The following is a 113,472-nucleotide window of genomic DNA, read 5'->3' on the forward strand; positions in this document are numbered from 1 at the left end:
CTGGCGTTGACTTTTGGCACGCTGTTGAGTTCTCAAGGAACGGTCGCTTCCTTTGTACTCACCCTCTCGGGCTTTCCTCCGGGCTTCCCTTCGATCTTGCGTTTCCGACTCTATCAGATCATTTTCCGATCCGATTTCCTCGGCGCTTTCCAGGTTCCCGCTCTCGCGTTTCCCTTTCCGGCGATTCCGACTCTATCAGATCCTTTCGGCGTCTGATTCCCAGTCAGCGGGGGTTGTCTTCCCGGCTGTTGGGCCGTTCCGACGTCTCAAACCTTAGCGGATTCGATCCGCGATGCCCAATCGGGCCTTGCGACTCGACCGGACAGCACGGAGGCCCGAAATCGAATTGAATTCGGGCACGCCGAAATCAACCCGGTCGGGAGATCGTACTGATGGTTTGAGTGCCGCTCTTGCGGCGGAGGTGCTGTCGCAGAACCGTTACGGCCCCGCGGCAACCCGAAGAACTCTACGGATCGGGCAGGGGGGTGTCAAGTGCCCCCTGTCAAGATTTTTTCCCGGCCCCGGTGTCCTGCGTCAGTCCAGGTCGGTGAGGCGACCGCCGGCGTCGGGCTGGGCGTGCTCAACGCGACGCAGCAGCCTGGTGAGGACCTCGCCGAGAACACCTCGCTCCGCCGGAGAGAGGTCCTGGAGCAGCTCCTCCTCGAACACAGAGGCGAGGCGCATGGCCTCGAGCCACTTCTCGCGGCCCTCGGGGGTCAGCTCGACGATCACCCGGACGCGGTTGGACTCGTCCCGCTCCCGGGTGACCAGACCCTCGGCGACCATCCGGTCGATGCGGTGGGTCATCGCGGCCGGGGTGAGACCGAGCCGCTTGGCCAGCTCGCTGGGGCCCATGCGGTAGGGGGCGCCGGAGAGGACGAGGGCTTTGAGGACCTCCCACTCGGCGTTGCTGATGCCGAGGGCCGAGGTCTGGCGGCCGTAGGCCACGTGCATCCGGCGGTTGAGCCGGGACAGCGCCGAGACGACCTTCTCGACCTGGGGGTCGAGGTCCTGGAACTCGCGCTGGTAGGCGGCGATCTGTTCGTCGAGTGTCGGCTCGCCGGCGCCGGTGGTCTCGGCCATGCCCGAAGTATGGCACGAGCCTGCTTGGCGTTGAAGTCCTTCGCCATGTAGTCTTTAGCTTCGAACTTTAGCTTCAAAGTCTTCAGACTTCAGCAGTCTCTGACTTGACGACCTGAGAGAGGTGAACGTGACCAGGGCGATGGGCGCAGCGATGCGCCGGATCCACGTGGGCAACGCATTCAGCGCGTTCGGGCTCGGCTTCACCGTCCCCTACCTGTACGTCTATGTGGCGCAGGTGCGGGGGCTTGGTGCCATGACGGCGGGGCTCGTGCTCGCCGTTTTCGCCGTGGCCGCGCTGATCGTGCTGCCGTTCGCCGGCCGGGCGATCGTGCGGCGCGGTCCACTGCCGGTCCTTCTCACCGCCTTGGTCATGGCCGCGATAGGTGCGCTGAGCCTGGGCCTGGCGGGAGATGCGGCGACCGTGCTGGCCGCGGCCGCGCTGCTCGGGGCCGGGCAGGCCGTGATGCAGCCGGCGCTGGCGACGATGATCGTGGACTCCTCGACGGCGGAGACCCGGTCCCGGGCGTTCGCGACGCAGTTCTTCCTGCAGAACCTGGGGCTGGGTGTCGGCGGCCTGATCGGCGGCCACCTGGTCGACACGACCAGGGTCTCCTCCTTCACCCTGCTGTTCGCGATCGAGGCGGCGATGTTCCTGCTGCTGGTCGTGGTGATGTCGACGGTACGGATACCGCACGCACCGCGGATCGCGGGCGCTCCGGCCTCGCGCGCCAGAGGCGGCTGGCAGCAGCTGTTCGGGAACCGGGCGATGGTGCAGCTGTGCGTGCTGGGCTTTGTGCTGTTCTTCGCGTGCTACGGACAGTTCGAGTCCGGGCTGAGCGCGTACGGCGTCGAGGCGGCGGGGATATCGACGTCCGCGCTGGGCACCGCACTGGCCGCGAACACCCTGATGATCGTCGTCGCTCAGTTCGCCGTGCTCAAGTTCGTGGAGCGCCGTCGGCGGTCCCGGGTGATCGCGGGGGTCGGGCTGATCTGGGCCGTGGCGTGGCTCGCGGCAGGGTACGCGGGGCTGGGGCACGGCAGTCAGGAGATGGCGACGGCCGCGTTCGTGTCGACGTACGCGCTGTTCGGGCTGGGTGAGGCGATGCTGTCGCCGACGGTCGCTCCGCTGGTCGCCGACCTTGCGCCGACGGGGCTGGCCGGGCAGTACAACTCGGCGTTCGCGCTGGTCAAGCAGCTGGCGCTGGCCGTGGGGCCGGCGGTGGGCGGGCCGATGGGGGCGTCGCTGCATGCGCCGTACGTCGTGACGTTCCTGCTGTTCTCGCTGGGGATCAGTGTGCTGGCGGTGCGGCTGGGGAAGCGGCTGACCCTGGCCCAGGACCAGCCGTGGCTCGCTTCGAAGAGCGTGGTCGTGGCACGGGGCGGGGCTGCAGCGGAGTCCGTTTCCGCGTAGGCGGGCTCGGGCCGGGGGGATCGCTTGCCGGCGCTTACCGGCGCTTGCCGGCGCTTACCGGGTGCCGCCGCGGCCACCCGTGCCGCCCGCGCCCACCCGTGCCGCCCTGGGGGCGCCTCCCAGGCCCTTAAGGCACTGGGGGAGGCACGAGTGCCCGCAGCTGAGGAGGACGCAGTTGGGCAGCCCCATCAGGGGCGCGGGGCTGTATTCGATGTGCGGCTGCCGCCGTGTGGGCGCGACCAGCCCCCACCCACCCGCAGCCAAGGCTCGGCCCTCCTCTACCCCTTCGGCAGTACGAACTCGCACCACACCGCCTTCCCACCCCCCGGTGTCCTTCTCGACCCCCACCCCGAGGCGATCGTCGCCACGATCGCGATGCCCCGGCCCGACTCGTCGCCCGGTTCCGCGCGGCGGCGGCGCGGCAGGTGGTCGTCGCCGTCTGTCACCTCGATGATCAGGCGGCGGTCGGTGCGGCGCAGCCGCAGCCGCATGGGTGGGGTGCCGTGCTGGAGGGAGTTGGCGACCAGCTCGCTCGTGGCGAGGACGCCCAGGTCGTGGAGTTCGACCGGGAAGCGCCAGCTGGTCAGCACGCCGGAGGCGAAGGCACGCGCGCGTGGTGCCGCTTCGACGCCGCCGAGGAGTTCCAGCGCCGCGTTGCGGAACAGCTCGCCGTCGGGACCCGTACGGGCCGGGTGCTGGAGGACCAGGACGGCGACATCGTCGTCGTGGTCGGCCGTGACGCCGGCCGAGCGGACCAGGCGGTCGCAGATGACCTGCGGGCTGCCGGTGGCTCCCGCCAGCGCGCGTTCGAGCGCGGCGATGCCCTCGTCCAGGTCCTCGTTGCGGCGTTCCACCAGGCCGTCCGTGTAGAGGACGGCCGTGGAGCCGGGGCCCAGCGGTACCGAGCCCGACGTGTGGATCCAGCCGCCCGTGCCGAGCGGTGGGCCGGTCGGCTCGTCGGTGCGGAGCACACTGCCGTTCTCGTCGCGGACCAGGATCGGCAGGTGGCCGGCGGAGGCGTACACCAGCCGGCCCTCGTTCGGGTCGTGGACGGCGTAGGCGCAGGTGGCGATCTGGTTGGCGTCGATCTCGGTGGCGAGGCCGTCGAGGAGCTGGAGGACCTCGTGCGGGGGGAGGTCCAGGCGGGCGTAGGCGCGGACCGCCGTACGGAGCTGGCCCATGACGGCCGCCGCGCGGACGCCCCGGCCCATCACGTCGCCGATGACGAGTGCGGTGCGGCCGCCGCCGAGGGTGATGACGTCGTACCAGTCGCCGCCGACCGCGGCCTCGGTGCCGCCGGGCTGGTAGGTCGCGGCGATGCGCAGGTCGTCCGGTTCTTCGAGTTCCTGCGGGAGGAGGCTGCGCTGGAGGGTCACGGCCGTCTCGCGCTGGCGGCGCTCGCTGGCGCGCAGCCGCTCGGCCGCCTCCGCGTGGTCGGTGACGTCGGTGGCGAAGAGCAGGACGCCGCCGTCGTGGTCGTCGTTCTCGGCGACGGGCGTGCAGGTGAACGTGTAGGTACGGCCGTCGAGCGCTTTGCGTGACTTCAGGGTGCGGGGCTTGCCGCTGCGCAGGACCTGGTCGAGGAGGGGGAGGAGACCGAGTTCGACGAGTTCGGGCAGGGCCTCCCGGGCGGGGGCGCCCGGGGGCCGTACGCCGAAGGCCGTCGTGTAGGCGTCGTTGACGTACGCGATGTGGTGGTCCGGGCCGTGGACGAGGGCGACCAGGGCCGGGACGCGGTCCAGCACGTCGCGGGCGGGCAGTTCGTCGACGGCGGGCACACAGCGCGGGTCGTCGGCCAGTTGTTCGACGCGGGCAGCGGGCACGGAGCCTTCCCCCCGTCGGTCCGGGGAGACCGCGTGCTCGCTCCGCGCTGCGGCGCGGCGCTGCGTTCCGGGGAGCCGGGCGCTCCAGCGCGTGAAGTTCACGAATCCTTGCCTCGTGTCGTCGTCTCCGGCCGGCTACGGGAGCGGCCGGGGGCCGGGGGAAGTCCCCCGGTGCAGTTCTGGGGAGAAGCCTTGTGCTCGGTCGGGGGGCAGTCTGGCAGGGTGGCCGTCGGCGGCGACATCCGTCAGACGCCGGGGCGGGCCGTGGAGTTCCTGAGTTCCGTCAGGACGACCCGTTCGGGTCGTCGGAGGGACCGTGAGGAGGCTTTCCACCGGCCGCGAGTTCGAACTCCGCTCGGGGATGTTCGAGTGATCCGAGCGAGACGATCTCCCGTTTGAAGAGTCCGGAGAGGATCCATTCGGCGAGCACACGGGCCTTGCGGTTGAAGGTGGGCACCCTGCTCAGGTGGTAGACGCGGTGCATGAACCAGGCAGGGTAGCCCTTCAGCTTGCGCCCGTAGACCTGGGCGACGCCTTTGTGCAGTCCCAGGGAGGCGACCGAGCCGACGTAGGCGTGGGCGTAGGTGTCGAGGGGTTCGCCGCGCAGGGCGTGGACGATGTTGTCGCCGAGGACCCTGGCCTGGCGGACCGCGTGCTGTGCGTTGGGGGCGGTCTCGGTGCCGGGTTCGGCAGCGGTGACGTCGGGAACGGCGGCGGCGTCGCCCGCGGCCCACGCGTGGTCGACGCCGTCGATCGTCAGCTCGGCGGTGCATTTCAGCCGCCCGCGCGGGGTGAGCGGAAGATCGGTGGCCGCGAGCATGGGGTGCGGTTTGACGCCGGCCGTCCACACGAGCGTGCGGGCGGGGAAACGCTGGCCGTCGCTGAGGACGGCGATGCGGTCGGCGCAGGATTCCAGGCGGGTGTTCAGCAGCACCTGGATGTTGCGGCGGCGCAGCTCGGTGACGGTGTAGCGGCCCATCTCGGGGCCGACCTCGGGGAGGATCCGGTCGGTGGCCTCGACGAGGATCCACTTCATGTCCTCGGGCTGCACGTTGTGGTAGTACCGCGCGGCGTAGCGGGCCATGTCCTCCAGTTCGCCGAGCGCCTCCACGCCCGCGTAGCCGCCGCCGACGAAGACGAAGGTGAGGGCCGCGTCGCGGATCGCCGGGTCGCGGGTGGAGGAGGCGATGTCCATCTGCTCGATGACGTGGTTGCGCAGGCCGATGGCCTCCTCGACGGTCTTGAAGCCGATGCCGTGCTCGGCGAGACCGGGGATGGGCAGCGTGCGCGCGATCGAGCCGGGCGCGAGGACCAGTTCGTCGTATTCGAGGAAAGTGGCGCCTTTTCGCTCCTCGGCGGTGGCGAGGGTGGTGACTTCGGCGGTGCGCTTGGCGTGCTCGATGGACGTCACCTCGCCGATGACGACATGGCACCGGTCCAGAACGCGCCGCAGGGGTACGACGACATGACGAGGGGAAATCGAACCCGCGGCCGCTTCGGGAAGGAACGGCTGGTACGTCATGTAGGGATCGGGGGTGACGACAGTGATGTCGACCTCGTCCCGCCTGAGCTCCGCCTTCAGCTTCCGCTGGAGCCGCAGGGCCGTGTACATCCCGACGTAGCCGCCGCCGACAACGAGAATGCGCGCACGTTCCTTCACCATCCCATGACGCACCCGTGACTGTTGTTTGTCCACAGCCCCGGCAATTTGTGTGACCGGCGCGCCGCTGTGCCGGGTGCCGGACGCATGGCCGGGACCGGACGAAAGGGGCCAGGTCAGCGGGGGCGGACGAGGGGCCGTGAAGGCAACGAATCGGGATGTAAGCGACCCGTACTCCGATCGGGGGGCGCTCCGTGCGGAACGCCCCCCTTCTGAATTGACAGCCTCTCAACTATGTTCGTGTGTCGACGGGGTGTAAGGGATGTGGCCGTACGGTCCACGACGGGCGGGTCCGCCCGGTCGCCGGTCCATGGCTCGGCGACAGTTCCACTCGCTCCGGCCTTCACAGTGCGGGGAGAGTCTCCGGGGGGAGACGTCATTAACCGGGGGAACACAGATGCATATTCAGGACACGCATTGGTCATCGGCTTCCGTCCTCGCGACGGGCGGCGCAACGGTGAGCGCGGCGACGGGCAACGGGCGCGGTGACGGGCCGCGTACGACGCCGCTGCGGGTGGACGCACAGCGCAATCTGGAGCACGTGCTGCGTGCGGCACGCGAGGTCTTCGGCGAGCTGGGTTACGGCGCTCCGATGGAGGACGTGGCGCGGCGGGCGCGGGTCGGGGTCGGCACGGTGTACCGGCGCTTCCCCAGCAAGGACGTGCTGGTCCGGCGGATAGCCGAGGAGGAGACCTCCCGGCTGACCGACCAGGCGCGGACCGCACTCGGGCAGGAGGACGAGCCGTGGTCGGCGCTGTCGCGCTTCCTGCGGACGTCGGTGGCGTCGGGGGCGGGGCGGTTGCTGCCGCCGCAGGTGCTGCGCGTCGGGGTGCCGGAGGAGGTCGGCGGTTCCGGAGCCGGGGCCGAGGAGGCCCGGGTGCCGCAGCAGCGGACGCAGTCGGGCGCCGGTGAGTTGCGGCTGGTGCCGGAGGAGCGGGAGCCGGTGGCCGGCGCCGACGACGACTCGGGAGCGGCCGCGCTGCTCGACGTTGTCGGGCGGCTGGTGGAACGGGCTCGCGCGGCGGGTGAGTTGCGGGCGGATGTCTCGGTGTCCGACGTGCTCCTGGTGATCGCCACGGCGGCACCCTCGCTGCCGGATCCGGCACAGCAGGCGGCGGCTTCGTCGCGGCTGCTGGACATCCTGCTGGAAGGGCTGCGGTCCCGGCCCTGACAGTGTCGTGGGGTGGCCGAGCAGGTGGCTTTCGTGCGGGCGACGGCGCGTGCCGCGCCATGACCGCCGGCAGGTGCGGGTGGGCGGTGGCTGGTCGCGCCCACGCGGCGGAGCCGCACAGTGGCAGGGGGTCGCGCCCCTTGCAGGGGCGCGACTGCCGTCTGTTGATGCTTCCCCTTGAGGGTGATCGTCAGTGCACCGTGTTGACAAGTGCGCTCGGACGAGTGGTAGGCCCGTCACCCAGGGGCTGAACAAAAGCCAATGTGGCAGTCTGACCCGGTGATTCGGTCGGGTTGGGCAGGCATCGGGGGCGTTCCGCGATGAGCGTTGACGGGTGGGACGAGTCCGCCGGTGAGGAACTGACCTCGCCGCAGGTGCCCGGTCAGGGCGGGCGGGCCGGTGTTCCGCCCGTCGGCGAACCGCCGGAAGGGAACGTTCCGGCACAGCGCAGCGGGAGTCTGCTGCCGCCCCGGGAGCTGCCGCCCGCCGACAGCCAGTTGATCGAGCGGATGCGGGGTGGCGACGACTCGGCGTACGAGGAGCTGTACCGGCGGCACGCGGACGCGGTACGGCGGTACGCGCGGACCTGCTGCCGGGACGGGCACACCGCGGACGACCTGACCGCCGAGGTGTTCGCCCGGATGCTGCAGGCGGTGCGCGGCGGGGCCGGGCCCGAGTACGCCGTGCGCGCCTATCTGCTCACCTCCGTACGGCGGGTCGCCGCGCAGTGGCTCAAGTCGGCCCGGCGTGAGCAACTCGTCGACGACTTCGCGCTGTTCGCGGCGCAGTCCTCACGCGGCTCGGAAGTCTCCACCGCCACTGCGTCCGTGGGCTCCCTCGGAGCTGGGCTGGACCTGGGCGCCGATGTGCGGGCGATGCACGAGGCCGAGCAGTCGATGGCGATGCAGGCCTTCCGTTCGCTGCCCGAGCGCTGGCAGGCGGTGCTGTGGCACACCGAGGTCGAGGACGAGTCGCCGAGCGAGGTGGCCACCCTGTTCGGGCTGGACGCCAACGGCACGCGCGTCCTCGCCAGCCGGGCCCGTGAGGGGCTGAAGCAGGCCTACCTCCAGGCCCATGTGAGCGCCTCTCTCATCGACGACGAGGAGTGTGCCCGCTACGCCGACCAGCTCGGCGGCTACGCCCGCCGCAAGCTGCGCATCCGCGCCGAGCGGGGGCTGCGCAAGCATCTGGAGGAGTGCGCCAGGTGCCGGCTGGCCGCGGCCCAGATCGAGGAGGTCGCCGCCGGTATCCCGGCCGTCGTACCGGTCGCGGTCCTCGGCTGGTTCGGGGCCGCCGGGTACGCCAAGGCGCTCGGGATCGTCGCCGGTGGGGCCGGAGTGGGCGCGGGAGCGGCCGCCGCGGCGGGCGGCTCGTCCGGCGGGGCGGGCGGCGGTGCCGGCGGTGCCGCGGCCTCGGAGGGGCTGGGGGCGCCGGTGAAGGCCGGTATCGCGGCCGGGGTGGTCGCGGTGGCGGGCGCCGCGCTGGCCCTCGCCCTGGTGAACGACAGCCACCCGACCAGGGAGGTGGCCCGCCCCACCCCCTCCGCGCCGGTCGTCGAGCCCGGGACACCGACCCCGAGCCCCGCCCCGCCGAAGCGGGCGCCGCGCCCCGAGCCGGTCGTCCTCGCCCCGCAGCCGACCCCGACGCCCACCCCGAGCCCGACCCCGGCTCCGAAGCCCACTCCGAGCCCCAGGCCGACCCCCACCCCCACGCCGCCGCCCAGCCCGATCCCGAAGCCGACCCCCACTCCCACCCCGGCGCCCACGCCGCCGCCCGACCCGGTCGTCTACCAGTGGAGCGAGCTGCGCTTCGACGTCACCGGCGACGGCACCCAGCCCGAGATGCGGCTCGGCGAGAGCACCTGGGTGTGGCAGCGGCACGGGGTGACCGTCGCCGGCGAGCGGTATGCGAACGGCGTCACCGTGCACGGCCGGTCCTCCGTCACCATCGACCTCAACCGCGAGTGCACCGCCTACGACGCGATGGCCGGCGTCGACGACATGACGCTCGGCCTCGGCAAGGTCGCCTTCGCCGTCTACGCGGACGGGGAGCGGCTGTGGCGGTCCGGGACGGTCGAGGGCGGCCAGGCCGCCGTGCCCGTCCATGTGAACCTCGCCGGGCACCGGACCGTGCGTCTGGTGGTCGAACCGGGGACCGGCCTCGACTCGGTAGCGCTCGCCGACTGGGCCGAGTCGACGTTCACCTGCCGGTAGCGGTGCCCATGGGCGTCCTGCTCAGTTCGCGCAGGACGTCCTCCTCGGTGAGGGACGCACCGCGCGAGCGCTCGGCCGCGTAGCGCTGCGGGGTCAGCGCCGCGCGGGCGGCCGCGTCGATCTCCACGGCACGGGTGGCCTCCGGCTCCGGTCGCAGGCCACCGGCCCGCCAGTGGTCGGCGGCGGCGAACAGCCGTACCGCGCCCGCCAGATCGCCGAGCCGGGCCAGCAGGTCGGCGCCGACGTCCACCAGCGCCGACGTGATCGCCTCGGCGCACCGGGCCTCCATCGCCTCGCGCAGTCCCCCGGCCAGGATCGGCAGCCCCTGTCGTGGGCCGTGCTCCATCGCCGTGATCAGGGCATCGACCGCATGGAACCCCGCCATGAACTGCGGTGGCGGGGTGCCGCCCAGCGTCGCCGCGCGGGCGGTCTCGCAGAACACGCGCGCCTGGGCCAGGTCGCCCTCGTGCTGGGCCATGTGCGCCCGCAGCAGCGCCACGAACGCCTGCGACTCCGCCACCCCGTACCGGTCGGAGGCCTCGCTCGCCCGGTCCAGGGTGGCCCGAGCGTTCGCCCGGTCGCCGGAGCGGTAGGCGATCTCCGCGAGCCGCGCGATCAGGAACGGCGTCTCGGCGTACGCGCCGACCTCATGGGCCAGTCGCAGCGCCTCCTCGTACTCGGTCTCGGCCTCCGTGAACAGGCCGCGCGCCATGGCCGCCTCACCGGCCGCGCTGCACACCTGTGCCCGCATCCAGCGGTCCCCGACCCGCCGGCTGAGGATCCGCAGCTCCGCCAGGTCCTCGTCGACGCCCCGCAGGTTGCCGGGCGAGTCGACCATGACGTGGGTGCGGTACATCAGGGTGACGCCGATCTCCCAGTCGCCGCCATACACACGGCAGTTGGCGACCACGGCGTCCATGTCGGGGCCGACGTCCGCCGAATTGCCCAGGAACCAGGCGGTCAGCGGCCAGATGAGGCCCGGCAGCCGGGCGGCCCGGGGACCACCCGCCTCGAAGGCGGCCCGGACCAGCGCGATGTACTTCGGCGACCGCTCGTCCGTCACCAGGCCGCCGGCCGACGGGGACTCGGAGGCCAGGAGCAGGTCGAACAGCCGCAGGTCCATGCGCAGTTCGTACAGCGGGTGTCCGGTGTCGGCGTCCGGAGCGGCCAGCAGCGCGCCCACCGGGTCCGCCGCGTCGGCCAACGCGCGCAGTTCCTCCGGGCCGGCGCCGTCCGGCAGGGCGTCCCGGGCGACGCCCAGGCGCAGTACCGCGCCCATCCAGGTCACGGCCTCCAGGCGGTAGTTCCGCAGCCACCAGAACCAGCTGACGGCGAGGACGATCCGGCCGGCCAGCGCCTCGTCGCCCGCGCACACCGCGCGGTCGAGGGCGGCGCGGATGTTGTCGAGGTCGGTCTCCAGGCGGCGGATCCACGGAAGCTGCTCCCCGGACCGCAGCTTCGGCGCCGCCTCCTCCACCAGCGCCCGCACCCAGGCGCCGTGCCGGCGCTCGGCCGCCGCGCGCAGCCCCGGGACCTCGGCGGCCCGCTCGACGGCGTACTCGTGGATGGTCTCCAGCATGCGGTAGCGCATATCGCCGGTGCCGTCCGGGCCGTCCGGGGTGGCGACGACCAGGGACTTGTCGACGAGCGCGCCGACGAGGTCGGCGACGGGGCCGGTGCACACGGCCTCGGCCGCCGTGAGGTCCCAGCCGCCGGCGAAGACGGACACCTCGCGCAGGACGGTGCGCTCCCCCTCGTCGAGCAGGTCCCAGGACCAGTCGACGACCGCGCGCAGGGTCTGCTGGCGGGGCAGGAGGGTGCGGCTGCCGGAGGTGAGCAGACGGAAGCGGTCGTCGAGCCGGTCGGCGATCTGCCGGGGCGTCAGCAGCCGCAGCCGGGCCGCCGCGAGCTCGATGGCGAGCGGCAGTCCGTCCAGGCGGCGGCAGATCTCGTCGACGGCCGTCCGGTCGCCCGGCGCACCACGGGCGTCGGGCCGGACGGTGGCGGCGCGCTCCTCGAAGAGCCGGTGCGCCTGCTCGAGGGCGAGGGGCTCGACCGGGCGCACCGACTCACCGGGGACGCCGAGGGGTTCACGGCTGGTGGCGAGGATCGTGAGCCCCGGGCAGCGGGTGAGCAGGGTTTCCGCGAGGGCGGCCGCCGCTTCGATGACATGTTCGCAGTTGTCAAGGATCAGGAGTTGGCTGCGCCGCGCGCAGTACTCGACGAGCAGGGCCGTGGGGTCGGCCTGCGGGGTAGCCAGCTCGTTGGTCATGAGCACGGTCTCGCGCAGACCGAGCGCGCTGACCACCGCGCCTGGTACCGCCTCCGGCCGGTCGAGCGGGGCGAGCTCGACGAGCCATGCCTGCGGGAGCCCGGCGGCGGCCTCCTCGGCGAGACGGGTCTTTCCGGAGCCGCCTGGTCCGGTGAGGGTGACGAGGCGGGCCTTGTGCAATTCGGAACGAACCGCGTCGAGTTCGGGTTCCCGGCCCACGAAAGAGGTAAGCCGTGGACGCAGGTTGCCGGTGCGGGGCGGGGGTGCGCCCGGCGGGGTCGGTTCCTGTCTCAGCAACGACGCGTGCAGGGCCTGGAGTTCCGGCCCGGGGTCGGTGCCGAGGCCGTCGGCGAGGGTGCGGCGGGCGGTCTCGTACGCGGCGAGGGCGTCCGCCGGGCGGCCGGTGTCACGCAGGGCGCGGATGAGGAGGGCGTGCAGCGGTTCGTCGTACGGGTGCGCCGTGGTCAGCGCGGTCAGCTCCGGTACGGCGTCGCAGGCGCGGCCGAGGCGGAGGGCGGCGTCGGCGCGGGCGCGGGTGGCCTCCAGCCGGAGCGCCTCGGGGCGGGCGGCGGCCGCCGCCCGGTCGGGGAGGTCGGCGAGGGCGGGGCCACGCCACAGGGCGAGGGCCTCGGTGAGGACGCGGTGCGCGGTCGCCGGGTCGGCGGCGGCGAGGGCGGCCGTGCCTTCGCGTACCTGACGTTCGAAGACGTGCAGGTCGATGTCGTCCTCGGCGGCGGTCAGGCGGTAGCCGCCGGGGGTGGAGGCGACGGTGTCCTTGCCGAGGGCACGGCGGAGCCGGCCGACGAGGGCCTGGAGGGCGGCCGGGGCGTCCTGCGGCGGGTCGTCGTCCGCCGCCCAGACCTCCTGGATGAGGGTTTCGGGGGTGAGGGTGCGGTGGGGGTGGAGGGCGAGGACGGTGAGCAGCGCGCGGAGGCGGGGGCCGCCGATGGGTAGGGGGGTGCCCTGGTCGTCAGTCGCCTGGGTCACACCCAGAATCCGGTACCGCACCGGGTCATTGTCGCCGGGTCGGGGGGATGGGGCACGGGGGTTTCGGAGGCCGAACGCCGGACCGTTGGCCGGCCGGCCTGGGGTGGGGCTGGAGCCGTTGGCTGGGGGGGGTGCCCGGGGTGGGGGCTGTGGGCGGCAGCCCCCGACAGCAGCAGGCCGCCCCGACGTGTCACGCCCCTGACGCCAACGCCCCCCGCATCGGCCGGATCCCCGCAGGGACCGCACGGGCGCGTGCCGGTGTCCCCGTCCAGCACGTGCCCCGGCGGGACAGCAGGCGGCGGAGCCACAGTTCCAGGGAGACCAGGTCGGCCAGACCGTCCAGCGGCAACGGCTCGCCCGAGGCCGCCGCGCGGAGCGCCTTGCGGACCACCCTCGCCTCCACCAGGCCCGCCTGCGCCAGCAACGGCGTCGAGAAGAGGGCGATCAGGTCGTCGGCCGCCACGCGCAGGCCCGTGCGGGTGGCGGCAGCGGAGGAGGCGTGGGAGGGGGCGCCCCAGCCCGGCGGGAGGTCGGCGACGCCGGCGCCCTCCAGGACCGTGCGGAGGATGGCGGCGCGGGCCCCCGGCCGCACCCGCAGCGCCTCGGGGAGATCGCGGCAGGCGCGGACCACCTGGTTGTCGAGGAAGGGGGCGTGCAGGCGCTGGGAGCGGATCTCGGCGGCCTGCTCCAGGATGCGGATGTCGGCCGCGTGGCGGGCGAGGACGGCACGCGCGCGGTAGTCGCCGGGACGCTGCCCGGGGCCGACGCCGGAGCGGTTCGCCGCCCCCTGGAGCAGAACCGATACTTCAGCCAGCGCCTCCCCCGTCAGCCAGCGCGCCGCCGGGCCGGGTCTCGCCCAGGTGAGTGCCGCGAGGGACGCGCCCACCGCGCCTCCCGGGTCGTCGAAGCGGCGCCGCAGCAGGCGCTCGGCGAGGGACTCGACGCCCGCGCGGTACGGCGTACGTGCCAGTCGGCGCGCCGCGCTGTACACGCGCGCGGACACCATCACCGAGCCGTCGGCCTTGGCGAGCGCGGCGACCGGGCGGACCAGGTGCCGGCGCTTGCGGTCCATCAGCAGGTCGGCGAGGCGCGCGGGGTGCGCGTCCAGGACCTGGCGGGCGCCGTAGCCGGTGAAGTGGTCGGCGCTGCCGGCGGCGAGGCGGGCGCGGTGTCTGGCGGCGTACACGAGGGACGGCGCCGGTTCGTCGGTCAGAGGGCCCTCCAGGTCGGCGTACGGGAGCATGTCCTCGCCGCCGGTCACCACCACGTGGTGCAGCCGTGGGTTGGCCGCCAGGTTTCCCGCGCGTTCGAGTTCCGCCTCGCGGCCGCCGACGGCGAGGTCGTTGAAGGTGACCGCGAGGAGGCGCTCGCCGGCACCCGTGCCGTGGCCCAGGACCGTGCCGGGCATGCCGGGCAGACCGGCGGCCAGCAGGGCGAGGGTGCCGGAGGCCGGGCCGCCGGACAGGTCGGCGCCGATGCCCGGCACCGGCATCCCGCGCGCCGCGCGCCGCTCGGCGGGGCCCATACCGGGTACCGGGCCGGGGTCGATGTCCGGGACGTGCCGGGGCGCCGACAGCCGCGCGCGTACGGCTTCTACGAGCGCGTCCCGTACGGCGTCCACCGCACGCTCGGGGTCGGCGGAGGGGGCCGCGACCGCGAGCGAGGCGACCTGCTCGTACCCGGCGACCTCGCGCGCCCCGGTGCGCAGGATCAGCGCATGCCCCGGCGGAATGCGCCGTACGCCCTCGTACGGGGTCGAGTCGTGCACCGCGGCCGGTACGTCGGGGGCGGCCAGAAGCGCGGCGAGGTGGCCGTAGTCGAGGTTGGCCTCGATCAGGTCGGCGAGCGGCAGCGCGGCCGTGGCGTAGGCCGTACCGCCTGACCAAGGCGTGTGGAAGACCGGGCGGGCGCCCGCGAGGTCGCCGCAGACGGTGATCCGGCGGCCGACCTGGACGACGGCGGTGTAGCTGCCCGGCCAGGCGGTCAGATGCCGGAGTGCGCCCCCGCGCGCCGTGAAGAGGCCCAGGCGCAGCTCCTCGTCGGTGGCGCCGCAGGTGCCGAGGACGGCGATGCGGTTCTGGGCGTCCGCCTTGATGACGCGCACCTCGTCTGGGCGCCAGTCGCCGACCGCCCAGAGCGGGTCCGGGTCGCCCCACAGCAGCTGGGAACCGACGGGGTGGACGGTCTCGCCGTCGTATCCCAGGGCGCCGGCGGAGCCGAGCGTGGCGGCACCGGAGGCGGTGCTGCTCCATCCCACCAACCACCGCATCGACGCCTCCACAGGCTGTGGACAACCATGCACGGTACGAACTGGAACCCCATGCTGCCATGAAGGACGCGCTCCGGAGGGGCGGTGGGGCCGCCTTTGATCCTCGGAAGATTTCCCGGAGTTGCCGCAGGACCGGCCACGCGCGCGTGCCAGGCAAGTGCCACGGACGAGACGCGGAAGAAGCGAACCGCCGTACGGCACAAGGCGACTGCGACGCGAATGCGCCCCCTGTACGCTCCCCCAGAACGCCCTTCGCGCCCTCAATTCCCGTGGTAGGAGCGTTGATCGCCCACAGAAGGAGGGGTCGATTTTCGGCCAATTCGGCGAGGTCGGCGCGGCGGTGCGCACGCTCCGTACATGCTTTGCGCACCGCACGCGCGCGTACTCGAACGCGCACAGTCCGGGAGGCGGGCATCGCCTCCCGGACCGGTCCGCCACCCGCGGGGATTGAGGTGGCGGTGCCCCCCAGCCCACTGGATCCAGTACAGCGGGCCGACCCACGCAGGGACCATGGAACCGCTCCCCCGATGGCCGGAGAAGAGCGCACGGACAGGCGCACGGCCACACGGCGGGGGCACGACGCGACAGGCCGTGCACGGTGCGTATATGGGCCGCACTCGCGTACGGACCACAATCCCGCCAACCGGAACAATGCCCCTTAACGCTTGGGATGCGGCGAACTACGCTGGGTTTACGAATGCCGCGTGGTTATGCCAGCGCGGCAGCCGTCTGTGTCGAGGGGTGGCGCATGTCCAGGGAGCAACGCGGGCCGAACGAAAAACTCGGCACCGTTCTCGCCCTCGCGGGAATCAGCAACGCAGGACTCGCGCGTCGCGTCAACGATCTTGGCGCTCAACGCGGGTTGACTCTTCGCTACGACAAGACGTCGGTGGCGCGCTGGGTGTCGAAGGGCATGGTGCCGCAGGGCGCCGCGCCGCATCTCATCGCGGCCGCGATCGGCCAGAAGCTCGGCCGCCCGGTGCCGCTCCACGAGATCGGCCTGGCGGACGCGGATCCCGCGCCCGAAGTGGGCCTCGCCTTTCCCAGGGACGTAGGACAGGCGGTGCGCTCGGCCACCGAGCTGTACCGGCTCGACCTCGCCGGCCGCCGGGCCGGCTCCGGCGGCATCTGGCAGTCGCTGGCCGGATCGTTCGCAGTGAGCGCGTACGCAACGCCCGCCTCGCGATGGCTGATAACCCCCGCCGACAGTTCGGTCGCGCGCGAGTCGAACACCGCCGAGGCCTCCGGCGCACCGCTCAAAGTCGGCCACAGCGATGTGCAGAAGCTGCGGGAGGCCGCCGAGGACGCCCGGCGCTGGGACTCCAAGTACGGGGGCGGCGACTGGCGTTCGTCGATGGTGCCGGAGTGTTTACGGGTGGAGGCGGCACCGCTGCTGCTCGGCGCGTACTCCGACGAGGTCGGGCGGGCGCTGTTCGGGGCGAGCGCCGAACTGACCCGGCTCGCCGGGTGGATGGCCTTCGACACCGGCCAGCAGGAGGCCGCGCAGCGGTACTACATCCAGGCGCTGCGGCTCGCCCGCGCGGCCGCCGACGTGCCGCTCGGCGGATATGTCCTCGCATCGATGTCGTTGCAGGCGACGTACCGCGGGTTCGGCGACGAGGGCGTCGACCTCGCGCAGGCGGCCGTCGAGCGCAACCGGGGGCTGGCCACCGCGCGGACCATGAGCTTCTTCCGGCTGGTCGAGGCACGGGCACACGCGCGTGCGGGTGACGCGCAGGCGGCGGGGGCCGCGCTGAAGGCCGCGGAGGGGTGGCTGGAGCGGGCGCGGGAGGGGGACAACGATCCCTCCTGGCTCGGTTTCTACGGATACGAACGGTTCGCCGCCGATGCCGCCGAGTGCTACCGGGACCTGAAAGCGCCGCGCCAGGTGCGGCGGTTCACGGAGCAGGCGCTGTCGAAGCCGACGGAGGAGTTCGTGCGGTCGCACGGGCTGCGGCTGGTCGTCTCCGCTGTCGCCGAACTGGAGTCCGGAAACCTCGACGCGGCGTGCGAGCAGGGGGTGCGGGCCGTGGAGGTCGCCGGGCGGATCTCGTCGGCGCGGACGACCGAGTACGTGAAGGACCTGCTGCACCGGCTGGAGCCGTACGGGGACGAGCCGAGGGTGGTGGAGCTGCGGGAGCGGGCGCGTCCGCTGCTGATGGCGCCGGCGTGAGAGGCGCTGAGCGTCCGCCGAGGTCATGTCGTAGGGCGTGAGCGGGTGCGTGGGGGCTGGTCGCGCGGTTCCTCCCGCAGGCTTCGGCCGGGGGTACCCCCAGCACCCCTTTGGGGCGCGCTGCACGCACCCGCGTTTGAAGTGGCTGTCAGTGGCGCAGTGCACTATCGAGCGTGGGAGGTGGTGCAGGTGTCTGCCGGGGTTGCTCATGACTGTGATGTGCTCGTCGTCGGCGGGGGGATCGTCGGGCTGTCCACGGCGTATGCGATCAGCCGGGCCGCGCCCGGTACCCGGGTCACCGTGCTGGAGAAGGAAGCCGGGGCCGCACGGCATCAGACCGGGCGGAACAGCGGGGTCATCCACAGCGGGATCTACTACCGGCCCGGGTCGCTGAAGGCGCGGTACGCCGTCAAGGGTGCCGCCGAGATGGTCAAGTTCTGTGCGGAGTACGGCGTCGCGCACGCCGTCACCGGGAAGCTGATCGTCGCCACCGAGCGGGCCGAGCTGCCCCGGCTGCACGCGCTCGTGCAGCGCGGCCGGGAGAACGGGATACCCGTGCGGGAGCTGGGGGCCGCCCAGATCGCGGAGTACGAGCCCGAGGTGCGGGGGCTCGCCGCCATACACGTCGGGACGACCGGGGTGTGCGACTTCGTGGGAGTCGCCCGGCAGCTCGGAGAGGCCTCGGGGGCGGAGATCCGCTACGGGGCCAGGGTCGAGCGCATCGACCGGCGACCGGAGCGGGGCGTGGCCGTACTCACCGCGCGCGGAGACGTCGTACGCGGGCGGGTGCTGGTGAACTGCGCCGGGCTGTACTGCGACGAGATCGCCCGGCTGGCCGGGGACGAGCCGGGGATGCGGATCGTGCCGTTCCGCGGGGAGTACTACGAGCTGGCGCGGCGGGAGCTGGTGCGGGGGCTGGTGTACCCGGTGCCGGATCCGGCGTTCCCGTTCCTCGGGGTGCATCTCACCCGCGGTATCGACGGAGGCGTGCACATCGGGCCCAACGCGGTGCCGGCGCTGGCCCGGGAGGGGTACGGGTGGGGAGTCGTACGGCCCCGGGAGGTCGCGGGGACGCTGGCCTGGCCGGGGGCGTGGGCGCTGGCACGGCGGCACTGGCGGTACGGGGGCGGGGAGCTGCGGCGGTCGGTGTCGAAGCGGGCGTTCACGGCGGCCGTACGACGGCTGCTGCCGGCCGTGACGGAAGCGGACCTGGTGCCGGCGGCGGCCGGGGTGCGGGCGCAGGCCGTGCTGCGGGACGGCTCGCTGGTCGACGACTTCCTGATCAAGGAGGGCGCACGGACCGTGCATGTGCTGAACGCGCCCTCGCCGGCGGCGACGGCCTCGCTGCCGATCGGGCGGGAGGTGGCACGCCGGGCACTGGAGATGCTGGGCTCGGTGTGACCCGGGCTCGACCTCGCCGCCCCGTCCCGCGCGGGCCGTAAAATCGACTCCACTGTGTCTGACTCGCTCAATGCCCCAGAGACCCCCAGGCCCGCCGAGACCGTCCCCGGCATGGGCTCCCCGCATGCTCCCGGTGTGTCCGTCCGGCACAGCCGGGCCAAGGGAGAGCCGCGGTTCCCGGACGGGCCCAGCGCCGATCCGGCCGGATCGCACTTCGAGCGGCGGATCCGCAGCTTCCAGCCACGGCGGAGCCGGGTCACCGCCGGGCAGGCGGACGCCTTGCAGCGGCTGTGGCCCAAGTGGGGGCTGGACATCGACGGGCAGCACGTCATCGATCTCGGTGAGCTGTTCGGCAACGGCAACCCCGTCGTCCTGGAGATCGGGTTCGGGATGGGTGAGGCGACCGCGCAGATGGCCGCCGAAGACCCGGACACCAACATCCTCGCCGTCGACGTGCACACGCCGGGGCAGGGGAACCTGCTCAACCTCGCCGAGCAGAACGGGCTGTCCCACATCCGCGTCGGCAACGGGGACGCGATCATCCTGCTCCGGGAGATGCTCACGCCCGACTCGCTCGACGGGCTACGGGTGTACTTCCCGGACCCCTGGCCCAAGAAGCGGCACCACAAGCGGCGGCTGATCCAGCCCGAGTTCCTCGACCTCGCCGCGACCCGGCTCAAACCGGGGGCGATCGTGCACTGTGCGACGGACTGGGAGCCGTACGCCGAGCAGATGCTCGAAGTGCTCGACGCGCACCCGGCGTTCGAGAACACCCAGGCCGAAGGCGGTTTCGCGGCACGTCCCGGATACCGGCCGCTGACCCGTTTCGAGGGGCAGGGGCTGGACAAGGGACATGTGGTGAACGATCTGCTCTTCCGTCGCGTACAGCATCCGGTGCAGCAGGGCGATCAGCACCGACTGGAGTCACCTCGTTAGGGTCGATGCCGTGGCCACCTTCCCGCCGCCGTATCCGTCGTATCCCCCGGACCCCACCGGTGCCGGGCTGCGGCATCCCCGCTGGTGGCAGCGGCGCTGGGTGCGGTACGGGGCGCTGAGCACGCTGCTCGCCCTCTCCGGCCTGGTCATCCTCGCGCTGGTGCGGGAGCAGACGGGCACGGAGGGATTTCTCGTCGGGCTCGGGCTCGCGGTGCTTCCCGTGCCCCTGCTCATAGCCGCGTTCCGCTGGCTCGACCGGGTCCAGCCCGGGCCCTGGCGGAACCTGCTGTTCGCGTTCGCGTGGGGGGCGTGTGCGGCCGCGCTGATAGCGATCGTCGCCAACAGCTTCGCGACGCGGTGGATAGCGACGGCGACGGCGGATCCGAGCAGCGCGGACACGCTCGGGGCGACCGTGATAGCGCCGGTCGTCGAGGAGTCCGCCAAGGCCGCGGCCGTGCTCCTGGTCTTCCTGTTCCGCAGGCGGGACTTCACCGGGATCGTCGACGGGATGGTGATAGCCGGGGTCACCGCCACCGGGTTCGCGTTCACCGAGAACATCCTCTACCTGGGTACGGCCTTCGGGACCGACCAGCTGAGCGGCGACACCGGCATCGCCTCCGTCACCGCCGCCACGTTCTTCGTGCGCATCGTCATGTCCCCCTTCGCGCACCCCCTGTTCACCGTCCTCACCGGCATCGGGTTCGGTATCGCCGCGTTCTCCGGGGAACGGCAGCGGGTGCGGCGCGTGCTCGTACCGCTCGCCGGACTGCTGCTCGCGATGAGCATGCACGCGTTCTGGAACGGGTCGTCGACCTTCGGGCAGTACGGGTTCTTCGCCGTGTACGGCACGTTCATGGTGCCGGTGTTCGGGCTGCTGACCTGGCTGGCGATCTGGACGCGGCAGCGGGAGCTGCGGACCGTGCGGGAGGAGTTGCCGGCGTATGTGTACGCCGGGTGGCTGGGGGCGGCCGAGCCGTTCGTCCTGGGATCGATGCGGGCGCGGCAGATGGCCCGGGAGTACGCCGCGTACCACTTCGGCAAGCCGGCCGGGCGGGCGGTCGCCGAGTACGAGGCGTACGCGACGACGCTCGCCCTGCTGCGGAGCCGGGGGCAGCGGGGGCGGGCGGGCGCGGACTTCGTGGTGCGGGAACGGCACCTGCTGACGGAGCTGCGGAGCCGACGTGAGCTGGTCCGCCCCGCCCTCGACTACGCGGCCCGCACCGCCGCCCCGACCGGCTGGCCGGGCTACCCGCCACCGGCCTACGGGCCACCCGGGTGGTACGGGGCGGCGGTGCCGTATCCGTCCTACAACCCGTACAAGGGCTAGGGGGACGGTGAGCGTCAGGCGGAAGCCGCCGTGAGCCGTGTCAGTTCCTGCTCCGTCAGCTCCAGGTCCGCCACCCCCAGCAGGGCGGGGAGCTGGTCCAGGGCGCGGGCCGAGGCGATGGGGGCCGTGACGGTGGGCTGGGCTGCCAGCCAGGCCAGGGCGACCGTGGGGATCGGGGCGGAGTGGGCCTCGGCGATCTCGTCCAGGGCGGTCAGGACCTGCCGGCCCCGCTCGGTCTCCAGGTACTGGGCCGCGCGGCCCGCGCGGGGGCTGTCGACCGTCGTACCGGGGCGGTACTTGCCGGTGAGGAAGCCGGCGGCCAGGGCGAAGTACGGGACCGCCGCGAGGCCGGCGCGGGAGGCCAGGTCCTGGAGGGGACCCTCGTAGGTGTCGCGGGAGACCAGGTTGTAGTGGGGCTGGAGGGCGACGTACCGGGCGAGGCCCTCGCGGTCGGAGAAGTCCAGGGACTCCTGGAGCCGCTCGGCGGTGATGTTGGACGCGGCGATGTGCCGGACCTTGCCCGCCCGCACCAGTTCGTCCAGGGCGCCGATGATCTCCTCGACCAGGATCTCGGGCTGGTCGAAGTGGGTGTAGTACAAGTCGATGTAGTCGGTGTCCAGGCGGCGCAGGGACGCGTCGGCGGCGGCCTTGATGTTGGCGCCCGACAGCCCCGGGTACTCGGGGTGCTGGCTCACCTTCGTCGCGATCACGATGTCCTCGCGATTGCCGCGTGCCTTGACCCACTTGCCGATGACGGTCTCGGACTCGCCGCCCTTGTGGCCCTCGATCCAGGCTGTGTACGCGTCGGCGGTGTCCACGAAGTTGCCGCCCGCGGCCGTGTACGCGTCGAGGACGGCGAAGGAGGCGGCCTCGTCGGCGGTCCAGCCGAAGACGTTGCCGCCCAGGCAGAGCGGAAAGACCTCCAGGTCGGAGGCGCCGAGCTTACGGAGCGAGCGGGAAGCGGAAGAAGCAGTCATGCCTCAGTCCAACACCGGATGCCGGTGTGCCCATCCCGACGCGATGCGAAGTTCTCGTAAAAGCGGAATGCACCGGGGTGGAGCGGGTACACCGAACCGGCAGCCCTGACGTCGGGGGGTTGTCGTCAGGGCCGCCGGGGATCAGTGGGGTCCGTCAGGGGTTGAGGCCCTTGCCGCGCAGCCAGGTCATCGGGTCGATGCCGGTGGCCTGACCGCCGGGGTGGACCTCCAGGTGGAGGTGCGGGCCGGTGACGTTGCCGGTGGCGCCGACGCGGCCGATGACGTCACCGGTGGCGACCTTCTGGCCGACCTTGACGCCGATGGAGGACTGGTGGCAGAACCACAGCTCGGTGCCGTCGTCGAGGGTGAGGATGGTGCGGTAGCCGTACGAGCCGGCCCAGCCGGCCTCCGTGACGGTGCCGCTGTGGACGGCCTTGATCAGCGTGCCGGTGGGGGCGGCGAAGTCGAGGCCGGTGTGGTAGCCGGAGGCCCACATGGAGCCGGCCTGCCCGAAGGTGCCGGTGATCGTGTAGGAGACGACCGGCAGCGTGTACTGCTTGGCCAGCGCGGCGAGCCGCTTCTGTTCGGCCTGCGCCTTCTCGGCGGCCTGCGCCTGCTCCTTGGCGTCGGCGGCCTTTGCGGCCGCCGCCTGCTCCGCCTTGGCCTCCGCGTCGGAGACCGCCTTGTCGGCGGCGGCCACGGCCTTGGCGGTGGCCTTGACGTCGAGCTGGGTCTGCTGCTGCTCGGCCTGGGCGATGATCCGGCTGCGCAGCGCCTCACCGGCGTCGGCCGAGGAGGCGGAGGAGTCCGCGTCGGTGGCGGTCGTCGTCGTGGTGACGCTGCTGAGCGCGGTCTGGGTGGCGTGGTGGCCACCGCCCTCGCCGAGCAGGGAGTCGACGGAGGACGGCAGGTCGGGCAGCGAGATGGAGACCGGCGGCTTGCCCGTGTGGGCGCTGGCCATGCCGCCCGCGCCGACGGCGGCGATGACGCCGACGCCGAGGACCGTGGAGCTGCGGGCGAGCCCGCCACCGCGCTGCTTGGCGACCCGGTGCCGGCCGCGTACCGGGGCGAGGGACTCCTCGGTGGGGTTCCACTCCTCCCAGGGGCCCTCGTCGGTGCGGTAACCGCCGTAGCCGAAGGTCTCGGGTTGAGGCTGGCTGGGCACGAACGGGGCTGTCGGAGCAGGCCGGTTGGACGCCACGCGGGCGCACTCCTTTCCTTCCGCTGCCTACCGGGTTAGCTGACGGGTTCGGAGCGGGAAGGTCTCCTACGCGCGTATACCGACCGTTTCGTACCCGGCGGTAGCCTTGCGATTCACCCCAAGGTGGTGGTTCCCCGGTTCCCTTGCGGGATTCGGCGCGTGCGCACGGAGCCGTCGCGGGTGACGGCTGGGACGACCGCGCTGCGTTATCGAACGTTAATAGACCCGGTAGTCAGATTCCAAGCTGTTCGCCTTGATCATTAAGCTTTCAAAGCATGGACTTACCTGCCAGGAACGGTCAAAAGCGGTCGACTTGCCCCTGGGCCCTGTTCGGCTCAGGAGTCACACGCGTTTTGATGGTGACTCAGCTGTCATGCGGAGGGCGGTCGTCCGCGCACCGAGGGTGACCATCCGCGGAGCGGCCGCGTGATCGCGCTCAGGGCCGTCGAACGGCGAGCAGCGCCATGTCGTCCGTCATGCCGCCGCCGGTGTGCCGGCGCACCTCGGCCGCGAGCCGGGCCAGCAGCGCGCCGGGGGCGGTGACGACACGGCCGGCCAGCCGCCGCTCGGGGTCGTAGAACCGGCCGTGCGCGTCCCGCGCCTCGGAGAGGCCGTCGGTGTGCAGCAGCAGCGTGGCCCCGCTCGGGAACACGTGCTCGGCGGCCCGGTCCGGCCAGGCCCCCAACTCGCCCATCCCGAGCGGCAGCGCGGCCTCGGGCACCCGTACCGCATACACCTTGCCGTCGCCGTGCAGCAGCAGAGGCGGCGGATGGCCGCGGTTGACGACCCGGACCGTGCCGTCACCGTGCGGGAGTTCGGCGAGTACGGCGGTGGTGAACCCCTCGAACGCGTCGAGGCCGCCGCGCCGGACGCCCTCGCGGGCCAGCGCCCGCTCCAGCCGCCCCGCCACCGCCTCCAGGGTGGCCTCCTGCTCGGCGGCCTCCCGGAACGCGCCGATGACCACGGCGACGGCGGCGACCGCGCCCATGCCCTTGCCGCGGACGTCGCCGACGACCAGCCGGACGCCGTACGGGGTGTCCTGGACGGCGTACAGGTCGCCGCCGATGAAGGTGCCCTCCTGGGCCGCCTCGTAGCGGGCCGCGATCTCGAAGCCGCCGATCCGCTCGGCGGGCTCGGGCAGGACCGCCCGCTGAGCTGCCTCGGCGATCTCGCGGGCGGAGGCCAGGCGCTGGTCACCGAGGCGCACGACCCGGTTGATGCCGGCGGCCAGGGCGGCGACGGTGACCACGGTGAGGACCTCGGTGACCGTGTCGATGTCCGGACCGAAGCCGAAGCGGACGTGCACGGCGTAGGCGGCGAGGAAGGACGCGAGGCCGGTCAGGACGGTGGTGCGCAGCGAGGAGAGGGGCGCGGCGATCAGCGGGGCGACCGTGAAGAACGGGACGGCCGTGAAGGCCTGCGGAGTGAGGACGTCGTAGCAGACGCCGGCGACGATCAGCAGGGCGGGCAGGAAGCGGGCCAGGGTGCGGACGGCTGCGGACCCGTCCTCCTGCGCCTCTCCAGGGCCCACGGTACGGCTCCCCATATGTCCCAGGTGTCCAATGCGTGTCCGTCCAGGTTTGCGGTTGCGAGCGACCGGCGGCGAGTGGTGTGGGCCGGGTGGATGAGCGCGGACGGATGTGATCAGGGACACGTGCCGGTACAGGACCCGGTATACGACTCAGGGCCGGAATCCGCGTTCTTGGATTCCGGCCCTGAGTCTTCAGTAGCGGGGACAGGATTTGAACCTGCGACCTCTGGGTTATGAGCCCAGCGAGCTACCGAGCTGCTCCACCCCGCGTCGTTGACACCAGCATACGCCATCCGAAGAGTGCGAGTCACACGGGTAAGAGAGGCCTGTAGGTTCCGGGTCCGCGTTAGCAGTGTCGGTCGATCTCCAGCAGTCGGCTGGCAATCTTCCGGGTCGCGTTAGGCGGCGCCCGTGGTCGGTGGTGGTCAGTCCCAGAAACTCCTCGGTCATCCGGCCTCTCGGTCCTGGGCGGTTTCCTACGGTCAGGGTGAGCCGTTCACGGTGTCCGAGGTGCGAGGCCGTGACCAACTTCGACCCTGACAACCTGATCGGTGAGGAAGACCGCTTCGCCGACTGGAGTCACACCATCGGGCGCGCCATCTTCCCCCTCGGTGAACTCGATGAGGGCAGATTTTTCCTCGGCATCGACGAGAACAGCGAGATCTACCTGGTCGAGACCTGGCTGGCTACGTTCGGCGATGCCCAGGACGCGCTGGAGAAGCTCATCCTGGGCATCGCCCCGGAGCGGATCGAGACTGCCGACTGAACAGCCCCAGCCGGACCGGGCTCCACTCCGACGATGCTTCCCGGCGGGCCACGCGATTGCTAAGGATCAGCCGATCGACACACTGCTAACGCGACGCGGAATCCGCAGTCTCAGCAGGACCTCCTGCCAACGAAGCGGCCGACCTACAAGGTCAGCCCAGCAGGTGCGCGTTGGGGGTCTTCGCCAGGTCCTCGTAGGCGCCCAGCACCAGCACCGCCACCCCCGCCTCCCGCAGCATCCCCGTCCCGTCGGCCGCCTCGACGAAGGTGTCCGGCTCGCGCCACGCCGTCACCACCCGCCGCACCCCGGCCCGGAGGATCAGCTCGGCGCAGGGGTGCGGCCGGGAGGCGCGGTGGGTGCAGGGTTCGAGGCTGGTGTAGACGGTGGCCGTGGCCAGCCGGGGGTCGGCCGGAGGGATCTTGGCCAGGGCCGCCTCCTCCGCGTGCACGACGGGGTCGCCGGCCTCCCGGGAGTGGCCGCGGGCCAGTTCCGTGCCGTCGGCCGCGACCACGACCGCGCCGACGCTGAACGCGGTCCGGGAGGGCGGGCAGTCCGCCGCCAACTCGCAGGCGAGCCGCAGCCAGTGCCGGTCCGCGGCGGACGCCACCGCACCCGCGCCGGGCGCGGTGGGCTCGTACCGCATCAGGACGACGTCCTCGATACGGCGGCTCTCCAGGAGCCGCAGCCGTCCGGCCTGGTACCCGCCCGGCCCGAACAGGCGCGGTGCCTTCGGGTCGCCGACGAAGAGCGGGGCCAGGACCAGCTGGAGTTCGTCGGCCAGGCCCTGCTGGAGGAGCTGGGTGTGGACGGTGCCGCCGCCCTCGACCATCAGCCGGCCTACCGCCCGCGCCCCGTGCAGGTCCGTCAGCAGCGCGGGCCAGTCGAGGTCGGCGCCCAGGGAGACGACGTCCGCGGCGATACCGAGGCCGCGGATCCGCGCCGCGCCCGCCTCCGTCGTGTACACGACCTTCTCGCCGCCGGTGTGCCAGAACTTCGCGTCCGGGTCGAGGTCACCGGTCGCGGTGACCGTGACCTTGAGCGGGTACTCGGGCCTGCCCGCGGCGACCCGGGCCGCGCGCCGCCCGGGGTCGTTGACCAGGAGCCGCGGGTTGTCCGCGCGGATGGTGCCGGCGCCGATCAGGATCGCGTCGACGGAGGCCCGTACCTCGTCGACGCGGTCGAAGTCGGCCGGGGACGAGAGCAGCAGCCGTTCCGGGCCGGTGTCGTCGAGGTAGCCGTCGAGGGAGACGGCGGCGGACAGCAGGACGTAGGGGTACGGCATCGGACGTGCTCACTCCCGAGGGCGACGGGCAGGCTTGGTTAAACTTTGAAACAAACCTACACTGGTTGCATGACGACTCGCTGGCTGACGCCGAAGGAGCAGAGCGCCTGGCGCGCCTACGTCTCGGCGACGCACCTCCTGGACGACGCGATGGACCGGCAGCTCCAGCAGGACGCCGGCATGCCGCATCTGTACTACGGCATCCTCGTGAGTCTCTCCGAGGCACCGGAGCACAAGCTGCGCATGACCGACCTCGCCGAGAAGTCGAAGATCACCCGGAGCCGGCTGACGTACGCGGTGACCCGGCTGGAGAAGGACGGGCTGATCCGGCGCGAGGACTGCCAGTGGGACAGGCGCAGCAGTTTCGCGCTGCTGACCGACGAGGGCCTCGCCGTGCTGGAGCGCGCCGCGCCGGGACATGTGGAGACGGTACGGGCGGCGGTGTTCGACCATCTCTCCGCCGAGCAGGTGACCCAGCTGGAGGAGATCAGCTCGGTGATCGCGCGGGCGCTGGAGGGTGACGCGACGACCCCGCGGCCGACCTCCGACGAGGTTCCCTGGCGGCGCCGGTCGTCGCCCTGTTCCGGTCCCTCGTAGGACCTCGGCCCGCCACGAGACCTCGTGGATATTCCCGCACAATCCTGTTGCTTCAAATTTAAAACATGGATAGGGTTCCAGCCGTGGATCTGCTTCAAATCTGAAGCAGAGGCCGCTGCCGTCCTCCACCCGGACACAGGAGAACCCGATGCCAGACTTCCCCGCCGCCACTCAGCGCGCCCGCGTCCGGGTTCCGCTGCGCTTCACCGACGGCTACAGCGTCAACGCCGAACTCGTCACCTTCCATGGCCTCACCGACGGCCAGGAACATGTGGCCGTCGTCCTCGGGGACCCCACCCCCGGCACGCTCCCGCTGGTCCGGCTGCACTCCGAGTGCCTGACCGGCGACGTCTTCGGCTCGGCCCGCTGCGACTGCGGACCCCAGCTGCGCGAGGCCGTCGAGCGCATCGCGGAACGCGGTGGCATCCTGCTCTACCTGCGCCAGGAGGGACGCGGCATCGGCCTCTACAACAAGCTCGACGCCTACGCTCTCCAGGACCAGGGCCTCGACACCTACGAGGCGAACGCCGCCCTCGGCCTCCCCGAGGACGGCCGCGACTACACCGCCGCCGCCCAGATGCTGACCGCTCTCGGCATCACCGAGCTGGACCTGCTCTCCAACAACCCCGACAAGGCCGAGCAGTTGCGCGGCCTCGGCGTCACCGTCCGCGACCGCGTCCCGACCGGTGTCTTCCGCACCGCGCACAACGTCCGCTACCTGCGCGCGAAGGTCCTGCACACCCAGCACACGCTCCCGCTTGGCGAGCTGACGGAACTCAACGCGGGCTGAGAAACCGGACCTCGTCCGGTCCCCGGCCGCCGATGACGTCGACGCGGTGGACTTCGAGTGCGGCACGGCCTCGTGCCCGGCGGCGGTCAGGTTCTTGACGACCTGTGATCCGATCAGCCCGGTACCGCCGATGACCGCGATCTTCATGGCATGCCTGTCGCAGGGGTTGTCCATCGAAATACGGCATCTGAAGGGATACGGGGGCGGGGCAGGAAACGGTCCCCCGCGTCGGCCGCGGAGAGGCGGTGCCGGAGGCAGACGAAGGGGGGCGTCCTCACGAGGATGCCCCCTTGGTGTCAGCACCCTTTACGGGATTTCCGGGAGCCAAGTCCAGTCGCCAGGGACCGTGCTCAGGGCAACCAGAAAAACGCGATCGTCCAGGGCAACCAGAGAAAACTGTGCAGACAACTGCGGCCACCACCCTGGCGTCAGACCCCGCCAAGCAGTTGATGCATAAATAGCTGAAGGCCAAATGACTCTGCATTTGCGCACCTTCAGGGGCCTATTAGAATGGGCCATATGAGTGAGACAGCCACGAAATACTACACGGTCAAGAAGGGCGACAACCTGAACAAGATTGCCGCCATGTACGGTCTGACGCTGAACCAAATCCTGGCGTGGAATCCGGAGATCACCAATCCGAACGTGATTCAGATTGGGCAGCGGGTCCGCGTCTCCGCACCGGAGACGTCCGGCGAGTACCAGCCGTTCCCGGGTGCAGACTTCTTCGCGCCGGACACGGCCAGCCCGATCATCGAGGCCATGGGCCAACGCCTCATCGAGGAGAACTGCTCGGCCTACCCAGGCGGCCCCGACTATCAGTGGAGCGACGCCGACCGGGCCTCCTACGTCAAGTGGCAGCACAAGCTGGGATTCTCGGGCAAGGACGCGGACGGCATTCCGGGCAGGAATTCCTGGGACAGGCTCCACGTACCCGCCGTTTGGACCGACTGATCACCCTTCGGCCTCCTCGTCGGCTGAGCGGGACCTTGCCGATCCGGCACGGGGCGCAGGCCCTGCTGCGGGGATGACGGTTGTGCGGCCGGCGGCGGCCGGAGGATCCAGGGGACCACGGACCGACTCCAGGACCTTTTGGCCCTGCCGGTCGACCCATTTGGTGAAGAGTTCCTGGGAGTATCCGAAGATAACGGCCCAGGCAATGATCTGGGCCGAGGAATCCAGCGCGGTGAGCCCGGGCACGAAGCCGCCGCGCATGAGGAGAAGACCGAGCACGGCGGTGAGGGCACCCGCGGGGATCTTCAAGGCCGCGAGGGCGACCGGCACCGGATAGCTGGTCGACGTACCCCTGATCTTCCGCAGCGCTGACGCCGCCGCGACTCCGGCGGCGACCAGACCGACGATCTCCACCACGAGGTAGTCGCCCCATGACGTGACGGCGGCGAAGTTCTGGTCGAGTTCGGTGGAGTCGAGAGAGCCCTGACTGCCCGTGGGACAGACGATCACATAAGGAACCTTCGAATCCGTGGCGGGCTCAGCACTCTGCCGTGAGGGGTTGAAGCACAACGGAACGGAGTCCGGGAAGAAAGCGGTCAGCACTGCCACCGCCGCCGCCAGGACGAACAGAAAGGCGGCCACCCCACAGACGATGCGCACGAAACTGCCCGCACGGAGCTTCTCACGCAAGGTCAGGCTGTACGCGACGTCCACGGCTTCCAGGACGACGACCAGATCCGTCTCGTCGACGGTTCGCCGGCGGCCGTACTTCTCCATCACGACTTCCGTGGCGACCCTGCGTGGGTCGTCGCGGGCCAGGTGCTCTCTGACCACGGCGAGGAGTCCCGGAAGATAGGGAGCCACCTCGTCGGGGGACGAGAGGAACGACTTCAACCAGAGCAGGCGTGCGGTGTTCAAGTGAACCTGTGCCGTGGTGACATGAGACCCGAACGGCGCCCGGCGGTGCTCGTCGAAGGTCAGGGTCTTCTCCGCGCAGTCGATCTCCTCGTCGGCCGCACCCAGCATCGCCTGGCCGTCCGGCCTGCCGGAAGCCTGCACCGCGCGCCGACGCTCGCTGACCAAGGCCCGGAGTTTGCAGACCGTGGCACGGGCGTCCTCACCGAGTTCCCAGGAGCGCCGCTCGCGGTACCACTCCGGATATCGCCCCGGCACCCTTCCGCGAATCCACCGACCAAGACCCATGGGCCCATGGTCCGCATCCAGCCACCTGCCGACGGCGATTGCCCCGAACGGTGGTGCGTCGCCCTGGTTACCGGAGGGCAGAACTGATGCGTGCTCAGCCCGGCAGCCCAACCTGCTCTTCCCCCACGCTGTGCAGGCCATGTGGATCAAGCACTGCCACACCCACCGCCATCCGCCCCTGCTCGACGAGCTGCGCCGGGCTGTGCTCCTCGCAGGAGAGGAATATCCGAAGCCCGCCATCGTGCCTCCTGAACCGCGTCCGTCTGGGGGAGTTGCCGAGTAACCGGCGGCTGCCGAGTTGTGCGTGGTGTCGCCGCCAGGAGGATGGGTACCGAGGACGAGGGCCTTCGCGGGCACGAAGGTCCAGGCCACAGCGAAGTCACGGAGGTGTCCATGGCGCTGCGCGCACTGCCCCGGAAGACCCTGCAAAACGTGCGGACCTGGCGGGACTGGCGCCGCGGCGAGGATCTGCGGATCCCGGCCGACTCGACTGCGGTCGAGGACGCGAGCCGCCGCTTCCTGCTCTTCGGCGCCCTCCCGCTGTGGGTGGTGCCGGGCCTCGCCGACTGGTGGATGCACCGGCGGACCCGGATCGAGCACACCAGCGGAACGAAGGAGTCCGCGGTCCATGCCCTGATGATGACCGAGGCCGGAATCCCCGTCCTCGTGGGCCTGCTGGCCCGGGTCAACCCGCTGGTGCTCAGCGTGATGGGCGGCGCCGCGCTCGCCCACGGCGCGACGGCCTTGTACGACGTGTCGCTGGCCGTCAAGGAGCGGGAGGTCCGCCCGATCGAGCAGCACATCCACAGCTTCCTGGAGGTGCTGCCGCTCACCGCGCTGGCCTTCACCGCCTGTCTGCACGCCGACCAGGTCCGCAAGACCCTGCGGGGCGGCCCGGACCCGCAGGACTGGCGGCTGCTGCCCAAGGAGCACCCGCTGCCCGCCGCGTACCTCGCGGGGCTCGCCGCGATCATCGCGGGCGGTGTCGCCCTGCCGTACGCCGAGGAACTGCGGCGCTGCCTGCGGACCGCGTCCGCCTCGCGCGAAGTCCCGGCCCTCGGCTGATCGAGCGCCGCGGCCTGCCCGCACGGGCAGTCAGGACACGATCCGGGTGGTCGCACAGGAGTGACCTCCGGGATGGTCGGCGTCCCAGAGGTCGCCGCAGGGCTGCGCGATCCGCTCCACCTCGGGCCGCACCCGCCTCACCCCCTCAACGGCCGAGAGCGTTCTGCAACTGCTGCTTGGTCATCGAGGAACGGCCGTCGATGTTGCGCTTCCTGGCCTCCTCGTACAGCTGGTCCTTGGTCGGTCCCTGCGCACCGCTGTGCGAGCGCTGCCCGCCGCGCTGGGACGCGGACTTGCGGTCACCGGTCGAGGACTTGCTCGCGCTCTTCGACTCGCCCGACCTCGCCCGTTCCTTGTTGACCGTCCGCGAGGCGATCTCCTTGGCCCGCCCGGCGGACTCGCCCCGGTCCTGGGCGCTCTTCTTGATGTGCTCGTACTGTCGTTCCCGCTTGGAACTCGATCCGGCAGGCATCTCGTTTCCTCCTCGTTCGTCTCTCGGATGGTCACGATGGTCACGCGGTCCCGGCGGCTCAGGAGTGATCGGGCTGCTGGTGCGGCGGCACTCCGCCGCCCTCTCCGCCGCCCTTGTTCCCCTTGTCCGTGCCAGGGCGTGAGCCCTCGCCCGTCTCCCCGATCTGGCGGGCCTTGAGCTCGCCGCTGTCCTGCGGTGTCACGCCACCCCCCTTACGGCTGCGCCGCTGCTGGGGCCGCTGAGGGTTGCAATGCTTGATCCTTTCCCTCTTCTCTTGGGATGAGGTCGACATTTCGAGTTCCCTGAAGATGTCGTCCAACCCGTCGGCTTCCCGCTCGGCGTCAACCGGTGAGCAGGACATCCCGGACCGCCCTGACGCGCAGCTCCTCCAGCGTGCCCATCTGGCGCTCGGCCCGTTCGATCAGTACGTCGAGTTCCCGCTCGTCGATGCGGCCGTCCGCCTCGGCCAGGGCGCGCAGCGTGCGCCAGCCGAGTTCCTTGCCCTTCACCCCCAGCCGGAGGAACTCCAGCTCGATCACCAGGGTGAGCGGTGAACGCCTGTAGAGGCGCCCGTTGCTCTTGAGTCGCCCCAGCCGCTCGGCCACGCCGGACGCCGCGACCTTGTAACGGCGCTTGGGCACGCCCAGGCTCCCCATGATGCGCAGCAGGCTCGCACGGTCCTCGGCGATCTCGCCCGCGATGCGCCGCAACGGTTCCGCGAACGGCGGGTCGCGATGCGACCGGGCCGCGAACCCGGAGCGAGCGGCTCCGACCGTGGCACCTGCCAGATGGTCGTTGAGGTAGATCCCGAGCAGGTTCGTACGGACCCCACGGTTCTGGGTCCCCGGGCGGGTGCCCGGCATCGGCTTCGTCATGGCTCGTGCCCTCGCTTTCTCCGCCGCGTGGGGCGGCGTTGCACGAGTACCCGGACCGGGCGTGCCTGCTCCCGCCATGCTGGGCATCCTCGCCGGGTGTCTGCCCCGTATCGGTCTTCGGTCAGCTGCCGGGTACCGCGACGCAACCGCGCAACCGGCTCACCAGGCCCGGGGCCAGGCGCCCATTCGGACACCTGCGCGTGTCACTTCGGCGGAGAGGGAACTCGGCGGCAATGAACGCCCATGAAGGACTCCGGGGGTCGTACTGGATCGAGACCGCGCCGGGTGGTGAGCCCGCTCCTCCGCCGGCCGGGGACATCTCCGTCGATGTCGCGGTGGTCGGCGGCGGCATGGCGGGGCTCAGCACCGCCTGGGAGCTGTCCCGGCGCGGGCGGAAGGTGGCCGTGCTGGAGGCGGGCCGGATCGCCGGCGGGGTCACCGGGCACACGACGGCGAAGCTGACCGCGCTCCACACCCTGGTCTACGACCATCTGCGCCGCACCCGCGGCCGTGAGGGCGCGCGGCTGTACGCCGAGTCGCAGTCGGCGGCGATCCGCCGGGCCGCCGAGACCGTCGCCGACCTCGGCATCGACTGCGACTGGGAGGAAGCGGCGGCCTGCACCTACGCTGAGGACGCGGAGCATGTCGCGCAGCTCCGGGCGGAAGCCGAGGCGGCGCGCGAAGCGGGCCTGCCGGCCGAGTTCGTCACCGACACCGAGCTGCCCTTCCCGGTGGCCGGAGCGGTCCGGGTGACCGGGCAGGCCCAGTTCCATCCCGTGAAGTACCTGCACGCCCTGGCCGCAGATCTCCGCGACCGCGGCGGCACCGTCCACGAAGGGACCCGTGTCACCGGCCTCACCGAGGGCGAACCCTGCGTCCTGTCCACCGACCTCGGCATCAAGATACGGGCGCGCGAGGTCGTCGTCGCCACGCACTACCCCGTCTTCGACCGTGCGCTGCTCTTCACCCGACTCTCCCCACGCCGCGAACTGGTCGTCGCGGGGACCATGGACGCGAACGCGGCACCGCGCGACATGTACATCACCCCCGAGCAGAACACCCGGTCCGTGCGCAGCGCCCCCCACACCGACGGGCAGCGTCTGCTCGTCGTCACCGGCGAGCACTTCACCCCCGGCGCCGCCGACGTCGAGGAACGCCTCGCCCGGCTGGCCGCCTGGGCCGCCGACCACTTCCCGGGCCTGACGCTCACCCACCGCTGGGCCACCCAGGACAACGACTCCACCGACTCCGTGCCCCTCGTCGGCCCCCTCCACCCCGGCAGCCGCCACACCTACGTGGCCACCGGCTTCGGCGGGTGGGGCCTGAGCGGCGGCATCATGGCCGGCCGGCTGATCAGCGACCTCATCGAGGGCCGGAAAGTCGCGTGGGCGGGCTTGTACGATCCCCGCCGACTGGGCTCCGTGGTCCGCGAGGGCGGCTCGTTCCTCAAGCACCAGGCGCACGTGGCCAGGCACTTCGTCGGCGACCGGCTCCCACCCGTGACAGCCCCCGCACCCGAGGACCTCACCCCCGGAGACGGAGCCGTCATCCGGGTCGGTGGGCACCAGTGCGCCGTCCACCGGGACGACAGCGGCCAGCTGCACGCCGTCTCGGCCCGCTGCACCCACCTCGGCTGCCTCGTCGCCTTCAACCGTGCGGAACAGGCATGGGAATGCCCCTGCCACGGCTCCCGCTTCGCCCCGGACGGCAGCATCCTCCAGGGCCCGGCCGTGCGGCCGCTGGAGAAGCGCGAGGTCCAGTCGCCCTGAACGGGGGGGCTCCCTCGTTACGGCAGCTGTCCAGGGGTACCCGTGGGACATCACCGGCCCCGTCCGGCACTCCCGCATCCCCCCACCCCTGTGGAGCAGACCCCGTGAAAGCCCTCGTCATCAACTGCACGCTCAAAAAATCCCCCGAGCCCTCCAACACAGAAGAACTGGCCTCACAGGTCGCCGCCCGCCTGTCCAAACTCGGCGTGCGGACGGAGTTCGTGCGCGCCGTGGATCTGGCCATCGCGCCCGGGGTGGTCACGGACGCCGGCGACGGTGACCAGTGGCCGGGCGTGCACGAACGGCTCCTTGAATCGGAGATCCTGGTCGTCGCCTCGCCGACCTGGCTCGGCCGACCGTCCTCGGTGGCACAGCGCGTCCTGGAGCGCATGGACGCGATGATGTCCGAGACCGACGACGAGGGCCGGCCCGTCGCCTACAACCGGGTCGCGGGGGTGGTCGTCACCGGGAACGAGGACGGCGCCCACCACGTCATCAGCGAGATCTCCGGGGCACTCGCGGACATCGGCTACACGATCCCCGGCCAGGCGTGGACGTACTGGCACCTCGGCCCTGGCCCGGGCCCGGACTACCTGGACGACGAACGCGGCCGCGACTGGGCGCACAGCACCGGCCGTACGATGGCCGACAACCTCTGCGGAGTCGCCCAGGCGCTCGCCGAACGGCCGCTGAAGCCGTCCGGCTGACAGGGGGGAGTTCCACGATGACAGTCGAATCCCTCACCTCCGCTGCCCGGTTCCGCTGCTGGGCCCCGCCGGGGGTCTACCGTCCGCAGATCGACACCGGGCTGCTCGGCCGGGCGCTGCGCCGGTAGCGGATCACCAGCCGCACCGAGATCCTGGACCTCGACACCGGAAGCGGTGCACTCGCCGTGGAGGCCGCCCGGCTCGGTGCTCAGGTCACCGCGGTCATCTCCTGGCGGGCGCTCACGGCCACTTGGTGCAACGCCTTCCTGAACGGGCAGACGGTGCGCGTCCGCCACGGCGACCTCGCCTCCGCCGTCCCAGGCAGTCGCTTCGACCTCATGGTCACCAACCCGCCGTACGTGCCCGCCCCGCCCGGCGACGGTCCTGGGAGGGCGGGGCCGCTTTCGTGCGTCCGGGGGGGGCAGCCCAGGACGTCGATGGCCTTGAGGATCAGGGCGCGCGTGGACGCCCCGAAGGCCGGGCACATCGGCACACTCATCGTCCGAGCCCGCGCCTGACGGTCGCGTCACAGCCCCGGCCGAGCATGTCCGGCCGGGGCCTCTCTGTGTCCTGGCTGCCTGCACTTCGGTTGGGCTTCGGCTGAGCTAACGATCTTCAGGCCCTGGAAAACGGCTGAGGCCCCAGCCCGAAATCCCTCCGAGCTGGGGCCTCTTGCGTAGGCCGTGTGGGACTCGAACCCACAACCAATGGATTAAAAGTCCACTGCTCTGCCAATTGAGCTAACGGCCCAGGCGATGTTGCCTCCCCGAGCATAGCCGGACGCAGCCGTGTCGCCGATCGGGTATCGGGGTCGCGGCCGCGTCATGAGGCAGAAGTGGCCCGGAGCGTCAGAGATCGACCAGTTTGGCGGTGTCCTCGTGGCGTGCTCTGTCCGGGTGGAGGAACCAGTGCCGGGCCGAGACCTGCCACCAGATCGCGGCGAAGCCGAGGACCGCGAGAACGGCCACCGGGGCGTAGTTGAAGGACTTCCAGGTGACCGGGGAGACCTGCGGGAGCATGAAGAGGACGGTGATGACACCGACCCAGGCCACCGAGATCACGCCGATCACCCCCGACCAGCGGCCCAGATGCCACGGCCCGCGTTCGAACGCGGCGCCCTTCCTGACCCGCAGCAGGGTCGGGATCACGTACGCCACGTACAGCCCGATCACCGCGATCGACGTCACGGCGGCGTAGGCCGTGTAGTTGATCAGGTACGGGAGGCCCAGGGCGAGCGCGGAGAGGGCCGCGAGCCAGACCGCCGCAACGGGGGTGCGGGTGCGCGGGCTGACCGTGTGCCAGACCCGGGAGAAGGGAAGCGCGCCGTCGCGGGAGAACGCGTAGATCATGCGGCTGTTGGCCGTGACCGACGCCATTCCGCAGAAGAGCTGGGCGCCGATCACGACCAGGAGCAGCAGCTTGCCCGTGGTCGCGCCGAGCGCGTCCAGCAGGATCTGCGCCGGGGGCGCGCCCGTCGGGGAGCTCAGTTCCTTGTCGTACGACTGGATGGCGAAGGTGAAGCCGAGGAGCAGGACGAAGCCGGCTATCCAGGAGGTCCAGATCGAGCGGACGATGCCCTTCGGGCCCGCCGTCGACGCGTCGTGCGTCTCCTCCGTCATGTGCGCCGAGGCGTCGTAACCGGTGAAGGTGTACTGGGCCATCAGAAGGCCGAGCAGGACCACGTACGGGCCGCTGCTCCAGCCCGTCTCGTTGACGAACTTCGTGAAGACGAAGGACGCCGACTGGTGGTGGTCGGGCACGAAGGTCAGGGCGCCGACGATGACCGCGACACCGACGACGTGCCACCACACGCTCACGCTGTTGAGCAGCGCGACGATGCGGACGCCGAAGGTGTTCAGCAGGCCGTGCAGGAGCAGGATCACGGCGAAGAGCAGGATCGTGCGCCCCGGGGTCACCTTGAAGTCGAACTGCAGGTTCAGGTAGGCGCCCAGGAAGGACGCGGCGCCGAAGTCGATGCCCGCCGTCACCGCCACCTGGCCGAGCACGTTGAACCAGCCCGTGAACCACGCCCAGGCGGCCGCGCTGCGGGGCGGGGCCAGGCGGTGGGCCCAGAAGTAGAGGCCCGCCGAGGTGGGATAGGCGGAGCAGATCTCGGCCATGGAGAGGCCTACGAAGAGGGTCATCAGGCCCACGGCCACCCAGCCCCAGGTGATCACCGCGGGACCGCCGGTGATCATGCCGAAGAGGTAGAGGGTGAGGCAGCCGGAGAGGACCGAGATGATCGTGAAGGAGACCGCGTAGTTCGAGAAGGCCGACATACGGCGGGCCAGGACCTGGGTGTAGCCGAGCTGGGCCAGCCGCTCCTCGTCGGAGGTCGCTTTGCCTATGGCGTCATCTGTCATGCCCCCAGCGATTCCCCCGCCGGGGGCGTGACATGCGTCACAGCGTGGCTGAAAACACTCTGGAACCCACCGGAAACAGGCCTAGAAGAGGCCCTTGTATCCCTGCCAGCCCGTCCCGATCTTCACCCGGGCGGCGAACGACCCCTTGCCGGTACCGGTCTGCCGGTACAGATTGCCCGCGGTGTCCCGCATGACCAGGTCGTTCCTGCCGTCCCCGGTGATGTCCCCGGTTCCCACGACCGCGTTGTACGAGGCGTTCCAGTGTGCGGCGACCTTCACCCGCTCCTTCACCTGGCCCGCCCCGGTGCCGTCGTAGCGCCAGAGCGTCCCCGCCTTGTCGAGCGCCAGCACGTCCCCGAGGCCGTCGCCGTTCAGATCACCGGCGCCGACGATCTTCGTGTACGCCGACCAGGTACGGATCTTGACCCCGGCCTTCAGCTTGCCGGCGCCGTCGTTCGCGAACAGGTAGACGTCCCCGGTGGCGGCCTTCCGGGCCAGCAGGTCGGTACGGCCGTCGCCGGTGAGGTCACCGGCAGCGGTGAGGACGTTGTAGGCGTTCCAGCCGGTGCCGAGGGAGGTGTGCTTGTCGGACGGCTGGTACGAGCCGCCGCACTTGCCGGTGTACCGGCGCAGCTCCCCGTTCGGCATCCGTGTCAGCATCTCCGCGCACCGGTCGCCGTTCATGTCACCGAAGGGCACGGCGACCGTGCCGGCCGGCCAGCCGAAGGCCGCCCACTTTCCGCTGAACTTGCCGTTGCCCGTGGTGGAGTGCAGCGTGAGACCGCCGGAGGAGCTGAGGGTGGCCAGGTCGCCGTAGCTGTACCCGCTCTGGTCGTGGAAGCCCTGCGTGCCGCCGGTGTAGCCGAACTTCCCGCTCGTCGTGTAGGTCCCCGAGCCCTCGACGGCGGTGGCGGTCAGCGTCCAGGTCTTCGGACCGTTGAGCGGGTAGCCGCCCGTGTCGTTCGTGCCGTCCCAGTCGAGGTCGATCGACGTACCGCTGCCCTTGATGGTGCGGTCGGCGTGCCCGTGGCTGTCCTTCACGGTGAAGGTCCAGTTCGCGGGCTTGCTGAGCTGCCAGAGGCTGTCCCAGGTGGTGCTGCCCGAGACGCCTTCCCGGGCGTCCTCGTCCGAGTCGTCCACATCCGACTCGATCCCCGTCAGGGACTGCGTCGGCACACCGCTCGGCACGATCCGGATCACGTCGTCCGGGCCCACGTACGCGATGTCGCCGCCGAACTTGTCCACGGACCAGGTCAGCCGTCGCTGGTCGGCGGTGTTCCCGGCGGGCAGGTCCGCGATCGCGCGCGCCGCGGCCGCGGTCCCGGTGTGGAAGTCAGTCAGCATGAGCTTGCCGGCGGCCCGGTCGTGCCGGACGAGGTAGCCGTCGCCGACGAGCGCCGGGCCGGAGGGCACCTTGATGTTCTTCTTCGCCGTACGGTCGTACACGCCCGCGGCGCCCGTCGGACCGCAGTTCCAGTAGATCCAGCGGCCGACGACCTGGAGCTCCTTGACCGTGCACGGAGCGCCGGTGGAGACCGTCGCGACCGTCTTCTTCGCCTCCAGGCCGTATCCGGTGACGACGCCGTTGCCGGTGCCCGGTGTCCACAGCGTCGAACCCCACACGGAGGCGGCGGTGACGGACCGGGTGAGCCGGACGTCCTCGTAGCGGTACGGGTTCACCGCGTCGACGTACTGCTTGCCGGTGGAGGATGCCTGGTAGACGTAGTAGCGGCCGGTGGCGTCGACGAAACGGCCGCCGGTGACGGCCGGCTCGGGGCCGCCGTCCATCGTGTCGTCGGTCAGGTAGATCTGGGCCGTCTGCTTGCCGGTGCCGTCGTCCATGAAGTCGCCGACGTAGGTGTTGCCGAAGGTGCGCATCGGCACACAGCCCTGCGGGCCCGCGTCGCACGGCACCCGCTGGACATGGCTGCCGCCCGCGAGCGTGCCGGCGAATCCCCGGTCCGTCTTCTCCAGCACCGTGGAACCGTCGGCCGAGATCTTCCGGCCGATCACCCACTGGTAGCCGCTCGGCGTGTTCTCCACGGTGGTCAGGAAGCCACCCGCGTAGTCGATGCCCCAGACGCCGTCCGTCGTGATCGGCGTCGGGGTGGTGTCCGCGGCGGCGGTGCCCGCGGTGGTCAGCGAACCGGCGCCGAGGGCGGCCAGGCTGACAAGAGTGAGTGCGATCCGGGCATGCCGGCTCAAGGAACCCCCCAGGAAGTCAAAAAAGTCAAAGGATGTTAACAACCGGCACACAGATATCAATAGTGAATTGCCCGTGAACAGAAGGCGGTTGGCGGTGTCCGGTCCGTCCGGGAAGGGGAACGCGGAAGGGCCCGTACGACAGGTCGTCGTACGGGCCCTTCCTCAGGTCACTCGGTGTCAGCCGTTGCGCTTCCAGCGCGGCTTGTCGTCACGGCGGCCCAAGGAGCCGGTGCCGCGGTGGTCGTCACGGCGGCCGTAGGGGCGGTCATGGCCGCCGCTGCGGAAGCCCGGACGGTCGTCGCGGTGGTCGCGGTTGAAGGGACGGTCGCTGCCCCGGTGGCCGGACGGACGGTCGTCGCGGCGGAAGCCGCCACGGTCACCGCCGTCACGACGGTCGTCCCGGCGGAAACCACCCGACGGACGGTCATCGCGACGCTCGAAGGAACGGCCACCACGGTCACCGTCACGACGGTCGTCACGGCGGTCGTCGCGGCGGAAGCCACCGGACGGACGCTCGTCACGACGGTCGAAGGAACGGGCACCGCGGTCGTCGCGGCGGTCGTCGCGGCGGAAGCCGCCCGACGGACGGTCGTCGCGGCGGAAGCCGCCACGGTCCCCGCCGTCACGACGGTCGTCCCGGCGGAAACCACCCGACGGACGGTCATCGCGACGCTCGAACGAACGGCCACCACGGTCACCATCACGACGGTCGTCACGGCGGTCGTCGCGGCGGAAGCCACCGGACGGACGCTCGTCACGACGGTCACGGCGCTCGTAGTTGCCCCGCTCGTCGCGCTGCTGGCGCGGACGCTCGTACGAGGAGGACTCCTGACGGGCCGGCGCTTCGACGGCCGGCTGCTCCGCCACCTCGGCAGCGGCCTCGGCCACGGCAGCGGCCTCGGCCACCGCCGTCTCCGGGTCCTCGCCGCGCTCGCGGGCGGCACGGGCGACCAGACGGTCGGCCTCCTCGCGCAGCTCGGCCGCGCGGCGGGTGGCCCGCTCCAGTTCCTTGGTGAGCTGGGTGACCTCACGCTCGGCCTGCTGCGCCGCGTTGCCCGCGGACTCGGCCTGGACCTCGGTCATCGAACGGGCGCCGGTGATCTCGGCGACCTCGGGCTCGAAGGCCGTACCGGAGTTGATGATGTGACGGCCGGCGTCGACGCCCGCGTCCTCCATCAGCCGGAAGATCTGCCGGCGCTGGTGCGGCAGGGAGAGGGAGACGACGGTTCCGGTGCGGCCGGCGCGAGCGGTGCGGCCCGCGCGGTGCAGGTAGTCCTTGTGGTCGCCGGCCGGGTCCACGTTCAGGACCAGGTCGATGCCGTCGACATGGATGCCGCGGGCGGCGACGTCGGTGGCGACGAGCGCGTTGACGTACCCGTCCTTGAAGTCGGCCAGCGTCCGGGTGCGGGCGCCCTGGGTCATGCCGCCGTGCAGCGCGTCGGCCTTCACACCGGCGTCACGCAGCTGCTCGGCGATGCGGTCGGCGCCCAGCTGGGTGCGGACGAAGATGATCGTGCGGCCCTTGCGGGAGGCGATCGCGGCGGTGACCGGCGCCTTGTCCTTGGGCTTCACGATGAGGATGTGGTGGGACATCGTCGTGACGTTGCCCTGGGCGCTGTCGACCTCGTGGGTGACCGGGTCGGTCAGGTAGCGCTTGACCAGCGTGGAGATCTCGTTCTCCATCGTGGCCGAGAACAGCATGCGCTGGCCGCCGGCCGGGATCTGGTCGAGCAGCTCCGTGACCTCGGGCAGGAAGCCCAGGTCGGACATCTGGTCGGCCTCGTCGAGGACGGCGATCTGCACGTCTTCGAGGGAGCAGGCGCCGCGGTTGATGATGTCGCGGAGACGGCCCGGGGTGGCGACGAGGATGTCGACGCCGCGCTCCAGAGCGTAGATCTGGTTGCCCATGGACGTACCGCCGCAGACGACCTTCATCTTCAGGCCGAGGACGTCGCCGTACGGCTGGAGGGCGTCCGCGACCTGCATGGCCAGCTCACGGGTCGGGGTGAGGATGACGGCGCGGGGCCGCTTCTTCTCGGTACGTCCGCCGGCCAGCGTGGCCAGGGTGGGCAGACCGAAGGAGAGGGTCTTGCCGGAGCCGGTGCGGCCACGGCCGAGGATGTCCTTGCCGAGCAGGGCGTCCGGGATGGTCGCGGCCTGGATCGGGAAGGGGGAGGTCACACCGTTCTGCGCGAGCTTGCGCACGACGCCCTCGGGGAGACCGAGGTCGGCGAAGGTGACCTGAGGGGTGTCGATGGTGTCAGTGGTGTCGGTGGTGTCAGCGGTCTCCTCGGAGACCTGGGTCACCAGCTCGTTGTCCTCGTTGTTCTCGGACACGACGAACTGATCAGTACTGGACACGGACATGCGAATGCGAAACCTTCCGGAGTCTCTTCGGCACGCGCCCGTCAACTCCGTGATTCGCTCACGACCGCCTCAATGCGGTCCGCCACGGCAAGGGAGAGTACGCGCCACACGGCGCGCTCTGCGGTGGCGCCGGGCAAATGGGATCAAACGATCTACCACCATACGCACCCAACACCCCTCAAGGCAAACCACCCCCTAAAACCGCAGCTCACACCCCCCAACCCCCCCGACCACTCCCCCCGCCCACTCCCCCTGCTCCCTTCCTCCGGTCCCTTCCTCCGGTCCCTTCCTCCGGAACCGTCCTCCGGTCCCTCCCCCGGCCGCCCCCCCCTGTCTCTCCCTCCGGCCCCTTCCTCCGGTCACTCCCCCGGCCGCTCCCCTGTCTCTCCCTCCGGCCCCTTCCTCCGGTCACTCCCCCCAGCCGCTCCCCCCAGCCGCTTCTCCCCCAGCTCTCTCTCCGCCGCTCGATTCTTTGCCCGCCGCGACGGCGCTCGGCCCCCACGGCGCCATCCGGCGGTGCCGAGCCCACCGGCGCCACCCGGCGGTGCCGAGCCCACCGGCGCTCCCCGGCCGTGCCCAGCCCACCGGCACTCTCCGGCCGTGCCGACCCCACCGGCGCCCCTCGTGGCGAAGGTCAAGCCGTCGCCCGTCAGGGCGTACCCGCCGTTGCGCTGAAGGCCGACGGCGACCTACGCCGGCGTCCCCGCCTCCGGCGCCGGTTCCCGTTGCACCAGCTGCGGCCCCGTGTCCTCGTGCGCCGAGGAGGACGGCTCGGCGGACGGCGGGTCCGTGACCGGCGGTGGTGGTGTCGGCGAATCCGGCGGTGGCGTGGGGGAGGCCGCCGGCGGCGTGGGCGACGCCGGCGCCCCCGTCGGCCCGGCCGGCACCCCCGGCGCCACACTCTTCCCCGGCTTCACCGGCACCGTCGGCCCCGCACTCGCGCCCTTCGTCGGCTTGGCGGACGCCGACCCGGACTCCCCCGGCTTCGGCTTCCCCCCATGCCCCCGCTTCCCGTCGCCCACCGCACCGCCGTACCCCGCGCCGCCCTCACCGGACGCACCGGCCCCTCCGTCGGCCTCGTCACCGTCCCGGTGCCCGGCGGAGTGCGACGGCTTGGCCTTCCCCGCGTCGTCCCCGACGTTCACACAGCCGGCGGCGGCCGCGACGGCCATCACGGTGACGGCCAGACGGACGGGTACGTACAAGGGGCGCACGGCGGCCACCTCCGGGGCGAAGAAAGGAGTCAACCTCCCCAACTCCCGCCGCCCACAAGAGGACACGCAACCGAGGCGTCACCCGCACCGGGGGGCATCACCCGCGCCCGAGGGCGCACACGCCGGACCCGCCGCCCCGTCACCCGTACCCCAGCGCATGCAGCCGCGCGTCGTCGATGCCGAAGTGATGGGCGATCTCGTGCACGACGGTCACCTCGGTCTCCGCGACGACCTCCTCGCGCGACGTGCACATCCGCAGCGTCGGCCCGCGGTAGACGGTGATCCGGTCCGGCAGCACGCCCGCGTACCACTCCCCGCGATCGGTCAGCGGAGTCCCCTCGTACAGCCCGAGCAGCTCAGTGTCGGACGGGTCGTCGGGCTCGTCCTCGACGAACACCGCCACGTTGTCCATCAGCCGGGTCAGCTCCGGCGGTATCCGGTCGAGCGCCTCGGCGACCAGTTCCTCGAACTCCTCGCGCGTCATCTCCAGCACAGCCCCATTGTCCGGTACGGAACGCCCGTGCGAGAGTCGCGAGTCCCCGACAGACGGGCGGCCCACCGTCGCATACGCGCCCGCAATCCTGGGCATACGGCACCAATGGCCCGAGCCCCTGCCCGCCTGCCCGACCTGGAACTCGCCCCCGATGCACACGCCCCGCCCGTCTGGATCCGCGTCCTCGGCCTGATGACCGTCGTGTTCGTCGGTGCCTGGCTCGGCCTGCTGGTCGTCGGGAACGTCCGGGCCCAGGTCGGCCCGATGGACACGACGATGACCCTGCGCCCGTCCCTCCACGGCGGCACGAAGATCAACGTCTCCCCGCTGGGCGCCCTGTACCTGGACACCCACACCGCACCCGTCCGCCTGGACGTCAACGTCGACCAGCTCGACCCGGTCCGCTCCCAGTCGCTGGTCGACCACCCCGAGCGCCTCTCCGGCCTCCAGGACGAGGTCGCCCAGGACGTCGCGCACGGCACTCTCGACCTGGCCGTACGCTCCTGCGCGGCCGTCGTCTGCGGCGCCACCGCCCTCGGCCTGGCCGTCTACCGCCGCCCGCGCCGCGCCCTGACCGCCGGCGGCCTCGCCCTCGCCCTGCTGGCCGGCTCCGGCGTGACCGCGTACGCCACCTGGAACCCCGAGTCGGTCCTGGAACCGAGGTTCTCCGGCCTGCTCTCCTCCGCCCCCGCCCTGGTCGGCAACGCCCGCAGCATCGTCACCGAATTCGACGTCTACCAGAAGGAGTTGGCGCGACTGGTGACCAATGTGACGAAGCTGTACGACGCCACCTCCACGCTCCCCGCCTACACACCGGACCCGACCACCCTGCGTGTCCTGCACGTCTCCGACATCCATCTCAACCCGGCGAGCTGGAAGATCATCGCCTCGCTGGTGGAGCAGTACAAGGTGAACGTGATCGTCGACTCCGGCGACACCATGGACCACGGCACAGCGGCCGAGAACGGCTTCCTGGACCCGATCGCCGATCTGGGCGTGCCGTACGTCTGGGTCCGGGGCAACCACGACTCGGGCATCACCCAGCGCTACCTGTCCCGGATGAAGAACGTGCACGTCCTGGACGACGGCCACGCCGAGACGATCGCCGGGCTGCGCTTCGCCGGGATCGGCGATCCCCAGTTCACGCCCGACCGCTCGGCCGTGCCGGGCGGGGACACGGCAGAGGAACAGGCCGGGGATCGCCTGGCCACGGCCCTGCGGGAGCAGCGGGCGGCCGACACCCCGGCGGATGTGGCCATCGTCCATGAACCGACGGCCGCGCGGATGACGGACGGCGAGGTGCCCCTGGTCCTGGCGGGCCACCTCCATCACGAACAGACCGAGATCCTGCCGCACGGCACCCGCCTTCGGGTGGAGGGCTCCACGGGCGGCAGCGGCCTGCGCGCGGTCGAGGGCAAGTACCCGGACCCCATCGAGGCCTCGGTCCTCTACTTCGACCGCGACACCCGCCGACTCCAGGCCTGGGACGAGATCAGACTGGGCGGTCTGGGCGAGACGACGGCCGAGGTCAGCCGCCACCTCCCGAAAGACAACCAGCCGGGAGTCAGCCCCTCCCCCTCGGAGAGCCCGTCACCCCCAGGAGGCACACCGGGAACACCGTCGCCCTCGGGGTCGTAAACCGTTTTGGCGATACTCCCCGCCATCCCATATGCTTCTCACGTCCCCGACGCGCTGAGAAGCGCCCAGGCGGGCCGATAGCCCTCATCGTCTAGCGGCCTAGGACGCCGCCCTTTCAAGGCGGTAGCACGGGTTCGAATCCCGTTGGGGGCACGCAAGATCGTGTGCGACACTGTTGCACGCAAAGCTTGGTCCTGTGGAGCAGTTTGGAGTGCTCGCCACCCTGTCAAGGTGGAGGCCGCGGGTTCAAATCCCGTCAGGACCGCTGAGGTTTCACGTGAAACCTCGTGGCTGGGTAGCTCAGTTGGTACGAGCGATCGCCTGAAAAGCGATAGGTCGCCGGTTCGACCCCGGCCCCAGCCACAACAGACAGCCCCTCCGGAATCCCGGAGGGGCTGTTTTCATGCCCCGCGGCCTCACCGATCCGGTGCTCCGCCGACCGGCTCCGGCTTGATCAAGACCAGGGTGGAACATGGCGTTCCTTTGGGATCGGGCTGAGATCATGACGGCTGCATGCCAACGCTGAGCTGAACCACCCCGGGCCCCCGACCGGTCGTATCCCCCGGACTGTTCACCCCCCTCCTCCGGCGTTCTGGCGACCGCACCCGCCAACGCTCCGTGGAGACCTCATGCACAGACCCCGCCCCGCCGTCGGGCTGTCCCTCGCCGTGATCGCCGTGGCGGGGGTGATGAGCGGCTGGGGGACCGGGACCGCGATGGCGGACCCGGTGTCCGGCGGGACGCTGTACGTGAACCACAACAGCCAGGCATGCAGCGACAGCGGTGCGGGGACGGAGAGCCGGCCCTTCTGTACGGTGCAGGCCGCGGCCGATCTGGTCACGCCGGGTGACACGGTCCGGATCCTGGGATTCGACAACGACCCGTACCTGGCGGTGACCCTCACCCGGTCGGGGACCAGGGACGCGCCGATCACGTTCACAGGGGAACCTCTCCTCCCGAACGGTCCGCAAGCGTCGCTCACCGGGTCCGCCTCCGCACCTGCGTTGACGGTGCGGGGCGTACACGACGTACGCGTCGAATCGCTGCCCCTCAGCGACGAAGGCGGAGACGGAGTGGCGGTGACCGGGTCCGACCACGTGACCCTCGACCGGCTGGTGATCAACCGCCCCGCGCCGTCGGGCCCCGCCACGGGGAGCGCGGTCGAGGTGGACGGCACGTCCTCGAGCGTGACCGTGTCACGGAACTGGATCGGCCCCGGCAGCGCGTACGGCGTGCGCGTGCGCTCCGGAGCGAGCCAGGTCACCGTGACCACCGACGTGATCACCACCATGCGGCAGGGCGGGATCGCGGTGACGGGCGCGACCGGCGCGGACGTGACGAGCAACACGGTATGGGCGCCGTGCTCCACCGGAATCTCGATGGACGGCGGAAGCTCCGGGGTGGTCGAGAACAACGTGGCCATCTCCACGGGGTCGAGGCAGAGCAGCACCTGCCCGACGCCGACGGCTCCGCTCTACACCGTGTCACCCGACTCCACCGGCCAGGTCACCGGCGACTACAACGTGGCGGCGAACGACGCGGCTCCTTCCGCCCCCGCACGCCCCGAGTACTCCTGGGCCGGCACCTCCTACGCCACCAGCGCGGCGTTCCGGGACGCCACCGGGCAGGGCGCCCACGACATCGACGGGGTCATGGAATACCTCGGGATGCCCGTGGAGCACTCCCCCCTCATCGACTCGGCCGACGCCACCGCGCCCGGTGAACTCACCACCGACTACGTGGGCCGCCCACGTGTAGACGACCGGCTGGTCACCGACACCGGCACCGGCACCACGACCCACCCGGACCGGGGCGCCATCGAGCGGCAGGACACCATCGACATCCCGTCCGACGACGCCCCCTCGCCCACGCAGGGGATCGCTCCGTTCGACACCTCGATCAAGACCGACGCCACCACTTCCTGGGGCGAGGCGCTCACCTACTCGATCGACTTCGGGGACGGCAGCGCCCCGGCCCACGGCCCCGCGGGCACCCCGATCACCCACACCTACACCACCCCGGGTCTGCGCACCCCGCTCATCACGGTCACCGACACCGACGGAAACAGCCGGACCACGTCGTACGGCGGGGTGGTGGCGGGTACCACCACCCCGCCGGCCGCCGCCCTGTCCATGGCCCCCGACACCGCGAACGGGTCGGTCAACGCGGGATCCGCGCAGTTCACCGCCCCAGAACCGGCGGACTCGTGGGAGGTCGCCTCGCGCACCCTGAGTTTCGGCGACGGCACTCAGCAGAACCTGGCCATCGGCACCGAGCAGCCGCTCCACCAGTACCCGGCCCCCGGCACCTACACCGCCACCCTGACCCAAACCGACCGGTTCGGCCGCACCACCACCGCCAGGACGACCTTCCACGCCGCGGACACCTTCGTGGCGACGGACCCGGCGTACGACACCGAGAAGACGATCGCCGCCCACGGGGTCCTGAAGCTGTCCGCGGCCACTTTGCGCGCCGACTCCAACGGTGTCGACGCCGCCCAGCTCCAGATCGTCACCTCCGGCGCCAAGGCGAACGGCTCGCTCACCCTCTACACCGCCGGCACCGCCCGCCCCGGCACCTCCAGCATCACCTTCGAGAAGGGCAGGACGGCCCTCAACGAGGCGACCGTGAAGGTCACCCCCACCGGTGCGGTCGACCTCTACAACAGCGGTTCCGGCGCGGTGACGGTCAACGTCGCCACGGTCGGCCTCCAGTCGCACGCCCAGTACGCCGACACCTACCACCCGGCCACACCCGTCCGGCTGCTCGACACCCGCAACCACACCGGCGGCGTCACCGGCCCGGTGGCCGGCAACCACTCGGTCACGCTCACGGTCGCCGGCGCCCACGGCGTCCCGGCGGGAGCGGCGGCCGTGGTCCTCGACGTCACCGCGACCACCACCAAGTCGTCCGGCAGCCTCGTCCTCTCCACACACGGCACCCCCGGCTCCAGCCTGACCGGCCCGTACTGGACCACCGGACAGACCGCCTCCGCCCAGATCGTGCTCCCCCTGAAGGACGGCAAGGTCGTACTGCGCAACGCCGGCAAGGGATCGGCGAACCTGGTCGCGGACCTCGTCGGCTGGTACGGCACCACCGCGGGCGGTTCGGAGTTCCTGCCCACCGCGCCCGCCCGCATCCTCAACACCCGTACCGGCACCGGAACCGGCAAGGTCGCCAGGCTCGCCGCCCACGCCACCCTCAAGCTCAAGGTCACCGGTGCCCACGGCGTCCCGGCGACCGGAGTGACCGCCGTCGACCTGAACCTCACGGTGCCCTCCCCGTCCGGCAGCGGCTACCTCGTCGCCTACGCCGACGGCACCCCGCGCCCCGGCGTGTACTCCCTGAACTTCACCAAGGGACACACCGCGGCCAACCGCGCGCTGGTCAAGGTCGGCACCGACGGCGAGATCGACCTCTACAACGCGGGCACCGGCCCGGTGGACGTCTATGCCGACCTCCTGGGCGATTACGACGTCTTCCCGACGGGCTGACCTGATCTCCTTGGCGGCGGAACCGCTCGGCGCTAGGTTCTGGCGGGTCGACACGTCATCAGGGTGGGGAAGATGAGCCGGGACCAGGACATCCAGCTGGAGAAGGACCGCGCGAGATACGGCCTGCTCGCCGTCGTCATCAGCAACCTCGCGATCGCCCTGGTCGCGGTCTTCGGCGTCTGGCGGCTGAGCGGCGACACCTCGGTGATCATCGGCGTGCTCTCCGCCGCCTTCACCGCCGTGAGCAGCATGACCACGGCCTACCTGGGGATCAAGGCGGTCTCCAACACGGCAAGGTCAATGGCCGCCGCCGCCTCGGCCGCCGCCCCACCGACCCCGGCCGCCCCCACCACCACGCCGCCGACCCCGGCCGCGCCCGCCGCCGCTGCCCCCACCACGCCCACGCAACGCGCCCAGTAGCCGACCGCAGACACCCCGAACCACCGCGCCCCCACACCGGCCCCACCGGCCCCACCGACCCCGACCGCCCCGCCACGGTTGCCCCCCCCCGGCGCACCCAGCAGCCAGCGCCACGAGCAGCCCGAACCACCCCCCTCCAGCCCGGCCGCGGCCCCGGCGCCGGCCTCGCTCGGGCCCCCTCCACCGCCGCCCCGCCCGCCCGGCGGGCCCGGTGGAGGCAGTCGCCCCATCCCTGCCGAACCGCCGGAGGCAAAAGCGTTCGCCACGAATTTCCCCGAGGTGAGATCCTGGACCGCGTATGTCTACGCATCCCGCCCCCGCCCTCGGCGCTCTCGCCCCCCGCCTGACCGAGCTTTCGCTGCGCGACGCGCACCGGCTCGGGCGCAGGCTGGAAGGCGCACGCAAGATCCGTAAACCGGAGGCCCGGGCCGCCGTCCTCGCGGAGATCGAGGCCGAGGTGGCCAGGGCCGAGGAACGGATGGCCGGCCGACGCGCCGTCGTGCCCGCCGTCTCGTACCCCGAGCAGCTGCCCGTCAGTCAGAAGAAGGACGAGATCGCGGAGGCGATACGCGATCACCAGGTCGTGATCGTGGCCGGTGAGACCGGGTCCGGGAAGACCACGCAGATCCCGAAGATCTGTCTGGAGCTCGGGCGCGGTGTCCGAGGAATGATCGGGCACACCCAGCCCCGCCGGATCGCCGCCCGCACCGTCGCCGAGCGGGTCGCCGAGGAGCTGCGCACGCCCCTCGGGGAAGCCGTCGGCTGGAAGGTCCGCTTCACCGACCAGGTGAACCCGGACGCCACCTTCGTCAAGCTGATGACGGACGGCATCCTGCTCGCCGAGATCCAGACCGACCGCGAGCTGCGCGCCTACGACACGATCATCATCGACGAGGCCCACGAGCGGTCCCTCAACATCGACTTCCTGCTCGGCTACCTGGCGCAGCTGCTGCCCAAGCGGCCGGACCTGAAGGTGGTCATCACCTCCGCGACCATCGACCCCGAGCGGTTCTCCCGGCACTTCGGAGACGCCCCGATCGTCGAGGTCAGCGGCCGGACGTACCCCGTGGAGGTGCGTTACCGGCCGCTCCTCGAAGAGGATGCCGAGGACGCCGACCGCGACCAGATCACCGCCATCTGCGACGCGGTCGAGGAGCTCCAGGCCGAGGGCAAGGGCGACATCCTCGTCTTCCTCTCGGGAGAGCGCGAGATCCGGGACACCGCGGACGCGCTCGAGAAGAAGAACTACCGGTTCACGGAAGTACTGCCGCTCTACGCCCGGCTCTCGCACGCCGAGCAGCACCGCGTCTTCCAGCCACACACCGGTCGCAGGATCGTTCTGGCGACCAACGTCGCCGAGACCTCGCTGACCGTCCCGGGCATCAAGTACGTCATCGACCCCGGCTTCGCCCGGATCAGCCGCTACAGCCACCGCACCAAGGTGCAGCGCCTGCCCATCGAACCGATCAGCCAGGCCAGCGCCAACCAGCGCAAGGGCCGCTGCGGCCGTACCAGCGACGGCGTCTGCATCCGGCTGTACGACGAGGACGACTTCCTCGCCCGCCCGGAGTTCACCGACGCCGAGATCCTCCGCACCAACCTCGCCTCCGTCATCCTGCAGATGACCGCCGCCGGCCTCGGCGACATCGAGAAGTTCCCCTTCATCGACCCGCCGGACCACCGCAACATCCGCGACGGCGTGCAGCTGCTCCAGGAACTGGGCGCGATCGACCCGGCCGAGAAGGACGCCCGCAAGCGGCTCACCGACACCGGCCGCAAGCTCGCCCAGCTGCCCGTCGACCCGCGCCTCGCACGCATGGTCCTGGAGGCCGACAAGAACGGCTGTGTCCGCGAGGTCATGGTCATCGCCGCCGCGCTCTCCATCCAGGACCCGCGCGAACGCCCCGCCGACAAGCAGACCCAGGCCGACCAGCAGCACGCCCGCTTCCGCGACGAGACCAGCGACTTCCTCGCCTTCCTCAACCTGTGGAAGTACATCCGCGAACAGCAGCGCGAACGCGGGTCGTCCTCCTTCCGGCGCATGTGCAAGCAGGAGTTCCTGAACTTCCTGCGCATCCGGGAGTGGCAGGACATCTACACCCAGCTGCGCACGGTCGCCAAGCAGATGGGCATCCACCTCAACGAGGAGGACGCCCCCGGCGACCGCGTGCACGTCTCCCTGCTCGCCGGCCTGCTGTCGCACATCGGCATGAAGGACGTGAAGGACGGCGCGAAGAACGAGTATCTCGGCGCCCGCAGCGCCAAGTTCGCGATCTTCCCCGGCTCGGCGCTGTTCAAGAAGACGCCCCGGTTCGTGATGTCCGCCGAACTCGTCGAGACCTCCCGCCTCTGGGCCCGGGTCAACGCGAAGATCGAGCCGGAGTGGGTGGAACCCCTCGCCGGGCATCTCCTGAAGCGGACGTACAGCGAACCGCACTGGGAGAAGGACCAGGCGGCCGTGATGGCGTTCGAGAAGGTCACGCTCTACGGCGTACCGATCGTCGCCGACCGGAAGGTCAACTACGGCCGGATCGACCCGGAGACCAGCCGCGAGCTTTTCATTCGCAACGCACTGGTCGAGGGCGACTGGCGGACCCACCACAAGTTCTTCGCCGACAACCGCAAGCTGCTGAGCGAGGTCGAGGAACTCGAACACCGCGCCCGGCGCCGGGACATCGTCGTCGACGACGACACGCTCTTCGACTTCTACGACCAGCGGGTGCCCGAACACGTCGTCTCCGGCGCCCACTTCGACTCCTGGTGGAAGCACAAGCGGCACGAGCAGCCGGAGTTCCTCGACTTCGAGCGCGAGATGCTGATCCGGGAGTCGGCGGAGGCGGTCACCAAGACCGACTACCCGGATTCCTGGCGGCAGGGTCAGCTGAAGTTCCGGGTGACGTACCAGTTCGAGCCGGGCGCGGACGCCGACGGTGTGACCCTGCACATCCCGCTCCAGGTCCTCAACCAGGTGAAGGACGAGGGCTTCGACTGGCAGATCCCGGGCCTCAGGGAAGAGGTCGTCACGGAGCTGATCCGGTCCCTGCCCAAGCCCATCCGCCGCAACTACGTCCCGGCACCGAACTTCGCCAAGCGCTTCCTGGACACGGCGGTCCCTCTCCAGGAGCCCCTGCCCACGACCATGGCCCGCGAGCTGAAGCGCATGGTCGGGGTGCCTTTCGAGGCCGAGGACTTCGACTGGGCGAAGGTCCCGGACCATCTGAAGATCACCTTCCGAATCGTCGACGAACGGCGCCGGAAGCTGGCCGAGGACAAGGACCTGGAGGCGCTGAAGCTCCGGCTGAAGCCGAAGGCCCGTCAGGCCATCTCGCAGGCCGCCGCGGCCACCGCGGAGCGCGAGGGCGGCGAGTCACTGGAACGCAAGGGCCTCACGGACTGGACGATCGGCTCGCTCACCCGCGTCTTCGAGACCCGTCGGGCCGGCCAGCCGGTGAAGGCGTACCCGGCGCTCGTCGACGACGGCGACACGGTCTCGGTCCGCCTCTTCGACACCGAGGAGGAGCAGGCCGAGGCGATGTGGAAGGGCACGCGCAGGCTGATCCTCCGCAACATCCCGGTCAATCCCGCGAAGTTCGCCTCGGAGAAGCTCACCAACGCGCAGAAGCTGGCGCTGTCCGCCAACCCGCACGGCACGATCCAGGCCCTGTTCGACGACTGCGCGATGGCGGCGGCGGACAAGCTGATCGGTGACTTCGGGGGGCCGGTGTGGGACGAGGAGTCGTACCGGAAGCTGTACGACAAGGTGCGCGCGGAGATCGTCGACACGACGGTCCGTACGGTCGGGCAGGTGCAGCAGGTGCTGGCCGCCTGGCAGGCCTGTGAGCGCCGTCTGAAGGCCGTGCGGAGCCCTGCGCTGCTGGCAAACCTGACGGACGTCCGCAAGCAGCTGGACGCCCTGGTGAAGCCGGGGTTCGTGACGTGGGCCGGTATACGGCGGCTTCCCGACCTCATGCGCTATCTGGTGGCCGCCGACCGGCGCCTCCAGCAGATGCCGGCCAACGTCCAGCGGGACACCACCCGGATGGAGAAGGTCCACGAGATGCAGGACGAGTACGCCTGGCTCCTGGAGCAGCTCCCCAAGGGGCGGCCGGTGCCACAGCAGGTGCTGGACATCCGCTGGATGCTGGAGGAGCTCAGGGTCAGCTACTTCGCGCACGCGCTGGGCACGGCGTATCCGATCTCCGACAAGCGGATCGTGAAGGCGATCGACTCGGCGCTACCGTAACCGACCGGGCACGCTGCGTGAGTTCGACCAGGACCCTCACCCTCCTGTACAGTCCTTCTCGCAGCACAGCGCAGACAAAGTGCCGCAAAACCTGGTCCTGTGGAGCAGTTTGGAGTGCTCGCCACCCTGTCAAGGTGGAGGCCGCGGGTTCAAATCCCGTCAGGACCGCACAACGCCGAGGCCCGCATCCCCCCAAGGGACGCGGGCCTCTCGCACATCGCCCCGCTGAAGACGGAGGCCGCGCCCGCGGCGCAGCCGCCACCGAACACAGCACATCCGTCAGGACCGCACAACGAAGAGGCCCGCATCCCTCCGAGGGAAGCGGGCCTTTCCGTACCCCATGGCCCCAGGGGGCACCTCCTCCGCCCTCACCGCCGCCACCGCCACCGCGAGCCACCACGACGGTGCCGGGCCGGCGGTGCCCGGTCCGGCGGCTGGTGGCCGGGTAGCGGGGGTCGGCTCTTGACGGGGTCACATTCGGTCGGTACCCAGAAGACAGGGATCGCTTCCCCTCGGCCCCCCTTCTGGAGGTGGCGTATGGCGGCTTCGGTGCGGCATGAGACGCGAGCCCTGCTGCGGGCCCATCTGGCAGCCGCCTCGTCGTACCGGCATCTGACCCGTCACTGCCCGGTCTGCCATCGGCTGCTACGGCTGGCCATGGACTCCGCCCCGCACTCCACAGAGGCCCCCGAGGACGCCGCGGAGGACGAAGGTCCCGCCGACGCGTGAGCCGCGCCAGGCCCAACGGCCGTTCCCTCGTGGGGCGGTGGAGCCTCCGGCCCCTTTAGCGCACCCGCCCCAGTACAAACAACACGTGCGGTATGTGACGGGAGTCACCGCATAAGTTCCTGAAACAACGGTACTTACACCCCGCCTACCCCAAGTCAATTTAATATGTGCAATTGCACCACCCTGGGACACCTCCCGCGGCCCGCCCGCAGCCTCCCCCCGGCCTCCCTCCGAGCACATCCACAGGAGATCCGACAGGCCTCCCCAGACTCCGACAAGGCTGCTCACAGAGGCGCCTGTCACGGTCGATCAAGCCCCATGGACGCACAAAAAAGATCGCGCTGGACCCGGCGGAGTCCAGCGCGATCTACGACGCACCCTGTGTCGCTGCCTGAGAAGTTCTGTCGGCCTGGGCGTGGGCCCTGTTGGGGCAGGTCCCGCGTCGCTCGGAGCTAGGGTTTCGGGCACTTCGGCCAGTGGGGGACCGGTCGGTTTGCCCGCTATTCAGTTGGTCAGGCCTCGCTGCGCTGCTGCGGAATACCCGCCAGCAGAGCGCGGACCTCAGCCTCGCGGTAGCGTCGGTGTCCGCCCAGCGTGCGGATCGACGTGAGCTTGCCGGCCTTCGCCCACCGCGTGACCGTCTTGGGGTCGACACGGAACATGGTGGCGACCTCAGCCGGGGTCAGCAGCGGCTCGGCATCAGGGGTGCGAGCGGTCATGAGCGGCCTCCTCGGGAGAACCGAACCTTCTCGGTTCTTTCCTCTAAATTCTGCACCTTGACCCGCGTTGCCCGAAATGGCGGACGCGAGTCGAGTCGGTTATAGGACGAACGGCTTGTCCTCGGCACTACAACTACACCATCCGTCCAGCCGCGTCGGCCAAACCGATGGAATTGCCCTCCCAGGTAGTCATCAGCCGCGGAAGCCGATGGACCATGCCATAGCGGACAGTCACGCCACTGTGACGATCAGTCACATGGCGATCAGGAGTCGTCAGACCCCCCAAAGCAAGTGCAATGCTGAGATTCCGCCCACAGTGCACCACAAGTGGACGGAAGGAGCCCTCCCCGGACTCCTTGTCCTATTTTGGCACGAGGAGTGGCAAGAGGCGCAAGAGCCGTGTAAGTGCGGTCCGTCACCCTTGACGCAAAAGCCCGGATCGGGACCAACGTCCCGTGCGTTCACTGAAGTGCCGTCAACGTACGTTGTTTCATGGCATCTGGGCCGTGACGTACATCACTCAGCACTCATACGTCACCGAGGTGTCATCCGACTGTCACACCATCACATGACCTGACACTCAGTACGGAGCAGTCGGCATCAGTACTCAGACCTGTACTCAGTTCGCGGACCGCCGGTCCCGGACCGCCCGCCACCGCTCCACCAGCCGCCCGTACGCTTCCCCGGCCGCGGCCCCGTCGCCCAGCCGCAGCGCCTCGATGCCGGCCGCCACGTCGGCCGCCGAATGGTCGTCCTCCAGATCACCGGCCGGCAGGGCGTGCACCAGGCCGCCGTAGTCCAGCTCGACCAGCGAACGCGGATGGAACTCCTCCAGCCAGCGGCCCACGTCCACCAGGCCGTCGATCAGCGGCCCTTCCTCGATGGCGTCCTTGAGCGTGCGCAGCGCCCGGGCCACCCGGCGCCGGGCCTGCACCATCGGCGTGCGGTAGCGCAGCATCGGCGGGATCTCGCCGGTGCCCTTGTCGTACCGGCGCTCCTCGTCGGAGACCAGCACGAACCAGTTCAGCGGAATCTGCCAGGTCGCCGTGCGGATCCAGGGCCGGGAGTCGGGGTTGCGGACCAGCCACCGCTCGTAGTCCATCGTGGCCTGCCGGCGGACCACCGGGGGCAGCATCGCGTCCAGGACCGTGTTCGGCAGTTCGTCGGACAGCTCCTGCAGGGCCTGCCAGCCGCGCAGCCGGGTCCGCCACGGGCACACGCACACGACGCCGTCGACCTCCAGGACGAAGGCGTCGGCGCTCTCCTGCACCGGCACCGGGATCGGCGGGGTGGGCAGCAAGTCGGCCAGCGCGCGCCGGAGTTCGTCCTGATAGGAGGGCCGGTCGGAGCGGCGGGCGTAGCGCGTCCAGTGGTCGCGCTCGGGCTCCGGGAAGGCGGCCAGCGGCTCGTACACACGCAGGTACGTCGCGTAGGGGACGATCACCGAGGACACCTTGGGCACGCCTGCTCCCTCCCCATCGGGCCGGGCTCGAAACCAGCGGAACCCACTACGGAGCAGCCGCGAAACCACAGCAAATCGTCCCACGCTCATTCGTGCACACGCGGCGCGGGAGAGTGATCCTGAACACGGCGCGGATGGTGGACGGGCAATAGCTCTACGCTCATGCCAGGATCCCGTCACCCTCCCCCCACTGGCCAAAAGCCGTGGGGGGGGAACCCCCAGGGAGCCCCCCGCTTCCACTCGCCGCGAACACAACCGGGAGTCACCACAGTGACCGACGTTTCCACCGGCGTCCTGCACACCCTGTTCCACTCGGACCAGGGCGGTCACGAGCAGGTCGTGCTCTGCCAGGACCGCAAGAGCGGCCTCAAGGCCGTCATCGCCATCCACTCCACCGCGCTGGGCCCCGCCCTCGGCGGCACCCGCTTCTACCCGTACGCGAACGAGGAGGAGGCCGTCGCCGACGCCCTCAACCTGGCGCGCGGGATGTCGTACAAGAACGCCATGGCCGGTCTGGACCACGGCGGCGGCAAGGCCGTGATCATCGGGGACCCCGAGCGCGACAAGACCGAGGAGCTGCTGCTCGCCTACGGGCGGTGCGTGGCCTCGCTCGGCGGCCGGTACGTCACCGCCTGCGATGTCGGTACGTATGTCGCCGACATGGACGTCGTGGCCCGCGAGTGCCGCTGGACCACCGGCCGTTCCCCGGTGAACGGCGGCGCCGGCGACTCCTCCGTGCTCACCGCGTACGGCGTCTACCAGGGCATGCGGGCCAGCGCCCAGCACCTGTGGGGCGATCCGTCGCTGCGCGGCCGCACCGTCGGCATCGCGGGCGTCGGCAAGGTCGGCCACCACCTGGTGGAGCACCTGCTGGAGGAGGGCGCCCGGGTGGTCGTCACCGACGTGCGCCGGGAGGCCGTCGGCCGGATCTCCGACCGGCACCCCCAGGTCCAGGTCGCCGCCGACACCGAAGCGCTGATCCGCGTCGAGGGCCTCGACATCTACGCCCCCTGCGCGCTCGGCGGCGCGCTGAACGACGCCTCCGTGCCGGCCCTGACCGCCAAGGTGGTGTGCGGAGCGGCCAACAACCAGCTCGCCCACCCCGGCGTCGAGAAGGACCTCGCCGACCGCGGGATCCTCTACGCGCCGGACTACGTGGTGAACGCCGGCGGGGTCATCCAGGTCGCCGACGAGCTGCACGGGTTCGACTTCGACCGGTGCAAGGCCAAGGCGGCGAAGATCTTCGACACCACGCTGGCCATATTCGCTCGTGCGAAGGATGACGGAATTCCGCCTGCCGCGGCGGCGGACCGGATCGCCGAACAGCGGATGCACGAAGCGGCAACGGCGGGTGGACGCTGACCGGACGCCGGGTTTCCGCACGGATTTCCGGTACCCGCCGACGGGCAGTTGGAGAGAACTCTCACGTTCGTCGGCGGGTCGCCCGCCAGGAAGTGGTTAAAATCGTCGTTGACCAGCGGGGACGGGGCGCCTCGCGGGTCGTGCAGCCAGGGCCGTGGTGCGGGCGACGTACCGTATGGGCGCGGGCTCAGGTACCGTGGAAGCCCTACGGACCGGTCTCTCCGAGGAGAGTCCGTTCCGGATCATGAACGCGTGTCAGACTCTGGGGCCGTCGAGCCCCGTCACCGAGGGGGTCGAGCCATGGGGCGCGGCCGGGCCAAGGCCAAGCAGACGAAGGTCGCCCGCCAGCTGAAGTACAACAGCGGTGGGACTGACCTGTCACGTCTGGCCAGCGAGCTGGGCGCTTCGACTTCGAGCCAGCCGCCGAATGGCGAGCCGTTCGAGGACGACGACGAGGACGACGACCCGTACGCCCAGTACGCGGATCTCTACAACGACGATGACGACGAGGACGAGGACGACCAGTCCGGGCCCCAGTCTCAACATCGTCGCGGTGCGTAATGCCCGCGGCTGCTTAGCCGTTCACATACCCGGTCCGGGGTTCTGACGCCGGACCGGGTTTTGTGCTGGTCTCACAGGGCCCGGCTCCGGACCCCGCTCCTCACCAGCCGGAGCGGCTAGTTCGGCGCGTAGTCGCCGACCAGCTCCGCGCCCGTGGTGTGCTCGCCGCGCTCGGTGATCTCGCCGGCCACCCATGCGTCGACCCCGCGGTCGGTCAGTGTGGCCAGCGCCACGTCCACCGATTCCTGCGGGACCATCGCGATCATGCCGACGCCCATGTTGAGCGTCTTCTCCAGTTCGAGCCGCTCGACCTCGCCGGTCCGGCCGACCAGGTCGAAGATCGGGTCCGGCGTCCAGCTGGCGCGGTCGACGCGCGCGTGCAGGTGGTCCGGGATCACCCGGGCCAGGTTCGCGGCGAGTCCACCGCCGGTCACATGGCTGAACGCGTGCACCTCGGCGGTGCGGATCAGGGCCAGGCAGTCCAGCGAGTAGATCTTGGTCGGCTCCAGGAGTTCCTCGCCGAGGGTGCGGCCGAGTTCCTCGACGTGCGCGTCGAGCGCTAGCCCCGCCTGGTTCAGCAGGACATGCCGGACCAGGGAGTACCCGTTGGAGTGAAGCCCGGAGGACGCCATGGCGATCACCGCGTCACCCGTACGGATACGATCCGCGCCGAGCAGCCGGTCGGCCTCCACCACGCCCGTACCGGCGCCCGCCACGTCGAAGTCGTCCGCGCCGAGGAGGCCCGGGTGCTCGGCCGTCTCACCGCCCACCAGGGCGCAGCCGGCCAGCACGCAGCCCTCGGCGATGCCCTTGACGATCGCGGCGACCCGCTCGGGGTGGACCTTGCCCACGCAGATGTAGTCGGTCATGAAGAGCGGCTCGGCGCCGCACACCACGATGTCGTCCATGACCATGGCGACCAGGTCGTGGCCGATGGTGTCGTACACACCCAGCTGCCGGGCGATGTCGACCTTGGTGCCCACGCCGTCCGTGGCGGAGGCGAGCAGCGGGCGCTCGTAGTGCTTGAGGGCGGAGGCGTCGAAGAGGCCGGCGAAGCCGCCGAGGCCGCCGAGGACCTCGGGGCGCCGGGTCTTCTTCACCCACTCCTTCATCAACTCGACGGCGCGGTCGCCCGCCTCGATATCGACACCGGCAGCCGCGTAGGAAGCACCGGGAACAGCACCCGTCGCCGGAGGCGACTGATTGTCTGCAGCAGACATTGCCTGGGATCTTTCGGGTTGGTTGCTACGAGGCTTACGGGCGACGGATCGCGTCGGCCGCGGCCGTGGCTGCCGGACCGGCGGCCAGTTCGGTCTCCAGGAGCTGCTTGCCCAGCAGCTCGGGGTCCGGGAGGTCCATCGGGTACTCACCGTCGAAGCAGGCGCGGCAGAGGTTCGGCTTGGCGATGGTGGTCGCCTCGATCATGCCGTCGATGGAGATGTAGGCCAGGGAGTCGGCGCCGAGCGAGGTGCCGATCTCGTCGATGGTCATGCCGTTGGCGATGAGCTCGGCGCGGGTGGCGAAGTCGATGCCGAAGAAGCAGGGCCACTTCACGGGCGGCGAGGAGATCCGGATGTGGACCTCGGCCGCGCCCGCCTCGCGGAGCATGCGCACCAGCGCCCGCTGGGTGTTGCCGCGCACGATCGAGTCGTCGACGACGACCAGCCGCTTGCCCCTGATGACTTCCTTCAGCGGGTTCAGCTTCAGACGGATGCCGAGCTGCCGGATGGTCTGCGAGGGCTGGATGAAGGTCCGGCCGACATAGGCGTTCTTGACCAGACCGTTGCCGAACGGGATGCCGGAGGCCTCCGCGTAGCCGATGGCGGCCGGGGTGCCGGACTCCGGGGTCGCTATCACCAGATCGGCGTCGACCGGGGCTTCCTTGGCGAGCTTCCGGCCCATCTCCACCCGGGAGAGGTAGACGTTCCGGCCGGCGATGTCGGTGTCGGGGCGGGCCAGGTACACATACTCGAAGACACAGCCCTTGGGCTTCGCGTCCGCGAATCGCGAGGTACGCAGGCCGTTCTCGTCGACGGCGACGAACTCGCCCGGCTCGATCTCGCGCACGTAGCTGGCGCCGCAGATGTCGAGGGCGGCGGACTCGGAGGCGATGACCCAGCCGCGCTCAAGGCGGCCGAGGACCAGCGGGCGGATGCCCTGCGGGTCACGGGCGGCGTAGAGGGTGTGCTCGTCCATGAAGACGAGGGAGAAGGCGCCCCGGACCTTCGGCAGGACCGCGTGCGCGGCCTCCTCGATGGTCAGCGGCTTCCCGTCGGCGTCGACCTGGGCCGCGAGGAGCGCGGTGAGCAGGTCGGTGTCGTTGGTGGCGGCGACCCGGGTGGACCGGCCGTGGGTGTCCTTCGGGAGGTCGGCGACCATCTCGGCGAGCTGCGCCGTGTTGACGAGGTTGCCGTTGTGGCCGAGCGCGATCGAGCCGTGCGCGGTGGCGCGGAACGTCGGCTGGGCGTTCTCCCACACGGAGGCACCGGTGGTCGAGTAGCGGGCGTGACCGACCGCGATATGCCCCTGGAGCGAACCGAGGGAGGTCTCGTCGAAGACCTGGGAGACCAGCCCCATGTCCTTGAAGACGAGGATCTGGGAGCCGTTGCTGACCGCGATACCCGCGGATTCCTGGCCCCGATGCTGGAGGGCGTACAGCCCGAAGTACGTGAGCTTGGCGACCTCTTCACCGGGAGCCCAGACACCGAAGACGCCGCAAGCGTCCTGGGGTCCCTTCTCACCGGGGAGCAGATCGTGATTGAGGAGACCGTCACCACGTGGCACAGCACCGAGTGTAGGCGAGATCGACCACTGGTCCGAATTGGGGATAGCCGGCCGTAATGGATCTACGACCGCGGACGCGTTGGTGGCTTTCTCCATTTCCGCTGGTCAACGCGGTGGGAGGATTCTCCAGCCGGGGAACGTTCGTGCGGACCGGTGCCCGCGCAACCCCCTCGCACCGTATCTCTGAGTGAGGTGTCGCACATCATTCGGGGCGGCGGAGGTCACTTCCTGGACAGCTCGACCCGGTCGCCGCCGACGGTGGTGAGGGTGAGTTTCCTGCCGTCGGCCCGGGTGGTGAGCGGCCCCGCGGTGAGGATGCCGGCGAGGGCGCGTTCGAAGGTCATGCGGGTGTTGTCGCAGGCCATGCGGGTGGTGCGGGCGTTGCTCAGCCTGATCCGGTCGTCGGTGACCTTCGCCGTGGCGCTGAACTGGTTGCACCCGTAGCTGCCGGCGGCCCTGCCGTCGTCGATCCTCACGTGGGCATGTGCCGGGGCGCGCCGGCTGGTGCCGTCGACGGTCACGCTGTCGACGGTCCACTCGATCCCGGTCACCGGGGGCTGGGCCCCCACCGAGACCCCCGCTTTCTCACCGCCGCAGGCCACCGCGAGCGGGATGAGCACGGCGGCCGCCGTCATGGTCAGGGTCCTACGCTGCGTGCGCTGCTTGTACCCGTACATGCCGGTTCGACGGAACACCCCGGTCGGTCGGTTCCCTCAGCTCATGAGGGGCAGCAGGGCCCCGATGTCCGCCCGTTCCCCGCTGGCACTGACCTTGGCGTCCGCCAGGGCCTCCTGCCACTCCAGCCGTCCGGTGGCCAGCCGGATCCAGGTGAGCGGATCGGTCTCGACGACGTTCGGCGGGGTGCCCCGGGTGTGCCGGGGACCTTCGACGCACTGCACCACGGCGTACGGCGGCACCCGCACCTCGGTGGAGCCGCCGGGTGCCTTGACCGCGAGCGCGTCGGCGAGCAGCCGGGTGCACGCGGCCAGGGCCTGCCGGTCGAAGGGCACCTCCGGTCCCGCGAGGGCCGCGTTGAGGTCGTCGGTGTGGACGACCAGCTCGACGGTCCGGGTCACCAGGTAGTCGTCCAGGGACATCGCGCCGGCGCTGGTGGCGAGCAGCCGGGTGCCGGGGTGCGCGGCGAGCAGGGCACGGAGGCTGCCGTCGGCGTCGGCGAGGTAGGCGTCGAGGTCGGGGTGGCCGTCGGCGAGCCGCCGGGTGAAGTCGGAGATCGCCGAGGAGTTGGCGGCGGTCCGGAAGGGCCAGTCGAGAAGGACCGCGTCCGCCGCGGCCGGCTCGGGCTGGTCCAGGGCCCGGTGGACGGCGGTGACGGCCATGCCGATGTGGGCGACGAGGTCCCGTACGGTCCACTCGCCGAGCCGGGTGGGGAGCGCGAGCTGCTCGGGGGTGAGGCCCTGGACGGCCTCTCGCACGTTGCCGAACTGGGCGAGGACCGCGGCGCGGGTCTTGACCGGGTCGTAACTGCGGGCACGCTTCTTGGCCTGAGGCATGGCGGTGAGCCTATTCATGGGCGCAGCTTCACGGCGAACGAGTGTCCTTCACGGCATATCCCCGTAGCCCTTCTCGACCAGGCCGAGGGCAGCGCGCGGGCGCTCGTGACGGCCGCGGTGCGGTCCGGTCGATCGGGGAGCCGATCGTCGAGGCCCTACCCGCGTGAGGTCGGTCAGCGGGGCGTGATCACCCAGTGGTTGCTGTGGATGACCCGGTCCGCGAAGTCGACGTCGACCTCGCCGAGAAGGCGGAAGCCGAGGGATCGGCAGATGCCGTTCGAGGGGCCGTTGCCCGTCGCCGGGAAGGCGTGGATGTCGCCCCAGCGGTGCTCGTCGCGGGCCTGTTCGAGGAGGGTGCGGGCGGCGAGCTTGGCGAGGCCGCGGCCCTGGAACTCGGGCAGGACCATCCAGCCGATCTCCGAGATCGGCTTCCCGTCCTCGTCGTGCGCCCAGATGCACACATGGCCCGCGACGATGTCGGGGGTGCCGGGATCGGGGACGATCATCTTGATCCAGGAGGTGTCGGCTGCCGCCTGCTCGGCGTCCCGGCGCACCTTGTCCTTCATGCCCTCGGGGGGTAGCGGTCCGCCGAGGTCCTTCATCATCACGGGGTCGCAGCGCATGCGGACGTAGGCGTCCACGTCGTCCGGGGTGACATCACGCAGGTGCATGCCAGAAGGATGAGGTGTCCGGCTCGCACGTGAAAGGTCCCGGAAGGGCGACGCGCTTGCCGAAGGGCACGGTGTGCCGGCGACCACCCCTGCGAGTGATCAACGGCGAAACGGAATAAACCGACCCGGACGGTGCACGGTTCGCCGGACCAGAAGGTCGGTGGCTACCGGGTCGTCCGTGCCGCGAAGTTCGGTGAGAAGGTGCTCCTTCCCGATCCGATCGGCATCGAACTCGGCACGGAGATCCTCAAGAACTACGTCCGCTGGGCCGGGAAGGCCCCGCCGGGAAGGCCCCGCCCGGAAACATGAATCCGGGCGGGGCCTTCGTCGTCGCAGGACCGGCTACGCGAGCAGCGCCTCGATCGTGCCCTCGTGCGCCTCGCGCAGTTCGGACAGGGTGAGGGTGAACTCGCCCTGGACCTCCACCGAGTCTCCGTCCACGACGCCGATGCGCGTCACCGGCAGGCCCCGCGCGCCGCACATGTCGTTGAAGCGGACCTCCTCCGAGCGCGGTACCGCGACGATCGCGCGGCCGGCCGACTCGGAGAGGAGGAAGGTGAAGGCGTCGAGCCCGTCCGGTACGACCAGACGCGCGCCCTTTCCGCCGAGCAGCGCCGACTCCACGACCGCCTGGATCAGACCGCCGTCGGACAGGTCGTGCGCGGAGTCGATCATGCCGTCACGGGAGGCGGAGATCAGGATCTCGGCCAGGAGGCGTTCGCGCTCCAGGTCGACCTTCGGGGGCAGACCGCCCAGGTGGTCGTGGACGACCTGGGACCAGGCCGAGCCGCCGAACTCCTCGCGGGTGTCGCCGAGGAGGTAGAGCAGCTGCCCCTCCTCCTGGAAGGCGACCGGCGTGCGGCGGGCGACGTCGTCGATCACGCCGAGGACCGCCACGACCGGGGTGGGGTGGATGGCCGCCTCGCCGGTCTGGTTGTAGAGCGAGACGTTGCCGCCGGTCACCGGGGTGCCCAGCTGCAGACAGCCGTCCGCCAGACCGCGCACGGCCTCGGCGAACTGCCACATCACCGCCGGGTCCTCCGGCGAACCGAAGTTCAGGCAGTCGGAGACGGCGAGGGGCTTGGCGCCGGTCGTCGCCACGTTCCGGTAGGCCTCGGCCAGCGCCAGCTGCGCGCCCGCGTACGGGTCCAGCTTGGCGAAGCGGCCGTTGCCGTCCGTCGCGATGGCGACACCGAGGCCGGTCTCCTCGTCCACGCGGATCATGCCGGAGTCCTCGGGCTGGGCGAGGACCGTGTTGCCCTGCACGAAGTGGTCGTACTGGGAGGTGATCCACTTCTTGGAGGCCTGGTTGGGGGAGGCCACCAGCTTGAGGACCTGGTCCTTCAGCTCCTCGCTCGTCGCCGGGCGCGGCAGCTTGTTCGCGTCGTCCGCCTGGAGTGCGTCCTGCCAGGACGGGCGGGCGTACGGGCGCTCGTAGACCGGGCCGTCGTGCGCGACCGTGCGCGGATCGACGTCCACGATCTTCTCGCCGTGCCAGAAGATCTCGAGGCGGTCGCCATCGGTCACTTCGCCGATGACCGTCGCGATGACGTCCCACTTGGCGCAGATCTCCAGGAACCGCTCGACCTTCGCCGGCTCGACCACCGCGCACATGCGTTCCTGCGACTCGCTCATGAGGATTTCCTCGGGCGAGAGGGTCGAGTCGCGCAGCGGTACGTCGTCGAGGGTGACGGTCATGCCGCCGGAGCCGTTCGAGGCCAGCTCGGAGGTGGCGCAGGACAGACCGGCCGCGCCGAGGTCCTGGATGCCGACGACCAGCTTCTCGGCGAAGGCCTCGAGCGTGCACTCGATGAGCAGCTTCTCCTGGAACGGGTCGCCGACCTGGACGGCGGGGCGCTTGGAGGGCTTCGCGTCGTCGAAGGTCTCGCTCGCCAGGATCGACGCGCCGCCGATGCCGTCGCCGCCGGTCCGGGCGCCGTACAGGATGACCTGGTTGCCCGCGCCGGAGGCCTTGGCGAGGTGGATGTCCTCGTGCCGCATCACACCGATGGCACCGGCGTTGACCAGCGGGTTGCCCTGGTAGCAGGCGTCGAAGACGACCTCGCCGCCGATGTTGGGCAGGCCCAGGCAGTTGCCGTAGCCGCCGATGCCGGCGACGACGCCGGGCAGCACCCGCTTGGTGTCGGGGTGGTCGGCGGCGCCGAAGCGCAGCGGGTCGACCACGGCGACCGGGCGGGCGCCCATCGCGATGATGTCGCGGACGATGCCGCCGACGCCCGTGGCAGCGCCCTGATACGGCTCCACGTACGACGGGTGATTGTGGGACTCGACCTTGAAGGTGACCGCGTAACCCTGGCCGACGTCGACGACACCCGCGTTCTCGCCGATGCCCACCAGGAGCGCGTCGCTCTGCGGGGCCTTCTCGCCGAACTGGCGGAGGTGGACCTTGGAGGACTTGTACGAGCAGTGCTCGGACCACATCACCGAGTACATGGCGAGTTCGGCGCCGGTCGGGCGGCGGCCGAGGATCTCCACCACCCGCTCGTACTCGTCCTTCTTCAGACCGAGTTCGGCCCAGGGCAGCTCGACGTCGGGGGTCGCGGCCGCGTGCTCGACCGTGTCCAGAGGCGTCCGGCTCATGCGTTGACCAGCTTCTTGAGGATCGAGGTGAAGAACGGCAGACCGTCGGTGCGGCCGGAGCCGATGAGCGGCTCGACGGCGTGCTCCGGGTGCGGCATGAGGCCTACGACGTTCCCGGCCGCGTTGGTGATGCCGGCGATGTCGCGGAGGCTGCCGTTGGGGTTGAGGTCGAGATAGCGGAAGACCACCCGGCCCTCGGCCTCCAGCTCGTCGAGCGTGTACTCGTCGGCGACGTACCGGCCGTCCATGTTCTTCAGCGGGATGTGGATCTCCTGGCCCTCGCGGTAGTCGCCGGTCCAGGAGGTGCCCGCGTTCTCCACCCGCAGCTTCTGGTCGCGGCAGATGAAGTGGAGGTGGTTGTTGCCGAGCATCGCGCCCGGGAGCAGATGGGCCTCGGTGAGGATCTGGAAGCCGTTGCAGATACCGAGGACCGGGAGGCCGGCCTTCGCCTGCTCGATGACGGTCTCCATCACCGGCGAGAAACGCGAGATGGCGCCGGCCCGCAGATAGTCGCCGTAGGAGAAACCGCCGGGGAGGACCACCGCGTCGACCTGGTGGAGGTCCTTGTCCTTGTGCCAGAGGGCCACCGGTTCGGCACCCGCGAGCCGGATCGCACGCTGGGTGTCCCGGTCGTCGAGACTTCCGGGGAAAGTGACGACGCCAATACGAGCGGTCACTTGGCCGCCTCCGCGACTTCATCCACCCGAACGGTGAAGTCCTCGATCACGGTGTTGGCGAGGAAGGATTCCGCAAGATCGTGGATGCGGGCGAGCGCGGCCTCGTCGACCGGCCCGTCAACTTCCAGTTCGAATCGCTTTCCCTGACGGACATCGGAGATGCCTTCGAAACCCAGGCGTGGCAGCGCACGCTGGACCGCCTGGCCCTGGGGGTCGAGGATCTCCGGCTTGAGCATGACGTCGACTACGACGCGTGCCACTGGCACTCCCGGTGTTGTGGTGCTGGCTGCTGAGCAGGCGCTGCCGGGGTCCCCGACAGGTGTCTTCAGACTACCCGCACAAAATTTCTACGCGAGTAGAGTTGTAGGAAACTACGTGAGCCGCATCACGATCGGGTGACAGCGGGGGATCCACACGAAAAGTTCTGGGAAAGTTCCCCGGGTTCGCCCATGACATCTATTGCGCCCGGGACACGCGGGCGGATTTAGTCGGGCTTCACTTTGTATTGCCAGGCACTGTACAAATGAATTGGCAATAGCCGATACTCGGCACGTCATCTCCGTCATCGCGTCATCGTCGATGAGCTGTATAGACGTGCCACACGAAGGGACCGATATTCGTGGCGCAGAAGGTCGTGGTCACTCTCTTTGACGACATCGACGGCTCGGAAGCGGCGGAAACGATCGCCTTCGGACTCGACGGCAAGTCGTACGAGATCGATCTGAATCAAGCCAACGCCAAGGAACTGCGTAAGGCCCTCGAGCCGTACGTGACGGCCGGCCGCAAGCGGTCGAAGTCGGGCAAGGCGTACAAGCAGACGGAGGTCGCCCCCGACCCGGCGGCCGTCCGCGCCTGGGCGCAGGCGAACAAGATGGATGTCCCGGCGCGCGGTCGTATCCCGAAGAAGGTCTACGAGGCGTTCAGCGCCGCGCAGTGAGACGCGGCTCGGGCTGTCCTCAGGGACCGTCACCGGCCCCCGAGGACAGCCGACTTGCGCTACCCCCCTGCTGATCAGCTAATGTCTGGAGCACGCCGAGGGGCGCGGCCGAAAGACCGAAACCCACGGAGTACATGCGGGTGTAGTTCAGTAGTAGAACATCCCCCTTCCAGGGGGAAGGCGCAGTGTGCAATTCCTGTCACCCGCTCTGCACCGCCGGTCCTGGTCATGCTTGTGGATCAGGTAGGCTGGTGCTCGCACCGATCGGTGGGAGCCGGTCGGGAGCAGTGCGGACGTAGCTCAGTTGGTAGAGCGCAACCTTGCCAAGGTTGAGGTCGCGAGTTCGAGCCTCGTCGTCCGCTCCAGCTCGTAGGAGAAACCCCAGTCATATGACTGGGGTTTTTTCGTGCGCCGCCACGTGCCTTCATGAGCCTTCATGAGCCTTCCCGTGCCAAGGCGGGCCCTGACATTTGTCATGGCGAGTGATGACACCGCGCACTGCTGCCGGGCCCGGTCCCCGGGGAGGCTCTTTCCATGGAAGCCATGGAAGACAACGAACACGTGATTGAGGTCACAGACCTCCGTCGTGTCTACGGGGGCGGGTTCGAGGCGGTCCGCGGAGTCACCTTCTGCGTGCGCCGCGGGGAGATCTTCGCGCTCCTCGGCACCAACGGCGCCGGAAAGACCTCCACGGTCGAGTTGCTGGAGGGCCTCGCCCCGCCGAGCGGGGGCCGGGTGCGGGTGCTGGGCCACGATCCGCACCGGGAGCGGGCCGCCGTACGGCCGCGCACCGGCGTGATGCTCCAGGAGGGCGGCTTCCCGTCCGAACTGACCGTCGGCGAGACGACCCGGATGTGGGCCGGCTGTACGACCGGAGCCCGGCCGACGACCGAGGCACTCGGCCTGGTCGGGCTCGCCGGCAAGGCGGACGTCCGGGTCAAGCAGCTCTCCGGCGGTGAGCGGCGCCGCCTCGACCTGGCGCTCGCGCTGCTCGGCCGGCCCGAGGTGCTGTTCCTGGACGAACCGACCACCGGCCTGGACGCCCAAGGACGCCGGGACACCTGGGAGTTGGTGCGATCCCTGCGCGACACCGGGACCACCGTCCTGCTCACCACGCACTATCTGGAAGAGGCCGAGGACCTCGCCGACCGGCTCGCGATCCTGCACGAGGGGCGTATCGCGGCCACCGGAACACCGGGCGAGGTGACCGCGGACCGGCCCGCACGGATCTCCTTCGAGCTGCCGCCCGGGTACTTCGTGGGCGACCTGCCGCCGCTCGCCACCCTGGGCGTGTGCGGGCACGAGACCGCCGGCCGGGCCGTACGGCTGCGGACCCGCGAGGTGCAGCGGACCGCCACCGGGGTGCTGGCCTGGGCCCAGCGGACCGGGGTCGAACTGGACCGGCTCGAGGTGCGCTCGGCCTCGCTGGAGGAGGCGTTCCTGGGGATCGCGAAGGAGGCGGTCGTATGAGCACGGTGGAATTCGGCGGACACCGGGACGCGTTGCCCGCCGCGTCCCGACGCCGGGCGGCGCTCTCCGCGTCCCGGCGCCGGCTGGGTGCGCTGGCCCGCGCCGAGTTGCTGCTCCTCGCCCGCAACCGAGGCGCGGTGCTCACCGCTCTGCTGGTGCCGCTCTCCCTGCCGTTCAGTGTGCGGCCCGCCATCGACCAGATCGACCTGAAGGCCCAGGGGCTGAACGTCGGCACGCTGATGCTGACCGCCGCGACCGGCTTCTCCTTCCTCTTCGCCGTGTACACGTCCCTGGTGAGCGCGTACGTGGCCCGTCGGGAGGAGCTCGTCCTCAAGCGGCTGCGCACCGGGGAACCGGCCGACACGGAGATCCTGGCCGGCACCGCCCTGCCCGCCCTCTGTCTCGGCCTGGCCCAGGCACTGGTGCTCACCGTCGGCTGCGCGGTGCTGCTCGACGCGGGCGCGCCCAAGGCGCCGTATCTCACCCTGCTCGGGCTGCTCCTGGGCCTGCTGCTCAGTGCCGCGCTCGCCGCCCTCACCTCGGTTGTCACCCGAACCACCGAGAGCGCCCAGGTCACCGCGCTGCCGCTGGTCTTCGTCTCGATGCTGGGCTCGGGCATCGCCGTGCCCACGGACGTCCTGCCCGACCGGATCGCCTCGGCCTGTGAACTTCTCCCGCTCTCCCCGGCCGTCCGGCTGGTCCGCGCCGGCTGGACCGGCGAGCTCGGCGGCTACGAGGCGATGGGTACGGTCCTCACCGCGCTGGCCTGGACCGTGGTCGCGGTGTTTGCTGTACGGCGGTGGTTCCGCTGGGAACCGCGGCGCTGAGTGGAGACGGGCCGGCACGGGATAGAACCGGATAGAACGAGACAGGACGGGACCGGGATGAGCGGGGCAGGTGGCTGGTGGCGGGAGAAGACCACCCCCGCCAAGGTCGAGACGTACACACGCTGGTCGTTCCACTTCTTCGCGGTGATCGAGGTCACCGCGATCGGACTCCCGGTGTTCGGGGAGACGAGGACGGCGCTCTCGGCCTGGATGATCGCGATGGTCGTCGTCCACGCGGTGCTCTGCGCGCTGACCGCCTCCCGGGCGCTGGACTGGACGCGGGGCCGCCGGGAGCAGCCGGTGCGGCTGCTGTGGGTGCTCGGCGCGGCCACGTACGCCTTCGCCGTCACCGTCCTGGCGCTGCGCACGCACGGCGGGCCGGGCGACGACACGAAGAGCGCGGCGGCCACCGTGTTCGTGGGGATCCTGGCCTTCGGGGCCGGCACCACGGCGCTCGGGGTCCGCAACCGGCGGCGGGCGATGGCGGTGATCGCGGGCTTCGCGTTCGGGGCGGGCCTGGTCTCCTTCCCGCTGGCCATGCCCGGGGCCGCCGCGCTGGTCACAGCGGTCGCGGTGTTCATGGCCGGCGGCTTCCTCGCCGCCACCTCGTTCTTCTCCGTCTGGCTGCTGAACGCCGTCTACGAACTCGACGAGGCCCGGGAGACGCGTGCCCGGCTCGCCGTCGCCGAGGAACGGCTGCGGTTCGGCCGCGATCTGCACGACGTGCTCGGCCGCAACCTCGCGGTCATCGCCCTCAAGAGCGAACTGGCCGTCCAGCTGGCCCGCCGCGAACGGCCCGAGGCCGTGGAGCAGATGATCGAGGTGCAGCGGATCGCCCAGGAGTCGCAGCGGGAGGTACGGGCCGTCGTACGGGGCTACCGGGACGCCGATCTCGCGGCCGAACTCGCGGGCGCGCAGGGCGTGTTGGCCGCTGCGGGCATCGACTGTGCGGTGACCGGCGACACCGCCGGGCTGCCCGCCCAGGTGCAGTCGGCGCTCGGCTGGGTGGTCCGGGAAGCGACCACCAATGTCCTTCGGCACGGAGACGCGGGACGGTGCACGGTGGGCCTGCGGGTACGGGAGGGACGCGTGGTACTGACGGTGGAGAACGACGGGGTCGCCGTGCGGGCCGGTGGTGCGGGTGGCGGGGTCGAAGTCGTCGTGGGTGCGGGGGACGGTGGCGGCGGGGTCGTCGACGGCGGGCGGCGCGGCCGAGGCGGTGGCGTCGAGGGAAGCGCGCCCGCGGGTGACGGGAGTGGCGGGTCCGGGATCGCCGGGTTGCGGGAGCGGCTTGCGGTGGTGGAGGGGACGTTGGAGGCGGGACCGGTGGGGGCGGACGGGTTCCGGGTGGTGGCTTCGGTGCCGCTGGCCGGCCGTACGGCCGATACGAATGTGAGCGGAGTCACCTCATGACCTCTCCGGTACGGCTGTTGCTCGCCGACGACGAGCATCTGATCCGGGGTGCGCTCGCCGCGCTGCTCGGCCTCGAGGACGACCTCGTCGTGGTCGCGGAGGCGGCCACCGGGCCGGAGGCGCTCGCCATGGCCCGGGCCCATCGGCCCGACGTGGCGGTACTGGATCTGCAGATGCCGGGGGCGGACGGTGTGAAGGTCGCCACATCCCTGCGGGCCGAACTGCCCGGCTGCCGGGTGCTGATCGTGACCGGCCACGGCCGCCCCGGGCATCTGAAACGGGCCCTGGCCGCCGGTGTGCGGGGGTTCGTCCCGAAGACGGTCAGTGCGCAGCGGCTCGCGGAGATCATCCGTACCGTGCATGCGGGAAACCGCTATGTCGACCCGGAGTTGGCCGCCGACGCGATCTCCGCCGGGGACTCGCCGCTGACCGCCCGGGAGGCCGAGGTGCTGGAACTGGCGGCCGACGGGGCGCCGGTCGCGGAGATCGCCGAGCGGGCCGCGCTGTCGCCGGGAACCGTACGGAACTACCTCTCCTCGGCCGTCACCAAACTCGGCGTGGAGAACCGTCATACCGCGGTGCGTCTCGCGCGGGAGCGAGGTTGGGTATAGTTGCTCTCGCGCCACGGCGCATGCGGACGTAGCTCAGTTGGTAGAGCGCAACCTTGCCAAGGTTGAGGTCGCGAGTTCGAGCCTCGTCGTCCGCTCAGAAGAGAAGGCCCCCGGTTTCCGCCGGGGGCCTTCCGCGTTCGGTGCTTTCGGTGCTCGGAGCCTTCGGTGTTCCCGGGCCCGGGGGCCCGGGAGCCCGGGATTCCCGGGAGCCCGGGGGCCGGGGGCCCGGGGGACGCCTCCGTCACGACCAGGTGTTGCCCGTCAGCCGCTCGTACGCCTCGATGTACTTCGCCCGGGTCGCCTCGACCACCCGCTGCGGCAGCGGCGGCGGGGGCTGCTCGCCCCCGCGGTCCCAGCCGGATTCGGCCGAGGTCAGCCAGTCGCGCACGTACTGCTTGTCGAACGACGGCTGGGCGCGGCCCGGCTCCCACTCGTCGGCCGGCCAGAAGCGGGAGGAGTCCGGGGTGAGGACCTCGTCGGCGAGGACGAGGGTGTCGCCCTCGAAACCGAACTCGAACTTGGTGTCGGCCAGGACGATGCCCCGGTCGCGGGCGATGTCCCGGGCCCGCCCGTACACCGCGAGGGTGGCCTGGCGCAGCTGGGCGGCCGTCTCGGCGCCGACCTGCCGGGCGACCTCCTCGTACGACACGTTCTCGTCGTGCTCGCCGACCTCCGCCTTGGTGGCCGGGGTGAAGATCGGGGCGGGCAGCTCGGAGCCGTCGACCAGGCCCTCGGGGAGGGCGAGTCCGCACACCGTACGGGACTCCTGGTACTCGGCCAGGCCCGAGCCGGTGAGATAGCCGCGCGCCACGCACTCGACCGGCAGCATCTTCAGGGACTTGCAGACCAGGGTGCGGCCCGCCCAGTCGGCGGGGGCGCCCTCGGGCAGCTCGGTGCTGATGACGTGGTTGGGGGCGAGGTCGGCGAGCTTGTCGAACCACCACAGGGAGAGCTGGGTGAGCACCCGGCCCTTGTCGGGGATCTCGGTCGGCAGCACCCAGTCGTACGCGGAGATGCGGTCGCTGGCGACCATCACGAGGTCCCCGGCCGCGTTCTGGTACAGCTCGCGCACCTTGCCGGTGTGCAGATGCACCAGCCCCGGCACCTCGACGGGCTCGGGTTTTTCGACGAATCCGGACACGGTTCCTCCCCGTGGTTCTGTACAGGTGCTCCCGATTCTCCCGTATGCCGGGTTGCCGTCGGACACGGGGTCAGTCCCGTTTGCAGATGCGGTCCAGGAGGTTGGCGGTGGCGCGCTGGACGCGGGGGTCGATATGGCCGGGGCGGTCGAGGGCCGGGGACCAGGCGAAAGTCCCGGACGCGAAGACCAGGGCGCCGGAGGGGGCGCGGTAGAGAGAGGTCTCCTGGTGGCGCAGGGCGCCCTCGTTGTCGGCGTAGGGGGAGTGGGCGAGCAGGATGCGCTCCTCGTGCTCGGGCAGCGCGGTGCGCGGGAAGTAGCGGTCGGCCTCCCCGGCCACCAGGCCCGGCAGTTCGTCGCCCTCCTGCGCGCCGGTGGCCTCCCAGAGCCAGTGGCCGGCGTTGCGCACGATCAGGGGGTGCGGCTCGGGCACCCGGCCCGCGTACTGGATGCCGACCGTCTGCTGCTCGGGCCGGTCGATCTCGCGCCAGAGCACGGGCCTGCCCGGGCCCTTGCGTTTCCGGCAGGTGAGCAGCCGGTCCGCGACCCCGGACGGGGACGCCCCCAACTCCACCTGCCAGTACATGGTGTTGGCCGAGAGGAAGACCAGCGAGGTGCCGCTGTCCCGGGCCAGATCGACCGTGCGGCGCATCCGCGGCGACCAGTACTCGTCGTGGCCCGGGAAGACCAGGCCCCGGTAGCGGGTGGGGTCGACACGGCCGGCGTGCAGGTCGCGGGCGTCGGCGTAGGCGAGGTCGTAGCCGTAGCGCTCGGCCCAGCGGATGAAGTCGTAGGCGTGGCCGACGTGCAGGGGCAGGCCCGCGCCCGCGTAGGGCCGGTCGAAGGAGACGGTGGTCGCCGCGTCGGCCTCGCCGAGCAGCCGGCCCCTCTCGTCCCAGGCGTGGTAGAGGCTGGCGCCGGTGCGGCCGTCCTCGGGGTAGAGGTTGTAGGCCTGCCAGGTGATGTCCGGCAGCAGCAGGAGCAGGTCGGCGGGGTGGTTGTCGCGGACCGTGAAGGGCACGTGGGAGCGGTAGCCGTCGGCCGTGGTGAGGACGGCGACATACGCGCCGACGCTCCAGTACGACGGGACCTGCAAACGCCAGGACAGCCACCAGTGGTGGCAGGAGACCGTACGGTCGGCGGCCAGCGGCGGGGGCTGCACGATGCCGGACAGCCGCGGGCTGGTGGTGATCTTGGCGGCGCCGTCGCCGCCGTAGTGGCCGATGCGGTAGATGTCGACGCTGAATTCCTGCGGCGGGTCGACGGTGACGTGGAAGTCGACGGCCTCGCCGGGGGAGACCGCGCCGGTCGAGGCGAATCCTTTGATCTGCCGGTGCACGTCGTCCGCCGAGCGGGGGCCGACCGCACTGCGGGGTGCGGGGATCCGCGGGTTCTCACCGGTGGGCTGTGGCCGGCTCGGGTCGACGTACCAGGGGACGACATGACCGGTGTCGTCGAAATAGGTCTCGCTGCCGCGCAGCCAGGGGACGGGACCCTGGCCGAAGGGGTCCGTGACGGCGTGCGCGAGTGCTCCCGACTCCCAGCGGCGGATGTGGTCCGATGCCATGGTGGCTCCCCTCCCTCGTGCCCCCGTGAAGTGTGCTGATACGAGTCGTTGTGTGGTGGTACGGCGTTACGTGGCCGAGCTTGTACTGTTCCGGTCGGGCCTGGTGCGCGCCCGGTTCGTGCCTGGTTCGTGCCTGTTTCCGGTTTCGCCCGTGGTGCTGTGCGGGTTCCGCGGGCTGTGACTGTGCCGTCTGCCTTATGTCGGATGCGCTTGCCATTTCACCGAACGGTCCCAGCACATCACATAACGCACGCGTCCTGTCACGGTTCGTTGCGAATTTGCCTGAAGTGGAACGGTTCGCTCCGCCAAAGCGTCGAAACGCTGAGGTCAGACCAGCCGTACGGGCTTCTCGGGACGTATCCCGGACTCGACCAGCCAGGCCCGCAGCGGAGCCGGGTCTCCCTCCTCGACGAGGCTGAGAACTCTGGGCGTCAGGTCGGCGGCCCGCTCGCCGTCGACCAGCAGGGACGGGCCGTCGAGCCAGTCCAGGCCGGGGGTGGCTCCGGCGGTGTCCACGGCCGCGCAGCACACCATCGCCGTGACGTGGTCGGCGAGCAGCTCGCGTGCGGTGCGCGGGGGCTGGAGGGGGAAGAGGGGCAGCGCGCAGTCGTCCCAGAGGGCGCTGTCGGGGCCCTGCCCGGCGGGTGCGGGCGCGTCGGGTCCGGGGGTGACGGCGGCGGCCTCCTCGCGGGCGAGGGCCGCGGTGAGCCCCGCGGCCAGGGCGGCGCTGCGCTCGGTGCCGGTGGCTTCCTCGGCGTCCTCGTCGTAGACCGGGGGCTCCTTGGGCCTGCTGTGGGCGGCCGGGTCGGTCAGGTGGTCCAGGACCCGGTCCAGGGTGGGACCGCCGCCGTCGGGGGCGGCGGGGTCGAGGGTGGCGCGGACACCGAGGGAGTCCAGGACGCGGTGCAGCCGGGCCGCCTCGATGCGCCAGGTGCGGTCGACGACCTCGTCCGGATACTCCTGCCAGGCCACCGGCGACCAGTCCGGGCCCGGCTCGGCGGGGCCGCCGTGGAAGAGACGGGCGGCGAGCAGCGAGGCGGCCTCGTCCACCAGGCCCGGCTCTTCCAGCAGGTCGCAGGCGGGCCGCTCGCCGAGCCGGGAGGCGAAGCCCTCGGCCAGCCGGTCCCGCCGGGACAGCTCAGTGAGCGCCGCGACCACGCCCGCGTCCAGCCGGGACGGCCAGCGGCCCATCCGCCAGGCGGGCAGCGCGACCCGGGTGAGAAGACGGTCCCAGCCGGCGTAGGCGAGTCCGACCTGCTCCTGGGCGACGATCCGCAGTCCGTAGTCCACGGCCTGCGCGCGCTCGGCGGCCGCGGCGGCGACCCCGCGCTCCATCAGCGTCGCGTGCTCCCGGCAGCCCCGCAGCAGCACCCGGGCCACCCAGCCGAGGCCCGCGCACACCCACCGGGTCGCCGGACATCGGCCGGTCGTCGAGGAGACGGCGACCGCCGCGTCCAGGCCGCGCACGAAGCGGCGGGCGGCGGCTATGTCCGGGTGCGCCGAGGGTCCGGTGCCGGCGACGACCGGGGCGAGGACCGCGCGCAACTCGCCCACCCGCATCCACCACAGGAACGGGGAGCCGATGACGAGCACCGGCGCGGCGGGGGTACGGCGGTGCGGGCCGGGGTTGCCGAGCTCGTCGCCGCCCTTGGGCGCGGGCGGGCCGTGCGCGGGGTGGGTGCGGTCCTCCAGCCAGCTGTCGCAGTCCGGGGTGAGCGCTATGGCGGAGGGCACCGGGACGTCGAGGCGGTCGGCGAGATCGCGCACCATCCGGTACAGGTCCGGGGCGGACTCCTCCAGGATCGGGACCGTGGGACTCACGGCCGGCCGGGCGCGGGCCACGACCACGGCGATGCCGGCGGCGGCCAGCAGCACGACGACGGCGAGCACACCGACGATCCAGCGGGCCGTGTCCCAGCCCCGGCCGACGAAGTGACCGGTGGAACCGCCGGTCAGCAGGATCACCGTGGCCGCTGCGGGCAGCAGCGCCACGGCCAGGGCCCGGCCGCGGATGCGCAGCACGGCGAGGGCCCGGGTACGCGCTGCCTGCGCTCCCGCCTCCACACCGATACCGGTACTGGTCACGTCCGGACCTCACCCCCTCACTGCTGTCCTGGTGCCGTCCTGGCTGTTGCTCACTCCCCCACTGTGGCACCCGCCACTGACATCGCAATGCCGGTGGGCCAAGTGCCGGAACGCTTGTGCCGCACCCTAGTTGGGGCCTCGGCCCCCGTCAGCCGGATGGGGCATCGGTCACTCGATGGAATGGCTTTGGTCAGAGGTGATCGACAGACAGCAACGATCAGGCCCCGGATTTTCGGGGTCCGGGGCCTGACCAGGAGCGGTGCACGCATGGAGGGCGCTCAGGCCTCGGCCGCCTCGGCCGCCGCCTTCGCCGCGATGTCCGTACGGTGCTGGGAGCCGTCGAGCCCGATCCGCGCCACGGCCGCATACGCCCGCTCACGCGCCTGGGTCAGATCCTGACCGGTCGCGGTCACGGAGAGAACCCGGCCGCCGGCGCTGACGACCGCCTCGCCGTCCCGCTTCGTCCCCGCGTGCAGGACATAGGCGTGCGGGGCGTCCTCGGCGGCCACCGTGTCGAGGCCGGTGATGGGGTCGCCGGTGCGCGGGGTGCCCGGGTAGTTGTGGGAGGCGACCACCACGGTGACCGCGGCGTCGTCGCGCCAGCGCAGCGGCGGGAGGTCGTCGAGGGTGCCGTTCGCGGCGGCGAGCAGGACGCCGGCCAGCGGGGTCTTCAGGCGGGCGAGGACCACCTGGGTCTCGGGGTCGCCGAAGCGGGCGTTGAACTCGATGACCCGGACACCGCGCGAGGTGATCGCGAGGCCGGCGTAGAGGAGACCGGAGAACGGGGTGCCTCGCCGCCGCATCTCGTCGACGGTCGGCTGCAGAACGGTCTCCATGACCTCGTCGACCAGCTTGGGGTCGGCCCAGGGCAGCGGGGAGTAGGCACCCATGCCGCCGGTGTTCGGCCCCTGGTCCCCGTCCAGGGCGCGCTTGAAGTCCTGGGCGGGCTGGAGCGGGAGCACCGTCACACCGTCGGTGATGGCGAAGAGGGAGACCTCGGGGCCGTCGAGGAACTCCTCGATGACGACGCGGTCGCACCCGGCGGCGTGCGCCGTGGCCGCCGCCAGGTCGTCGGTGACGACGACGCCCTTGCCGGCGGCGAGCCCGTCGTCCTTCACGACGTACGGCGCCCCGAACGCGTCGAGCGCCTCGGCGACCTCATCGGCGTCTGTGCAAACGTACGAACGGGCGGTGGGCACTCCGGCCGCCGCCATCACGGCCTTGGCGAACGCCTTGGACCCCTCGATCTGCGCGGCCTCCCCGGAGGGGCCGAAGACCGGGATACCCGCCGCGCGCACGGCGTCGGCGACCCCGGCGACCAGCGGGGCCTCCGGGCCGACGACGACGAGGTCGGCGCCGATCTCCCGCGCCAGGGCGGTGACGGCGGCGCCGTCCAGGGCGTCGACCTGGTGCAGCTCGGCGACCTCGCCGATACCGGCGTTGCCGGGGGCGCAGTGCAGCGCGGTGACGTCGGAATCGAGGGACAGAGAGCGGCACAGGGCGTGTTCGCGGGCGCCGCTGCCGATGACGAGGACCTTCACGGGGGCCAGCGTAGCCGGGTGCACCGACTGGAGGATTCTCCAAGGGGGTGCAGGACGGGGTGAAGGGGAGCCGAGGGCGGGGCCGCCGACCCCTCGGCTCGGCCTCCGCACCGGCGGCGCCCGCCGCCCGTCACTCGTTCTGGAACTCCTCCACCACCGTCGCCCCCAGCTCCCGCACGATCAGTTCATGGCCGGAGAGGGCCGACTCGTCGAGGTCGGGGTCGTCCTCCTCGGGGATGTCGTCCTCGGGAGACACCGGAGGCGGTTCGGGGGCCGCGGGCCGCGAGGTGGGAGCCGCTGCCGTCGGGCCGGACGGCGGGGAGCTCTGGGGTGTGGCCGTCGGCGGCCCGGGCTGGGACGGCGCCGGGCGGGCCGGGGCCGCCGGGGCGGAGCCGCCGTAACCGGACGACGCCGTGGGCGCGCCGCCGTAACCGCCGCCTGGCTGGCCGCCGCCGTATCCGGGGCCGGCCGGGGCCGAGCCGCCGCCGCCCGTCGGGTCGACGATCGCCTCGATCCGCCACTGCACGCTGAACTGTTCGGCCAGCGCCTGCCGCAGCACGTCCTCGCTGCCACTGCTCGCGAAGTTGTCACGGGCGCCGGCGTTGACGAAGCCGAGCTGGAGGGTGGTGCCGTCGAAACCGGCGACCTGGGCGTTCTGGCTGAGGAGGATCCAGGTGAAGCGGCGACGGTTCTTGACCGCTTCGAGGATGTTCGGCCAGAGAACACGGGGGTCCAGGCCGCCGGCAGGAGCAGCTGGGGCCGAGGCCGCCGGGGCCGGCTGGACCGGCTGGGTCGCCGGGGTGCCCGGGCCCGTGGCCCCGCCCGGTGCCGCCGTGCCCACGCCCGCGCCCGTGGCCGAGGCCGTGGGCCAGCCGCCGGGGCGGCGTGCGGCGCCGCCACCCGCGGGGGCAGCCGTCGGCCAGGCGCCGGGCGCGGCGGCCGGAGGAGCCGCCGGGGCCGTCGGTGTGGGCGCAGGCGGCTGAGGGGCGGGTGTCGGTGGCTGCGCCTGCACCGGCGCAGGCTCGGGTGCCGCTCCCCCTCGTACCGCCGCACGGGCCGCCGCGGGCCCGCCCCCCTGCGGAACCTGAGCCGGAGGAACCGCAGGAACGGCAGCGGGAGCCGGAGCCGGGGCCGGAGCCGGAGCCGGAGCCCCGCCCGCAGAAGGCCCGCCCGGCGCGGCCAGGTGTGCCTCGGGCCCGGGGACGTACCCCATCGCGGGCGCACCGCCCCCGCCCGAGAAGTTGACGCCCCGCTCCAGCCGGTCGAGGCGGGCCATCACGGACCGCTCGTCGCCGTAGGCGGCCGGGAGCAGCACACGCGCGCAGATCAGCTCCAGCTGGAGGCGGGGGGAGGTGGCGCCGCGCATCTCGGTCAGGCCCTCGTTGACGAGGTCGGCCGCGCGGCTGAGCTCGGCGGCGCCGAACGTGCCCGCCTGGGCCTGCATACGCTCCAGGACGTCGGCGGGGGCGTCGAACAACCCCTTCTCCACGGCGTCGGGCACCGCCGCGAGGATCACCAGGTCCCGCAGCCGCTCCAGCAGGTCGGCGACGAAGCGGCGCGGGTCGTTGCCGCCCTCGATGATGTGGTCGACGACCTCGAAGGCGGCGGCGCCGTCCCCGGTCGCGAAGGCCTCGACGACGGAGTCCAGCAGGGACCCGTCGGTGTAACCGAGCAGGGAGGTGGCCATGGCATACGTCACACCCTCCTCGGTGGCCCCGGAGAGCAGCTGGTCCATGACGGACATGGAGTCACGCACGGAACCGGCACCGGCGCGCACGACGAGCGGCAGCACGCCGTCCTCGACGGCGATCTTCTCCTTGCCGCACACCTCGCCGAGGTAGTCGCGCAGCGTGCCCGGCGGCACCAGCCGGAAGGGGTAGTGATGGGTCCGCGACCGGATGGTCCCGATGACCTTCTCGGGCTCGGTGGTGGCGAAGATGAACTTCAGATGCTCCGGGGGCTCCTCGACGACCTTGAGCAGCGCGTTGAAGCCGGCCGACGTGACCATGTGGGCCTCGTCGATGATGTAGATCTTGTAGCGGCTGCCGGCCGGCCCGAAGAAGGCCTTCTCGCGCAGCTCACGGGCGTCGTCCACACCACCGTGAGAGGCCGCGTCGATCTCGATGACGTCGATGGAGCCGGGTCCGTTGCGTGCGAGGTCGCGGCATGACTGGCACTCGCCGCAGGGGGTCGGCGTCGGCCCCTGCTCGCAGTTCAGGCAGCGGGCCAGGATCCGTGCGCTGGTGGTCTTCCCGCACCCACGCGGCCCGCTGAACAGGTACGCGTGATTGACCCGGTTGTTCCGCAGCGCCTGCTGCAACGGGTCGGTGACATGCTCCTGCCCGATGACCTCGGCGAACGACTCCGGGCGATAGCGGCGGTACAGCGCGAGAGACGACACGCTTACGAGGTTATAGGCGCCCACTGACAACCAGCCCCGCCCGCAAACGCAAGCGCCCCCCACGCACCCGCCAGAGCCAACCTACCCTTGCTGCCTTCCGGCCCTGGGGGAGTTCAGTCAGATAGCGCCGCGTGAGGGGCTCTGCACAGAGTACCCGACGTCAGGGGGTGGGAACGAGTTCGCGAGCACTCCTCTCGGTCATGTAATGTTCCGAGCGGAGGATTCGCCTAGAGGCCTAGGGCGCACGCTTGGAAAGCGTGTTGGGGGCAACCCCTCACGAGTTCGAATCTCGTATCCTCCGCCAGTGCCTCACCGGGCACGATGTCGAAGGGCCCCGCTGTTCGCAGCGGGGCCCTTCGTCGTGCGTGGTCTCAGTTTTGGTCTCAGTTGCAGTGATCGGCTCGGACCTGAGCGGACGGCGTGCATCCGCCGGCGCCTCTGACGCGTCCCCGTGCTGGGCACCGCCCCGAATTTCCTCCCGCCGCTCCCCCGGCAGCCATAGCGGTCGAGTAGGTCCGCTCCGCACGTGGTGCGGCCTCATCGCACACACCGATCGCCTACCTCTGAAGGCCCCAATTGCCCTTCATGCGGAGGCTGGCCATCACCGCCCGGGCGGCCACCAAAAACACGGATCGTACTGCTGGGTAGCAGCTTCAGGCGGCATGTCTCTCGAACGGGGAGGGACGCCTGGCCCGACTGCCGACGCGGCGACCAGGAAAGCAAGGCAGACCCCACTTGCTGGCAGCCAACGTTTCCCAGCGAGGCCCTCCACCCGTGCCCCCCAAGGAGGAGAACGATCATGACCGCTGTAATCGCCGAGGCATCAACAGCGACACCACCCCCAGACGGACGGTGCATCTCCACCGCTCCCACAGTTCTCGCCCCCGGACCCACCCCAGTCTCCTGGCAGCAACTCCGCGCCATGAGCGATTCGTACTGCGGCGTCACGACCCTGTTGGTCGAGGCCGGGATCGGCTTACACAAGCTCCTCAAGCGCGATGGCGGCTCGGACCTCAAGCTCGCTTACCGGCTTCTCCAGGAGTTCATGATCCGGCCCGTGGACGAACGAGCATCGGATGAGGCCGAGAACGAGGCGATCGCGTGACCACCGATATCGACCTTGACGCACTTCCTCCGGACACCCTCGTCGCCGAGAACGGTCAGATCACCCCAATCGGGGAGCTGGTCATCGCAAAGACGGTCAAGGAACTGGCCGACGCCTGCCGACAGGCTGACGACCCGCAGGCCGCGCTCCAGGTGGTCCCGGAACTCATCCCCAAGCACATAGCGGAGATCGTCAACCGGCGCACCAACGTCGCCCCCAGCCCGCTGCGCACCGCCCTCACCGGCCTTGTCGGGAGCGAGTGTCTGGAGCGACGCCCCGGCCGCGACCCACTGACCGGCGATCGGATGGATGGCCAGCCGGACACCGACGACACCTGGTCCGACCGCCTGCCGTGCACCCAGCAGCATGGCCACACCGGCGACCACCGTGACGCCCTTGGGCGGAACTGGCGACGAGCGGAGATTTCGGCATGACGATCCTCACCTGTGAGCGACTCTTCACCGTGTCGCTCCACTTGCGCCAATGCCCAGCAGGCGAAGGCCGTCATGCTGCGCCGTGACGGGGACCGCGTCATCGCCGCCTACGACCCCGAGCGGGCTTCTCTCGACACGGCAGCCGTGCTCACCCGCGCTCTCCTCTCCTCCGAGCGCATCACTATTTCCGAGGTAATCCTCGAAGGCCACGACCCGGACTTGACGGCCTTGTACCGTGCTGCCTCGAAGCTGCTCCTGGACGTAGGGACCGCCAGTGGGCCTCGGGTCACGGAACCCGCGGTGAAGGTGCTCAGCGAGGACCCGAGGCAGGCGACGTACTTCATCCCCGAGGGCTGGGACCTGAACGACGCCCTCGGCAGGCTGCCCGCCGCCTTCGCCGCTGCCCGACCGAAGGTGGCCCGCAACCTGAAGCGGATCGAGCAGGCAAAGGAGGAATCCGGCGGGAAGATCGACCACGCCCTCGACCTGATTGCCGTGTTGGTTCTGGAGACCGACGATCCGGCCAGCGTCTGGGACGAAGTGCTGCAGCTGCTCCACCAGGTCCGCGCCGAGCGGACGACGGCCGCCGCCCCGGCCATTGCGGCTTGAGCTTCCATTCAGACGGCCCGGGACCGACGGGTTCACCACCGGTTCCGGGCCGTAAGGCCATGCGGCTCGTACAGTCGCGCGCACCGACGAGGCGGCCAGGCCCCTTCACCAACGGGAGTGGCTAAGTGGGCTGACCTGCGGCGACTCTGGTTCTCGGTGGATTCCACGCGGATCTGTCCACGGTCCCGGGACGATGTCGCGGTCAGAGCCCGATCATCCGGACCTTGCTGCCGCACAGCTGGGTCATGTCGTCGACGTCCGACGTGAGGATGGCGACCGGGCCAGGCTGACGCAAGGCCGCTTCGGCGACGGTGGCGTCGATCGCGTACTTGTGTCCGTGCAGGCCGGCGCTCTTGAGCAGTTGTGCCGCCGCCTTGGCCGCCGCCTCGGTGACCGGCTCCACCTTGACCCGGGAAAGCGCCCATTGCAGTCGGGCCAGGTTCACCCTGCCGTGGCTCACCTCTACGATGGTGTTGGCGCTGACGACAAGGTCCGCTCCCATGTCATAAAACACCTGGAACATCGCCAGAACCTTGCGGTCCTGTGCCACCCAGGCCGACAGCCCCTCGCTGTCCAGGACGACCGTCTCAACGTGCCCGCTCACGCAGCGCTCGCGCCGCCGGGGGCCTGCGTCGTACCGAAGATCCGCACCCGCGCCTCGGCCAGCTCTTCCTCACTGAAGGCCCCGTGCTCGTCTGTGTGGCTGCGCAGGTCGGCCCCCAGAAGCTGGTGCCGGATCTGCCTGGCGACCGCTTCCGCCACGTAGCCGGAGATGTTGTCCGTGATCTTCTTCAGCTCCGCCACCTGCTCGGTGGGGAGTGTCACCGTGATGCGCGTGGTGTCAGCCATGACGGTAAGCATACTGCGGTATGCGTGCTACGTGCTCTCTGTTTTTACCGCAGTCGGTCCGGGCAGCTGCAGTCGGGGCGATCGCCCGTTCGGGCTCGGGCTCAGGTCGGTTCGAGCACGGGCTCAGCCTGGCAGTCGCGGGGCGCGCCAGTTAAGCGGGCCCAGTAGCGGTATGCCTCGATCCATTGCGAGCCCTCGGGGGCGGGTTCCGGCAGCGGCAGGTCCAGAATTCCGATGTCCTGTCGGAACCCCCGGGCGCAACGTGCGACCACGCGGCCGTCCTCGGCCAGATCGACACCGACCACGCTCACCTCGACGCGAGAACAGTCGGGGTGAACGGCACGGCAAGGCTCTCTCCGATTATGGTGAAGAAGCCGGTGAGCTGCTCATCTCTGCCGTAGGCGTCGACGGTGGCCTCTTCGATCAACGCCTCCAGCGCGGCCGGGCCCCCAGGTGCTCAAGGCCTCACCGTTCCACCGCACCGTACGGTTGAGGAACGGCGTGTTCAGCAGCGGAGTACCCGTCGTGGCGACGTCGTCGGCAGTCAAAGCCAGGTTCCCCTTGCGATGCGCCATTCCTCCGCGCGTCGGCAGCCTCAGTGCACATATAGGGGTACGTTTTACAGATACGTACTTCTATATCTACCCGAGGGTGCCGTGTGGACAAGCCTGCCGAGATGTTCGATCGCGAGTACGAGTGGTCGGCGCTGACCCGGTTCATCGGCGATGAGCAGCCCGGTGCCACGCTCGGAGTGGTCTCCGGTCGGCGCCGCCAGGGCAAGACCTTCCTGCTCGACGCGGCCTGCCGTGCCGCGGGGGGCTTCTATTTCGGTGCGACCGAGGCCGCTGACGCCGAGTCTCTGCGCCGGATCAGCACGGCGCTCACCGCTCATGTCCGGCCCGCCAGCCCCTACCACTTCGCACATTGGGCCGAGGCTGTCGACGCACTCCTTGCCCTCGGCTCCGAGCGCCCCGTGCCCGTGGTGATCGACGAGTTCCCGTACCTCGTCAGAGCCAATCCGGAGCTGCCCTCCATCATTCAAGCGGCGTTCCGTCCGCTGCGGGAGCAGCGCACGGCCTCTCGTGCGCGGTTGCTGCTGTGCGGCTCGGCCCTGTCCTTCATGGGCAAGCTGCTGTCCGGCAACGCACCGCTGAGGGGCCGGGCGGGACTGGAACTTGTCGTGCGCCCCCTTGACCACCGCCTCGCCGCCGAGTTCTGGAACATCACCGACCCCCGGCTGGCCCTGCAGGTCAACGCGATCGTCGGTGGTACGCCCGCCTACCGGCGCGAGTTCGCGCGAGGAGACAGCCCCAACGGGCCCGACGACTTCGACGCCTGGGTTGTACGTACGGTCCTCAACCCCGAGACGCCGCTCTTCCGCGAGGCCCGTTATCTGCTGGCCGAGGAGCCTGATCTGCGTGACACCGCCCTGTACCTGTCCGTCCTGGCGGCCGTCGCCGACGGCAACACGACCCGCGGCGGCATGGCCGGCTACCTGGAACGCAAGGCCACCGACATCGCGCACCCCATCAACGTCCTCGAAGACGCCGGGCTGCTGCACCGCGATGCCGACGCTTTCCGCGACAACCGCCCCACCTACCGCATCGCCGAACCGCTGATCGGCTTCTACCACGCCATCATGCGCCCGGTCTGGGACCAGTTGGAGCGGCCCGGCAGCGCCACCCGGGTCTGGCAGGCCAGCCGTCGCCGCTTCACCAGCAACGTCCTCGGCCCCCACTTCGAACAGGTCTGCCGCGACTGGACCCTCCACCACGCCGACCCCGACCTGCTCGGCGGCCTCCCGGCCCGAGTCGGCCACGGCGTCGTCCATGACCCCAAAGCCCGCACCGGGCACGAGATCGATGTGGCGGTCGTCGGCATCGCGGACGGCGGCAAGCCGCCACTGCTGGCCATCGGAGAAGCCAAGTGGAACGACACCATGGGCATCGCGCACATCGATCGCCTCCGGCACATCCGCGACCTCATCACCCAGGCCGGACGCTACGACACCACCCGTACTCAGCTCATCTGCTTCAGCGGGGCGGGCTTCAACGACAAGGCCCGCATCGCCGCCACCACCCCCGGCGTCCAGCTGATCGATCTGGCAGCCCTGTACGGCCAGGCGTAACACCGGCGCTGAGCGAACTGCTGCCTTGATGCCGATCGGCCTCGGCGAGAATGCACCGCGGAGGGCCCTACGGAACTCGGCGGTAGGTCTCGCTGCAGGGGGGCGCGGCGGTTGTCGCAGCGGACGGGCACCGCGAGTGTGGGCGGTGCCGTGGTCATCGGGATGGTGGCGATCCGTGCGGCACGGCTCACCTCGACCGAGGCACTCGCCACCACATGACATGACTCCTACAGAATGCCGGTGCGGCTGACGCGGAGGGAGGCGTTGACGATCTCCTGCCGCACCGGCCGTCGACGACCACGCCCTCACGCGGCTGAACGCCCCGTTCCCCGTAGCGCCGGGCCCACGCAAGAGCCACTCAGCCAGGGCTCGATGCGCCAATCCGTATCAGCCGCACGTGTGCGTCGTACTGGCGAGCACCCATCAGCCGCCACAACAGCCGGGCCGGAGCAGGCATCTCGCCTTGGAACCAGGCGCGTTCGCGCGGCGTGGCATCCTCCAGGACCATACCGGCGAGGGTCAGCTTGCCGGTCAGCGTCTTGGGGCCCGGGTACGCCAGGGCCACGGTCTCCGCCCTGGTCGAAGTGGTTGAACCACGCTTCCTCGGCGGTGACCGGATGACAGGTGGCGGCGGGCCGCGTCCGGCTGATCCCGAGCCGACACCGCCTCGGGTGGCGACAACGAGGACGGCGACCGGTTCGGCGGCGCGCTCCGGCTCATCGACGCCAACAAGGACGGTAAGGCCGAACTGATCGGCTCCGCGCCCGGCGAGGACACCGACGACGGCGCCGCCTGGGTCTTCCCCGGCGCGGGCAACGGCCCCGCCGGAAGCGGATCCTGGTCCTTCAACGGCGGCGCCCTGAGCGCCCCCGTGCCCGACGCCCGCTTCGGCGACACGCTGGCCCCGTAGCGGGGGCGGCTCGCCGTCGCGTGGACGGGCTGCGGTGGTTCCAGGCGACACCGAGTGCACCGCCCTCCTGCCGCGCTCGCGCGCGAGCGGCCCGTTCGGCGTCGGAGAGAGCTAACCGGTTATCCGTACCTTCTTCGTCACCGTCACCTGGTCCAGGTCCGACACCCGTACGGTCAGGTTCATCGTCCACTCCCCCGCGATCGGGAGGTTGACGGAGTCGGTGGCCCAGTAGCCGCCTCGGTCGGTGAGGTCGGCCGGGAGAGGGCCGATCTTCTGGGCGGTGAGGGTGAAGGAGAGGCGGAGCTCGGGGACAGCGGAGATGCCGTCGTCGGGACCGAAGACGACCGCCTGCACGGAGTTGTCGCCGACCCGGCCCGGGTCCAGGGTGATCTGTACCTTGCCGTGGCCGTTCGGGGTGCCGACGTCGAACGGGACCATGGAGACGGAGGCCGCCGGGATGCCGCCGGCCGTGGCCGTGCCCGTGCCCGCTTCCGCCGCCTCGGCGGCCGCGCGGCCGGGCAGGGTGCCGGTCAGGATCGTGGTGACGACCAGGACGGCGACGCCGATCGCGACTTCGGCGAGGACCGAGCGGCGCAGGGCCCGGTGGTCCGGTGTGGGGGCCGGCTCCTCCGAGGTCGGTGGGGTCTCCGGAAGCGGCGCGCCGACCGTCTGCGGGACGCGCTCGCGCGCCGTCGCGCCGGCCGCGGCCGGGGCGCCCGCCAGCTTCGCCGTCCAGCGGCGGGACTGGGAGGCCGCCGCCAGCAGCAGGGTCACGGCGAAGAGTTTGACGAGCAGGAGACGACCGTACGTCGTGTCGGTGAGCGCCTGCCAGGAGCCCAGGCCACGCCAGGACTGGTACACGCCGGTGACCACGAGGACCGTCACCGAGGCGAAGGCCACCCGGGAGAAGCGGGTGACGACGGCGGCGGGGAGGGGGGTGGCGGTGGCCCGGTAGAGGGTGGTGAGGAGGGCCGTGAGGCCGCCCAGCCACAGCGCCATCGCCAGGAGGTGCAGGACCGAGGACGTGATCGCCAGGGGTACCTGGATGCCGGCCGAGGCGTGTTCCGCCGTCGCCCAGGTCAGGGTCAGGGCGACGGCGAGGGCGGCGGCGGTGCCGAGGAACGGGCGGGACGACGGGCTGAGCCGGTGCTCGCGCTTGCGGCGGAGGAAGACGTACAGGCCTGCCGTGATCGCCAGGAGGGCGACCCTCGCCAGCAGGACCAGGCCCGGGCGGCCCGTCGCGGTCCTGGCGAGCGCGGAGGGGTCGAAGGCCGTCGCCGGGGAGGTGCCCTCCTCGTAGGGGGAGCGGAGGATGAAGAGGAAGAGGGTGGCGGCCAGCAGAGCCCACCAGGCCGTCCGGATCGGTTTGCGGAGCGGGGCCGCGTCCGGCGGACGGCAGAGGGCTATGAAGGCGACGGTGCCTATCAGCAGCGCCACGGCGAGGTACGCGACATAGCGGCCGATGTTGTAGAGGCTGCCGGTGGCCGGGTTCTCGACCGGGCCGGTGGGGACGGCCGCCGTGGTCGCCGACGGTTTGCCCACGGAGAAGGTGAGGGCACCGGAGACGGGGTGACTGTCCGCCGACACGACCCGCCACGCCACGGTGAACGTGCCGGTGCCGAGCTTCTTCGGGAAGGTGATCCGGGCGGTGTCCGAGCCGGCGGGGCCGTGTTCGGGGTCGCCGGTGGACACCCGGTGGTTGGTGGGGTCGTACACCCGGAACGAGTCGTCGAGCAGGCCGACGGACTCGGTGAAGGTCAGGGTGACGGACCCGAGCGACGACTTCAGTACGGCGCCGTCGGCGGGGTCGCTGCCGCGCAGGGCCGCGTGCGCGGAGGCGGGGGCGGCCGACGCGAGGAGGAGGGCGGCGAGGAGGGTGCCGAGCAAGGCGAGCGAGCGGAGGGCCGCTTTGTGGGGGGCTGCCGTGCGGGGGGTGGTGATGCACCGCCGGCCGTGTTCTTCGCTCACGTCACCGTCCTGAGTTCGGAAGCAGGCGTTCATGGGTCATACGGATGGGGGGCGTGCAGCGCTCATTGTGCTCAGGGGCACCGTCACCACGTCGTGCCCAGGGGCACCGCCACCACGTCGTACTCAGGGGCACCGCCACCACGTCGTGCTCAGGGGCGCCGTGTCACCACGTCGTGCTGCGGGGCGCCGTGTCACCACGTCGTGCTCAGGGGCACCGTCACCACGTCGGCCGGGCGGACACCCCTCCGTCCACCACGAGGTCGTGGCCGGTGATCCACGACGCCAGCGAGGACGCCAGGAAGACCACCGCGTTCGCCACGTCCTCCGGGTGGCCCAACCGGCCCGTCGGTACCGCCTCCTGCCATCTCCGCACCCCCTCCGGCCAGGCGTCCGCCAGGCCCTCCCGGTCGATCAGGCCCGGGGAGACCGTGTTGACGCGGATACCGAGGCGGCCGTACTCCAGGGCCGCCGCTCGCGCGTGCATCACCACCGCCGCCTTCGCCGTGCTGTAGTGCGCGTGGCCGGGGGCCGGGTGGGTCGCCTCGATGGAGGCGATGTGGGTGATCGTGCCGCCCTCGGGCTGGGCGCACATGATGTCGGCGGCGGCCTGGGTGCAGGCGAAGACGCTGCCGAGGTCGGTGTCGACGACCGCACGCCAGTCGGCCGCGGTCATACCGGGCAGGGGCTGAACAGGTTGTACGGCCGCGTTGTTGACGAGCGCGGTCAGCCGGCCGCCGCCCCAGTCCGCGGCCTCCTGAACGATCCGGTGGCAGGTCGCCTCGTCGGTCAGGTCGCCCTGTACGACGACCGCTCGGTCGCCGATGGCCGAGGCGACCTCGTGCGCCGCCGTCACCGCCGTACGGCAGTGCACGGCCACCGCCGCGCCCTCCTCCGCGAGGCGCAGCGCGACGGCCCGGCCGATGCCGCCGCTCGCGCCCGTGACCAGGGCGATCTGTCCGTCCAGTAGGGGGGTCATGGACGGCAGAGTCCCGTGATGCGGGCGGCCTCGGAGGGGTAACGCGCCGTGAGGTGGGCCGCGTTCCCGTGTTCGTACCCCTCGAAGGTGAATCCGGGGGCCATGGTGCAGCCGAACAGGGTCCAGGCGCCGGGCGGTGCCACCCGGGCGCCCATCCAGGTGCCGGCCGGGACGGTGAGCTGGATCTGCTGGCCGCCTCGGAGGTCCGGGCCGAGGACGGGGGTGCGGGTGGTGCCGTCGGGGGCGAGGAGCAGGAGGTTCAGGGGGTCGCCCAGGTAGTGGTGCCAGATCTCGTCGGTGGGGAGGCGGTGCAGGGCCGAGAAGTCGTCGGCGGTGAGGAGGCCGACGATCGCGGTGCCCTCGGGGCGGCCGTCCGCCCGTTCGGGACCGGCCCAGGTCTGCCGGAACAGGCCGCCCTCGCGGGGGATCGGCTCCAGGCCGTAGTGGGCGATCAGGTCATCGGGGGTCAGCATCGGGGAAGGCTACCGCCCTTGGAAGAAATGCCAGTTGAGCGTGTTTTTCGGGCAGATGGACGTCCGGGAGGTCGATCTCGGGGAGTACGACGGCCGGGCCCGGCGTGAAGCCCTGGCGGAAGAACCGGGCGATCGCCTTCTCGTTGCGGACGTCCGGGTCGACGACGATGCGGTGGCGGTCGAGGGTGCGCAGGGCGAACTCCGTGAAGACGGAGAGGAGGGCGTCCGTCCAGCCGGGGCGGGGGCCCTGCGGTCCGGCCGGGGCGAGGAGGACGTGGATGCCGATGTCGCCGGCGCGGACGTCGTAGCACTCGCTCACGCGGTCGGCCTCCGGCTCGTACGTCTGGAGGAGTGCGACCGGGGTGCCGTCCTTCTCGGCGAGGTAGGCGTGGTGGGTGTCGAGGGTGGCCAGGTGGGCGTAGATGTCGGCGACCTGGTCGCGGGTGAGGCCGGTCATGCCCCAGAAGGCGGCGCGTTCCTCACTGACCCAGGTGTGGACGACGTCCGCGTCCCGCTCGGGGTCGAGGGGGCGGAGACGGACGGCGCCGAAGCCGTGGACGGCGTGTCCGGAGCCGGAGCCGAGGCCGGGGATAGGGACGGTGGCATCCGGCTGTTCGGACATCGTCCGCTCAGCCATCGGTTGCTCGGACATCGGTTGCTCAGCCATCGGTTGCTCGGACATCGGTAGCTCGGACATCGGTCTCCTCTACGAGTTCCAGTCGGTCCCAGTCGGTGCTGACCGGGGCCAGCTCGCCCTTGACCCACAGGGCGAGTTGGTCGGTGTGGTGCGGTGCGCCGGGGACGCCGTCCGCGCCGAACGGCACCACCCAGAGGCTGTTGTCGCGGTCCGCCAGGTCCCAGACGTACCGGGCGGCCGGGCCGCGCGCGGAGAGGTCGGTGAGACCGGGGACGGCCGAGGTGCACAGCACGCAGTCGTGGTCGCCGGACAGGGCCGGTCCCTCGTACGACGGGTCGGGCAGCGCCTGCCAGGGGGCGAGGCGGTGGGTGTCGCCCCAGGTGCCGGTGTCGGTACCGGTGAGTCGGTCGGCGGCGACTTCCTCGACGGCCGTACGGACGACGGCGGGACGGTCGACGCCGTACAGCTCCTCCGCCCTCAGGAGGTGTTCCAGGGCGAAGGCGATACGGGGGGTGAGAGCCAGCCAGGGAAGCAGGACCTCGGGGTAGGCGGGGGGTTCGGCGAGGGCGGCGAAGGCGGGGTGGGCGGCGAGGTGTCGTACGACCGCGGTGCGTACGGCCGCGTAGGCGGCGGCGCCGGTGCTGTCGGCGTCCATCCGGCGGTCCCAGGCGAGGAGCCGGCCGCGGAGTTCGGCGGCCCCAGGGGTGAGGTCGTCGAGGGCGGCCAGGTGGGCGAGGAGGGGCGCGGCGGAGGCGAGGTGGGTGTCGGTGTGGATCGCCGGCAGGTCGGCGGCGGACCAGGTGCGGCGCTCGTCGAGGAGGGTACGGATGCGGTCGGCGCGGTGGGGTGGGGCGAACTCGACGCCGAGGGGGGCGGCCGGGCCGCGCTGGTTCGCCATCACGGCGACACCGTCGGTGATGTCGCCGTACGGCGTCTCGTGCCAGCCCTGCCAGGCGTGGCCGGGGAGCCAGGCAGGGGCGAGGCGGGTGCGGTTGGTGTGGGAGCGGAGGGGGACGCGGCCGGCGACGCGGTGCAGGAGGCCTCCGTCGGTGTCGGCGGCGTGTACGACGTTGACGGGCTCGGTCCAGGCGTCGAAGGCACGGTCGACGTCGGCGACGCGGCGGGCCCGGAGGAGGGGGAGGAGGGCGCTGAAGCCGAGGTCGGCGGTGACGCGGGGCGGGTACCGCAGGGCCAACGCCTCGGCTCCGCCATCGGCGCACGTCTCCTTCCCACCCGCACCACCCGTGCGGCTTTCGTAGTCGAGTGCGGGTGGCCCCTGTGGGGGCTGAGCACCATCGGCGACTGCGGGGTCGGGGGCGGGAGCCTTGCGCGGAGGCCGAGCGCCCCCTGGGGTTGTCGGGTCGGGCGCAGAAGCCCCGTGCGGACGCCGAGCGTCGTCTGCCGCCGTCGGGGCGGGAGCCTCGTGCCGAGGCCGAGCGTCGTCTGGTGCTGTCGGGGTGGGGGCTGGGGGTGGCTGGTCGGTTGTGGTGGTTGTGATCAGTGGGCCCCGTTCGGTCTCGATCACCTCGATCCGCAGCGGTGGGTTCCCCGCCACCTCCACCGTCTCCGTGTGCCGTTCGGCCCGGTGCCAGGTGCCGTCCGGGTTCAGGGCCTCCACGCCCCGCTCCGTGCGGCGCAGGCGTTCACGGTAGAGGTCCTGGTAGTCGGCCATCGCGTTGGTGATGGACCAGGCGACCGTGCCCGTGTGGGCGAAGTGGGCGATGCCGGGGACGCCCGGGACGGCCAGGCCGATCACGTCGAACTCCGGGCAGGAGAGGTGGATCTGCTGGTAGACGCCGGGCGCCTCGATGAAGCGGTGCGGGTCGCCGGCGAGCAGTGCCCGGCCGGTCGTCGTGCGGGAGCCCGCGAGCAGCCAGCCGTTGCTGCCGGACGTGCCCGGGCCGTCCGTGGCGAACAAGGGGACCGCGTCCTCCCCCAGGTGCCGTATCGCCTCCTCGCGCCACAGCTTGGCCGGAAAGCCGGCGAACAGGATGTGGGTGGCCAGCCAGACGCCCAGGGGATGCCAAGGCTCCCAGACACCGGGAGCGAGGCCGGTGCGGGCGAACTCGGGCGTGCGGGCCGCTCCGCCCGCCAGGCCCTCGTTCACCCCGGCCACGTACGCGCGTACCCACTCCGCTGTCTCCGGGTCCCGTCTCTCCAGCGCCTCGAAGCAGCGTCTCGCGGTGTCCGCCAGGCGGGCCCGGCGGGCGAACACGTCCCAGGCGACGGCCGCGGAACCGAGGAAGGACGCCGACGTGCCCTGCGCCCGGTGCCGTTCGACCTCCAGTTGCCAGGCCCGGTCGTGGGCGGTGACCCGGCCCTGCGCACGGGCGAGTTCGCCGGCGTCGGCCGCCCTCAGGTGCGGGATGCCCCAGGCGTCTCGGTACGTCTTGATGGTCACCCTGCGACACCTCTTGTCTAAGGTTAGGCTTGCCTAAGCTGACTCGTGGGGGAATCGTACGTGAGGGGTGCGGAAGCGGCGGAGACCGGGCCGCCGCGGGCGCGCGGGGCGGGGGCGGGCGCGGGATCATCGAGCCATGGACGCCAACGCCAAGGCCGAGCCCGACACCAGGACCCATGCCACGACTCTGCATCTCGCCCAGGACCCCGCGGCCGACGAACTCCTCAGCCGCAGCAGGCTCGCCGCGCTCACCGGCATGCTGCTCGACCAGCAGGTCCCGATGGAGTGGGCGTTCAAGGGGCCGGCGACCATCGCGCAGCGGATGGGGACGGCCGACCTGGACGCGCACGAGATCGCCGCCCAGGACCCCGAGGCCTTCGCCGCGTTGCTCTCCGAGAAGCCGGCGGTGCACCGCTACCCCGGCTCCATGGCCAAGAGGATCCAGCAGCTGTGCCAGTACCTCGTCGAGCACTACGACGGTGACGCCGAGGGCATCTGGCGCGACGTCGACAGCGGCGCGGAACTGCTGAAGCGGCTCCAGGAACTGCCCGGGTTCGGCAAGCAGAAGGCACAGATCTTCCTGGCGCTGCTCGGCAAGCAGCTGGGAGTACGGCCGAAGGGGTGGCGGGAGGCGGCGGGGGCGTACGGGGAAGCGGAGTCCTTCCGGTCCGTGGCCGACATCACGGGACCCGAGTCACTGGCGAAGGTCCGAGCGCACAAGCAGGAGATGAAGGCAGCGGCGAAGGCGGCGAAGGCCGGGGAGAAGTAGCCAGGGGCGGTATCCGGGGCGGAAAGGGTGTCACCCGTTCGGCCCCTCCCTGCTGGCAGGGCCGCTCCTGTCGGCTTCAGCTGGAAGCATGAGCGAGCCTCCCAGCACCGGCCCCGCCGACGACGACCGCACGGCTCACACCACCCCGGCCTCGGCCTCGGTCCCGGCATCCGCGTCCGCCTCCGTATCCGCGCCCGCCTACCGGCATGAGCCCGAACCGCCCTTCGAGGGGCCCCTGCACGCCCTTTCGAAGGCCGCCTGGCAGACCGTACTGCTCACCGGGATCGCCTCCCTGATCCTCGGTGTCCTGGTGCTCGTCTGGCCGGGCGCCTCACTCCTCGCCGCCGGTGTGCTCTTCGGTGTCTACCTGCTGATCAGCGGCATCTTCCAGCTGGTCGCCGCGTTCGGCACGCACAAGACGACCTCGCTGCGGGTGCTGGCCTTCATCAGCGGCGCGCTGTCGATCCTGCTGGGCCTGTTCTGCTTCCGCGGCCCGCTGGAGTCGATCCTGCTGCTCGCCCTGTGGATCGGGATCGGCTGGCTGATCCGCGGGATCACCCAGACGATCGCCGCCGTCCACGACCCCGGGATGCCCGCCCGCGGCTGGATGATCTTCCTTGGCGTCGTCACCTTCATCGCCGGCATCGTGCTGATCGTCTCGCCGTTCGAGTCGGTCGCCGTACTGACCCTGGTCGCCGGTATCTGGCTCGTCGTCGTCGGCATCGTCGAGATCATCTCCTCGTTCGGCATCCGCAGCCGGGCCAAGCACATCCCGCGGGCCGTGTGAACGGCGTCAACCTCGCGCCCCGCCGGTACGCCGAGCGAGCGGATCTCGCGCCCGGCGCGATGAACACCGTCCGCCGCGTGGGGAGATGACCGCCATGAGCAGCGGCTCCCGCGTCGGCCGCCCGCAGCCAGGACACGCCTGGCCGCGGGCGCTCGTGCTGCTGCTCGCCCTGCTGCTGGCCGGCGCCCCCACGGCGGCCGAGGCCCTCGCCGCGACCGCTCCGGCCGCCGCCGCGGAGACCGCCGAGTACGACGTCCTCGACACGCCGCTACGGCTCCCCGCCCGCGCCGTCCACCGCGCCGACGTACCCCAGCGCCCCGCACCGCTCCCCGACGCGTCGCCCGCCGACCCGGCGGACCGCCACCGCCCATGCCAGACGGCACCGCGTCCGCCGTACGCCCCACCCCTGCTGCGCACCGTGGTCCTGCGCTGCTGACCGACCGGCAGCTCCCGCACGCCCCCCAGGTCAGTCAGTACAACGCAAGGAACACAGCCATGTCCTCAGACCCGTACGCGGTCCTGCGCGCCCTGCTGCGCGCGGAGGCCGTTCGCAGCGCGCCGAAGCCGGAGGCGAAGGTGGCGGAGCCGCCGAGGCCGCGCCCTCAGGAACAGAAACACGGTTGACGTCGTGAGCCGGGCGTCCCGTGCGGGGCGCCCGGTTCATCCGGCTCACCTGCGCCGGCGCGCCGTACCGAACAGCGACCGGGTGATCTCGCGGCCGAGCTGTGTGCCCACGGAACGGGCGAGGGACCTGAACATCCCGCTGCTCACGACCTGTTCGACGAGCGACGGTTCCTCTTTCGGGGCGGGTTTCTCCGTGCGGGTCGCGGCCTTCGGCTCGGCGGCCGGGGCCCCCTGCAACTTCTCGTACGCCGACTCCCGGTCCACAGCCTGTGCATAACGTCCGTGGAGGGCGGAGGCCCGTACCGCCTCGTCGTCCAGGGCCTGACCGGTGAAGGCGTACCCGGAGGCGATCGCGGCGGCGGCCGGGGGCAGCGGCGAGGGCGGGGGCGCCGACGCGGTCGGGGGCGGGGGCGGGCCACCGGTCGCGGCGGCTTCACCGGCACTCATCATCGGACCCCCTCTTCGCTTTTCGCCCTTTTGATGCCCTTTACGGTGGCTTTTCCAGCGTCGCACTCGGTCGCCATGGCTGCGCCCGGAACGTCAGGACCGGTAGGCTTTCCGTGTGATCTTCAAGCGCATCGGAAACGGCCGGCCGTACCCCGACCACGGCCGGGAGAGCACCCGGCAGTGGGCGGACGTCGCACCGCGCCCGGTCCGCCTCGATCAGCTCGTGACGACCAAGGGGCAGCTCGACCTGGAGACCCTCCTCGCCGAGGACTCGACGTTCTACGGCGACCTCTTCGCGCACGTCGTGAAGTGGCAGGGCGACCTGTACCTGGAGGACGGGCTGCACCGCGCGGTCCGCGCCGCCCTCCAGCAGCGTCAGGTGCTACACGCGCGCGTGCTCGAACTGGACTGACCCGGCCGAGTCGACCGACTCGGCCGACACCCGCTCGCCACCCGCCGTTTCACGCCGGTTGCCCCTTTCGGGTTGGACCGTGCGGCGTCGGATGATCATCTATTAGTCAACGCACCCGTGGCGCACTACGCTGCGCTCATGAGCATGCTGACTCCCCCCGGCATGGGCGGCCAGTACCGGATCACTGGGGACAAATACCCTCGCATGCGCCCGCGCCGGCGGCGTGCCCGGCTCGTCCTCTCCATGGTCGCCTCCGTCACCGCGCTCGGCCTCGTCGGCTGGGGCACCCTGCAGCTCATCGACGTCTTCACGGGCGGCGACAAAAAGGCTGCGGCAGCCGGTGGCACGACGTGCGTGAAGCAGGCCGCCGCGAGCGCGGAGCCGGCGGCCGATGCGTCGGCGGCGGCCCTGCCGAAGCCGGCCCAGATCACGGTGAACGTCTACAACGCCACGACCCGTACGGGGCTGGCCAAGGACACCGCGGACGAACTCAAGAAGCGCGGCTTCAAGATCGGCGACGTCGGCAACGCGCCGGCGAAGTTCGACGCGAAGGTCAAGGGCACGGCGATACTCCTCGGACCGGCCTCGGCCCTGCACACGTCCCTGCCGGTACTGGCCACGCAGCTCACGGCACCGGACCAGCGCACGGAGGCGGGCCGCAAGGGCGCCACCGTGGACATGATCCTGGGCAACGCCTTCAAGGCCCTCACGCCCCAGGCGACGGCCGCGAAGGCCATCACGGCCCTCTCCAACCCCGAGCCGAAGTCATCGACTTCGAAGAAGGGCTGCTGAGAGCCGGGCCGAGCACTGCCGCCCCGCAAGGGACACGGGGAAGCCGCACCCGCACCCCGTCAGGGACGCGAGGAACTGCGCGACCAGCCCACCACGAACCCCCAGCCGAAGCCGCACCCGCACCCCGCCAGGGGCGCGAGGAACTGCGCGACCAACCCACCACGAACCCCCAGCCGAAGCCGCACCCGCACCCCGCCAGGGGCGCGAGGAACTGCGCGACCAACCCACCACGGACCCGCGGCCGAAGACACACCCGCACCTCTACGGCGCCAAGGCGGTCACCGCCGCCAACGCCGCCAACGCGTACCGCTCCTACTCGGCCGCCCCGTACAGGCGGTCGCCCGCGTCTCCCAGGCCCGGGACGATGTAGCCGTGTTCGTTGAGGTGGTCGTCGACGGCCGCCGTGACGACCGTGACCGGCGTTCCCGCCAGTTCCCGTTCCATGACCTCGACGCCCTCCGGCGCGGCCAGCAGGACCACCGCCGTCACATCGTCCGCGCCCCTCTTGATGAGCTCACGGATCGCCGCGACCAGCGTGCCGCCCGTGGCCAGCATCGGGTCCAGGACGTACACCTGGCGTCCGGAGAGGTCCTCCGGCATCCGCGAGGCGTACGTGGACGCCTGGAGCGTCTCCTCGTTGCGGATCATGCCCAGGAAGCCCACCTCGGCGGTCGGCAGCAGCCGGACCATGCCGTCCAGCATGCCGAGCCCGGCCCGCAGGATCGGCACCACCAGCGGGCGGGGACGGGCGAGCTTGACGCCGGTCGTGGGCGAGACCGGGGTCTGGACGTCGACCGCCTCGGTCCGCACGTCCCGCGTCGCCTCGTAGGCGAGCAGAGTGACCAGTTCGTCGGCGAGCCGCCGGAACGTCGCGGAGTCGGTGCGCTGGTCGCGCAGGGTGGTGAGCTTGTGGGCGACCAGAGGGTGGTCGACGACGTGGAGGCGCATGCCCACAACAGTAACCGCGTCCGCGTACGCCGCGCCGCTGGCCCGCGCGGGTCCTCGTTGGCATCAAACCCCCCGTCCGGGGGAAGGCGGGAGTGACCGGACTTGGGGTGGTGTGACCGTGTCTGATGTGCCAAACCTGCCTGATCCTCCTGAGCCGTCGGACCGCGCGTACGGCGCGCCCGAGGGCGAGACGGAGGCCGAACGGCGTCGCCGCCGGGCTCGATTCCTGCGCGAACTCGCCGAGGCCAGAGCGCTGCGCGACCGGGTCCAGCCCCGACGCGCCAAGACGGCCCGGCTGCGGCAGGCCATGCGTATGCGGACGTTCCGCTGGTAACAGTCGGTAAAACCGTAAGAACGGTAAGAGTCGTAAAGCCGATCCTTCGGCAAAGATCCACTGCTTGTGGCGCGTTGCGGTCCGTCATGGGGAAGGCCGTGCGTGGACGGCGGGAAAACCCGCGTACGATCCGCAGGTGGCGGCAACGAGTGCGCTGGTGATTCCGTACACGGGCACCTGGATGCCTCTTTGCATACGTGCGAACAAAACTGCCAGACACAGGGAGCCGAAGACGTCCCCTGAACGCCTTGTTTCTGCCACGATTCCGAGTGGGTGGGACTCGGAGCCCAGCTCTCCCCGCCCAGAACCTCCGCCGGGGGGACCCCCAACCGGCACGCCTAAGACCAGTGGGAGAGTCACGGTGTACTTCGCCGCACTGCTCGCGCGCACCGAAGACGGGTGGGAAGCGAGCGACACAGAGCTCGACGATGTGGAGACCTTGTCGGACCTGGCCGACCTGGCCCGGGAATCGGCGTCGGACGCCGACGACACGGTGCTCGTCTTCATCGAGCAGGAAGACGCGTGGTTCGGCGTCGTGCGCGTGGACGGCGAGGAGGACCCCCGGGTCTTCGTCTCCAGCGCAGCCGCCGCCGCCCGCAGCTCGTACGGCGAGCTTCTGCTCACGGACGAACTGCTCGGAAGGGAGCCCAAGGACGAAGACGACGACCTGGACGCCCTCGACCTCGACGGCACCGAGGACGGTGAGCCGGAGGCCGAGGACGAAGAGGACACGGACACGGGCACGGACATGTCCGCCGTGCCGTCCGGCCCGGTCGGTGACATCCGGATCCTCGACGACCTGGGCGTGAGCGCCAAGGAGCTGCTGGCGCTCAGCGACGACGCGCTCAGCGAGATCGCCGAGGCTCTGGGCGCCGCCGAGGTCCTGGAGACCGTCCGCTGACCTTCCACGAGGTATCCGGGCCTGCGGACCCGGTACGCGACCGCTGGCGGGCCGCGATGCGGCTCGCCCTGGACGAGGCCGGACAGGCCGTCCGGGGCGGGGACGTCCCCGTCGGCGCTGTCGTGCTGTCCCCGGACGGTACGACGGTGCTCGCGACCGGTCACAACGAACGCGAGGCCACCGGCGATCCCACCGCGCACGCCGAGGTCCTCGCGCTGCGCCGGGCCGCCGCGGCGCTCGGGGAGTGGCGGCTCACCGGCTGCACCCTCGTGGTCACGCTGGAGCCCTGCACCATGTGCGCCGGCGCGCTGGTCCAGTCCCGTGTCGACCGGGTGGTCTACGGCGCCCGCGACGAGAAGGCGGGCGCCGCCGGCTCGCTCTGGGACGTCGTACGCGACCGGCGCCTGAACCACCGTCCCGAGGTCGTCGAGGGCGTCCTGGCCGAGGAATCCGCCCGGCTGCTCAGGGAATTCTTCCGGGACCGCTGAGGGCACTCCCGGACCCCCGAATAGCGATTTCAGAGCACGGCCTTCCGTGCTGTAAGGTCTCTCTCGGTAGCGTGTCCGAGCGGCCGAAGGAGCTCGCCTCGAAAGCGAGTGTGGCGCAAGTCACCGAGGGTTCAAATCCCTCCGCTACCGCTGAAAAAGGGCCCCGTCGAAAGACGGGGCCCTTTCTGCGTCCGCCGCCGGACACATCGGCCGGACACATCCCCCCGGGCCCATCTCCACCCCGCGCACCTCTCCGTCGCGCGCCCCCCGTCGCGCCCCTGGACCCGGCAACGGGCCTCGACCAGCGGGCTGTTGGCCCCCAAGGGGGGCGCGAAGGTTACACTCGCCGCCGGCAGCAGGGTCCACAGGCTACGCAGACAGGCCGGCAGAGGCAGGCACAGGGGAGGCCGCGGTGGCGGTGAATGCCAAGAAGATCGCCACGTACGTGCTCGTGGTCTTCGCGCTCTACGTGATCATCACGGATCCGGCCAAAGCGGCCGATTACGTCCAGATAGGATTTGAGGGCATATCGGACGCGGCCAAGGCCATCGGATCATTTATGACCTGGCTCGTCGACGGAGCCAAATAGCGCACCACCCACAGGAGCAACCATGATCCGCCACCTGGTCCTCTTCAAGCTCGACGAGGGTGTCGAGCGGGACGATCCGCGGGCCGTCGCGGGCGCCGCGGCCTTCACCGCACTCGGCGCCCAGATCGAGGAGCTGCGCTTCTGGGAATGCGGCTGGAACATCACCGAGCGCCCCATCGCCCACGACTTCGCGATCAACTCGGCCGTCGAGGACAGGGACGCGCTGAAGCGGTACCTGGAGCACCCGGCCCACCAGGCGGCCGCGGCGCAGTGGCGGGAGTTCGCCACGTGGGTGATCGCCGACTACGAGTTCTGAGCCGTACCGCGCCCTCGGACAGCCGTACGGGACCTTCTGGAGACAGGCCCTCCGCCGGGAACAGCGGGGGGCTTTTCTGCGACTTATGCCCCAACTTGCCGTCTTTCACTCTCAACACGACGTTATGCGGTGCTTGCGCACAGTGCACATGTCTTGTGATGCTATGACCGCTTTTGACGGATGATTGACCGATGAAGAGGTGGCGTTGACCGTGTCGGCCAGTTCTGCGCCGCCCCAGGAAGAGGCGCCCGCCCCCGCTCCCCCCAGTGCCCATCCCCCGATCCAAGGACCCGCCCAAGGACCCGCCCAAGGACCCGCCCAGCCCCCCGCCCAGGCGCCCGCTCCGCCCCCGGAGAAGCGGCGGGGCGCCGACACCCGGGCGCTGACCCAGGTGCTCTTCGGTCAGCTCAAGGATCTCAAGCCGGGCACCGCGGAGCACAACCGGGTGCGCGCGGCGCTCATCGAGGCGAACCTCCCGCTCGTGCGCTACGCGGCCGCCCGTTTCCGCTCCCGCAACGAGCCGATGGAGGACGTCGTCCAGGTCGGCACCATCGGGCTGATCAACGCCATCGACCGCTTCGACCCGGACCGGGGCGTGCAGTTCCCGACCTTCGCGATGCCGACCGTCGTCGGCGAGATCAAGCGCTACTTCCGGGACAACGTGCGGACCGTGCACGTACCGCGCCGGCTGCACGAGCTGTGGGTCCAGGTGAACAGCGCGACCGAGGACCTGACCACCGCCTTCGGGCGCTCCCCCACCACCGCCGAGATCGCCGAACGGCTGCGGATCAGCGAGGAGGAGGTGCTGTCCTGCATCGAGGCCGGCCGGTCGTACCACGCGACCTCCCTGGAGGCCGCCCAGGAGGGCGACGGGCTGCCGGGCCTGCTGGACCGCATCGGCTACGAGGACCCGGCCCTGGACGGCGTGGAGCACCGCGATCTGGTCCGCCATCTGCTGGTCCAACTCCCCGAGCGGGAGCAGCGGATCCTCCTGCTGCGCTACTACAGCAACCTCACCCAGTCGCAGATCAGCGCGGAACTGGGCGTCTCCCAGATGCATGTCTCCCGCCTCCTGGCCCGCAGCTTCCAGCGACTGCGCTCGGCGAACCGCATCGAGGCCTGACCCCGCAGCGGACCCCGGCACCGGGGCCCGGCACACGCCGTCGCACGCGCCGTCGCATGCGCCCGTCGCAGGACCCGTTACCGGTCCGAGACACGCCCCGGCCTGCTCCGTGCGGCCATAACCGCAAGCAGGATCGAGCCATCACCGTCGCGAGCGAATCGCTCACCAGCGCAGTTCCCGACAGTTGGGGGTCGAAATAGCGTCAGACCCCCTGCATCCAGGGCGGATTCACATTTCCCATGTCGACATGTCACTACAGCGTGTTGCCGACATGTGACATTCTGCGGGAAGCGCGTTTGCCGAGGCTTCGGCTCCGGTATTCAGGTGAAGGCGCCGTTCCTCGTGAGGGGCGTCGCCGCGACCGTCCCGCGACCCAAAGGGGGTGGCATGTCCGCAGACCAGGGCAGCTCGAAGGTGCTTACGCTCACGAAGAGCGAGGCAGCGCCCAAGGAGCTCGACGCCATCGACGTGCTCGACAGCATCGACGGCGCCCCGGCGCTGGAGGCACCTCCGACCCCGGAATCCCCGGTGGCCTCGGGAAGCCTCGACACCCGCACCCTGTCCCGCTCCCTGTTCCTGCGCCTCGCCGCGCTCGATGAGGACAGCCCCGAGCGTGCCTACGTACGGGACACCCTGATCGAACTGAACCTCCCTCTCGTGCGCTACGCGGCGGCCCGCTTCCGCAGCCGCAACGAGCCGATGGAGGACATCGTCCAGGTCGGCACCATCGGCCTGATCAAGGCGATCGACCGCTTCGACTGCGAACGGGGCGTGGAGTTCCCGACGTTCGCGATGCCGACGGTCGTGGGCGAGATCAAGCGGTTCTTCCGCGACACCTCCTGGTCGGTCCGCGTCCCGCGCCGCCTCCAGGAGCTGCGCCTGGCCCTCACCAAGGCCAGCGACGAACTCTCCCAGAAGCTGGACCGGTCCCCGACGGTCACCGAACTGGCCGCCGTCCTGGGCGTCTCCGAGGAGGACGTGGTCGACGGTCTGGCCGTCGGCAACGCGTACACCGCCTCCTCCCTCGACTCCCCGGCCCCCGAGGACGACGGCGGCGAGGGCTCGCTGGCCGACCGCCTCGGCTACGAGGACACGGCCCTGGAGGGCGTCGAGTACCGCGAGTCGCTGAAGCCGCTGCTGGCCAAGCTCCCGCCCCGGGAGCGCCGGATCATCATGCTCCGCTTCTTCGCGAACATGACCCAGTCCCAGATCGGCGACGAGGTCGGCATCTCCCAGATGCACGTCTCCCGCCTGCTGACCCGCACCCTCGCCCAGCTCCGCGAGGGCCTGATCTCGGACTGAACCCGCTCCGACGGGTTCCTTACTGACGAGGTGTCAGCCACACTGGCGCGATGCTTCTCCGTAGGACACCGAGTGGCCGCCGAGGCGCCGTCACGGCAGCGTCGGCGGCCGCCGTCTGCCTGGCCTCGGCACTCACGGCGTGCGGAGGCGGTGAGCACGGCGGCTATACGGCGGTGGGGGCCGCGGGCACCGCACCGGGAGCCGCGGGGACGTCGTCGAGACCGACGGGATCGGTGACGCTGGTCCCGCTGGACGGTTCCCCGGCGGGTGCGACCCACGGCTCGCCCTCGGCGGAGGACGGCCGGGCCGCGGCAGCGGCCGGGCCGGCCGACCCGGCGGCCTCGGCCCCGACGCCGTCATCCGCTTCCTCCCACCGCGACGGCACCCGGCCCCGACGGTCCGATCCGCCGACACCGAACCCACCACAGCCGACCGCCACTTCACCCACCGGCACTTCACCCACCGGCACTTCACCCACCACCACCCCCGGCGGCACCTCACCCGCCGCCCTCACCTGGAGCACCCCCACCCGCGAGCCCACGGACCAGCGGTGGTGCGAGAAGGTGACGGTCGAGTTCCGCAACTCGGGCGGCACGGCGGTCCGTTCCGGCACGGTCACCCTCGGCACGCACATCATCGACCTGCTGGGCATCGACTGGGCGACGATCGGGTCGACGGAGGCCCTGCCGGCCCCGGTCGCGCCCCACTCCCGTACGAGCGGGACCTGGACGGTGTGCGTGGACGACTGGCGCGTCCCCCTGGGCATGCATGTCGAGACCCGGGTCGTGGCGGTCGCCTGGAGGTGAGCCGGCGCGTCCGTACGGGCACGACGAAAGCCCGGGGCAGTGGACCCCGGGTGCTTCGTCGCGCCGCCGCCCAGACCCTCGTATCGCCCGAGGGGCCGAGTGCGCGGCGAGTGACTACTTGAGTGCCAGCCAGGCCACCGCCGCGACCACGACCACCACGGCGATGACGCCGAGGATCAGGCCGATGCGGGGGCCGCCGGAGGCGGAGGGAGATGCCGTCTGCTGGGCGGTCTGGGGGGCCTCGTCGACGAACGCGCGGAACATCTGAGTGCTGCCGGCGGGGTCGTAGTTGCCCTGGGGGCCCTGGGTGTTAGCCATGCCCCGAGACACTAGCGAATCCGGGGGTCCGGCCCAAGTGGGGGGCCGCCCGGAAGCACAGCCCACGCCACCTGGGTATTTACGTTCGCAATACTTGTCTTTGCCAAGTTTTTATCCCCATCCCCGCCCACTTATTTGCCTGTGGCAACCAAGCAGTTCTATGGTTGCCCCAAGCAACGAATACGGGAGGTGTGATGGCGGAGCAGGCGCAGTTCGAGGAGCTGGCGCGTCAGCTCAGCGCCGTCGGAGCTGTGAAGCGGGACCTCGCGCGGATACTGCCGCACGACTGCCCGGCCGGTTCCGCGGCCGTGCTGACGCTGCTCGGCCGCTACGGATCCATGCGCATGAGCAAGCTCGCCGAGCTGCTCGCCGTGGACATGTCCGTGACCAGCCGGCACGTGGCGCACGTCGCCGAGCGCGGCTGGATCGAGCGGTCCCCCGACCCGGCGGACAAGCGTTCCCGCATCCTGCACCTCACCCCCGCGGGCGAGGCGACGCTGCGGGACCTGTCCCGGCGCAGCACCGAGCTGCTCACCGAGCGGCTGGGCGGCTGGAGCGACGAGGAGGTCGACCAGCTGATCCGGCTGATGACCCGGCTCCGGGACAGCTTCGACTGCCGGACCGGCCCTGTGCGGCCGAGCGCGACGGGCCCGGCCGAGCCGGCCCCCGGATCCCCGAAGGCCGCCGCCGCGGCCACGGTCGCCTCCGCCGCCCGCGCCCCCACCATCGCCCCCGTACTCGAACCGACCACCCGTACACCCGCGTAAGACGTAAGAAAAGGAAGCCCATGGCAACGACCACACCAGCCGGTGTGCGGGCCCATGCAAAGCACGGGGGAGGCTCCGTCGAGCAGGCTGCCCCGATGACGCACCGGCAGATCATGGAAGCGATATCCGGGCTGCTGCTCGGTATGTTCGTGGCGATCCTGTCGTCCACGATCGTCACCAATGCTCTGCCGCACATCATCAGCGACCTCGGCGGCGGCCAGTCCGCCTACACCTGGGTCGTCAGCGCCTCGCTGCTGGCCATGACCGCCACCACCCCGCTGTGGGGCAAGCTCTCCGACCTGTACAGCAAGAAGGCGCTCGTCCAGATCGCCCTGGTCATCTACGTCCTGGGTTCCGCGGCCGCCGGTCTGTCGCAGAACGCCGGCATGCTGATCGCCTGCCGTGTCGTCCAGGGCATCGGCGTCGGCGGTCTGTCGGCGCTCGCCCAGATCGTCATGGCCGCGATGATCTCGCCGCGTGAGCGCGGCCGCTACTCCGGCTACCTGGGCGCGACCTTCGCCGTCGCGACCGTCGGCGGCCCGCTGCTCGGCGGTGTCATCACCGACACCTCGTGGCTGGGCTGGCGCTGGTGCTTCTACGTCGGTGTCCCGTTCGCCGTCGTCGCGCTGATCGTGCTGCAGAAGACCCTGCACCTGCCCGTGCTGAAGCGGGACGTCAAGGTCGACTGGTCCGGCGCGTTCTTCGTCGCCGCCGCCGTCTCGCTGCTGCTGCTCTGGGTCACCTTCGCCGGTGACAAGTACGACTGGATCTCCTGGCAGACCTACGCCATGGTCGGCGGTTCGATCGTGCTCGGCCTGATCTTCGTGCTCATCGAGTCGAAGGCCAAGGAGCCGATCATCCCGCTGCGGCTGTTCCGCAACCGCACCATCACCCTGGCCTCGCTGGCCTCCCTGTTCGTCGGTGTCGCGATGTTCACCGGCACGGTCTTCTTCAGCCAGTACTTCCAGCTGGCCCGCGACAACTCCCCGACGATGTCCGGCGTGATGACGATCCCGATGATCGGCGGTCTGTTCGTCTCCTCCACCGTCTCCGGGCAGTTCATCACCCGCACCGGCCGCTGGAAGGCCTGGCTGGTCAGCGGTGGCGTGCTCGTGACGGCCGGCCTCGGCCTGCTCGGCACCATCCGGTACGACACGGCGTACTGGAAGATGGGCATCTTCATGGCGCTGCTGGGTCTCGGCATCGGCATGATGATGCAGAACCTGGTGCTGTGCACGCAGAACCAGGTCGAGCCCTCCGACCTCGGGTCGGCCAGCTCCACGGTCACCTTCTTCCGTTCCCTCGGCGGTGCGGTCGGCGTCTCCGCGCTGGGCGCGGTGATGGCCCACCGGATCACGCACTACGTGACCGAGGGCGCCGCCGCCCTCCCGCACAAGTACCAGGCCGCCCTGGCCGGTTCCAGCTCGTCCAGCGACAGCCTCCCGGACCTGGGCAAGCTGCCGGTCCCGCTGCGCACCCTCATGGAGAGCGCCTACGGCCACGGCATCGCCGACGTCTTCCTGATCGCCGGCGGCCTCGCGTTCCTCGCGTTCCTGATCAGCCTGTTCATCAAGGAGGTCCCCTTGAGGACCAAGGGCGCGCTCGCCCAGGCCGCCGCCGACGAGCAGGGCATCGAGGCCGCTCCGGTCGCCGCCGCCGCTGCCGCCGTCCCCGCTCCCGCCGAGGAGACGGTCCCCAGCTGGGCCGCCCCGGTCGTGAGCGGCACCACGGACACCGCCGCGGAAGCCACCCGGCAGTACGCCGCCGTGGCGACCATCGCCGCCCCCGAGCAGTCGGCGGGCTCCGGCGGCACCCCGGTGCACGGCTTCGTGCGCGGCGCCGAGAGCGCCCCGGTCGCCCAGGCCGCGGTCACCCTCATCTCGCTCTCCGGCCGCCAGCTGGGCCGCTCGGTCGCGGGCCACGACGGCTCCTACCGCCTGGACGCGCCCGGCGCGGGCTCGTACGTCCTGATCGCCTCCGCCGACGGCTACCAGCCGCAGGCCTCCACCGTCATGGTGGGCGAGGACCCGCTGCCCTTCGACATCCTGCTCAGCGGCACCAGTGGGCTGAGCGGTGTGGTGCGGGGCGCGGGCAGCGCGCTGCCGGTCAAGGACGCGATGGTGATCGTCACCGACGTGCGCGGCGACCTGCTGGCCACCGCGGCCACCGGTGAGCAGGGCCAGTTCGTCTTCGGCGAGCTGGTGCCGGGCGTGGTGACGGTCGCGGTGAACGCGGCCGGGTACCGCCCCCGCGCGCTGCCGGTCCAGATCGGCACCACCGGGGTCACCCGGATCGAGGTCGACCTGGACGCCGGCGCCCAGCTCCAGGGTGTCGTCAGGGCCCCGCACGGGCCGCTGGCCGACGCCCGCGTCACCCTTGTGGACGCGGCCGGCAACGTGGTCGGTACGTCCACCACCGGCGTGGACGGCGCGTACGCCTTCGCCGACCTGGACGGCGGTGACTACACCGTGATCGCGACGGGCTACCCGCCGGTCGCCACGGCCCTGAACGTCACCGGCGCCGGTGTCGACGGGCACGACATCGAACTCTCCCACCCCGGCGAGTAGTTCCCCCCGGCCCGGGGCAGCGATGGTCCATCGGCTGCCCCGGGCCGTCGCAATCTGCGCAATTTATAAGGCTTTTCGCGCCTCTAGATCGTTTTTCAGGGAGAATTCGGGATGGGACTCACCGCCAGGATCCGTACCCGGGACGGATGGGCCGTGTCGCACGCGGTCGTCACGGTGACCGACATGACCGGCACGCAGGTGCTGCGCGTCGAGGCGGACGACGAGGGCACGGTACGGGACCGGAACCCGCTCGCGCCCGGTGCGTACACCGTCATCGTCACCGCCGTGGGCTACGCGCCCGCCGCCTCCAGCGCCATCGTCACCGCCAGCGGCCGCGCCGAGGTCGGCAAGATCACGCTCGCCCGGCAGGGCGGTACCGAACTGCCGCCGCCCGGTCCGTGGACCGCCGACCCGGCGCACTCCACGGTCGCCGCGGTCGCCCAGCACCTGGGCATCTCCAGCGTCCGCGGCCGTTTCACGGACTTCACGGCGGCCATCGAGATCGCCCCCGACGACGTCACCAAGTCCCGCGTCCAGGCCGTCATCCGGGCCGCCTCCATCGACACCGGCAACGGCATGCGCGACACGCATCTGCGCTCGGCCGACTTCCTGGACGTCGAGCACTACCCCGAGCTGACGTACACCTCGACGGGCCTGACGGCGGCCGGCTCCGACCGCTGGACGGTCCACGGCGAGCTGTCCATGCGCGGTGTCGTACGGCCCGTCGACCTCCACCTCGCCTACCTGGGCACCGGCGCCGACCCGTGGGGCGGCACGCGGGCCGCGTTCCGCGCGACGGCCGAGCTGCACCGCGAGGACTTCGCGATGAACTACAACCAGGTCGTCCAGGCGGGCATCGCGGCCATCGGCACGACACTCAAGGTCGAGCTGGAGATCCAGGCGGTGCAGGGGGAGTCCCTGCCGCAGGCGTAGGACCGGCAGGGACAGGCAGCTTCCGGGCGGGGCGGGTCCCGTCGGCCTAGGCTGACGCCATGGCACCGAACATCGCGACGAACACCGCCGTCTCCCTCGACGAACTGCTGGACTTCGTACGACCCCGCCACCGCGCGATCCTGCTCACGCGCCGCGCCGACGGCAGCCCCCAGGGGTCGCCGCTGACCTGCGGGGTCGACGACTCCGGACGGATCGTGGCCGCCACGTACCCCGAGCGGGCCAAGACCCGGAACGCCAAGCGGGACGAGCGGGTGAGCGTGATCGTCCTGAGCGACGACTGGAACGGGCCGTGGGTCCAGATCGACGGCACCGCCGAGGTGCTCGACTCGCCGGAGTCGGTGGAGCCGCTGGTGGAGTACTACCGGAACATCGCCGGGGAGCACCCGGACTGGGACGAGTACCGGGCGGCGATGCTGAAGCAGGGCAAGTCGATCATTCGGGTGACGCCGGAGAAGTGGGGGCCGGTGGCCACGGGCGGGTTCCCGGCGCGGTTGGTTTCGCCGGACGCGTAGTGGCTTCGCCGGGCGCCCAGTGGGTGGGGGGTGCGTGTCGGTTCGCGGCTGCGGGGCCGTTGTGGCCGGTCGCGCCCACGCGGCGGTAGCCGCATATCGGACAAGGGCCCGCGCCCCTCAGGTGGGTCGAGTCACCTTGGCTTCAATGCCGGCGATCAGCAGGTCCAGCGCGAAGGTGAAGTCCCTGTCCAGCATCTCGGCGACCGTGTCGCCGCCCCTCGCGGCCATGAGGTCCTTGGACTCCTCGATGATCTGGGCCGTCGCCGGGGCCTCGGTCACCGCGGTCATCGCGGTGCTGAAGTACTCGTCCGGCGTCAGGCCGGCCGCCGCCACCCGCTCGGCGAAGTGGCCCTCGATCGTGCCGTAGCCGTAGACGAACTGGAAGACGGCCGAGATCGCGCCGGTCACCCCGTGTGCGGGCAGGCCGGCGCGGCGGACGACCTGCTGGACCACGCGGGAGAAGGCCAGCGAGTGGGGGCCGATGTTGAGGTACCGGCCGGCCAGCGGGGAGAGCCAGGGGTGGCGGACCAGCAGCGCGCGGTACTCCGTGGCCAGCGCCCGCAGTTGGTCCCGCCAGTCGCCGTCATCCGCCTCCGGCAGGCGCAGTTCGCCGAAGGCCGCGTCGAGGGCGAGTTCCAGCAGGTCGTCCTTGGTGTCGACGTACCAGTACACGGACATGGCGGTCACGTTGAGCTCGGCCGCCAGCCGCCGCATGGAGAACTTGTCGAGGCCGTCGGAGTCCAGGAGCCGGACACTGACCGAGGTGATGCGATCGCGGTCGAGCCCGGACGGCTGACCGCTACGGGCGCCCTTGCGGGCCTTCTCCCCCAGCCACACACTGGCCCGCGCCATCACGACCTCCTCCTCGACGATCACTTCCCAAGATGCTACGGCTGCAACGCCCCTTCAGAGGCCGCAGGACTTTGTCCGATATGCGGCTATCGCCGCGTGGGCGCGAGCAACCACCCACAACCCCCCTACCCCCTCCCCCTCAGGCGACATTCCTCTCCACCCGACGAAGAAGTCCCGCCGCCACGAGACCCCCGACCACCACAGCCACCGCCCCCACCAACTGCCCGGCCCGCAGCCCAGAGGGCGGCGGCCGAAGCCACCGCCCTCCCGCCGATCGGGCAACCGTCAGCTGCTGCTCGCCTGCTGCGTGAGGTCGTAGAAGGTGGACGAACCGACCGTCACCTTCTTGAAGTTCTTCTCGACCCACGAGGTGATCTGCGAGGACGTGCCGCTGCTGCTGCCGCCCATGCCGCCGCCGGTGCCGGAGGAGATGAAGTAGTGGATCTTGCCGTCCGCCACGTACTCCTTGAACTGGGCCAGCGTCGGGGACGGGTCGGTGCCGTTGAAGCCGCCGATCGCCATCACCGAGTCGTCGGTGGCCAGCTGGTAGCTCGCCGCGTTCTGGGCGCCGATGGCCGCCGCGACCCAGGTGTACTTCGAGGCGTCCTGCTCCAGCAGCTTCTTGGCCTCGGAGGTGACGGTCGCGCCGTTCAGCAGGCCGCCGACGCCACCGCCCATGCCGCCGCCCTCGCCCATCCGACCACCGCCGGGGAAGCCGTTGCCGTTCTGCGTGCTTCCGTTCCCGTTCTGGCCCTGGCCCTGGCCCTGCTGGTTCTGGCCCGGCATGCCGCCGCCGAAGCCGCCGGTGCCGCCACCCGGGAAGCCGCCGGTGCCGTTCTGGCCCTGCTGGTTCTGGGTGTTGCCGTTGCCGCCCTGCTGGTTCTGGCCGCCCTGGCCGAAGCCACCGCCACCCCTGCCACCACGGCCGCCGCCCCCGCCGCCGAAGCCCATCATGCTCGCGCCCGCCGGGCCCGCCGTCGGGATGGAGCCGGTGTGCGCGGAGTTCACCGTGCTGAGGGTGTACGCCGTCGGTCCCGCCAGCGCGGCCACCAGGCCCACCGCGGCTGCCCCGAGGGCGAGTTGACGGCTGATCCGGCCCGCGAAGATCAGGCCGAGCGCGGCGGCCAGACCGCCGATCAGGACCAGCCACTTCAGCCAGGGCAGGTAGGTGGAGGTGCGGTTGAGGAGGACGTAACCCCAGACCGCGGCCGAGACCACGGCGGCGGCGAGGGTGATCGACGCCCACAGCTCGGCGCGCTTCTCCCACAGCAGCCCGGCGCCCATGCCGACCACCGCGGCGATGTAGGGGGCGAGGGCGACCGTGTAGTACTGGTGGAAGATGCCGGCCATGTAGCTGAAGACCACCATGGTGATCAGCAGCGAGCCGCCCCAGACCAGGAACGAGGCCCGGGTCACCGAGGTCCGCCGCAGCCTGCGCGTCGCCACCAGGCCCGCGGCCAGCAGGATCAGCGCGGCTGGGATCAGCCAGGAGATCTGGCTGCCGATCTCGGAGTTGAACATCCGGTCCCAGCCGGTGGCACCCCACTGCCCGGTGCCGGTGCCGCCGCCACCGCCGCCGACGCTGCCGGTCTCGTCGCCGCTGAGGCGGCCGAGGCCGTTGTAGCCGAAGGTCAGCTCCAGGAAGCTGTTGTTCTGCGAACCGCCGATGTAGGGGCGGGAGGAGGCCGGCCACAGTTCGACGATCGCGACCCACCAGCCGGCGGAGACGACCAGCGCCCCGGTCGCGAGGGCCAGCTGGCCGATCCGCTTCTTCAGCGTGTGCGGGCCGACGGCCGCGTACACGAAGGCCAGCGCAGGCAGGATCAGGAAGGCCTGGAGGGTCTTGGCGAGGAAGGCGAAGCCGATCGCCACGCCCGCCCACACCAGCCACCTTGTCTTGCCGTCCTCGACCGCGCGGACCACGAAGTAGCAGGCCAGCGCCATCAACAGGGCCAGCATCGCGTCCGGGTTGTTGAACCGGAACATCAGCGCCGCGACGGGGGTGAGCGCGAGCACGGCACCCGCGATCAGACCGGCCGCGGGGCTGAACCGGCGGCGCACGGAGGCGTAGACGACCGCGACCGTGCCGACGCCCATGAGGACCTCGGGGCCGAGGATCGTCCAGGAGTTCAGGCCGAAGATCCGCGCCGCGATCTCCATCGGCCACAGGAACGCCGAGGGCTTGTCGACGGTGATCGCGTTGCCCGCGTCCAGCGAGCCGAAGAACATCGCCTTCCAGCTCTTGGTGCCCGCCTGGACGGCGGCCGAGTAGAAGGAGTTGGAGTAGCCGTTGACGCTCAGGTTGTAGAAGTAGAGCACCGCGGTGGCGAGCAGCAGGCCGAGGAAGGCCGGGCGCGCCCAGCGGGGATCCTCGGGGCGGCCGCGCCAGAATCTGCGGGCGAAGGGCTGCCGGGGCTCGCCGGAGCCCGCCTGCGGCACCGGCGATTCCAGGACGTCCTGGGCGTTCGGCGCCTGCTGGGGCGGCGAGGGAGCCGTGGGGGCCGCCGGGCCCCACTGGGTCGGTCGGTCGGTGTGCGTGCTGCTCATCGGGGATCCCCCAGATCGGTGTCATGGGGGCGCACCGGCTGCAACTGCATGGTGGCGTCCCTCCAGGTGCCGTCCGCGGCTTCGCCGGCGCGGAGTTGGGTGGTCGTGGTGGAACCCTGGGCGTAGGGCTGGTGCGTCGGGCGGTGCGGCGGCGGGGCCTGCTGCTGGTGTCCGCCGGGGGCCGTGGTGTACGTCGGCGACGACGGGGTGTGCGTCGCCACCGCCGTGGCGGAGTCCGGCCGGCCGCCGTCGCGGTCCGGGAAGACCCAGGCGCGGAAGAGCAGGAAGCGCAGCACGGTCGCGGCGAGGTTGGCGGCGACCAGCACCGCCAGCTCGGTGGAGTGCGCGGGGTCGTTGCTCGCCGCGTTCAGGGCGGCGAGCGAACCGCTGGTCAGCGCCAGGCCGATGCCGAAGACGACCAGGCCCTGCGCCTGGTGCCGGACCGCCCCGCCCCGGCCGCGCACCCCGAAGGTCAGGCGCCGGTTGGCGGCGGTGTTGGCCACGGCCGACACCAGCAGCGCGAGCGCGTTGGCGATCTGCGAGCCGGAGAACTGCCGGAAGAGGCTGTACAGGACCAGGTAGAAGAGGGTCGACAGGGCGCCGACCACACAGAAGCCGACGAGTTGGCGGGCCAGGCCCTTCGGCACGTCCTGGATGTCGCGGTCGCGCGGGTCGTCGCCGAACGGGCGGGCGATCCGGTCCAGCGGCAGCGAACCGGTGGCCAGCGCCTTGCCGACCCGCCACACGCCCTTGAGGTCGTCGGTGGCCGTCTTCACGATGTGCACGGTCGAGTTCGGGTCGTCGACCCAGTCGACCGGCACCTCGTGGATGCGCAGGCCCGCGCGCTCGGCGATCACCAGCATCTCGGTGTCGAAGAACCAGCCGGTGTCCTCGACCATCGGCAGCAGCACCTGCGCGACATCGCGCCGGATCGCCTTGAAGCCGCACTGCGCGTCCGAGAAACGGGCCTGCAGCGAGCCGCGCAGGATCAGGTTGTACGAGCGGCTGATGAACTCCCGCTTGGCCCCGCGCACCACGCGCGACGAGCGGGCCAGCCGGGAACCGATCGCCAGGTCGGAGTGGCCGGAGATGAGCGGCGCCACCAGCGGCAGCAGCGCGTTCAGGTCGGTCGACAGGTCCACGTCCATGTACGCGAGGATCGGCGCGTCCGAGGCCGACCAGACGGTCCGCAGCGCACGGCCGCGGCCCTTCTGCTCCAGCCGGAACGACTTGACCTCGGCCAGCTCCGCCTCGAGCCGCTTCGCCACCTGGGGGGTGGTGTCCGTGGACGCGTTGTCCGCGATGGTGATGCGGAACGCGTACGGGAAGGTGCGCTTGAGATGGTCATGCAGTCTGATGACGCATGGGCCGAGGTCCTTCTCCTCGTTGTAGACGGGGATCACTACGT

General features: G+C 71.1%; 97 protein-coding genes, 11 tRNA genes, 1 other RNA gene, 5 pseudogenes and 1 riboswitch (1 of these 115 only partly in view). Of the genes and pseudogenes, 62 read left to right on the top strand and 52 right to left on the bottom strand.

Features of this window, described 5'->3' with window-relative positions; genetic code table 11:
- The coding region (locus AB0N16_RS16315; protein WP_365797159.1) for a hypothetical protein at positions 1 to 216 on the top strand (216 nt) is incomplete at its 5' end.
- A gap of 318 nt (positions 217 to 534) precedes the next feature.
- Here the strand turns inward: AB0N16_RS16315 and AB0N16_RS16320 are convergent.
- Positions 535 to 1,083 (bottom strand): MarR family transcriptional regulator, encoded by a 549-nt coding sequence (locus AB0N16_RS16320; protein ID WP_365797161.1) that lies wholly within the window; start codon positions 1,081 to 1,083, stop codon positions 535 to 537.
- A gap of 151 nt (positions 1,084 to 1,234) precedes the next feature.
- Between AB0N16_RS16320 and AB0N16_RS16325 the strand changes: the two genes are divergently transcribed.
- Complete coding sequence (locus AB0N16_RS16325) at positions 1,235 to 2,494, top strand: MFS transporter (protein WP_365797859.1); 1,260 nt, start codon at positions 1,235 to 1,237, stop codon at positions 2,492 to 2,494.
- A 278-nt stretch (positions 2,495 to 2,772) separates the two neighbouring features.
- Here the strand turns inward: AB0N16_RS16325 and AB0N16_RS16330 are convergent, their stop codons facing one another.
- The gene (locus AB0N16_RS16330; protein WP_365797163.1) at positions 2,773 to 4,419 is read right to left on the bottom strand and encodes a SpoIIE family protein phosphatase; all 1,647 of its coding nucleotides are present in this window, start codon (positions 4,417 to 4,419) and stop codon (positions 2,773 to 2,775) included.
- Positions 4,420 to 4,600: 181 nt separating this feature from the next.
- Complete coding sequence (locus tag AB0N16_RS16335; RefSeq protein ID WP_365797165.1) at positions 4,601 to 5,980, bottom strand: NAD(P)/FAD-dependent oxidoreductase; 1,380 nt, start codon at positions 5,978 to 5,980, stop codon at positions 4,601 to 4,603.
- Positions 5,981 to 6,374: 394 nt separating this feature from the next.
- Between AB0N16_RS16335 and AB0N16_RS16340 the strand changes: the two genes are divergently transcribed.
- Positions 6,375 to 7,148 carry a helix-turn-helix domain-containing protein gene (locus AB0N16_RS16340; protein WP_365797167.1) on the top strand — a complete coding sequence of 258 codons (774 nt, stop codon included), beginning with the start codon at positions 6,375 to 6,377 and terminating at the stop codon, positions 7,146 to 7,148.
- Between the two features lie 320 nt (positions 7,149 to 7,468).
- Entirely contained in the window at positions 7,469 to 9,361 is a 1,893-nt protein-coding gene (locus AB0N16_RS16345; RefSeq protein ID WP_365797169.1) for a sigma-70 family RNA polymerase sigma factor, read from the top strand.
- Here the strand turns inward: AB0N16_RS16345 and AB0N16_RS16350 are convergent.
- Both AB0N16_RS16350 and AB0N16_RS16355 read right to left on the bottom strand, forming a co-directional pair.
- On the bottom strand, positions 9,348 to 12,620 hold the full coding sequence (locus AB0N16_RS16350; protein ID WP_365797171.1) for a BTAD domain-containing putative transcriptional regulator: 3,273 nt from the start codon (positions 12,618 to 12,620) through the stop codon (positions 9,348 to 9,350). The two genes, AB0N16_RS16345 and AB0N16_RS16350, sit on opposite strands and share 14 nt — an antisense overlap.
- Before the next feature lie 190 nt (positions 12,621 to 12,810).
- Positions 12,811 to 14,889 (bottom strand): asparagine synthase-related protein, encoded by a 2,079-nt coding sequence (locus tag AB0N16_RS16355; RefSeq protein WP_365797173.1) that lies wholly within the window; start codon positions 14,887 to 14,889, stop codon positions 12,811 to 12,813.
- A gap of 748 nt (positions 14,890 to 15,637) precedes the next feature.
- Between AB0N16_RS16355 and AB0N16_RS16360 the strand changes: the two genes are divergently transcribed.
- The 4 genes from AB0N16_RS16360 to AB0N16_RS16375 all read left to right on the top strand — a co-directional run bounded on the left by AB0N16_RS16360 (position 15,638) and on the right by AB0N16_RS16375 (position 20,726).
- Complete coding sequence (locus AB0N16_RS16360) at positions 15,638 to 17,062, top strand: MFS transporter (protein WP_365797175.1); 1,425 nt, start codon at positions 15,638 to 15,640, stop codon at positions 17,060 to 17,062.
- Positions 17,063 to 17,242: 180 nt separating this feature from the next.
- On the top strand, positions 17,243 to 18,463 hold the full coding sequence (gene lhgO / locus AB0N16_RS16365; protein ID WP_365797177.1) for an L-2-hydroxyglutarate oxidase: 1,221 nt from the start codon (positions 17,243 to 17,245) through the stop codon (positions 18,461 to 18,463).
- Positions 18,464 to 18,517: 54 nt separating this feature from the next.
- Complete coding sequence (gene trmB / locus AB0N16_RS16370; RefSeq protein ID WP_365797179.1) at positions 18,518 to 19,399, top strand: tRNA (guanosine(46)-N7)-methyltransferase TrmB; 882 nt, start codon at positions 18,518 to 18,520, stop codon at positions 19,397 to 19,399.
- A 10-nt stretch (positions 19,400 to 19,409) separates the two neighbouring features.
- The gene (locus AB0N16_RS16375) at positions 19,410 to 20,726 is read left to right on the top strand and encodes a PrsW family intramembrane metalloprotease (RefSeq protein WP_365797181.1); all 1,317 of its coding nucleotides are present in this window, start codon (positions 19,410 to 19,412) and stop codon (positions 20,724 to 20,726) included.
- Between the two features lie 14 nt (positions 20,727 to 20,740).
- On the opposite strand, the gene AB0N16_RS16380 is transcribed toward AB0N16_RS16375, so the two are convergent.
- From AB0N16_RS16380 to AB0N16_RS16395, 4 genes are all read right to left on the bottom strand, one after another.
- Positions 20,741 to 21,703, bottom strand: a complete 963-nt coding sequence (locus AB0N16_RS16380) for an aldo/keto reductase (RefSeq protein WP_365797183.1) — start codon at positions 21,701 to 21,703, stop codon at positions 20,741 to 20,743.
- 154 nt (positions 21,704 to 21,857) lie between these two features.
- On the bottom strand, positions 21,858 to 22,904 hold the full coding sequence (locus AB0N16_RS16385; protein ID WP_365797185.1) for a M23 family metallopeptidase: 1,047 nt from the start codon (positions 22,902 to 22,904) through the stop codon (positions 21,858 to 21,860).
- Between the two features lie 7 nt (positions 22,905 to 22,911).
- Positions 22,912 to 23,072: riboswitch (cyclic di-AMP (ydaO/yuaA leader) on the bottom strand.
- A gap of 268 nt (positions 23,073 to 23,340) precedes the next feature.
- Positions 23,341 to 24,435, bottom strand: a complete 1,095-nt coding sequence (locus AB0N16_RS16390; RefSeq protein ID WP_365797187.1) for a PP2C family protein-serine/threonine phosphatase — start codon at positions 24,433 to 24,435, stop codon at positions 23,341 to 23,343.
- Between the two features lie 196 nt (positions 24,436 to 24,631).
- Positions 24,632 to 24,705: transfer RNA gene (locus tag AB0N16_RS16395), tRNA-Met, on the bottom strand.
- Between the two features lie 250 nt (positions 24,706 to 24,955).
- Here AB0N16_RS16395 and AB0N16_RS16400 point away from each other — a divergent pair.
- Positions 24,956 to 25,201: an SUKH-3 domain-containing protein gene (locus tag AB0N16_RS16400; protein ID WP_365797189.1), complete on the top strand. Its 246-nt coding sequence runs from the start codon at positions 24,956 to 24,958 to the stop codon at positions 25,199 to 25,201.
- A 151-nt stretch (positions 25,202 to 25,352) separates the two neighbouring features.
- On the opposite strand, the gene AB0N16_RS16405 is transcribed toward AB0N16_RS16400, so the two are convergent.
- On the bottom strand, positions 25,353 to 26,483 hold the full coding sequence (locus AB0N16_RS16405) for a dihydrofolate reductase family protein (protein ID WP_365797191.1): 1,131 nt from the start codon (positions 26,481 to 26,483) through the stop codon (positions 25,353 to 25,355).
- A 69-nt stretch (positions 26,484 to 26,552) separates the two neighbouring features.
- Here AB0N16_RS16405 and AB0N16_RS16410 point away from each other — a divergent pair, with 69 nt between their 5' ends.
- Together AB0N16_RS16410 and ribA are read left to right on the top strand one after the other, a co-directional pair.
- Positions 26,553 to 27,080 (top strand): MarR family transcriptional regulator, encoded by a 528-nt coding sequence (locus tag AB0N16_RS16410; protein ID WP_365797193.1) that lies wholly within the window; start codon positions 26,553 to 26,555, stop codon positions 27,078 to 27,080.
- Positions 27,081 to 27,228: 148 nt separating this feature from the next.
- A complete protein-coding gene (gene ribA / locus AB0N16_RS16415) occupies positions 27,229 to 27,870 on the top strand; it encodes a GTP cyclohydrolase II (RefSeq protein WP_365797195.1) in 642 nt (213 codons plus the stop codon).
- A 10-nt stretch (positions 27,871 to 27,880) separates the two neighbouring features.
- Here the strand turns inward: ribA and AB0N16_RS16420 are convergent.
- Positions 27,881 to 28,017: pseudogene (locus tag AB0N16_RS16420) on the bottom strand (NAD-dependent epimerase/dehydratase family protein); the annotation flags it as partial.
- A 372-nt stretch (positions 28,018 to 28,389) separates the two neighbouring features.
- Between AB0N16_RS16420 and AB0N16_RS16425 the strand changes: the two are divergent.
- A pseudogene (locus AB0N16_RS16425) lies at positions 28,390 to 28,533 on the top strand (LysM domain-containing protein); the annotation flags it as partial.
- A gap of 36 nt (positions 28,534 to 28,569) precedes the next feature.
- A pseudogene (locus AB0N16_RS16430) lies at positions 28,570 to 28,824 on the top strand (peptidoglycan-binding protein); the annotation flags it as partial.
- On the opposite strand, the gene AB0N16_RS16435 reads toward AB0N16_RS16430, so the two are convergent.
- Positions 28,825 to 29,997 (bottom strand): hypothetical protein, encoded by a 1,173-nt coding sequence (locus AB0N16_RS16435; protein ID WP_365797197.1) that lies wholly within the window; start codon positions 29,995 to 29,997, stop codon positions 28,825 to 28,827.
- A 423-nt stretch (positions 29,998 to 30,420) separates the two neighbouring features.
- Between AB0N16_RS16435 and AB0N16_RS16440 the strand changes: the two genes are divergently transcribed.
- Complete coding sequence (locus AB0N16_RS16440) at positions 30,421 to 31,092, top strand: diguanylate cyclase (RefSeq protein WP_365797199.1); 672 nt, start codon at positions 30,421 to 30,423, stop codon at positions 31,090 to 31,092.
- A 145-nt stretch (positions 31,093 to 31,237) separates the two neighbouring features.
- On the opposite strand, the gene AB0N16_RS16445 is transcribed toward AB0N16_RS16440, so the two are convergent.
- The 3 genes from AB0N16_RS16445 to AB0N16_RS16455 form a co-directional block, all read right to left on the bottom strand.
- Positions 31,238 to 31,564 carry a plasmid stabilization protein gene (locus tag AB0N16_RS16445; protein ID WP_365797201.1) on the bottom strand — a complete coding sequence of 109 codons (327 nt, stop codon included), beginning with the start codon at positions 31,562 to 31,564 and terminating at the stop codon, positions 31,238 to 31,240.
- Between the two features lie 58 nt (positions 31,565 to 31,622).
- On the bottom strand, positions 31,623 to 31,766 hold the full coding sequence (locus AB0N16_RS16450) for a hypothetical protein (RefSeq protein WP_365797203.1): 144 nt from the start codon (positions 31,764 to 31,766) through the stop codon (positions 31,623 to 31,625).
- A 139-nt stretch (positions 31,767 to 31,905) separates the two neighbouring features.
- Positions 31,906 to 32,439: a hypothetical protein gene (locus AB0N16_RS16455; RefSeq protein WP_365797205.1), complete on the bottom strand. Its 534-nt coding sequence runs from the start codon at positions 32,437 to 32,439 to the stop codon at positions 31,906 to 31,908.
- 233 nt (positions 32,440 to 32,672) lie between these two features.
- Between AB0N16_RS16455 and AB0N16_RS16460 the strand changes: the two genes are divergently transcribed.
- The 3 genes from AB0N16_RS16460 to AB0N16_RS16470 all read left to right on the top strand — a co-directional run bounded on the left by AB0N16_RS16460 (position 32,673) and on the right by AB0N16_RS16470 (position 35,433).
- Positions 32,673 to 34,208, top strand: coding sequence for an FAD-dependent oxidoreductase (locus AB0N16_RS16460; protein ID WP_365797207.1), 1,536 nt, complete (start codon positions 32,673 to 32,675; stop codon positions 34,206 to 34,208).
- Positions 34,209 to 34,312: 104 nt separating this feature from the next.
- Positions 34,313 to 34,915, top strand: coding sequence for a flavodoxin family protein (locus AB0N16_RS16465; RefSeq protein ID WP_365797209.1), 603 nt, complete (start codon positions 34,313 to 34,315; stop codon positions 34,913 to 34,915).
- Positions 34,916 to 35,064: 149 nt separating this feature from the next.
- Positions 35,065 to 35,433: a methyltransferase gene (locus AB0N16_RS16470; protein WP_365797861.1), complete on the top strand. Its 369-nt coding sequence runs from the start codon at positions 35,065 to 35,067 to the stop codon at positions 35,431 to 35,433.
- Between the two features lie 159 nt (positions 35,434 to 35,592).
- Here the strand turns inward: AB0N16_RS16470 and AB0N16_RS16475 are convergent.
- From AB0N16_RS16475 to AB0N16_RS16500, 6 genes are all read right to left on the bottom strand, one after another.
- Positions 35,593 to 35,665 (bottom strand) — tRNA-Lys (locus AB0N16_RS16475).
- Between the two features lie 98 nt (positions 35,666 to 35,763).
- A complete protein-coding gene (locus tag AB0N16_RS16480) occupies positions 35,764 to 37,278 on the bottom strand; it encodes an amino acid permease (protein ID WP_365797211.1) in 1,515 nt (504 codons plus the stop codon).
- A gap of 81 nt (positions 37,279 to 37,359) precedes the next feature.
- Positions 37,360 to 39,483 (bottom strand): VCBS repeat-containing protein, encoded by a 2,124-nt coding sequence (locus AB0N16_RS16485; RefSeq protein WP_365797213.1) that lies wholly within the window; start codon positions 39,481 to 39,483, stop codon positions 37,360 to 37,362.
- Positions 39,484 to 39,660: 177 nt separating this feature from the next.
- The gene (locus tag AB0N16_RS16490) at positions 39,661 to 41,850 is read right to left on the bottom strand and encodes a DEAD/DEAH box helicase (RefSeq protein ID WP_365797215.1); all 2,190 of its coding nucleotides are present in this window, start codon (positions 41,848 to 41,850) and stop codon (positions 39,661 to 39,663) included.
- 689 nt (positions 41,851 to 42,539) lie between these two features.
- Entirely contained in the window at positions 42,540 to 43,097 is a 558-nt protein-coding gene (locus tag AB0N16_RS16495; protein ID WP_365797217.1) for a hypothetical protein, read from the bottom strand.
- A 106-nt stretch (positions 43,098 to 43,203) separates the two neighbouring features.
- A complete protein-coding gene (locus AB0N16_RS16500) occupies positions 43,204 to 43,557 on the bottom strand; it encodes a metallopeptidase family protein (RefSeq protein ID WP_365797219.1) in 354 nt (117 codons plus the stop codon).
- A gap of 105 nt (positions 43,558 to 43,662) precedes the next feature.
- Here AB0N16_RS16500 and AB0N16_RS16505 point away from each other — a divergent pair, with 105 nt between their 5' ends.
- The 9 genes from AB0N16_RS16505 (at position 43,663) to AB0N16_RS16545 (ending at position 54,081) form a co-directional block, all read left to right on the top strand.
- A complete protein-coding gene (locus tag AB0N16_RS16505; protein ID WP_365797221.1) occupies positions 43,663 to 45,195 on the top strand; it encodes a metallophosphoesterase in 1,533 nt (510 codons plus the stop codon).
- Positions 45,196 to 45,275: 80 nt separating this feature from the next.
- A tRNA-Glu gene (locus AB0N16_RS16510) sits at positions 45,276 to 45,348 on the top strand.
- Positions 45,349 to 45,385: 37 nt separating this feature from the next.
- A tRNA-Asp gene (locus tag AB0N16_RS16515) sits at positions 45,386 to 45,460 on the top strand.
- A 24-nt stretch (positions 45,461 to 45,484) separates the two neighbouring features.
- Positions 45,485 to 45,558: transfer RNA gene (locus AB0N16_RS16520), tRNA-Phe, on the top strand.
- A 266-nt stretch (positions 45,559 to 45,824) separates the two neighbouring features.
- Positions 45,825 to 48,689 (top strand): PKD domain-containing protein, encoded by a 2,865-nt coding sequence (locus AB0N16_RS16525; protein ID WP_365797223.1) that lies wholly within the window; start codon positions 45,825 to 45,827, stop codon positions 48,687 to 48,689.
- 72 nt (positions 48,690 to 48,761) lie between these two features.
- A complete protein-coding gene (locus tag AB0N16_RS16530; RefSeq protein ID WP_365797225.1) occupies positions 48,762 to 49,109 on the top strand; it encodes a hypothetical protein in 348 nt (115 codons plus the stop codon).
- Between the two features lie 298 nt (positions 49,110 to 49,407).
- Positions 49,408 to 53,352, top strand: coding sequence for an ATP-dependent RNA helicase HrpA (hrpA, locus tag AB0N16_RS16535; protein ID WP_365797227.1), 3,945 nt, complete (start codon positions 49,408 to 49,410; stop codon positions 53,350 to 53,352).
- A gap of 93 nt (positions 53,353 to 53,445) precedes the next feature.
- A tRNA-Asp gene (locus tag AB0N16_RS16540) sits at positions 53,446 to 53,520 on the top strand.
- Between the two features lie 369 nt (positions 53,521 to 53,889).
- Positions 53,890 to 54,081 carry a DUF6274 family protein gene (locus AB0N16_RS16545; RefSeq protein WP_365797229.1) on the top strand — a complete coding sequence of 64 codons (192 nt, stop codon included), beginning with the start codon at positions 53,890 to 53,892 and terminating at the stop codon, positions 54,079 to 54,081.
- Positions 54,082 to 54,593: 512 nt separating this feature from the next.
- Here the strand turns inward: AB0N16_RS16545 and bldC are convergent.
- A complete protein-coding gene (gene bldC, locus AB0N16_RS16550; RefSeq protein WP_003949541.1) occupies positions 54,594 to 54,800 on the bottom strand; it encodes a developmental transcriptional regulator BldC in 207 nt (68 codons plus the stop codon).
- A gap of 619 nt (positions 54,801 to 55,419) precedes the next feature.
- Entirely contained in the window at positions 55,420 to 56,262 is an 843-nt protein-coding gene (locus AB0N16_RS16555) for a hypothetical protein (protein ID WP_365797231.1), read from the bottom strand.
- A 270-nt stretch (positions 56,263 to 56,532) separates the two neighbouring features.
- Between AB0N16_RS16555 and AB0N16_RS16560 the strand changes: the two genes are divergently transcribed.
- Together AB0N16_RS16560 and AB0N16_RS16565 are read left to right on the top strand one after the other, a co-directional pair.
- Positions 56,533 to 57,624: a Glu/Leu/Phe/Val dehydrogenase dimerization domain-containing protein gene (locus tag AB0N16_RS16560; RefSeq protein ID WP_365797233.1), complete on the top strand. Its 1,092-nt coding sequence runs from the start codon at positions 56,533 to 56,535 to the stop codon at positions 57,622 to 57,624.
- A gap of 300 nt (positions 57,625 to 57,924) precedes the next feature.
- Complete coding sequence (locus AB0N16_RS16565; RefSeq protein ID WP_351937593.1) at positions 57,925 to 58,185, top strand: DUF3073 domain-containing protein; 261 nt, start codon at positions 57,925 to 57,927, stop codon at positions 58,183 to 58,185.
- 116 nt (positions 58,186 to 58,301) lie between these two features.
- Here AB0N16_RS16565 and purM read toward each other — a convergent pair whose 3' ends face one another.
- The 5 genes from purM to AB0N16_RS16590 all read right to left on the bottom strand — a co-directional run bounded on the left by purM (position 58,302) and on the right by AB0N16_RS16590 (position 63,151).
- On the bottom strand, positions 58,302 to 59,405 hold the full coding sequence (gene purM, locus AB0N16_RS16570) for a phosphoribosylformylglycinamidine cyclo-ligase (RefSeq protein WP_365797235.1): 1,104 nt from the start codon (positions 59,403 to 59,405) through the stop codon (positions 58,302 to 58,304).
- A 34-nt stretch (positions 59,406 to 59,439) separates the two neighbouring features.
- Entirely contained in the window at positions 59,440 to 60,969 is a 1,530-nt protein-coding gene (purF, locus tag AB0N16_RS16575; RefSeq protein WP_365797237.1) for an amidophosphoribosyltransferase, read from the bottom strand.
- Between the two features lie 221 nt (positions 60,970 to 61,190).
- Positions 61,191 to 61,604 carry an META domain-containing protein gene (locus tag AB0N16_RS16580; protein WP_365797239.1) on the bottom strand — a complete coding sequence of 138 codons (414 nt, stop codon included), beginning with the start codon at positions 61,602 to 61,604 and terminating at the stop codon, positions 61,191 to 61,193.
- 78 nt (positions 61,605 to 61,682) lie between these two features.
- Positions 61,683 to 62,480 (bottom strand): sterol carrier family protein, encoded by a 798-nt coding sequence (locus tag AB0N16_RS16585; RefSeq protein ID WP_365797241.1) that lies wholly within the window; start codon positions 62,478 to 62,480, stop codon positions 61,683 to 61,685.
- Between the two features lie 173 nt (positions 62,481 to 62,653).
- On the bottom strand, positions 62,654 to 63,151 hold the full coding sequence (locus tag AB0N16_RS16590; RefSeq protein ID WP_365797243.1) for a GNAT family N-acetyltransferase: 498 nt from the start codon (positions 63,149 to 63,151) through the stop codon (positions 62,654 to 62,656).
- A gap of 132 nt (positions 63,152 to 63,283) precedes the next feature.
- Between AB0N16_RS16590 and AB0N16_RS16595 the strand changes: the two genes are divergently transcribed.
- Complete coding sequence (locus AB0N16_RS16595) at positions 63,284 to 63,460, top strand: hypothetical protein (protein ID WP_365797245.1); 177 nt, start codon at positions 63,284 to 63,286, stop codon at positions 63,458 to 63,460.
- A 33-nt stretch (positions 63,461 to 63,493) separates the two neighbouring features.
- Here the strand turns inward: AB0N16_RS16595 and purL are convergent, their stop codons facing one another.
- From purL to purS, 3 genes are read right to left on the bottom strand one after another with little or no spacing between them, the layout of a single operon-like run.
- On the bottom strand, positions 63,494 to 65,752 hold the full coding sequence (purL, locus tag AB0N16_RS16600; protein ID WP_365797247.1) for a phosphoribosylformylglycinamidine synthase subunit PurL: 2,259 nt from the start codon (positions 65,750 to 65,752) through the stop codon (positions 63,494 to 63,496).
- Positions 65,749 to 66,429, bottom strand: coding sequence for a phosphoribosylformylglycinamidine synthase subunit PurQ (gene purQ, locus AB0N16_RS16605; RefSeq protein WP_365797249.1), 681 nt, complete (start codon positions 66,427 to 66,429; stop codon positions 65,749 to 65,751). Before purQ ends, purL begins: the two co-directional genes overlap by 4 nt.
- Positions 66,426 to 66,689 (bottom strand): phosphoribosylformylglycinamidine synthase subunit PurS, encoded by a 264-nt coding sequence (purS, locus tag AB0N16_RS16610; protein WP_093501106.1) that lies wholly within the window; start codon positions 66,687 to 66,689, stop codon positions 66,426 to 66,428. The genes purQ and purS overlap by 4 nt, the downstream gene beginning before the upstream one ends.
- A 359-nt stretch (positions 66,690 to 67,048) precedes the next feature.
- On the opposite strand from purS, the gene AB0N16_RS16615 reads away from it, so the two are divergent.
- The 8 genes from AB0N16_RS16615 to AB0N16_RS16650 all read left to right on the top strand — a co-directional run bounded on the left by AB0N16_RS16615 (position 67,049) and on the right by AB0N16_RS16650 (position 71,782).
- Positions 67,049 to 67,366 (top strand): Lsr2 family protein, encoded by a 318-nt coding sequence (locus tag AB0N16_RS16615; protein WP_351695523.1) that lies wholly within the window; start codon positions 67,049 to 67,051, stop codon positions 67,364 to 67,366.
- Positions 67,367 to 67,502: 136 nt separating this feature from the next.
- A tRNA-Gly gene (locus AB0N16_RS16620) sits at positions 67,503 to 67,574 on the top strand.
- 81 nt (positions 67,575 to 67,655) lie between these two features.
- Positions 67,656 to 67,731 (top strand) — tRNA-Gly (locus AB0N16_RS16625).
- Positions 67,732 to 67,900: 169 nt separating this feature from the next.
- On the top strand, positions 67,901 to 68,836 hold the full coding sequence (locus AB0N16_RS16630; RefSeq protein ID WP_365797252.1) for an ABC transporter ATP-binding protein: 936 nt from the start codon (positions 67,901 to 67,903) through the stop codon (positions 68,834 to 68,836).
- Positions 68,833 to 69,663: an ABC transporter permease gene (locus AB0N16_RS16635; protein WP_365797254.1), complete on the top strand. Its 831-nt coding sequence runs from the start codon at positions 68,833 to 68,835 to the stop codon at positions 69,661 to 69,663. Before AB0N16_RS16630 ends, AB0N16_RS16635 begins: the two co-directional genes overlap by 4 nt.
- 57 nt (positions 69,664 to 69,720) lie before the next feature.
- Complete coding sequence (locus tag AB0N16_RS16640; RefSeq protein WP_365797256.1) at positions 69,721 to 71,076, top strand: histidine kinase; 1,356 nt, start codon at positions 69,721 to 69,723, stop codon at positions 71,074 to 71,076.
- The gene (locus tag AB0N16_RS16645; protein WP_365797258.1) at positions 71,073 to 71,687 is read left to right on the top strand and encodes a response regulator transcription factor; all 615 of its coding nucleotides are present in this window, start codon (positions 71,073 to 71,075) and stop codon (positions 71,685 to 71,687) included. Before AB0N16_RS16640 ends, AB0N16_RS16645 begins: the two co-directional genes overlap by 4 nt.
- A gap of 22 nt (positions 71,688 to 71,709) precedes the next feature.
- A tRNA-Gly gene (locus tag AB0N16_RS16650) sits at positions 71,710 to 71,782 on the top strand.
- A gap of 146 nt (positions 71,783 to 71,928) precedes the next feature.
- On the opposite strand, the gene AB0N16_RS16655 is transcribed toward AB0N16_RS16650, so the two are convergent.
- The 6 genes from AB0N16_RS16655 to ffs form a co-directional block, all read right to left on the bottom strand.
- Positions 71,929 to 72,828 (bottom strand): phosphoribosylaminoimidazolesuccinocarboxamide synthase, encoded by a 900-nt coding sequence (locus AB0N16_RS16655; RefSeq protein ID WP_365797260.1) that lies wholly within the window; start codon positions 72,826 to 72,828, stop codon positions 71,929 to 71,931.
- 70 nt (positions 72,829 to 72,898) lie between these two features.
- Complete coding sequence (locus tag AB0N16_RS16660; RefSeq protein WP_365797262.1) at positions 72,899 to 74,392, bottom strand: N,N-dimethylformamidase beta subunit family domain-containing protein; 1,494 nt, start codon at positions 74,390 to 74,392, stop codon at positions 72,899 to 72,901.
- A 327-nt stretch (positions 74,393 to 74,719) separates the two neighbouring features.
- Positions 74,720 to 76,477 (bottom strand): hypothetical protein, encoded by a 1,758-nt coding sequence (locus tag AB0N16_RS16665; RefSeq protein ID WP_365797264.1) that lies wholly within the window; start codon positions 76,475 to 76,477, stop codon positions 74,720 to 74,722.
- A gap of 278 nt (positions 76,478 to 76,755) precedes the next feature.
- Positions 76,756 to 78,018, bottom strand: a complete 1,263-nt coding sequence (gene purD, locus AB0N16_RS16670) for a phosphoribosylamine--glycine ligase (protein ID WP_365797266.1) — start codon at positions 78,016 to 78,018, stop codon at positions 76,756 to 76,758.
- A gap of 130 nt (positions 78,019 to 78,148) precedes the next feature.
- Positions 78,149 to 80,419, bottom strand: a complete 2,271-nt coding sequence (locus tag AB0N16_RS16675) for a DNA polymerase III subunit gamma and tau (RefSeq protein WP_365797268.1) — start codon at positions 80,417 to 80,419, stop codon at positions 78,149 to 78,151.
- Positions 80,420 to 80,464: 45 nt separating this feature from the next.
- Positions 80,465 to 80,563: signal recognition particle sRNA small type (ffs, locus tag AB0N16_RS16680), an RNA gene on the bottom strand.
- A 72-nt stretch (positions 80,564 to 80,635) separates the two neighbouring features.
- Here ffs and AB0N16_RS16685 point away from each other — a divergent pair.
- From AB0N16_RS16685 to AB0N16_RS16700, 4 genes are all read left to right on the top strand, one after another.
- Positions 80,636 to 80,723: transfer RNA gene (locus AB0N16_RS16685), tRNA-Ser, on the top strand.
- Between the two features lie 618 nt (positions 80,724 to 81,341).
- On the top strand, positions 81,342 to 81,524 hold the full coding sequence (locus AB0N16_RS16690) for a hypothetical protein (protein ID WP_365797270.1): 183 nt from the start codon (positions 81,342 to 81,344) through the stop codon (positions 81,522 to 81,524).
- Positions 81,521 to 81,958: a hypothetical protein gene (locus tag AB0N16_RS16695; protein WP_365797272.1), complete on the top strand. Its 438-nt coding sequence runs from the start codon at positions 81,521 to 81,523 to the stop codon at positions 81,956 to 81,958. The genes AB0N16_RS16690 and AB0N16_RS16695 overlap by 4 nt, the downstream gene beginning before the upstream one ends.
- 72 nt (positions 81,959 to 82,030) lie before the next feature.
- The gene (locus tag AB0N16_RS16700) at positions 82,031 to 82,567 is read left to right on the top strand and encodes a hypothetical protein (protein WP_365797276.1); all 537 of its coding nucleotides are present in this window, start codon (positions 82,031 to 82,033) and stop codon (positions 82,565 to 82,567) included.
- Between the two features lie 202 nt (positions 82,568 to 82,769).
- Here the strand turns inward: AB0N16_RS16700 and AB0N16_RS16705 are convergent, their stop codons facing one another.
- The 3 genes from AB0N16_RS16705 to AB0N16_RS16715 all read right to left on the bottom strand — a co-directional run bounded on the left by AB0N16_RS16705 (position 82,770) and on the right by AB0N16_RS16715 (position 83,727).
- Entirely contained in the window at positions 82,770 to 83,171 is a 402-nt protein-coding gene (locus AB0N16_RS16705) for a PIN domain-containing protein (protein WP_365797278.1), read from the bottom strand.
- Positions 83,168 to 83,416, bottom strand: a complete 249-nt coding sequence (locus tag AB0N16_RS16710; RefSeq protein WP_365797280.1) for a hypothetical protein — start codon at positions 83,414 to 83,416, stop codon at positions 83,168 to 83,170. Before AB0N16_RS16710 ends, AB0N16_RS16705 begins: the two co-directional genes overlap by 4 nt.
- A 101-nt stretch (positions 83,417 to 83,517) precedes the next feature.
- Entirely contained in the window at positions 83,518 to 83,727 is a 210-nt protein-coding gene (locus AB0N16_RS16715) for a hypothetical protein (protein WP_365797282.1), read from the bottom strand.
- 347 nt (positions 83,728 to 84,074) lie between these two features.
- Here AB0N16_RS16715 and AB0N16_RS16720 point away from each other — a divergent pair, with 347 nt between their 5' ends.
- On the top strand, positions 84,075 to 85,544 hold the full coding sequence (locus AB0N16_RS16720) for an ATP-binding protein (protein WP_365797284.1): 1,470 nt from the start codon (positions 84,075 to 84,077) through the stop codon (positions 85,542 to 85,544).
- A 358-nt stretch (positions 85,545 to 85,902) separates the two neighbouring features.
- Here the strand turns inward: AB0N16_RS16720 and AB0N16_RS16725 are convergent, their stop codons facing one another.
- On the bottom strand, positions 85,903 to 86,109 hold the full coding sequence (locus AB0N16_RS16725; protein WP_365797286.1) for a hypothetical protein: 207 nt from the start codon (positions 86,107 to 86,109) through the stop codon (positions 85,903 to 85,905).
- A 144-nt stretch (positions 86,110 to 86,253) separates the two neighbouring features.
- On the opposite strand from AB0N16_RS16725, the pseudogene AB0N16_RS16730 reads away from it, so the two are divergent.
- Positions 86,254 to 86,454 (top strand): annotated as a pseudogene (locus AB0N16_RS16730) (FG-GAP repeat protein); the annotation flags it as partial.
- A 111-nt stretch (positions 86,455 to 86,565) separates the two neighbouring features.
- On the opposite strand, the gene AB0N16_RS16735 reads toward AB0N16_RS16730, so the two are convergent.
- From AB0N16_RS16735 to AB0N16_RS16755, 5 genes are all read right to left on the bottom strand, one after another.
- Positions 86,566 to 88,341 carry a copper resistance protein CopC gene (locus AB0N16_RS16735; protein WP_365797863.1) on the bottom strand — a complete coding sequence of 592 codons (1,776 nt, stop codon included), beginning with the start codon at positions 88,339 to 88,341 and terminating at the stop codon, positions 86,566 to 86,568.
- Positions 88,342 to 88,639: 298 nt separating this feature from the next.
- The gene (locus tag AB0N16_RS16740; protein ID WP_365797288.1) at positions 88,640 to 89,398 is read right to left on the bottom strand and encodes an SDR family oxidoreductase; all 759 of its coding nucleotides are present in this window, start codon (positions 89,396 to 89,398) and stop codon (positions 88,640 to 88,642) included.
- Complete coding sequence (locus tag AB0N16_RS16745) at positions 89,395 to 89,868, bottom strand: cupin domain-containing protein (protein ID WP_365797865.1); 474 nt, start codon at positions 89,866 to 89,868, stop codon at positions 89,395 to 89,397. The genes AB0N16_RS16740 and AB0N16_RS16745 overlap by 4 nt, the downstream gene beginning before the upstream one ends.
- Positions 89,855 to 90,523, bottom strand: a complete 669-nt coding sequence (locus AB0N16_RS16750; RefSeq protein ID WP_365797290.1) for a GNAT family N-acetyltransferase — start codon at positions 90,521 to 90,523, stop codon at positions 89,855 to 89,857. The genes AB0N16_RS16745 and AB0N16_RS16750 overlap by 14 nt, the downstream gene beginning before the upstream one ends.
- A 7-nt stretch (positions 90,524 to 90,530) precedes the next feature.
- Entirely contained in the window at positions 90,531 to 92,909 is a 2,379-nt protein-coding gene (locus AB0N16_RS16755) for a penicillin acylase family protein (protein ID WP_365797292.1), read from the bottom strand.
- Between the two features lie 136 nt (positions 92,910 to 93,045).
- On the opposite strand from AB0N16_RS16755, the gene AB0N16_RS16760 reads away from it, so the two are divergent.
- The 4 genes from AB0N16_RS16760 to AB0N16_RS16775 all read left to right on the top strand — a co-directional run bounded on the left by AB0N16_RS16760 (position 93,046) and on the right by AB0N16_RS16775 (position 95,089).
- A complete protein-coding gene (locus tag AB0N16_RS16760; protein WP_365797294.1) occupies positions 93,046 to 93,678 on the top strand; it encodes an HhH-GPD-type base excision DNA repair protein in 633 nt (210 codons plus the stop codon).
- 88 nt (positions 93,679 to 93,766) lie between these two features.
- Positions 93,767 to 94,465, top strand: a complete 699-nt coding sequence (locus AB0N16_RS16765; protein ID WP_365797296.1) for an HdeD family acid-resistance protein — start codon at positions 93,767 to 93,769, stop codon at positions 94,463 to 94,465.
- A 94-nt stretch (positions 94,466 to 94,559) separates the two neighbouring features.
- Positions 94,560 to 94,901, top strand: coding sequence for a hypothetical protein (locus tag AB0N16_RS16770; protein WP_365797298.1), 342 nt, complete (start codon positions 94,560 to 94,562; stop codon positions 94,899 to 94,901).
- Between the two features lie 59 nt (positions 94,902 to 94,960).
- Positions 94,961 to 95,089 carry a hypothetical protein gene (locus tag AB0N16_RS16775; protein ID WP_365797300.1) on the top strand — a complete coding sequence of 43 codons (129 nt, stop codon included), beginning with the start codon at positions 94,961 to 94,963 and terminating at the stop codon, positions 95,087 to 95,089.
- 45 nt (positions 95,090 to 95,134) lie between these two features.
- Here the strand turns inward: AB0N16_RS16775 and AB0N16_RS16780 are convergent.
- Positions 95,135 to 95,401 (bottom strand): annotated as a pseudogene (locus AB0N16_RS16780) (helicase HerA-like domain-containing protein); the annotation flags it as partial.
- Positions 95,402 to 95,651: 250 nt separating this feature from the next.
- Here AB0N16_RS16780 and AB0N16_RS16785 point away from each other — a divergent pair.
- Positions 95,652 to 95,948, top strand: a complete 297-nt coding sequence (locus AB0N16_RS16785) for a type II toxin-antitoxin system VapB family antitoxin (RefSeq protein WP_003999914.1) — start codon at positions 95,652 to 95,654, stop codon at positions 95,946 to 95,948.
- A gap of 138 nt (positions 95,949 to 96,086) precedes the next feature.
- Positions 96,087 to 96,740, top strand: a complete 654-nt coding sequence (locus tag AB0N16_RS16790; protein ID WP_365797302.1) for a LytR C-terminal domain-containing protein — start codon at positions 96,087 to 96,089, stop codon at positions 96,738 to 96,740.
- 312 nt (positions 96,741 to 97,052) lie between these two features.
- Here AB0N16_RS16790 and upp read toward each other — a convergent pair whose 3' ends face one another.
- The gene (gene upp, locus AB0N16_RS16795; protein WP_351695636.1) at positions 97,053 to 97,688 is read right to left on the bottom strand and encodes a uracil phosphoribosyltransferase; all 636 of its coding nucleotides are present in this window, start codon (positions 97,686 to 97,688) and stop codon (positions 97,053 to 97,055) included.
- Between the two features lie 136 nt (positions 97,689 to 97,824).
- On the opposite strand from upp, the gene AB0N16_RS16800 reads away from it, so the two are divergent.
- From AB0N16_RS16800 to AB0N16_RS16840, 9 genes are all read left to right on the top strand, one after another.
- A complete protein-coding gene (locus AB0N16_RS16800) occupies positions 97,825 to 98,022 on the top strand; it encodes a hypothetical protein (RefSeq protein ID WP_365797867.1) in 198 nt (65 codons plus the stop codon).
- A gap of 361 nt (positions 98,023 to 98,383) precedes the next feature.
- Complete coding sequence (locus AB0N16_RS16805; RefSeq protein ID WP_365797304.1) at positions 98,384 to 98,923, top strand: hypothetical protein; 540 nt, start codon at positions 98,384 to 98,386, stop codon at positions 98,921 to 98,923.
- Between the two features lie 56 nt (positions 98,924 to 98,979).
- On the top strand, positions 98,980 to 99,411 hold the full coding sequence (gene tadA / locus AB0N16_RS16810) for a tRNA adenosine(34) deaminase TadA (RefSeq protein ID WP_365797306.1): 432 nt from the start codon (positions 98,980 to 98,982) through the stop codon (positions 99,409 to 99,411).
- A gap of 65 nt (positions 99,412 to 99,476) precedes the next feature.
- Positions 99,477 to 99,561, top strand: a tRNA-Ser gene (locus AB0N16_RS16815).
- 262 nt (positions 99,562 to 99,823) lie between these two features.
- On the top strand, positions 99,824 to 100,000 hold the full coding sequence (locus tag AB0N16_RS16820; RefSeq protein ID WP_362731395.1) for a hypothetical protein: 177 nt from the start codon (positions 99,824 to 99,826) through the stop codon (positions 99,998 to 100,000).
- Between the two features lie 22 nt (positions 100,001 to 100,022).
- Positions 100,023 to 100,316, top strand: a complete 294-nt coding sequence (locus AB0N16_RS16825; protein WP_365797308.1) for a Dabb family protein — start codon at positions 100,023 to 100,025, stop codon at positions 100,314 to 100,316.
- Positions 100,317 to 100,527: 211 nt separating this feature from the next.
- Positions 100,528 to 101,439, top strand: a complete 912-nt coding sequence (locus AB0N16_RS16830; RefSeq protein WP_365797310.1) for an RNA polymerase sigma factor SigF — start codon at positions 100,528 to 100,530, stop codon at positions 101,437 to 101,439.
- A 387-nt stretch (positions 101,440 to 101,826) separates the two neighbouring features.
- Positions 101,827 to 102,741 (top strand): RNA polymerase sigma factor SigF, encoded by a 915-nt coding sequence (locus tag AB0N16_RS16835; protein WP_365797312.1) that lies wholly within the window; start codon positions 101,827 to 101,829, stop codon positions 102,739 to 102,741.
- Positions 102,742 to 102,791: 50 nt separating this feature from the next.
- Positions 102,792 to 103,547 (top strand): hypothetical protein, encoded by a 756-nt coding sequence (locus AB0N16_RS16840; protein ID WP_365797314.1) that lies wholly within the window; start codon positions 102,792 to 102,794, stop codon positions 103,545 to 103,547.
- Between the two features lie 114 nt (positions 103,548 to 103,661).
- On the opposite strand, the gene AB0N16_RS16845 is transcribed toward AB0N16_RS16840, so the two are convergent.
- The gene (locus AB0N16_RS16845) at positions 103,662 to 103,865 is read right to left on the bottom strand and encodes a hypothetical protein (protein WP_365797316.1); all 204 of its coding nucleotides are present in this window, start codon (positions 103,863 to 103,865) and stop codon (positions 103,662 to 103,664) included.
- 194 nt (positions 103,866 to 104,059) lie between these two features.
- Here AB0N16_RS16845 and AB0N16_RS16850 point away from each other — a divergent pair, with 194 nt between their 5' ends.
- From AB0N16_RS16850 to AB0N16_RS16865, 4 genes are all read left to right on the top strand, one after another.
- Positions 104,060 to 104,632, top strand: a complete 573-nt coding sequence (locus tag AB0N16_RS16850) for a MarR family transcriptional regulator (protein WP_365797318.1) — start codon at positions 104,060 to 104,062, stop codon at positions 104,630 to 104,632.
- Between the two features lie 20 nt (positions 104,633 to 104,652).
- Positions 104,653 to 107,199 (top strand): MFS transporter, encoded by a 2,547-nt coding sequence (locus tag AB0N16_RS16855; RefSeq protein WP_365797320.1) that lies wholly within the window; start codon positions 104,653 to 104,655, stop codon positions 107,197 to 107,199.
- Between the two features lie 111 nt (positions 107,200 to 107,310).
- Complete coding sequence (locus tag AB0N16_RS16860) at positions 107,311 to 108,132, top strand: YceI family protein (protein WP_365797322.1); 822 nt, start codon at positions 107,311 to 107,313, stop codon at positions 108,130 to 108,132.
- Between the two features lie 59 nt (positions 108,133 to 108,191).
- The gene (locus AB0N16_RS16865) at positions 108,192 to 108,665 is read left to right on the top strand and encodes a PPOX class F420-dependent oxidoreductase (protein WP_365797324.1); all 474 of its coding nucleotides are present in this window, start codon (positions 108,192 to 108,194) and stop codon (positions 108,663 to 108,665) included.
- A gap of 117 nt (positions 108,666 to 108,782) precedes the next feature.
- On the opposite strand, the gene AB0N16_RS16870 is transcribed toward AB0N16_RS16865, so the two are convergent.
- The 3 genes from AB0N16_RS16870 to AB0N16_RS16880 form a co-directional block, all read right to left on the bottom strand.
- A complete protein-coding gene (locus tag AB0N16_RS16870) occupies positions 108,783 to 109,517 on the bottom strand; it encodes a TetR/AcrR family transcriptional regulator (protein WP_365797869.1) in 735 nt (244 codons plus the stop codon).
- Between the two features lie 285 nt (positions 109,518 to 109,802).
- On the bottom strand, positions 109,803 to 112,064 hold the full coding sequence (locus AB0N16_RS16875; protein WP_365797326.1) for a glycosyltransferase family 39 protein: 2,262 nt from the start codon (positions 112,062 to 112,064) through the stop codon (positions 109,803 to 109,805).
- A protein-coding gene (locus AB0N16_RS16880; RefSeq protein ID WP_365797328.1) for a bifunctional glycosyltransferase family 2/GtrA family protein crosses the window boundary here: on the bottom strand, positions 112,061 to 113,472 show its 3' portion. The gene runs 79 nt beyond the window's last position; only the last 1,412 of its 1,491 coding nucleotides appear in the window; its start codon lies off the right edge, out of view — the gene reads right to left on this strand; it ends in the stop codon at positions 112,061 to 112,063. Before AB0N16_RS16880 ends, AB0N16_RS16875 begins: the two co-directional genes overlap by 4 nt.

Source organism: Streptomyces sp. NPDC051105 (genome assembly GCF_040682795.1).
In the GTDB taxonomy this organism is placed as follows: domain Bacteria; phylum Actinomycetota; class Actinomycetes; order Streptomycetales; family Streptomycetaceae; genus Streptomyces.

Excerpts from the sequence above, each read along its gene's own strand:
- AB0N16_RS16545 (WP_365797229.1), top strand. The coding sequence starts at position 53,890 with ATGGCGGCTTCGGTGCGGCATGAGACGCGAGCCCTGCTGCGGGCCCAT.
- AB0N16_RS16490 (WP_365797215.1), bottom strand. The coding sequence starts at position 41,850 with ATGTCCGTGTCCAGTACTGATCAGTTCGTCGTGTCCGAGAACAACGAG.
- AB0N16_RS16455 (WP_365797205.1), bottom strand. The coding sequence starts at position 32,439 with ATGACGAAGCCGATGCCGGGCACCCGCCCGGGGACCCAGAACCGTGGG.
- AB0N16_RS16320 (WP_365797161.1), bottom strand. The coding sequence starts at position 1,083 with ATGGCCGAGACCACCGGCGCCGGCGAGCCGACACTCGACGAACAGATC.
- AB0N16_RS16700 (WP_365797276.1), top strand. The coding sequence starts at position 82,031 with ATGCTGCGCCGTGACGGGGACCGCGTCATCGCCGCCTACGACCCCGAG.
- purM (WP_365797235.1), bottom strand. The coding sequence starts at position 59,405 with ATGTCTGCTGCAGACAATCAGTCGCCTCCGGCGACGGGTGCTGTTCCC.
- AB0N16_RS16325 (WP_365797859.1), top strand. The coding sequence starts at position 1,235 with ATGCGCCGGATCCACGTGGGCAACGCATTCAGCGCGTTCGGGCTCGGC.
- AB0N16_RS16760 (WP_365797294.1), top strand. The coding sequence starts at position 93,046 with ATGGACGCCAACGCCAAGGCCGAGCCCGACACCAGGACCCATGCCACG.
- AB0N16_RS16860 (WP_365797322.1), top strand. The coding sequence starts at position 107,311 with ATGGGACTCACCGCCAGGATCCGTACCCGGGACGGATGGGCCGTGTCG.
- AB0N16_RS16440 (WP_365797199.1), top strand. The coding sequence starts at position 30,421 with ATGGCGCTGCGCGCACTGCCCCGGAAGACCCTGCAAAACGTGCGGACC.
- AB0N16_RS16580 (WP_365797239.1), bottom strand. The coding sequence starts at position 61,604 with ATGACGGCGGCCGCCGTGCTCATCCCGCTCGCGGTGGCCTGCGGCGGT.
- AB0N16_RS16710 (WP_365797280.1), bottom strand. The coding sequence starts at position 83,416 with ATGGCTGACACCACGCGCATCACGGTGACACTCCCCACCGAGCAGGTG.
- AB0N16_RS16835 (WP_365797312.1), top strand. The coding sequence starts at position 101,827 with ATGTCCGCAGACCAGGGCAGCTCGAAGGTGCTTACGCTCACGAAGAGC.
- AB0N16_RS16790 (WP_365797302.1), top strand. The coding sequence starts at position 96,087 with ATGAGCATGCTGACTCCCCCCGGCATGGGCGGCCAGTACCGGATCACT.
- tadA (WP_365797306.1), top strand. The coding sequence starts at position 98,980 with ATGCGGCTCGCCCTGGACGAGGCCGGACAGGCCGTCCGGGGCGGGGAC.
- AB0N16_RS16530 (WP_365797225.1), top strand. The coding sequence starts at position 48,762 with ATGAGCCGGGACCAGGACATCCAGCTGGAGAAGGACCGCGCGAGATAC.
- AB0N16_RS16635 (WP_365797254.1), top strand. The coding sequence starts at position 68,833 with ATGAGCACGGTGGAATTCGGCGGACACCGGGACGCGTTGCCCGCCGCG.
- AB0N16_RS16750 (WP_365797290.1), bottom strand. The coding sequence starts at position 90,523 with ATGTCCGAGCAACCGATGGCTGAGCGGACGATGTCCGAACAGCCGGAT.
- AB0N16_RS16410 (WP_365797193.1), top strand. The coding sequence starts at position 26,553 with ATGACGACTCGCTGGCTGACGCCGAAGGAGCAGAGCGCCTGGCGCGCC.
- AB0N16_RS16565 (WP_351937593.1), top strand. The coding sequence starts at position 57,925 with ATGGGGCGCGGCCGGGCCAAGGCCAAGCAGACGAAGGTCGCCCGCCAG.
- AB0N16_RS16770 (WP_365797298.1), top strand. The coding sequence starts at position 94,560 with ATGAGCAGCGGCTCCCGCGTCGGCCGCCCGCAGCCAGGACACGCCTGG.
- AB0N16_RS16660 (WP_365797262.1), bottom strand. The coding sequence starts at position 74,392 with ATGGCATCGGACCACATCCGCCGCTGGGAGTCGGGAGCACTCGCGCAC.
- AB0N16_RS16855 (WP_365797320.1), top strand. The coding sequence starts at position 104,653 with ATGGCAACGACCACACCAGCCGGTGTGCGGGCCCATGCAAAGCACGGG.
- AB0N16_RS16865 (WP_365797324.1), top strand. The coding sequence starts at position 108,192 with ATGGCACCGAACATCGCGACGAACACCGCCGTCTCCCTCGACGAACTG.
- ribA (WP_365797195.1), top strand. The coding sequence starts at position 27,229 with ATGCCAGACTTCCCCGCCGCCACTCAGCGCGCCCGCGTCCGGGTTCCG.
- AB0N16_RS16505 (WP_365797221.1), top strand. The coding sequence starts at position 43,663 with ATGGCCCGAGCCCCTGCCCGCCTGCCCGACCTGGAACTCGCCCCCGAT.
- AB0N16_RS16335 (WP_365797165.1), bottom strand. The coding sequence starts at position 5,980 with ATGGTGAAGGAACGTGCGCGCATTCTCGTTGTCGGCGGCGGCTACGTC.
- AB0N16_RS16405 (WP_365797191.1), bottom strand. The coding sequence starts at position 26,483 with ATGCCGTACCCCTACGTCCTGCTGTCCGCCGCCGTCTCCCTCGACGGC.
- AB0N16_RS16775 (WP_365797300.1), top strand. The coding sequence starts at position 94,961 with ATGTCCTCAGACCCGTACGCGGTCCTGCGCGCCCTGCTGCGCGCGGAG.
- AB0N16_RS16380 (WP_365797183.1), bottom strand. The coding sequence starts at position 21,703 with ATGACTGCTTCTTCCGCTTCCCGCTCGCTCCGTAAGCTCGGCGCCTCC.
- AB0N16_RS16525 (WP_365797223.1), top strand. The coding sequence starts at position 45,825 with ATGCACAGACCCCGCCCCGCCGTCGGGCTGTCCCTCGCCGTGATCGCC.
- AB0N16_RS16870 (WP_365797869.1), bottom strand. The coding sequence starts at position 109,517 with ATGGCGCGGGCCAGTGTGTGGCTGGGGGAGAAGGCCCGCAAGGGCGCC.
- AB0N16_RS16850 (WP_365797318.1), top strand. The coding sequence starts at position 104,060 with ATGGCGGAGCAGGCGCAGTTCGAGGAGCTGGCGCGTCAGCTCAGCGCC.
- AB0N16_RS16845 (WP_365797316.1), bottom strand. The coding sequence starts at position 103,865 with ATGGCTAACACCCAGGGCCCCCAGGGCAACTACGACCCCGCCGGCAGC.
- AB0N16_RS16480 (WP_365797211.1), bottom strand. The coding sequence starts at position 37,278 with ATGACAGATGACGCCATAGGCAAAGCGACCTCCGACGAGGAGCGGCTG.
- AB0N16_RS16445 (WP_365797201.1), bottom strand. The coding sequence starts at position 31,564 with ATGCCTGCCGGATCGAGTTCCAAGCGGGAACGACAGTACGAGCACATC.
- AB0N16_RS16740 (WP_365797288.1), bottom strand. The coding sequence starts at position 89,398 with ATGACCCCCCTACTGGACGGACAGATCGCCCTGGTCACGGGCGCGAGC.
- AB0N16_RS16355 (WP_365797173.1), bottom strand. The coding sequence starts at position 14,889 with ATGCGGTGGTTGGTGGGATGGAGCAGCACCGCCTCCGGTGCCGCCACG.
- AB0N16_RS16765 (WP_365797296.1), top strand. The coding sequence starts at position 93,767 with ATGAGCGAGCCTCCCAGCACCGGCCCCGCCGACGACGACCGCACGGCT.
- AB0N16_RS16630 (WP_365797252.1), top strand. The coding sequence starts at position 67,901 with ATGGAAGCCATGGAAGACAACGAACACGTGATTGAGGTCACAGACCTC.
- AB0N16_RS16640 (WP_365797256.1), top strand. The coding sequence starts at position 69,721 with ATGAGCGGGGCAGGTGGCTGGTGGCGGGAGAAGACCACCCCCGCCAAG.
- AB0N16_RS16345 (WP_365797169.1), top strand. The coding sequence starts at position 7,469 with ATGAGCGTTGACGGGTGGGACGAGTCCGCCGGTGAGGAACTGACCTCG.
- AB0N16_RS16590 (WP_365797243.1), bottom strand. The coding sequence starts at position 63,151 with ATGCACCTGCGTGATGTCACCCCGGACGACGTGGACGCCTACGTCCGC.
- AB0N16_RS16585 (WP_365797241.1), bottom strand. The coding sequence starts at position 62,480 with ATGCCTCAGGCCAAGAAGCGTGCCCGCAGTTACGACCCGGTCAAGACC.
- AB0N16_RS16875 (WP_365797326.1), bottom strand. The coding sequence starts at position 112,064 with ATGAGCAGCACGCACACCGACCGACCGACCCAGTGGGGCCCGGCGGCC.
- purL (WP_365797247.1), bottom strand. The coding sequence starts at position 65,752 with ATGAGCCGGACGCCTCTGGACACGGTCGAGCACGCGGCCGCGACCCCC.
- AB0N16_RS16340 (WP_365797167.1), top strand. The coding sequence starts at position 6,375 with ATGCATATTCAGGACACGCATTGGTCATCGGCTTCCGTCCTCGCGACG.
- hrpA (WP_365797227.1), top strand. The coding sequence starts at position 49,408 with ATGTCTACGCATCCCGCCCCCGCCCTCGGCGCTCTCGCCCCCCGCCTG.
- AB0N16_RS16645 (WP_365797258.1), top strand. The coding sequence starts at position 71,073 with ATGACCTCTCCGGTACGGCTGTTGCTCGCCGACGACGAGCATCTGATC.
- upp (WP_351695636.1), bottom strand. The coding sequence starts at position 97,688 with ATGCGCCTCCACGTCGTCGACCACCCTCTGGTCGCCCACAAGCTCACC.
- AB0N16_RS16460 (WP_365797207.1), top strand. The coding sequence starts at position 32,673 with ATGAACGCCCATGAAGGACTCCGGGGGTCGTACTGGATCGAGACCGCG.
- AB0N16_RS16840 (WP_365797314.1), top strand. The coding sequence starts at position 102,792 with ATGCTTCTCCGTAGGACACCGAGTGGCCGCCGAGGCGCCGTCACGGCA.
- AB0N16_RS16690 (WP_365797270.1), top strand. The coding sequence starts at position 81,342 with ATGAGCGATTCGTACTGCGGCGTCACGACCCTGTTGGTCGAGGCCGGG.
- AB0N16_RS16825 (WP_365797308.1), top strand. The coding sequence starts at position 100,023 with ATGATCCGCCACCTGGTCCTCTTCAAGCTCGACGAGGGTGTCGAGCGG.
- AB0N16_RS16360 (WP_365797175.1), top strand. The coding sequence starts at position 15,638 with ATGTCCAGGGAGCAACGCGGGCCGAACGAAAAACTCGGCACCGTTCTC.
- bldC (WP_003949541.1), bottom strand. The coding sequence starts at position 54,800 with ATGACCGCTCGCACCCCTGATGCCGAGCCGCTGCTGACCCCGGCTGAG.